The 115,343-nt window shown below is 52.3% G+C and carries 110 protein-coding genes and 1 tRNA gene (1 of these 111 running past the window's edge); 47 read left to right on the top strand and 64 right to left on the bottom strand.

The features are described 5' to 3' along the window. A protein-coding gene (locus tag CWM66_RS20135) for an IS3 family transposase (RefSeq protein ID WP_107147145.1) occupies nucleotides 1–1,015 on the top strand; the annotation gives its coding sequence in 2 pieces (ribosomal slippage) (nucleotides 1–153 and nucleotides 153–1,015; 1,016 coding nt annotated over the 2 pieces). This gene is flagged as partial in the annotation. Between the two features lie 149 nt (nucleotides 1,016–1,164). Here CWM66_RS20135 and CWM66_RS20140 read toward each other — a convergent pair. Both CWM66_RS20140 and CWM66_RS20145 read right to left on the bottom strand, forming a co-directional pair. Beyond that, nucleotides 1,165–1,521, bottom strand: a complete 357-nt coding sequence (locus CWM66_RS20140) for a putative T6SS immunity periplasmic lipoprotein (protein ID WP_071920114.1) — start codon at nucleotides 1,519–1,521, stop codon at nucleotides 1,165–1,167. 2 nt (nucleotides 1,522–1,523) lie between these two features. Continuing rightward, on the bottom strand, nucleotides 1,524–2,066 hold the full coding sequence (locus CWM66_RS20145) for a type IV secretion protein Rhs (protein ID WP_071920113.1): 543 nt from the start codon (nucleotides 2,064–2,066) through the stop codon (nucleotides 1,524–1,526). Nucleotides 2,067–2,946: 880 nt separating this feature from the next. On the opposite strand from CWM66_RS20145, the gene CWM66_RS20150 reads away from it, so the two are divergent. After that, entirely contained in the window at nucleotides 2,947–3,633 is a 687-nt protein-coding gene (locus CWM66_RS20150; RefSeq protein ID WP_107147146.1) for an abortive infection system antitoxin AbiGi family protein, read from the top strand. A gap of 63 nt (nucleotides 3,634–3,696) precedes the next feature. After that, complete coding sequence (locus CWM66_RS20155; RefSeq protein ID WP_107147255.1) at nucleotides 3,697–4,869, top strand: hypothetical protein; 1,173 nt, start codon at nucleotides 3,697–3,699, stop codon at nucleotides 4,867–4,869. Between the two features lie 297 nt (nucleotides 4,870–5,166). On the opposite strand, the gene CWM66_RS20160 is transcribed toward CWM66_RS20155, so the two are convergent. Further along, complete coding sequence (locus CWM66_RS20160) at nucleotides 5,167–5,964, bottom strand: helix-turn-helix transcriptional regulator (protein ID WP_107147256.1); 798 nt, start codon at nucleotides 5,962–5,964, stop codon at nucleotides 5,167–5,169. A gap of 566 nt (nucleotides 5,965–6,530) precedes the next feature. Between CWM66_RS20160 and CWM66_RS20165 the strand changes: the two genes are divergently transcribed. Then, nucleotides 6,531–7,520 carry a glycosyltransferase gene (locus tag CWM66_RS20165; protein ID WP_107147147.1) on the top strand — a complete coding sequence of 330 codons (990 nt, stop codon included), beginning with the start codon at nucleotides 6,531–6,533 and terminating at the stop codon, nucleotides 7,518–7,520. 3 nt (nucleotides 7,521–7,523) lie between these two features. Continuing rightward, a complete protein-coding gene (locus CWM66_RS20170; protein WP_233218410.1) occupies nucleotides 7,524–7,979 on the top strand; it encodes a hypothetical protein in 456 nt (151 codons plus the stop codon). A 79-nt stretch (nucleotides 7,980–8,058) separates the two neighbouring features. Here CWM66_RS20170 and CWM66_RS20175 read toward each other — a convergent pair whose 3' ends face one another. From CWM66_RS20175 to CWM66_RS20225, 11 genes are all read right to left on the bottom strand, one after another. Beyond that, complete coding sequence (locus tag CWM66_RS20175) at nucleotides 8,059–8,433, bottom strand: TA system toxin CbtA family protein (RefSeq protein WP_107147148.1); 375 nt, start codon at nucleotides 8,431–8,433, stop codon at nucleotides 8,059–8,061. 49 nt (nucleotides 8,434–8,482) lie between these two features. Further along, nucleotides 8,483–8,842, bottom strand: a complete 360-nt coding sequence (locus CWM66_RS20180) for a type IV toxin-antitoxin system YeeU family antitoxin (RefSeq protein ID WP_107147149.1) — start codon at nucleotides 8,840–8,842, stop codon at nucleotides 8,483–8,485. Nucleotides 8,843–8,864: 22 nt separating this feature from the next. Beyond that, the gene (locus CWM66_RS20185; protein WP_107147150.1) at nucleotides 8,865–9,086 is read right to left on the bottom strand and encodes a DUF987 domain-containing protein; all 222 of its coding nucleotides are present in this window, start codon (nucleotides 9,084–9,086) and stop codon (nucleotides 8,865–8,867) included. 13 nt (nucleotides 9,087–9,099) lie between these two features. Next, nucleotides 9,100–9,582 carry a DNA repair protein RadC gene (gene radC / locus CWM66_RS20190; protein ID WP_107147151.1) on the bottom strand — a complete coding sequence of 161 codons (483 nt, stop codon included), beginning with the start codon at nucleotides 9,580–9,582 and terminating at the stop codon, nucleotides 9,100–9,102. Next, complete coding sequence (locus CWM66_RS20195; protein ID WP_107147152.1) at nucleotides 9,579–9,812, bottom strand: hypothetical protein; 234 nt, start codon at nucleotides 9,810–9,812, stop codon at nucleotides 9,579–9,581. The genes radC and CWM66_RS20195 overlap by 4 nt, the downstream gene beginning before the upstream one ends. 10 nt (nucleotides 9,813–9,822) lie before the next feature. Further along, entirely contained in the window at nucleotides 9,823–10,302 is a 480-nt protein-coding gene (locus CWM66_RS20200; RefSeq protein WP_107147153.1) for an antirestriction protein, read from the bottom strand. 78 nt (nucleotides 10,303–10,380) lie between these two features. Then, the gene (locus CWM66_RS20205) at nucleotides 10,381–11,202 is read right to left on the bottom strand and encodes a DUF932 domain-containing protein (protein WP_107147154.1); all 822 of its coding nucleotides are present in this window, start codon (nucleotides 11,200–11,202) and stop codon (nucleotides 10,381–10,383) included. A gap of 110 nt (nucleotides 11,203–11,312) precedes the next feature. Continuing rightward, a complete protein-coding gene (locus CWM66_RS20210; RefSeq protein WP_107147155.1) occupies nucleotides 11,313–11,525 on the bottom strand; it encodes a hypothetical protein in 213 nt (70 codons plus the stop codon). A gap of 80 nt (nucleotides 11,526–11,605) precedes the next feature. After that, nucleotides 11,606–11,965 (bottom strand): hypothetical protein, encoded by a 360-nt coding sequence (locus CWM66_RS20215; RefSeq protein WP_107147156.1) that lies wholly within the window; start codon nucleotides 11,963–11,965, stop codon nucleotides 11,606–11,608. 54 nt (nucleotides 11,966–12,019) lie between these two features. Beyond that, nucleotides 12,020–12,484, bottom strand: coding sequence for a hypothetical protein (locus tag CWM66_RS20220; RefSeq protein WP_107147157.1), 465 nt, complete (start codon nucleotides 12,482–12,484; stop codon nucleotides 12,020–12,022). A 413-nt stretch (nucleotides 12,485–12,897) separates the two neighbouring features. Further along, complete coding sequence (locus CWM66_RS20225) at nucleotides 12,898–13,824, bottom strand: hypothetical protein (RefSeq protein WP_107147158.1); 927 nt, start codon at nucleotides 13,822–13,824, stop codon at nucleotides 12,898–12,900. 1,165 nt (nucleotides 13,825–14,989) lie between these two features. Here CWM66_RS20225 and CWM66_RS20230 point away from each other — a divergent pair. From CWM66_RS20230 to CWM66_RS20275, 10 genes are all read left to right on the top strand, one after another. Then, complete coding sequence (locus CWM66_RS20230) at nucleotides 14,990–15,619, top strand: inovirus Gp2 family protein (protein WP_107147159.1); 630 nt, start codon at nucleotides 14,990–14,992, stop codon at nucleotides 15,617–15,619. Between the two features lie 138 nt (nucleotides 15,620–15,757). Continuing rightward, entirely contained in the window at nucleotides 15,758–15,976 is a 219-nt protein-coding gene (locus CWM66_RS20235; RefSeq protein WP_107147257.1) for an AlpA family transcriptional regulator, read from the top strand. 254 nt (nucleotides 15,977–16,230) lie between these two features. Beyond that, nucleotides 16,231–16,677: a putative zinc ribbon protein gene (locus CWM66_RS20240; protein WP_369878926.1), complete on the top strand. Its 447-nt coding sequence runs from the start codon at nucleotides 16,231–16,233 to the stop codon at nucleotides 16,675–16,677. Nucleotides 16,678–16,945: 268 nt separating this feature from the next. Beyond that, on the top strand, nucleotides 16,946–17,464 hold the full coding sequence (gene brxF / locus CWM66_RS29560) for a BREX-3 system P-loop-containing protein BrxF (RefSeq protein ID WP_107147160.1): 519 nt from the start codon (nucleotides 16,946–16,948) through the stop codon (nucleotides 17,462–17,464). Next, nucleotides 17,461–21,186 (top strand): DUF6079 family protein, encoded by a 3,726-nt coding sequence (locus tag CWM66_RS20250; RefSeq protein ID WP_107147161.1) that lies wholly within the window; start codon nucleotides 17,461–17,463, stop codon nucleotides 21,184–21,186. The genes brxF and CWM66_RS20250 overlap by 4 nt, the downstream gene beginning before the upstream one ends. Nucleotides 21,187–21,234: 48 nt before the next feature. After that, a complete protein-coding gene (locus tag CWM66_RS20255; RefSeq protein WP_107147162.1) occupies nucleotides 21,235–24,063 on the top strand; it encodes a DNA methyltransferase in 2,829 nt (942 codons plus the stop codon). A gap of 6 nt (nucleotides 24,064–24,069) precedes the next feature. After that, nucleotides 24,070–26,868 (top strand): DEAD/DEAH box helicase, encoded by a 2,799-nt coding sequence (locus CWM66_RS20260; RefSeq protein WP_107147163.1) that lies wholly within the window; start codon nucleotides 24,070–24,072, stop codon nucleotides 26,866–26,868. Nucleotides 26,869–26,870: 2 nt separating this feature from the next. Continuing rightward, nucleotides 26,871–28,835, top strand: a complete 1,965-nt coding sequence (pglZ, locus tag CWM66_RS20265; RefSeq protein ID WP_158262955.1) for a BREX-3 system phosphatase PglZ — start codon at nucleotides 26,871–26,873, stop codon at nucleotides 28,833–28,835. Nucleotides 28,836–28,841: 6 nt separating this feature from the next. Beyond that, entirely contained in the window at nucleotides 28,842–29,558 is a 717-nt protein-coding gene (locus CWM66_RS20270; RefSeq protein WP_107147165.1) for a hypothetical protein, read from the top strand. Beyond that, nucleotides 29,555–30,268, top strand: a complete 714-nt coding sequence (locus CWM66_RS20275; RefSeq protein WP_107147166.1) for a hypothetical protein — start codon at nucleotides 29,555–29,557, stop codon at nucleotides 30,266–30,268. Before CWM66_RS20270 ends, CWM66_RS20275 begins: the two co-directional genes overlap by 4 nt. A 205-nt stretch (nucleotides 30,269–30,473) precedes the next feature. Here CWM66_RS20275 and CWM66_RS20280 read toward each other — a convergent pair whose 3' ends face one another. The 3 genes from CWM66_RS20280 to CWM66_RS20290 all read right to left on the bottom strand — a co-directional run bounded on the left by CWM66_RS20280 (nucleotide 30,474) and on the right by CWM66_RS20290 (nucleotide 32,376). Next, the gene (locus CWM66_RS20280; RefSeq protein WP_233218411.1) at nucleotides 30,474–30,779 is read right to left on the bottom strand and encodes a hypothetical protein; all 306 of its coding nucleotides are present in this window, start codon (nucleotides 30,777–30,779) and stop codon (nucleotides 30,474–30,476) included. Nucleotides 30,780–30,851: 72 nt separating this feature from the next. Continuing rightward, entirely contained in the window at nucleotides 30,852–32,105 is a 1,254-nt protein-coding gene (locus tag CWM66_RS20285; protein WP_107147167.1) for an integrase arm-type DNA-binding domain-containing protein, read from the bottom strand. A 186-nt stretch (nucleotides 32,106–32,291) separates the two neighbouring features. Next, a tRNA-Leu gene (locus CWM66_RS20290) sits at nucleotides 32,292–32,376 on the bottom strand. A gap of 411 nt (nucleotides 32,377–32,787) precedes the next feature. Between CWM66_RS20290 and CWM66_RS20295 the strand changes: the two genes are divergently transcribed. Beyond that, on the top strand, nucleotides 32,788–33,387 hold the full coding sequence (locus tag CWM66_RS20295) for a response regulator transcription factor (protein ID WP_007372859.1): 600 nt from the start codon (nucleotides 32,788–32,790) through the stop codon (nucleotides 33,385–33,387). A gap of 140 nt (nucleotides 33,388–33,527) precedes the next feature. Here the strand turns inward: CWM66_RS20295 and CWM66_RS20300 are convergent, their stop codons facing one another. The 6 genes from CWM66_RS20300 to CWM66_RS20325 are packed head-to-tail and all read right to left on the bottom strand — an operon-like array spanning nucleotide 33,528 to nucleotide 36,713. After that, nucleotides 33,528–33,908 (bottom strand): hypothetical protein, encoded by a 381-nt coding sequence (locus CWM66_RS20300; protein ID WP_007372858.1) that lies wholly within the window; start codon nucleotides 33,906–33,908, stop codon nucleotides 33,528–33,530. Then, nucleotides 33,905–34,318 carry a hypothetical protein gene (locus tag CWM66_RS20305; RefSeq protein WP_007372857.1) on the bottom strand — a complete coding sequence of 138 codons (414 nt, stop codon included), beginning with the start codon at nucleotides 34,316–34,318 and terminating at the stop codon, nucleotides 33,905–33,907. Before CWM66_RS20305 ends, CWM66_RS20300 begins: the two co-directional genes overlap by 4 nt. 56 nt (nucleotides 34,319–34,374) lie before the next feature. Then, nucleotides 34,375–34,845 carry a ribonuclease gene (locus CWM66_RS20310; RefSeq protein WP_072440903.1) on the bottom strand — a complete coding sequence of 157 codons (471 nt, stop codon included), beginning with the start codon at nucleotides 34,843–34,845 and terminating at the stop codon, nucleotides 34,375–34,377. 19 nt (nucleotides 34,846–34,864) lie between these two features. Further along, nucleotides 34,865–35,320, bottom strand: coding sequence for a lysozyme (locus tag CWM66_RS20315; protein WP_007372855.1), 456 nt, complete (start codon nucleotides 35,318–35,320; stop codon nucleotides 34,865–34,867). Beyond that, nucleotides 35,313–36,011: a DUF2589 domain-containing protein gene (locus CWM66_RS20320; RefSeq protein WP_107147168.1), complete on the bottom strand. Its 699-nt coding sequence runs from the start codon at nucleotides 36,009–36,011 to the stop codon at nucleotides 35,313–35,315. Before CWM66_RS20320 ends, CWM66_RS20315 begins: the two co-directional genes overlap by 8 nt. 54 nt (nucleotides 36,012–36,065) lie before the next feature. Beyond that, complete coding sequence (locus CWM66_RS20325; RefSeq protein WP_007372853.1) at nucleotides 36,066–36,713, bottom strand: DUF2589 domain-containing protein; 648 nt, start codon at nucleotides 36,711–36,713, stop codon at nucleotides 36,066–36,068. 235 nt (nucleotides 36,714–36,948) lie between these two features. Between CWM66_RS20325 and CWM66_RS20330 the strand changes: the two genes are divergently transcribed. Then, nucleotides 36,949–37,986 carry an NAD(P)-dependent alcohol dehydrogenase gene (locus CWM66_RS20330; RefSeq protein WP_007372852.1) on the top strand — a complete coding sequence of 346 codons (1,038 nt, stop codon included), beginning with the start codon at nucleotides 36,949–36,951 and terminating at the stop codon, nucleotides 37,984–37,986. Between the two features lie 204 nt (nucleotides 37,987–38,190). Here the strand turns inward: CWM66_RS20330 and CWM66_RS20335 are convergent, their stop codons facing one another. The 4 genes from CWM66_RS20335 to CWM66_RS29305 all read right to left on the bottom strand — a co-directional run bounded on the left by CWM66_RS20335 (nucleotide 38,191) and on the right by CWM66_RS29305 (nucleotide 42,320). Next, nucleotides 38,191–39,825 (bottom strand): dihydroxyacetone kinase subunit DhaK, encoded by a 1,635-nt coding sequence (locus tag CWM66_RS20335; RefSeq protein WP_007372851.1) that lies wholly within the window; start codon nucleotides 39,823–39,825, stop codon nucleotides 38,191–38,193. A gap of 198 nt (nucleotides 39,826–40,023) precedes the next feature. Further along, a complete protein-coding gene (gene lptG, locus CWM66_RS20340; RefSeq protein WP_007372850.1) occupies nucleotides 40,024–41,106 on the bottom strand; it encodes an LPS export ABC transporter permease LptG in 1,083 nt (360 codons plus the stop codon). Beyond that, the gene (gene lptF, locus CWM66_RS20345; protein WP_035887062.1) at nucleotides 41,106–42,206 is read right to left on the bottom strand and encodes an LPS export ABC transporter permease LptF; all 1,101 of its coding nucleotides are present in this window, start codon (nucleotides 42,204–42,206) and stop codon (nucleotides 41,106–41,108) included. Before lptF ends, lptG begins: the two co-directional genes overlap by 1 nt. A gap of 63 nt (nucleotides 42,207–42,269) precedes the next feature. Then, nucleotides 42,270–42,320 (bottom strand): hypothetical protein, encoded by a 51-nt coding sequence (locus tag CWM66_RS29305; protein WP_216637209.1) that lies wholly within the window; start codon nucleotides 42,318–42,320, stop codon nucleotides 42,270–42,272. Nucleotides 42,321–42,473: 153 nt separating this feature from the next. Between CWM66_RS29305 and pepA the strand changes: the two genes are divergently transcribed. The 3 genes from pepA (at nucleotide 42,474) to CWM66_RS20365 (ending at nucleotide 47,569) form a co-directional block, all read left to right on the top strand. After that, nucleotides 42,474–43,985 (top strand): leucyl aminopeptidase, encoded by a 1,512-nt coding sequence (pepA, locus tag CWM66_RS20355; RefSeq protein WP_007372848.1) that lies wholly within the window; start codon nucleotides 42,474–42,476, stop codon nucleotides 43,983–43,985. A 285-nt stretch (nucleotides 43,986–44,270) separates the two neighbouring features. Next, the gene (holC, locus tag CWM66_RS20360; RefSeq protein ID WP_035887060.1) at nucleotides 44,271–44,714 is read left to right on the top strand and encodes a DNA polymerase III subunit chi; all 444 of its coding nucleotides are present in this window, start codon (nucleotides 44,271–44,273) and stop codon (nucleotides 44,712–44,714) included. Then, nucleotides 44,714–47,569 (top strand): valine--tRNA ligase, encoded by a 2,856-nt coding sequence (locus CWM66_RS20365; RefSeq protein WP_072440905.1) that lies wholly within the window; start codon nucleotides 44,714–44,716, stop codon nucleotides 47,567–47,569. Before holC ends, CWM66_RS20365 begins: the two co-directional genes overlap by 1 nt. 135 nt (nucleotides 47,570–47,704) lie before the next feature. On the opposite strand, the gene CWM66_RS20370 is transcribed toward CWM66_RS20365, so the two are convergent. Beyond that, nucleotides 47,705–48,907: a YjgN family protein gene (locus CWM66_RS20370; RefSeq protein WP_071920108.1), complete on the bottom strand. Its 1,203-nt coding sequence runs from the start codon at nucleotides 48,905–48,907 to the stop codon at nucleotides 47,705–47,707. A gap of 194 nt (nucleotides 48,908–49,101) precedes the next feature. Here CWM66_RS20370 and CWM66_RS20375 point away from each other — a divergent pair, with 194 nt between their 5' ends. Then, nucleotides 49,102–49,605 carry a GNAT family N-acetyltransferase gene (locus CWM66_RS20375; RefSeq protein ID WP_064568638.1) on the top strand — a complete coding sequence of 168 codons (504 nt, stop codon included), beginning with the start codon at nucleotides 49,102–49,104 and terminating at the stop codon, nucleotides 49,603–49,605. Between the two features lie 39 nt (nucleotides 49,606–49,644). Here CWM66_RS20375 and CWM66_RS20380 read toward each other — a convergent pair whose 3' ends face one another. From CWM66_RS20380 to rraB, 3 genes are read right to left on the bottom strand one after another with little or no spacing between them, the layout of a single operon-like run. After that, nucleotides 49,645–50,469, bottom strand: a complete 825-nt coding sequence (locus tag CWM66_RS20380; protein ID WP_107147169.1) for a topoisomerase II — start codon at nucleotides 50,467–50,469, stop codon at nucleotides 49,645–49,647. A 22-nt stretch (nucleotides 50,470–50,491) separates the two neighbouring features. Then, the gene (gene miaE, locus CWM66_RS20385; RefSeq protein WP_007372842.1) at nucleotides 50,492–51,250 is read right to left on the bottom strand and encodes a tRNA isopentenyl-2-thiomethyl-A-37 hydroxylase MiaE; all 759 of its coding nucleotides are present in this window, start codon (nucleotides 51,248–51,250) and stop codon (nucleotides 50,492–50,494) included. A 45-nt stretch (nucleotides 51,251–51,295) separates the two neighbouring features. Next, complete coding sequence (rraB, locus tag CWM66_RS20390; RefSeq protein ID WP_007372841.1) at nucleotides 51,296–51,730, bottom strand: ribonuclease E inhibitor RraB; 435 nt, start codon at nucleotides 51,728–51,730, stop codon at nucleotides 51,296–51,298. 162 nt (nucleotides 51,731–51,892) lie between these two features. Between rraB and argF (CWM66_RS20395) the strand changes: the two genes are divergently transcribed. Further along, complete coding sequence (gene argF / locus CWM66_RS20395; protein ID WP_079517037.1) at nucleotides 51,893–52,897, top strand: ornithine carbamoyltransferase; 1,005 nt, start codon at nucleotides 51,893–51,895, stop codon at nucleotides 52,895–52,897. A 36-nt stretch (nucleotides 52,898–52,933) separates the two neighbouring features. On the opposite strand, the gene CWM66_RS20400 is transcribed toward argF (CWM66_RS20395), so the two are convergent. Further along, entirely contained in the window at nucleotides 52,934–53,386 is a 453-nt protein-coding gene (locus CWM66_RS20400) for a YhcH/YjgK/YiaL family protein (protein WP_007372839.1), read from the bottom strand. Between the two features lie 677 nt (nucleotides 53,387–54,063). Here CWM66_RS20400 and arcA point away from each other — a divergent pair. The 5 genes from arcA (at nucleotide 54,064) to CWM66_RS20425 (ending at nucleotide 59,266) form a co-directional block, all read left to right on the top strand. Further along, nucleotides 54,064–55,284 (top strand): arginine deiminase, encoded by a 1,221-nt coding sequence (gene arcA, locus CWM66_RS20405; RefSeq protein ID WP_007372837.1) that lies wholly within the window; start codon nucleotides 54,064–54,066, stop codon nucleotides 55,282–55,284. A 10-nt stretch (nucleotides 55,285–55,294) separates the two neighbouring features. After that, nucleotides 55,295–56,206 (top strand): carbamate kinase, encoded by a 912-nt coding sequence (gene arcC, locus CWM66_RS20410; RefSeq protein ID WP_107147170.1) that lies wholly within the window; start codon nucleotides 55,295–55,297, stop codon nucleotides 56,204–56,206. Nucleotides 56,207–56,224: 18 nt separating this feature from the next. Next, complete coding sequence (argF, locus tag CWM66_RS20415) at nucleotides 56,225–57,229, top strand: ornithine carbamoyltransferase (RefSeq protein WP_079517039.1); 1,005 nt, start codon at nucleotides 56,225–56,227, stop codon at nucleotides 57,227–57,229. Between the two features lie 48 nt (nucleotides 57,230–57,277). After that, a complete protein-coding gene (locus CWM66_RS20420) occupies nucleotides 57,278–58,681 on the top strand; it encodes a YfcC family protein (protein WP_079517040.1) in 1,404 nt (467 codons plus the stop codon). A gap of 105 nt (nucleotides 58,682–58,786) precedes the next feature. Next, on the top strand, nucleotides 58,787–59,266 hold the full coding sequence (locus CWM66_RS20425; protein ID WP_007372833.1) for an arginine repressor: 480 nt from the start codon (nucleotides 58,787–58,789) through the stop codon (nucleotides 59,264–59,266). Between the two features lie 3 nt (nucleotides 59,267–59,269). Here the strand turns inward: CWM66_RS20425 and CWM66_RS20430 are convergent, their stop codons facing one another. Beyond that, nucleotides 59,270–59,386: a hypothetical protein gene (locus CWM66_RS20430; RefSeq protein ID WP_090135648.1), complete on the bottom strand. Its 117-nt coding sequence runs from the start codon at nucleotides 59,384–59,386 to the stop codon at nucleotides 59,270–59,272. Between CWM66_RS20430 and CWM66_RS20435 the strand changes: the two genes are divergently transcribed. From CWM66_RS20435 to ridA, 4 genes are all read left to right on the top strand, one after another. Further along, nucleotides 59,366–59,470 carry a pyrBI operon leader peptide gene (locus CWM66_RS20435; RefSeq protein WP_071532031.1) on the top strand — a complete coding sequence of 35 codons (105 nt, stop codon included), beginning with the start codon at nucleotides 59,366–59,368 and terminating at the stop codon, nucleotides 59,468–59,470. The two genes, CWM66_RS20430 and CWM66_RS20435, sit on opposite strands and share 21 nt — an antisense overlap. A gap of 35 nt (nucleotides 59,471–59,505) precedes the next feature. Further along, a complete protein-coding gene (gene pyrB / locus CWM66_RS20440) occupies nucleotides 59,506–60,441 on the top strand; it encodes an aspartate carbamoyltransferase (protein WP_007372832.1) in 936 nt (311 codons plus the stop codon). Between the two features lie 13 nt (nucleotides 60,442–60,454). Then, nucleotides 60,455–60,916 carry an aspartate carbamoyltransferase regulatory subunit gene (pyrI, locus tag CWM66_RS20445; protein ID WP_107147171.1) on the top strand — a complete coding sequence of 154 codons (462 nt, stop codon included), beginning with the start codon at nucleotides 60,455–60,457 and terminating at the stop codon, nucleotides 60,914–60,916. Nucleotides 60,917–60,998: 82 nt separating this feature from the next. Further along, entirely contained in the window at nucleotides 60,999–61,385 is a 387-nt protein-coding gene (gene ridA / locus CWM66_RS20450; RefSeq protein WP_035887044.1) for a 2-iminobutanoate/2-iminopropanoate deaminase, read from the top strand. Between the two features lie 192 nt (nucleotides 61,386–61,577). On the opposite strand, the gene mgtA is transcribed toward ridA, so the two are convergent. Both mgtA and mgtL read right to left on the bottom strand, forming a co-directional pair. Next, nucleotides 61,578–64,286: a magnesium-translocating P-type ATPase gene (gene mgtA / locus CWM66_RS20455; protein WP_107147172.1), complete on the bottom strand. Its 2,709-nt coding sequence runs from the start codon at nucleotides 64,284–64,286 to the stop codon at nucleotides 61,578–61,580. A gap of 242 nt (nucleotides 64,287–64,528) precedes the next feature. Further along, nucleotides 64,529–64,612 carry a mgtA regulatory leader peptide MgtL gene (mgtL, locus tag CWM66_RS29565; protein WP_107147173.1) on the bottom strand — a complete coding sequence of 28 codons (84 nt, stop codon included), beginning with the start codon at nucleotides 64,610–64,612 and terminating at the stop codon, nucleotides 64,529–64,531. A 174-nt stretch (nucleotides 64,613–64,786) separates the two neighbouring features. Between mgtL and treR the strand changes: the two genes are divergently transcribed. The 5 genes from treR to nrdG all read left to right on the top strand — a co-directional run bounded on the left by treR (nucleotide 64,787) and on the right by nrdG (nucleotide 72,222). Further along, a complete protein-coding gene (gene treR / locus CWM66_RS20465) occupies nucleotides 64,787–65,734 on the top strand; it encodes a trehalose operon repressor TreR (protein WP_072440914.1) in 948 nt (315 codons plus the stop codon). A 125-nt stretch (nucleotides 65,735–65,859) separates the two neighbouring features. After that, nucleotides 65,860–67,278: a PTS trehalose transporter subunit IIBC gene (gene treB, locus CWM66_RS20470; protein ID WP_007372824.1), complete on the top strand. Its 1,419-nt coding sequence runs from the start codon at nucleotides 65,860–65,862 to the stop codon at nucleotides 67,276–67,278. A 45-nt stretch (nucleotides 67,279–67,323) separates the two neighbouring features. Beyond that, complete coding sequence (treC, locus tag CWM66_RS20475; protein WP_007372823.1) at nucleotides 67,324–68,979, top strand: alpha,alpha-phosphotrehalase; 1,656 nt, start codon at nucleotides 67,324–67,326, stop codon at nucleotides 68,977–68,979. A gap of 380 nt (nucleotides 68,980–69,359) precedes the next feature. Continuing rightward, nucleotides 69,360–71,495: an anaerobic ribonucleoside-triphosphate reductase gene (gene nrdD / locus CWM66_RS20480; protein WP_007372822.1), complete on the top strand. Its 2,136-nt coding sequence runs from the start codon at nucleotides 69,360–69,362 to the stop codon at nucleotides 71,493–71,495. 262 nt (nucleotides 71,496–71,757) lie between these two features. Further along, on the top strand, nucleotides 71,758–72,222 hold the full coding sequence (gene nrdG, locus CWM66_RS20485; RefSeq protein WP_007372821.1) for an anaerobic ribonucleoside-triphosphate reductase-activating protein: 465 nt from the start codon (nucleotides 71,758–71,760) through the stop codon (nucleotides 72,220–72,222). 47 nt (nucleotides 72,223–72,269) lie between these two features. On the opposite strand, the gene CWM66_RS20490 is transcribed toward nrdG, so the two are convergent. Next, nucleotides 72,270–73,205, bottom strand: coding sequence for an AraC family transcriptional regulator (locus CWM66_RS20490; RefSeq protein WP_233218412.1), 936 nt, complete (start codon nucleotides 73,203–73,205; stop codon nucleotides 72,270–72,272). 109 nt (nucleotides 73,206–73,314) lie between these two features. On the opposite strand from CWM66_RS20490, the gene CWM66_RS20495 reads away from it, so the two are divergent. Next, nucleotides 73,315–74,148 carry an oxidoreductase gene (locus CWM66_RS20495; protein WP_107147174.1) on the top strand — a complete coding sequence of 278 codons (834 nt, stop codon included), beginning with the start codon at nucleotides 73,315–73,317 and terminating at the stop codon, nucleotides 74,146–74,148. Between the two features lie 36 nt (nucleotides 74,149–74,184). On the opposite strand, the gene CWM66_RS20500 is transcribed toward CWM66_RS20495, so the two are convergent. The 11 genes from CWM66_RS20500 to CWM66_RS20550 all read right to left on the bottom strand — a co-directional run bounded on the left by CWM66_RS20500 (nucleotide 74,185) and on the right by CWM66_RS20550 (nucleotide 83,957). After that, entirely contained in the window at nucleotides 74,185–76,095 is a 1,911-nt protein-coding gene (locus CWM66_RS20500) for a transcription antiterminator (protein WP_035887032.1), read from the bottom strand. Nucleotides 76,096–76,109: 14 nt separating this feature from the next. Further along, nucleotides 76,110–77,255 carry a lactonase family protein gene (locus tag CWM66_RS20505; RefSeq protein ID WP_007372816.1) on the bottom strand — a complete coding sequence of 382 codons (1,146 nt, stop codon included), beginning with the start codon at nucleotides 77,253–77,255 and terminating at the stop codon, nucleotides 76,110–76,112. A gap of 56 nt (nucleotides 77,256–77,311) precedes the next feature. Continuing rightward, nucleotides 77,312–78,052, bottom strand: a complete 741-nt coding sequence (locus CWM66_RS20510) for a KDGP aldolase family protein (RefSeq protein WP_035887029.1) — start codon at nucleotides 78,050–78,052, stop codon at nucleotides 77,312–77,314. Continuing rightward, complete coding sequence (locus CWM66_RS20515; protein WP_107147175.1) at nucleotides 78,049–79,164, bottom strand: DgaE family pyridoxal phosphate-dependent ammonia lyase; 1,116 nt, start codon at nucleotides 79,162–79,164, stop codon at nucleotides 78,049–78,051. Before CWM66_RS20515 ends, CWM66_RS20510 begins: the two co-directional genes overlap by 4 nt. Next, the gene (locus CWM66_RS20520; protein ID WP_007372813.1) at nucleotides 79,148–80,281 is read right to left on the bottom strand and encodes an amidohydrolase/deacetylase family metallohydrolase; all 1,134 of its coding nucleotides are present in this window, start codon (nucleotides 80,279–80,281) and stop codon (nucleotides 79,148–79,150) included. The genes CWM66_RS20515 and CWM66_RS20520 overlap by 17 nt, the downstream gene beginning before the upstream one ends. 42 nt (nucleotides 80,282–80,323) lie before the next feature. Continuing rightward, entirely contained in the window at nucleotides 80,324–80,965 is a 642-nt protein-coding gene (locus CWM66_RS20525) for a DUF4310 family protein (protein ID WP_007372812.1), read from the bottom strand. A gap of 9 nt (nucleotides 80,966–80,974) precedes the next feature. Beyond that, on the bottom strand, nucleotides 80,975–81,751 hold the full coding sequence (locus CWM66_RS20530; RefSeq protein WP_035887027.1) for a DUF4311 domain-containing protein: 777 nt from the start codon (nucleotides 81,749–81,751) through the stop codon (nucleotides 80,975–80,977). Between the two features lie 51 nt (nucleotides 81,752–81,802). Next, entirely contained in the window at nucleotides 81,803–82,099 is a 297-nt protein-coding gene (locus CWM66_RS20535) for a DUF4312 family protein (RefSeq protein ID WP_035887026.1), read from the bottom strand. Nucleotides 82,100–82,101: 2 nt separating this feature from the next. After that, on the bottom strand, nucleotides 82,102–82,464 hold the full coding sequence (locus CWM66_RS20540; RefSeq protein WP_007372809.1) for an SFCGS family glycine-rich protein: 363 nt from the start codon (nucleotides 82,462–82,464) through the stop codon (nucleotides 82,102–82,104). 10 nt (nucleotides 82,465–82,474) lie between these two features. After that, nucleotides 82,475–82,813 (bottom strand): glycine dehydrogenase, encoded by a 339-nt coding sequence (locus CWM66_RS20545; RefSeq protein WP_071532030.1) that lies wholly within the window; start codon nucleotides 82,811–82,813, stop codon nucleotides 82,475–82,477. Nucleotides 82,814–83,063: 250 nt separating this feature from the next. Continuing rightward, nucleotides 83,064–83,957, bottom strand: a complete 894-nt coding sequence (locus CWM66_RS20550; protein ID WP_035887024.1) for a LysR family transcriptional regulator — start codon at nucleotides 83,955–83,957, stop codon at nucleotides 83,064–83,066. Nucleotides 83,958–84,064: 107 nt separating this feature from the next. On the opposite strand from CWM66_RS20550, the gene CWM66_RS20555 reads away from it, so the two are divergent. Then, nucleotides 84,065–85,027, top strand: a complete 963-nt coding sequence (locus tag CWM66_RS20555; RefSeq protein ID WP_007372806.1) for a quinone oxidoreductase — start codon at nucleotides 84,065–84,067, stop codon at nucleotides 85,025–85,027. Between the two features lie 63 nt (nucleotides 85,028–85,090). Here CWM66_RS20555 and CWM66_RS20560 read toward each other — a convergent pair whose 3' ends face one another. From CWM66_RS20560 to pmbA, 4 genes are all read right to left on the bottom strand, one after another. Beyond that, a complete protein-coding gene (locus CWM66_RS20560; protein WP_107147176.1) occupies nucleotides 85,091–86,302 on the bottom strand; it encodes an MFS transporter in 1,212 nt (403 codons plus the stop codon). Further along, a complete protein-coding gene (locus CWM66_RS20565; RefSeq protein ID WP_146159943.1) occupies nucleotides 86,299–86,541 on the bottom strand; it encodes a hypothetical protein in 243 nt (80 codons plus the stop codon). The genes CWM66_RS20560 and CWM66_RS20565 overlap by 4 nt, the downstream gene beginning before the upstream one ends. A 746-nt stretch (nucleotides 86,542–87,287) precedes the next feature. Next, nucleotides 87,288–87,674, bottom strand: coding sequence for a cytochrome b562 (gene cybC, locus CWM66_RS20570; protein WP_007372802.1), 387 nt, complete (start codon nucleotides 87,672–87,674; stop codon nucleotides 87,288–87,290). 60 nt (nucleotides 87,675–87,734) lie between these two features. Further along, complete coding sequence (gene pmbA / locus CWM66_RS20575; protein WP_035887018.1) at nucleotides 87,735–89,087, bottom strand: metalloprotease PmbA; 1,353 nt, start codon at nucleotides 89,085–89,087, stop codon at nucleotides 87,735–87,737. 95 nt (nucleotides 89,088–89,182) lie between these two features. Between pmbA and yjgA the strand changes: the two genes are divergently transcribed. Continuing rightward, nucleotides 89,183–89,737 (top strand): ribosome biogenesis factor YjgA, encoded by a 555-nt coding sequence (gene yjgA, locus CWM66_RS20580; RefSeq protein ID WP_007372800.1) that lies wholly within the window; start codon nucleotides 89,183–89,185, stop codon nucleotides 89,735–89,737. A 289-nt stretch (nucleotides 89,738–90,026) separates the two neighbouring features. After that, nucleotides 90,027–91,235, top strand: a complete 1,209-nt coding sequence (locus CWM66_RS20585) for an aldose 1-epimerase family protein (RefSeq protein WP_107147178.1) — start codon at nucleotides 90,027–90,029, stop codon at nucleotides 91,233–91,235. Between the two features lie 62 nt (nucleotides 91,236–91,297). Here CWM66_RS20585 and mpl read toward each other — a convergent pair whose 3' ends face one another. Next, nucleotides 91,298–92,680 (bottom strand): UDP-N-acetylmuramate:L-alanyl-gamma-D-glutamyl-meso-diaminopimelate ligase, encoded by a 1,383-nt coding sequence (gene mpl, locus CWM66_RS20590; RefSeq protein ID WP_007372798.1) that lies wholly within the window; start codon nucleotides 92,678–92,680, stop codon nucleotides 91,298–91,300. A gap of 276 nt (nucleotides 92,681–92,956) precedes the next feature. Between mpl and fbp the strand changes: the two genes are divergently transcribed. Continuing rightward, nucleotides 92,957–93,955 (top strand): class 1 fructose-bisphosphatase, encoded by a 999-nt coding sequence (gene fbp, locus CWM66_RS20595; RefSeq protein WP_007372797.1) that lies wholly within the window; start codon nucleotides 92,957–92,959, stop codon nucleotides 93,953–93,955. 45 nt (nucleotides 93,956–94,000) lie between these two features. Here the strand turns inward: fbp and CWM66_RS20600 are convergent, their stop codons facing one another. The 6 genes from CWM66_RS20600 to ytfQ form a co-directional block, all read right to left on the bottom strand. Continuing rightward, the gene (locus tag CWM66_RS20600) at nucleotides 94,001–94,498 is read right to left on the bottom strand and encodes a DUF2569 domain-containing protein (protein ID WP_007372796.1); all 498 of its coding nucleotides are present in this window, start codon (nucleotides 94,496–94,498) and stop codon (nucleotides 94,001–94,003) included. A gap of 13 nt (nucleotides 94,499–94,511) precedes the next feature. Beyond that, nucleotides 94,512–96,077, bottom strand: coding sequence for a methyl-accepting chemotaxis protein (locus tag CWM66_RS20605; RefSeq protein WP_071920095.1), 1,566 nt, complete (start codon nucleotides 96,075–96,077; stop codon nucleotides 94,512–94,514). A gap of 111 nt (nucleotides 96,078–96,188) precedes the next feature. Continuing rightward, nucleotides 96,189–97,187 carry a galactofuranose ABC transporter, permease protein YjfF gene (gene yjfF / locus CWM66_RS20610; RefSeq protein ID WP_007372794.1) on the bottom strand — a complete coding sequence of 333 codons (999 nt, stop codon included), beginning with the start codon at nucleotides 97,185–97,187 and terminating at the stop codon, nucleotides 96,189–96,191. Then, the gene (gene ytfT / locus CWM66_RS20615; RefSeq protein ID WP_007372793.1) at nucleotides 97,174–98,196 is read right to left on the bottom strand and encodes a galactofuranose ABC transporter, ATP-binding protein YtfT; all 1,023 of its coding nucleotides are present in this window, start codon (nucleotides 98,194–98,196) and stop codon (nucleotides 97,174–97,176) included. The genes yjfF and ytfT overlap by 14 nt, the downstream gene beginning before the upstream one ends. 13 nt (nucleotides 98,197–98,209) lie before the next feature. Then, the gene (ytfR, locus tag CWM66_RS20620) at nucleotides 98,210–99,712 is read right to left on the bottom strand and encodes a galactofuranose ABC transporter, ATP-binding protein YtfR (RefSeq protein ID WP_072440933.1); all 1,503 of its coding nucleotides are present in this window, start codon (nucleotides 99,710–99,712) and stop codon (nucleotides 98,210–98,212) included. Between the two features lie 54 nt (nucleotides 99,713–99,766). After that, a complete protein-coding gene (ytfQ, locus tag CWM66_RS20625) occupies nucleotides 99,767–100,723 on the bottom strand; it encodes a galactofuranose ABC transporter substrate-binding protein YtfQ (protein ID WP_035887016.1) in 957 nt (318 codons plus the stop codon). Between the two features lie 403 nt (nucleotides 100,724–101,126). Between ytfQ and ppa the strand changes: the two genes are divergently transcribed. Continuing rightward, nucleotides 101,127–101,657 (top strand): inorganic diphosphatase, encoded by a 531-nt coding sequence (gene ppa, locus CWM66_RS20635; RefSeq protein ID WP_023478348.1) that lies wholly within the window; start codon nucleotides 101,127–101,129, stop codon nucleotides 101,655–101,657. A 197-nt stretch (nucleotides 101,658–101,854) separates the two neighbouring features. Here the strand turns inward: ppa and CWM66_RS20640 are convergent, their stop codons facing one another. Genes CWM66_RS20640 through tamA form a run of 3 tightly spaced genes read right to left on the bottom strand, consistent with a single transcriptional unit; the run spans nucleotide 101,855 to nucleotide 107,714 of the window. Further along, nucleotides 101,855–102,205 (bottom strand): gamma-glutamylcyclotransferase, encoded by a 351-nt coding sequence (locus CWM66_RS20640; RefSeq protein ID WP_035887013.1) that lies wholly within the window; start codon nucleotides 102,203–102,205, stop codon nucleotides 101,855–101,857. A 2-nt stretch (nucleotides 102,206–102,207) separates the two neighbouring features. After that, nucleotides 102,208–105,984, bottom strand: a complete 3,777-nt coding sequence (gene tamB / locus CWM66_RS20645; RefSeq protein ID WP_107147179.1) for an autotransporter assembly complex protein TamB — start codon at nucleotides 105,982–105,984, stop codon at nucleotides 102,208–102,210. Continuing rightward, complete coding sequence (gene tamA, locus CWM66_RS20650; protein WP_007372787.1) at nucleotides 105,981–107,714, bottom strand: autotransporter assembly complex protein TamA; 1,734 nt, start codon at nucleotides 107,712–107,714, stop codon at nucleotides 105,981–105,983. Before tamA ends, tamB begins: the two co-directional genes overlap by 4 nt. A 244-nt stretch (nucleotides 107,715–107,958) precedes the next feature. Between tamA and msrA the strand changes: the two genes are divergently transcribed. Next, complete coding sequence (gene msrA / locus CWM66_RS20655; protein ID WP_107147180.1) at nucleotides 107,959–108,603, top strand: peptide-methionine (S)-S-oxide reductase MsrA; 645 nt, start codon at nucleotides 107,959–107,961, stop codon at nucleotides 108,601–108,603. A 179-nt stretch (nucleotides 108,604–108,782) separates the two neighbouring features. Then, nucleotides 108,783–110,120, top strand: coding sequence for a hemolysin family protein (locus CWM66_RS20660; RefSeq protein WP_007372785.1), 1,338 nt, complete (start codon nucleotides 108,783–108,785; stop codon nucleotides 110,118–110,120). A 78-nt stretch (nucleotides 110,121–110,198) separates the two neighbouring features. Here the strand turns inward: CWM66_RS20660 and CWM66_RS20665 are convergent, their stop codons facing one another. Continuing rightward, the gene (locus tag CWM66_RS20665) at nucleotides 110,199–110,405 is read right to left on the bottom strand and encodes a DUF1107 domain-containing protein (protein WP_003856054.1); all 207 of its coding nucleotides are present in this window, start codon (nucleotides 110,403–110,405) and stop codon (nucleotides 110,199–110,201) included. 325 nt (nucleotides 110,406–110,730) lie between these two features. Between CWM66_RS20665 and CWM66_RS20670 the strand changes: the two genes are divergently transcribed. Then, nucleotides 110,731–111,288, top strand: coding sequence for a YtfJ family protein (locus tag CWM66_RS20670; protein WP_107147181.1), 558 nt, complete (start codon nucleotides 110,731–110,733; stop codon nucleotides 111,286–111,288). Here the strand turns inward: CWM66_RS20670 and cysQ are convergent. Next, the gene (gene cysQ, locus CWM66_RS20675) at nucleotides 111,278–112,018 is read right to left on the bottom strand and encodes a 3'(2'),5'-bisphosphate nucleotidase CysQ (protein WP_007372783.1); all 741 of its coding nucleotides are present in this window, start codon (nucleotides 112,016–112,018) and stop codon (nucleotides 111,278–111,280) included. The two genes, CWM66_RS20670 and cysQ, sit on opposite strands and share 11 nt — an antisense overlap. Nucleotides 112,019–112,208: 190 nt before the next feature. Here cysQ and CWM66_RS20680 point away from each other — a divergent pair, with 190 nt between their 5' ends. Continuing rightward, nucleotides 112,209–114,155, top strand: a complete 1,947-nt coding sequence (locus tag CWM66_RS20680; RefSeq protein WP_107147182.1) for a bifunctional 2',3'-cyclic-nucleotide 2'-phosphodiesterase/3'-nucleotidase — start codon at nucleotides 112,209–112,211, stop codon at nucleotides 114,153–114,155. Nucleotides 114,156–114,244: 89 nt separating this feature from the next. Here the strand turns inward: CWM66_RS20680 and CWM66_RS20685 are convergent, their stop codons facing one another. Continuing rightward, nucleotides 114,245–114,637, bottom strand: coding sequence for a helix-turn-helix domain-containing protein (locus CWM66_RS20685; protein ID WP_007372781.1), 393 nt, complete (start codon nucleotides 114,635–114,637; stop codon nucleotides 114,245–114,247). Between the two features lie 84 nt (nucleotides 114,638–114,721). Between CWM66_RS20685 and CWM66_RS20690 the strand changes: the two genes are divergently transcribed. Further along, a protein-coding gene (locus CWM66_RS20690; RefSeq protein ID WP_007372780.1) for an SDR family oxidoreductase crosses the window boundary here: on the top strand, nucleotides 114,722–115,343 show its 5' portion. It continues 227 nt past the right edge of the window; the window shows 622 of its 849 coding nt (coding positions 1–622); the start codon lies at nucleotides 114,722–114,724; the stop codon falls past the right edge of the window.

Consider the following 115,343-nt stretch of genomic DNA (forward strand, 5'->3'; position numbering starts at 1 on the left):
CGTTTTATACGTGGCGTAAGAAGTTTGGTGGCATGGAAATACCTGAAGTAAAAAGGCTTAAGTCACCTGAAGAAGAGAACGCCCGCCTCAGGAAGCTGCTCGCCGAAGCCATGCTGGATAAAGAGGCACTACAGGTGGCTCTGGGCCGAAAGTACTGACGACAGACCAGAAGCGGGAAGCCGTGACAGTGATGTGCAAAGCGACAGATCTGTCGCAACGGCGTGCCTGCAGGCTGACAGGTTTGTCCCTGTCGACCTGCCGTTATGATGCGCACCGCCCGGCTACTGATACGTATCTGTCTGCACGTATCACCGAACTGGCAATGGAACGCCGACGTTTCGGTTACCGGCGTATCTGGCAGCTTCTGCGTCGTGAAGGCCTTTGCGTTAACCACAAACGGGTCTACCGCATTTATCATCTCAAGGGTCTGGGCGTAAAACGCAGACGGCGCCGTAAGGGGCTGGCAACTGAGCGGCTTCCGCTGTTGCGTCCGGCAGGGCCCAACCTGACGTGGTCAATGGATTTTGTCATGGATGCGCTGGCCAGTGGTCGCCGGATTAAATGCCTGACCTGCGTTGATGATTTCACGAAGGAGTGTCTGACGATCAGCGTTGCTTTCGGGATTACAGGCGTTCAGGTATCACGCATTCTGGACAGCGTTGCGCTGTTTCGTGGCTATCCGGCGACGATAAGAACAGATCAGGGGCCTGAGTTTACCTGCCGTGCGCTGGATCAGTGGGCCTTTGAACATAATGTTGAGCTGCGGCTTATTCAGCCGGGCAAGCCGACACAGAATGGCTTTATCGAGAGTTTTAATGGTCGTTTTCGCGATGAATGCCTGAATGAGCACTGGTTCCACGATATTGTTCATGCAAAAGCAATTATAAGCGCATGGCGGCGGGACTATAACGAATGCCGGCCTCATTCTTCGTTGAATTATCAGACCCCTTCAGAGTTTGCAGCGGGATGGCGAAACGGAGAATACGGGAGTAAATCAACCGACATTACTAACTGATTATTGTGTTTAATACTGGGGGCAGGTCATAGTGATTGGATCCTGTTCATAATGTCTACCTAAGCATTCATTTATGTGCATCCTACTACATCGGTTGATAATGTGGCTACAGGCTTTGAGAGGATGATACGAGGGGGCGCAACGCCCCCTTATTCTTTGGGATAAGAAAGTTCAGCAGTGATTAAATGTGACCCTGATTTATCAGATTGGACGTCATACGCGAAGTTATACCGCTCTCCAGACGTAAACTTAAATCCGAATACAGGAAGACACTCACCCTTCGGTACATAAACAGGCTTGTCGTCGAAAATCTTGTGAAGAGAGTCACTATTATCACTATTGATTTGAATAGCAGTGATCCGTTCCTGCGGCTCCAGTGGTGACACCACACAAACTTGATTATTTTTGATAAATGCCGTTGTAGATTCACGACCTACCATTCGATCACCAGGCCCAGGGCATCCCGTTAAGAGAAATACAACACCCAGCAACATTTTGTTCTTCATGTTTAACGCCCCTTCCCTGTTACGATTTTCTGGTAAAGCGAGGGGACATCCTGCAACATATCTACGCCTCTGTACATCCCCATGCGCCCAGGCCTTTGATAATAAGACCACTTACTGATCCCATAAACCAGCAGTAACCAGTAATCAGCTAAAATAGAGGCTTGCTGTTCAAGAGAGTAATCAGTGAGCTTTTCTTTATCCAGCCTGTAGGTATATTCAGCAGCCCAGCTAAATGCACCCCGCATTCTCACCCATTGCCCGTGTTGGTGTTGCCAGACATGCCCCAGCTCATGGATGAAAACATATTTATCTTCAACGAAAACCGAGTTTGCGGAAAAGTCTTCCCTATACATAGATTTTCTGTACCACAACTCCCCGTTGGGAGTCATCGCGTAGTTTTGTTTCTGTAGGCCGAACGGTAAATAGCTGTCACAATGAATCCAGACACGGCTATAAACTATCGAATCACCGAACACCCTACGAGCCATTGCAATCTCGCCTAACGTCATCCGGCGTAATGTTCCTTCCTCTGCCTGTGCGCTCATAAACTGTCCTCCTTGTATGATTTATATCAGGGTATCCAGGGAGCATAAAACGCGCAACTAACAGATTTTGGACAATAGAAGCCATAAAGCCCCGTTGGTGATACAGCAACAAGCGGAGCGTAGCGACTTCATCAGACTGTCAGAGGGTTCACACCTTATCAGGGTGCTCGTGTACCGTTAGGAGCGTGAGCGAAACGCTGATAGAGCCTACATGTCGTTTGTAGGTACGTTTATCCACCATAAACCTGTTTACGTGGCTCATAAGGCCGCACATCGGGCTTAAATGCGTGTGATCAATCTGTTTTGGTATGGAGTTTAGAGACGGCGGCACGTCTTCCGGCTTCAAAGGAAAAGCGATACAAGGTTGAGCCTGGTAACTACTTGCCACTGCGTGCTAACGTACCAAAAGCCATTAACAATCACAGTGGCTTTTGTACTTGATAGGGAACTGACATTTCTTATATGCAAATGAGACAGGTTTTTCACACTAGCTCATTGTTTTTAAAGGAATTTAGTGACTTGGTGCGAAGGCCGGACTCGTACATAACACTCAACCTCATGATTTAAAATAATTAATAAAAAATAGTATTATTTTATACCAACACAGATACCAACACGAAAATCCATTGTTCTTCAGCATCGAACCCGGACAAACATGACTGAGTTCTATCAGCTCAGATTTGACCTGGCACAGCTATGGCACAGATCTCAACCTAATCTGACAGCTCTGTGCTAGAAGCGGACGTATGACACTAAAGTATGTCGTTTAACTGTTTATTACCATACAACACTATTATCGGATAAATATATTGCCAAGTATATAGCATGCAAATATAATAAAGTAAGCGAGGAGTTGACATTAAAAATAGGTGGCAATACCATGATTACACACTTCACTAATGAATTTGAAAAATTATTATCTATCATTTCATCTAATTCATTTATATTAAGGTATTGCGGTGAATATTTTGGTGACAAGAATGATAAAGTGGTTTCTAATGCTGCTCACCCTATGGTTTCATTCAGCGGTTATAATACCAGCGAGTTACCAACGAAAAAAATAACTTATGGTGAATATGGAATATCTCTTCACAAAAGTTGGGCCAGGAAAAACGGAATAACACCAGTCAACTATATAGAGAAAAACTCTCCAGTGGCAATGGGACTTATAGCTTTGTTAAGGTCGCGCCAGTCGAAAAAACTTCCTAGTAATCTTAGACTACCAGTCATTCAGTTGAAGTGTTTTACAAAGCATGTCTATGGATATAACAGCTATTTTAAGCTTAATGATTTCGATTTCGAGTATGAGAAGGAGTGGCGGTATGTCCCAACGACTGAGCAAATAAAAAAGAACCTAATTTCAATTAATTTTTCAGCATATAAAAGACGGAAGGATTTCTACAATGCAAAGATAAAAAATTTCCCTCTTAAATTCTCACCTGATGATGTTCGATGCATATATGTACAAAATGAAAATGAAAAAAACAAAATAATTTCAACTTTTAATTTCACTAAGGATCAAGTTATTGTGTCTCCTTGGAAGCAAAATGAAATTAGACGCACCTGACTTTCATTCATATAATATACTGAGATGTTTTATCATTAGTCTACAAAAAAAGAGATGCTGATAATGGATTTATTCGCAACAAAAATAGCCAGAAATAAACTTAATGATAGTTTCAAACATATTTACAAAGACCCGAAACTTGCTTCTGTAAGGGAAGTGATCCAATCTTGGGGGCGCGGATTGCTGCAACGCAGTGGCGAGAGTACTAAATTTGTTAATGAGTTTCAGACTACTTTCAACTCTGCACTTTGGGAGTTATATCTGAATGAGATGTTTATTCGCCTCGGTTATTCCGTTGATTATACAAAAGATAGCCCTGATTTTAATGTTACCACTCCATCTGGTTATATTTTCAATGTAGAAGCAATGGTCTCTGATAAACCTCATAAACCTCCAGTGGGTGATATTTTCAGCGAATCAAAGTTCAAGCATCAATCCACGTTAAAACTTCTCGGAAAAATTAAAGATAAGCATGAACTATTTACCGGTGTTAAGGGGAAGAAGTTCCCGTATTCAACAATGGAACATGTAGTCGGTAAACCATTCGTTCTGGCGCTTGCGCCATTTGATTCAAAACTATCGCTAACACAGAATAATACGATTATTAATCGAGTATTATTTGGTATCGAAGAGCCTACGATGAGAGATCTTGCGAGAGGCCAACAACGAAGAGTATCATCGATTAAAAAAAATGAACATAGCGAGATACCATTAGGTATATTTACAAATGACTCATATAAAGAAATTAGTGCTGTTATATTCTCAACAACTGGTACCTTCGGCAAGGCTGTTGTTCAAAGTGGAGTTGAAAGATATATAAGATCAACAAGATACCGCACTCTTGATGCAAATCATTTTATTGCCTCTGAAGGTATGAAAAATGAAGGGACTCATACGAAAAAACTTGGTGCCGAGCATTATTTAAAAACGCACCGAAAATTTTACAACAATGAAGTTATTGGTGCAGATATTGAGCTATGTCATTCAAGAGAATATACAGAAACACATTTTGATGGCCTGCACGTTTATTACAACCCAAATGCTATAGTACCTTTGGATAAAAGTATCTTTTTTCCTCCAGAAATTACGCAAAATTTTTATGACATGGTGAGTGATTCGCCTGTTCAGAATCATCCTGATAGAGCTTTGGTGTCACGCCAGGTGTTTGAACCGTCTAAGGCCTGTTTAAGACTTATTATTAAACACTGGTTCCCCGAGTATATCGAAGATCTGTAAGTCGATTAGGGTCAGTCTAAGAGACTGCTTTTTCATATATAAATATTAAGGTACTTATTATTTTTTACGGAAGCAGATCTTCATATATTACACTGTTCAGAACAACTTGTTCCCGTTTTACGTCCCAAAACTTTTGTATCCAGCTTAACTGAATCAGCTAGCTTTGGCCTTTCCTACAACCCATTCCATTCAACGCCCGCTATTCACCGCAGACTGTCAGATTTGATTGTGAACTACCAGTGAAAACCGTTAGCTCAAATCTAAGCTAATACAACCAAGTCAAGATACCGAAATCTGTTACACATCATCTTCCTCGACAGACTCCAAAGCATCAAGATCTATTCGGACCATCGCAATAGAGCCAATACGGATGAAAGCATCTTCTCCATCTATGTCGGTTAACTGATATCGCTCTGTTGATTCCGGCTCGGATTCAAGAATGTCAAAAAATGCATTCAATTGACCAATATCATCGATTTCGTCGTCGTCCGAAACCTCGGGCTCACAGTACAGCCCAATAACTGGGCCACCGTTCACCATGGTGATATGGACATTCCCATAGCTTCCTTCACATCCGTCACTGTCCTCATCATCAGGAACAGGTGTCAAACCATCAAACAAGAATTGGTGAAAAATCACCTCTCGGGCATTTAAAGCGTAACGATGCTGCTCAGAGTCAAAAACAAAAAAAAGCTCACGGTCTGGCACTACACTTTCCTGAAAGTGTGAATAAAAACGACGCTTATCAGCCGGGGAAATAGGTAACAGCAAATAATCTTGTTGCCCTCGTAGCCAGAGTTTCACCGTCCAAATGCAGCCATCCATTTCAATGCCATTAGCCGCGATATTTTCAAGCTCATCGTCACTACGGCTACCTTGATTACGTAGTTTCTTCAGCAATTTATCGCTATCTGGAAAAACAGCGCTCAATGGCTTCTTTAAGACCGCGCTGATCGCTTGCGCCAGCCCCAACTTGGCCGCAACTTTCCCTGTTTCGATACGCTGGATCTGCTGTTGGCTGGTACCAACCATATCTGCCAACTCACGTTGAGTGATTGATAGTTGGGTACGGAGTTCTTTGATTTTGTTTTGCAAGATGACATCCCTACTACTAAGAAGTAATGATGCCATTAAAACACATTTTTGAGTAAAAAACACAAATACGAGTTTAATATCGGAGAGGGTGTGCGGGAACACAGTTGGCATCCAAAGCAGAGCGAAAAAAGATGATCGATTAAACCGATCGATTGGTAAAAATTGATCTGCAAAATGAATTATCCAGCCCGGTAGTGCCCGTGATAAATTCCCAAAAACTCATTTAACGTATTGTTTACTAATTTATTTCCTGTCTTCTGGCGGGCGGCCTTGTTTTGTCCTGCGGGCACAGCACCGGAATGCGACAGCAGGTGATGGAATGAAAAGATGTGCCAGATGTAACAAGAAAAGAGGCGTTCTGGACCGGATTTTCGGGCTGGATAAAGAATTCTGCGATGACTGTCTGATGGTGGTTAACCTGGAAATCAGAGAAAAACGAGTGATAACCACACCTGTACAAAAATCACCGGAACGCTCTTCCTGATAATGTTTTTTACCCGGCAGGTTATTGCCCCTGATGGGGTGACGGCTCTGAAGTTTCCCTCTGCTTACATTCCCTTTGTTCAATGAAAATCAGCATCGATATCAGCGTCATCATTCCTGCCTTTAATGCGGCTGACAGCATCGGAGTTCTGGTCCATACACTGCTTGGCGAAACAACGCTCAGTACTGAAATCATTGTTGTGGATGACGGTTCAACCGACGAAACATGGACGGTACTCAGCGCCATTACAGATGAACGACTAATTCTCATTCGTCAGGAAAATCAGGGTGTGTATGCTGCCCGTAATGCTGCACTGGCGATTCACCGTGGCGAATGGGTGGTGTTCCTGGATGCGGATGACCGGGTTGCGGCAGATTTTCTGCAGGAACGGCTGCGCACAGCCCGCGAAGCACAGGCCGATGTCGTCCTTTTCAATGCCCGGCATACAGACAGCGCCGGACATCTGCGGCATCCCGTTCACCGCAGACAGCCTTACGGTCAGACGCTGACGGGTCAGCAGTGGATACGCCATTGCGTCAGTCAAAGGGAATGGCCGCATTATCTGTGGCTGCAGATAATCCGTTCATCGTACATTCGCGAGCATGACCTGCGATTCCAGGAAGGGAAAAGCCACAAGGACATTCTCTGGACGATACAGCTTGCCGCCGCAGATGGCCGGTTTTATTTCTCTGACAGACAGGATTACCTGTGGGTGAATAACCCGGCGTCAATTACCCACCGCCCGGATTATTACGATATCCGGGCTGTCAGTTATACCGATGTAATTGCGTATATTCTGGCACTCAGCACACAGACGCAGTACCGCTCAGTCAGACGAGCGCTGGTCAGGCATGCGCTGGTGGAAAGCCGTCACTTTCTGGGCCTGTACCGGCGCAGGGTGAGTGACCGGCAGGCGGTCCGGGCGCGTTTTCGTGCGCGGATAGCCTTTCGCCATCTGGTACCCGGCGTGAGCAACCTGAGCGATGTCTTTTTCCTCCTGAAGCTGATCCGCAATATTTATCTGCCCGGTGTCCGCAATACTCCCGCAGCCGTTTCGCAGTTGCGGCGTTAATCCATGGATATCTCAGCGCTTCTGGCACGGTCGTGGCAAACTGCGACAACGGGTAATGAATCCATTCGTTCTGCGAGGGATATCGTCGAACGCTGGTATGACAAAGGCGGTGACCTCACCCGACGAACCCGACGGTTTATGCTGCGGGAATGCCTGTGGATAGCCGCACATTACCGGGACACCGAAGCGGTACTCACCCGGCAGTTTCGCCTGCTGGCCGTGTTACTGTATCTGGGCGGTTATTTTCCGAAAGGGAATGCCGGTGGCATGCTCCCGGAGAAATGTTTCATTTTACTGAACGCCCCGGAATTAAGCTCTCTCCTGGCAGACGATACGGCCCCTGATGTTCTGGTGGCGTCCTGCCGCACCCTCTTCTACTGCAGACAGATATCTCCGCTAAGGTGTTACCGCCATACCCGCTGTCTGAGCGAACATCTGTATCAACTGATAGAGATCTGATAAAAGCACCAGTCGTTGTGCTGGTGCCTGAGGGGCTGATCGCTGACGGTGTCGGCGTCAACGATCAGGGCTAACGTCATTATTTCCCTCCGCTGGATCTGCCACTGGTGATGTCAGTAACGGTTTTATATCCCTTGCGGGTCATCAGCCCAGTAGCCTTCCGGGCGCGGAGCATATCAATGCTGCCGATAAACGGAGACTGCTCTTTCACGCTGAAGCCGTGACGGTCAGTACGCACCAGTCCGTACTTTTCCACGATAAAATTCACCGCGTCACACAGTGAGATACCCGCATCAAGGTGCTTCTGGATCACACTGTCGTTGCCAAACGGTGTGTCGTTCAGCATCAGACCGTAGTGTTGTTTCAGCAGATACATCAGTAATTTTTGCCAGATTTCGACTGACGACAGACGTGACGAGGCCGCCCTATGAGGGGACAGGGATTGTTTTTGCATGGTTTGCGCTCTTTGTTGGCTGGTTTGACTAAGGAAAAGCGTCCGGGATTTATGCGGGTGTTGCAGATGTCGGGTAAATTACGATGTACAAATAGCCACAGGAGCCAAGCGTATCGGCCTCACATATCAGCCCTTTTGCGTGGAGCGTAATGCAGTGCGGAATGTGGGGCGTGAGTTCGCTGCTGGTCAGCATCAGCTCCATCTGCTTCATCAGTGCCGGAAATGCCTGGTCCAGATGGCGTAAATCTGCGTCATTAAATGTCCCGGCAATGCTGGCGCGGTCAGCAAGGTAATGCAGGTGGTTCCCCTCCTGTACCAGTCGGGCACCAAAACATGGCGTGATGTTGCGTCTGAGGCCCCACCAGGGTTCCGCGATGTTATGGTTGATTACACGGGTTGCTTTCTTCATGTAAGTACTCCTTAAGGGTGAGTCAGTTCAGGGTAACGCTGCGCAGGATCACATACGGACCGATGCGGTCCTGTCGGCGTTCAGCAAACACGGCCAGCACACCCCGGATATCCTGCACTTCCCTGCCGTGGTAATGGCAGATACTGCCGGACCACTTATATTTCCCGGTACAGAAGCGAAACAGCCGGGACTCAGCATGCTGGCGGTATATCGCCATTGCCTGACGTTTGCTGATGATTTTCATCGTTATTCTCTCCCTAAAGCCAGCCACGCTCAGCAAACGAGACGATGTCCATGCCTCCCACGACCAGGTGGTCCAGCAGGCAGATATCCACGAATTTAAGTGCCTGCTTCAGATGGTCAGTGAGCAGTCGGTCGGCATGGCCGGGTTCCGCATAACCTGACGGATGATTGTGTGAAAGCACGATGGCAGCCGCATTGTATTTCAGTGCTGCCTTTATCACTTCACGGGGATGTACCTGCGTATGGTTGATGGTGCCGGTGAAGAGCGTTTCATGGGCAATAAGACGATGCTGGTTATCGAGGAAGAGCGCCATGAATACTTCGCGCTCCAGCGTGGCGAGCTGCAGACGAAGCCAGTCGCGGACCGCCTGGCTGGAGGTAAATGCAACGCCGGGCTCGCGTAACTGGCGTTCCAGTAAGGTCAGTGCACGTCTGATGGTGCGCTGTGCGGTGGGAGATGTTCCCCCGCGGTCAGGGGGACAACTGGTGGTATTCATTTGCTTTTCCTGTCTGTTGACGCATCAGGAGTGGATGTGTTGTACAGTTTCACGGCAACGACGAACCCGTCGTGCAGGGATTCAAACCATGACCAGATATGGAAGAGAGGGGTACCTGCCGGGAAATGCAGGAAGGGTTCGTCGGTCACAACGTCACCGTCCTCATCCCTGACCGCTGTTTTCCCCAGTGCATCCCACAGGGCATTCAGGTGAGACAGTTCATACTGCATGGCGGGATGCTCAGTCGATAATGCGCATGATGGCGCTGCATTCTGCGTGGTTCAGCGCATAGTCATGCAGACGCCAGTAATGTTCCGTCATGGCGTCGCATTCCGTGCGGCAAGCGTGATGACTGTAAGCGATAAGACAAACTGCAATCCCGGCGGCTTCGGCGCTCATGTCTGCGGCGTTGCCATTCATGGCGTTGAACAGCGACCAGAAGGCATCGTTGTCCGTTTCCGGAACCATGAAGGCCCCGCCGTTGCTGAGAATATAAAAATTCCAGATACCACCGCTGTAGTCAGCGCAGAACCGATCCATCCACGCAAAGACCTGCGGTTCAAGGGTTATCCACTGCGGGATGTTGGCAAAGTGCTGCGGCCAGAATTCCACACGCTGTTCGTCCGGTACGGGCGTGGCTGTCAGTGCCGGTTCAGAACCATCATCGCCAGCCAGCAGAGGTCGCTGATTGTCATCGTTAATATTAATAATGTCGGTCATGTTAATTTTCCTTATGCATGGAGATGTCGAATGGAAGTGTCGAATCGGGGTTTAAGTTCGGTGGCGGGGCGCGTGTGATTACCTGCCCAACAGGTCCATCATGTTCTCGGCCATCACCCAGAGCGCACGGTTTAACTTAACGTCGCCATCAATCCCGTTTACTGCGCGGGTGTGGGTACGTTTACCCTGCGCGGTACGGCCGCTTAGCCCGCCTTTCAGCAGGTTTTCCTGAATGCGCTGGTAAGTGGTCCACAGGTCATCGCTCTCGTCCTGCCAGCGGCGGGGGGCAAGAATTTGCGATTCCGTCACTGGCTGGTACTCTGCCCCAAAACGATATGTCAGCGCCGCTTTAGCCAGTGAATGCTGTGCTGGTGGCGGTAGTTGCACGGACTGCATGGCGTCACGTTTCTCTTCCACCCGGTCAAAGATGCTGAGAACCTCATAGGCTCCCTCAATCACCTTCCCGACAACATCCCCCCGGTGTGGCACGCGGATCTCGCCAAACGACTGTCCGCAGACGAGCGAATTGGTGCAGACACTCCGGAATATCCCCGGCAGCAACTGAAAACTCGATGCGCCATCGTGAGAATTCAGAATGATGATTTCCGGCACCTGCTGGCCGCTTATCTGACCGGCACGACGCAGGCGCAGCATATGCTTTGTATGTTCCCGTCGGCTCTGGTCGCGCACTCGTGACTGGCAGGCAAAAAATGGCTGGAACCCTTCGCGTTTAAGGTTCTCCAGCAGGGTGATCGTGGGTATGTAGGTATACTTTTCGCTTCTGGAGCCGTGCTTGTCTTCCCCGAAGACGCTGGGGACATGCTGCATCAGTTCTTCGCGGGTTAAGGGACGGTCACGGCGAATCTGGTTCACCCGACCAAAACGGCTGGCTAATCGCATGGTTGATTCCTCATCTGATTACTCTGACGGCATAAAAGCAAAAGCCCCTGCTCCGTAAGGAGGCAGGGGCAGATGTGATGTTCACGATGGAACGGATATGGCGGGCGGGACTACAGCGTATCCACAATCTTCAGTATCTGCGTCATCAGGGCGGTGATAAGTGCTGTGACCAGCAACGTGACCGCTTCTCTGGCTGTATCAATACTGCTGTCATCGTAGCCTGCCTGACGCAGGCGAATTTCAATAAATTGCCGGGCCTGATGGCCGCCGCACCAGGTCAGTGCCTGGGCCAGGGCCGTCACCAGCATTTTCAGAAAGGTCATAGGGTTTGCTCCGGACTGCCTGGCGGCAGCCCTCTGGTGGAGTGAAGATTTCTTTGAGGAAGCTGATACAGGAAAGTGGCTCAGTGGTAGGTGTAACGCCATCCCCCCTTGTCAGTGGTGACGACGACTTCTGAAGCCACGCAGTTATTATAAAAACTCACTCTGACGGACTGCCCGTAGCGCAGGGTGGCAGGCAGAATGGTTTCCTTATTTTTTGAAGACAGGTACTTCTGGTTATCGATACGACAGTTACCGCGGTTAACGTCTACGTTTTCAACGTTGATACTGTCATCCAGGGAGGTGACCACAACAGTGACGTAGCGTGTTCCGGCAGGGTGAATATTGTTACTGGTTTCCACTTTGATGGGCGCTGTTGGCTCTGCCAGCACCCGGGCTGACAGTACAAGCAGTGCGGGTACCAGCATGTGTTTAAATTTCATAATCTGTTCCTTTTAAAAATAACGTAATCAACAGGCGTTAAATGCGAATGCAGGCTAGAGTGCATCTTTACCCACGCAGCCATGTGCCCCGAATGCCGGTAGTACCTTAGCCGCCCCGGCCAGCGTGAATGTGGCAGTCTTTACACCGTCTCCGGTTACTGAGACCTGTTTACCATTACGTAACTGAGCCCAGGCCAGCGCCAGGTTATTACCGCCCACGCGACTGCCAGATTCGCTGATATCAATAAGTGCTCCACCGTCGATACTGACCTGAAGGCTTTTATCTTCATCCATACTGACCTGATGCCCGCTGGCGTCAGTAAATATGACCGTAGCCGGTTGCGAACCATAATCCTCACAGCTCAGAGACAATTGTGACTGGCCTTTCCCTTTGATGACAAACTCTGATACTCCCTGTCCCCAACCTCGGGTCCAGGAGGTTTGATTACCGAAGGCCTGTGCCACTGCTGGTACCAGCGCACAGGTCAGCAGTAAAGGGGGAATCATTTTTCTGTTCATTTTTAAGCACCTCTGGTTTTCGTATAACGCTACCCGGAAAGGGTATCTACATGATTTTTAATAGAAGACTGACAGCCGTAAGCATCCCGTTGGGATTTTATAGCTGCAAAAATGAAGGGGATAACGATGAAATTCGATCGAACCGATCGACAAAATAGATCGTGGTTCAGCAAAGATATTTATCAGCCCCCACAGGGCTTATCGACAGTCTGGCTTCGCTTCAAGAGGATGGTGTGTATCTCAAAATTTGCTGAATAGCAGGCGGAGACAGATTATGCAGGTTTTCATTTCTGGCAGGCATTATCCGTTGATATTTTATCAACAGACGACGCTGGTGAAATGCTACCGGTAATGTGAACTACAGAGCTGATTATGCGCCAGCATCCGCTTCGGATGATGGATCAAAATCTGGCTTATTTCTTTATTTTCGAGAACCCCTGACTTTTGCTTTTTCCGGGCATAACAAAAATCAGTTTTGACAGTGTGTACAGGTGTAACTCAAACACTTTGTTATTAATTTTATTTATATCTGAGGATAGTCCCTGAAGTATATCCGCTCCATTATAATCATCATAAATGAATAACTCATTTGTTTCATCATCGTGGTATGGGTTGACCTCATAGAGGCACCTGTCTCCGGCAACACCTCCTTTGGATAAGCGTGGGCCGATAAAACCTTCTGTTATTACAAAGTAACGAATACTTCCTTTGAGCCCTTGTTTATCCAGAACATTGAACCATGTTTTGTTTATCGACAATCCAGCTACATGGTTAAAATTTCTTTCTCTGAAGTAGAGAGTAAAATGAAGATAGGGGTATCCATCACGACGTCGAAGGAGAACCCAGAAATATGCTGCTATGTGTGTATACAATGTCAGGGATTTAAAGTTATTAGTGAATTTCGTTGCCAAATCCTTAATGAGGTCATTATGGACATCGGTTGTCAGGTAGTTGCGTGTGTTTTTATCAACATCCAGAGAAAAGCAAATATACCCTGCTTTGGGATGAGATCTTAGCACTTCATAATGATAGTCTCTCAGTCTTCGGTATGCCGAGATTTTTTTATAGATACACTGTCTTGTTGCAGCAATAAATTCTTCTTTGTATTCTGAGAACCAGCCACCTGAGAATATGATCTTACCATCCGTAATTCCCTCATAGTAGTCCTCTAATTCAGCAATGAGATCTACGGATTTTTCTCTAACGCTGTCATTGTAAAAAAGGCACCAGGTATTTACCAGCATGTTCAGGTGTGCTCTATCTCGCCTTATGTTCTTATGCATGTCAGATTTCCTGGGGTAGAGAAACCTGAAATCGTCCATCATGTTGTAAGCCTTCATCTGGTTTCCTTTTCAACGGGCAACAGGACCATAAGTCACTATGACCTTATAACATAGCCATGCAATAAAGTAACATTTGTTGTGGTAAAAAATGGCATGACTTGTAGAAATAATCAATGAGAATAAGGAGTGAGATGTACTATAGCTGTATACTGGGTTTATGCGGCTTATCTGCTGTGCATGGTGGGGATTGTTCATGCTCGCAGGCAGTTTCGGATTCTGCATGGTAAGGTACCGTACCGGATAAAAAGGATGACGCTGGAGGCCCCGGTCTGGTATTTAGGGCAGAGATGCAGGGTGGTTTATTATACCGGCCAGGACCCGGGCAGAAAGGACAACGATTATTCCATGGCACAGGGCGCGAGGCTTGATATGTTATTTTTTACCAGACTGACAAATAGATATGCGACAAGAATACCAGGGAATTAACGCGAAACCGCCCTCAGTTGTTACTCCCGCCATGAACTTGTCATCGTCTTAGACAGGTCGTAAGCACTCCCAGTGAAACTCGATAGATAACTGTTCTGAAGGGACAAAAAATGCTGTATAGCAGACTGCCTAACTTGAGAGTGATGCTGTTCTGTTAAAAATACAAAAACTATCGTGTAAGACCTGTTTTTACCTTTGAGAGTTTAGCTTCTTGTGTTGGTAATAGTAATATATGTCTTTTCTGATTAAAGCATGCATCATTACCACTCTTAGGTGAGATTAGGTTATATTATAGTGGCTAATACAAACTCAATTACAATCTATTTATTACATAAGCTCTAACAACATTAAACCTCACCACTCTCTTTCCAATAAGTATACACCCGCACACCTGTCAGTTGATACGAATCACTGTTTATTTACTATCTTTATTTTCAATTAAATAATATCACCAGGCATGTTAAACAACCCCTCATTATAATCATGATTGTGTACCTCAATATCTAAAAAACCAATAAAAATCAAGCCAAGGAAAATGTAATTAGAGCCAAGTGTAGGATCTTTAATAACCGCTCAGTTTTATTTCCATAACGAGCCTGTTAAGCAATGTAATTAATTACTTGGCTCACGGTTTGTATGTACTACGTGCAGACTGCCTTCGCTGACTGACTGTGAAAATTCCCATTAGCTTTCGTTGATAGCCCACCTGTTGCCAAATAATACCAGGAGTTCCGCTATGTTTAATAACGTATTACTGGACCATCGTCATACCCCGTTTAATTCTCGCTATTTAGAACGACTGGAAAACGTCATAGATTGTGCTCTGGCTGAGTATCCTCGAACCTTTGCCCTCAGGGTAGATTTACACTTTTCTCCTGAATGGGCAGCAGACGACAGTGTCTGCTGTCACCCTAACACCTCATCTAACGTCATGGCGCGCTTTACTCGCTCCCTAATAGCAAAGATCGACCATTATCGCAAACAACGTTGTCTGAGAGGCCTGCGGGATTATTCTTGCAAGTTACGTTATTTCTGGGTCAGGGAAACTGAAACGGCTCTACACAGTCACTACCACGCGCTACTGTTCTTCAACAAAGACTTATTCCGGTCTCTGGGGTCGGCGGGATACAGCAGCCTGTGGAACATGATACAGGAAGCCTGGCTGAGCGCACTTGGGTTAACGGATTATCCCGAATACAGCTATCTGGCCCATTTCCCGGAAAGTGGTTCTTACATTCTTGAGCGCGACAAACCTGTATTTCGTCAGCAGTACGAAGATCTTGTCTTCCGTGCGAGTTACCTGGCAAAAGAGCGGACAAAACATTACTCCGCTGATACACGTTCCATGGGTGCCAGCCAGGGGTAGGCTGGCTACACAGTCGTTCTGGCTGTAACACGGTATTTTTTTACAGGCATTCCCAATCCTCTGAAGGAGTACCGGCGTACAATGTCACTCAACCGCACCGAACTCCTCCCGTCATTCATTTTCAGAGGGAGAGATTCCATGACCACAGCCATTAACCCCATTCTTTGCGCAGAAGACCCACTTATCGACATGGTATACATCACCACATACACCGGTATGACCGACAAGTGGTTCTACAAGCTTATTCAGGATGGCGAATTCCCGAAACCCATCAAACTGGGACGGAGTTCCCGTTGGTATAAAAGCGAAGTAGAAAGCTGGATGCAACAGCGTATTGCAGACTCGCGGGGAACCTGAATATGCAAACCTCGGCCACCGGGAAATGTCATTCCCGTAAAGCGGCTAGCTGCATACCACTCCGCTAGCAGTGGGAACACGATAAGCGGCGTTACTGTGACGCGAAACCCAGCCCCATTTGCAGCAGCCCCCCCTGAACCACTAGTTCCAGTCATCCATAATCAACCTGTAACCCGCCTTTCGCCACACAGACAGCCATCTCGTTCCGGGACGGTACCTGCCTGCATGTCGTATGGCGGTAAGGAGTCAGTCCGATGAATTTTAAGACCGTTACCAGTGAGGAACAGAACGCCGGAATTCGTATGTTGAAATGCTACCTCGCCATCGACCACCGTGGGCATTTTGTGACAACCAGTGAAGCGGAGAACATGCCAGGACAGGTATGGGGCTGCGTATCCTGTGGCTGCCGACTCATCTTACATACCGGCACACATGCTGACTCACCCTGGTTCGAACATGACCAAGCGACAGTAGCTGCCAGTACGCTAATGAACTGTGCGCATGTTGACCCGGCAGTGAAAGCGGAGGAGCGCAGCAGAATATTACACAGTCTTGTCAACATGTTGAATGTTCCGATGATGTCTTTGGACTGGTACTGCGTCTGGTGCGGCGACCATTATAATGGGGAAAAAATCTGCACTACCTGTGGGACCGGTATTTACAGCATTGAGGAAGCCTGCTGGCAGAATAATTACACTTGAATTGGCCTGCTTGTTGGGGAGATGCCAATCACCTCAGCGGGCTGGGTGTAAAATGCAAATAACGCCGTATCGGTCTGTAAACCCAGCATCTGCCTCTAGTACTGCGTACTGGTCATCACCTGACGTAGTCAATGGATTTTGTCATGAATGTAATCGCTAGTGGCTATCGGATTAAATGCCTGACTTGTTTTGATGTTTTCACGAATGAGACAAGCAGTTGCTAACTCGTTAGAATATGCCCATAAGTTCACGTCATTAAGCCAGACAAATGATTGGTCAAAACATCCATACTACAATCGTATCTTCGACTTACGATCTGCTTAAGGAAACCGACTCAGCCCTTTTGAGATTGTGTGACCAAGCTAGCTCGCTAGTGCTAATCGTCAACTCAACTGAACAAGCCATAGAGCCTTCTCAGCTGTCAGAAGAGATAACGTTGCTCGAGCTATCTCAACAGCTATGTGAACACCTGCTACCGCTATCACGTGTTGATCGATCCCGTAAGTCACCAGATACCCTCACTCAAATGCTAGATTGCATAGCGACTGGAGTAGTGTGGATTGACAGGATACAAGCTCTATTTGAACCATCTTTGGAATTAGATCCTTTACGCCAGCTACAAGAGCTAGCGCGTATCAAGCCTATCATCGCTATCTGGCCTGGGCAGATTACAGAACAATTTTTAACCTTTTCAGTTCCGGGAAGGGCCGACTATCAATCTTACACAGCGAGTGAGCTGGCAAATCTGCCCATCATTCACTTTGTCGAGCAGAGGGAATATAAATGAAAAAGTACGGAGAACTCATTCAGTTTGAGCCCGTTACAACGATCATCAAACTCAAAGAATCAGCTGAGCAGCACAAAGCTCAGCAGTTGGTGGCATCTTATGTTATTTCAGAAAAGATGTCGCTTAAGCTAGCGGACATTATAATTCCACAGCTGCAGTTTGAAGAATCTGTTGATAACAAATCCCTCTGGGTTGTCGGTAACTACGGTTCAGGTAAATCACACCTGATGTCAGTGATCTCGGCAGTTGCAGAGTTTCCAGAACTTGCACAATTTATTACAAACGACAAAGTTCGCCACGCTGCTGGCAAAATTGCCGGAAAATTTAAAGTCATTCGTTTTGAGGTTGGGGCTAGCAAAAAAGCCTTTGCTGATATCGTCACAGATAACCTGACCTCCAGCTTGGCGGAAATGGGGATTGATTATCAATTCCCATCAATGGATAAAATTTCATCCAATCACAAACCCTACTTTGAAGAAATGATGGCGCTATTTCATCAACGCTATCCAGATCAAGGTTTGCTTTTGATTTGTGATGAAATTCTCGACTACCTGCGCTCTCGTAACCAACAACAACTACCGTTGGATATGGCGATGATGCGCGTCATGGGAGAGGTGATTGATGGCACACGCTTCCGATTTATTTGTGGTGTTCAGGAAGCCATTTTCGACAGTACTCAGCTCGCTTTTGCGACGCAGGAAGTCAAACGTATCCGAGATCGCGCAGAGCAGGTACTGATCACTCGTGACGATATCAAATATGTGGTCGCTGAACGTCTGCTCAAAAAAGATGCCCAGCAATTGCACTGGATCCGTGAATATCTACAACAATTCACGTCTTGTTTTGATCGCATGAATGAACGACTCGACGAATTTGTTCGGATGTTCCCTGTTCATCCTGACTACATCAATACTTTCGAGCGAGTTCATGGTGCAGGCATCGAACAACGACAGGTATTGCGTAGCCTCTCGCGGCAGATGCAGGCTTTAATGGAGCAACAAGTCCCCCTTGATAAGCCCGGCGTATTTTCTTATGACACCTACTGGGATGAACTCAGAAGCGATCCCAGCGCCAAGACTAACCCTGATGTAGGTCAGGTCATTGATGTTGGTGAAACCCTGTTTACTCGTATTGACCAAGCCTATCCAACTGCAACTGAAATTGACTTTGCCAAACGCCTTGTAGCCGGTTTGGCAATCCATCGTTTGACTGTTGGTGATGTTTATAACGAAATGGGAGCAACTGCTGCCGAGCTGCGTGATTCACTCTGCCTCTATCTGCCTGGTATTGAGCAACTGCCCGGAGAAAAGAGTAAAAATCTAGAAACTCAGATCGTTGCTGTACTGACTAAGATTCGGAAAACAGTCAATGGCCAGTTCTTTTCAAAGAACAAGGCAAACGATCAGTTCTTTTTGGATTTGAAAAAGACTGAGGATTTTGATGCTTATATCGAAAACAAGATTCCCTTACTTACGGATGATAGTCGTAACGGTGCCTATCGTGAAGCTATGCTGCAGATTCTTGAAGAAACTGATATGCAGCAACCAAATATTCAGATGTGGCGGCACGAACTGAAATGGTTGGATCGCAATGTTAATCGTCCAGGTTGGATGTTCTTAGGCTCGCCTAATGAGCGAGAAACAGCCAAGCCGCCGCTCGACTATTACATGTATTTTATACAGCCATACAACCCGCCAAAACAGAAAAAAGAGTACATCCGCAGCGATGAAGTATTGTTTATACTGCAAAATGCTGACGGAGATTTTGATCGCAGCCTGAACTACTATGCAGCCGCTATCGATTTGCATGCTTCTGCTACAGGTAACGCCAAGAATGTCTACAAACTTAAGGCGGATGGTTATCTGAGAGAGATGCAGACTTGGCTAAAGAGTCATTTCAAAGATGCTTACATTGCCCAATACAAAGGGCAAAGCAAGCCGATGATGGACTGGCTCAAAGGTACCTCTGTCCGCAACATTTCTGGGCTCGGCGATAGCCAAATTGGCAGCCTCAAGGATATTTTTGAATCCGTTGCCAGTCATATCTTGGCTAATCACTTTGTTTCATTAGCACCCGAGTATCCTACTTTTAGTCAGTGGATCACTTATGACAATATAGAAAGCGCAGCCAAAGATGCGTTAAGTGTTGTCTCCGGTGGCGCTACGACCAAGCGAGCTAATGCTGTCCTTGACGCACTTGAATTACTGGATGGCGATAAAATTTCCCCGCTACAATCACGCTATGCCCAAGCTGTTTTAGCTGTTTTGAAAAGCAAGCCACAAGGCCAGGTAGTCAATCAGGCAGAACTGCTGGAGGCAATCAATTCCCGACTCTATTTTAAACCAGAAAGCTTCCGACTAGAGCCGGAATGGCTGCTAGTCTTGATCGCCTGTTTGGTTTATAGCGGCGAGCTTGAATTAGTAGTGGTCGGCCATACCCTGACTGCCAGCGATGCCGTCAAATTCAAATCCATTGCATTTGATGTACTGAAAGACTTTAAACATATCCAAGCGCCCAAGGATTTTAATGTCACAGCATTAAAATCTCTGCTCACTCTATTGGACATGAATGACGGTTTAGCTACCTCGATCCAGCAAGGTGATGAGAGCATAGTACGCGAAATGTTAAAGCGTACCGAGGTGCTGATTAACGAGCTAGTCAAGGGGCATCAGAGTGTCAAAGATCGCTTACCACTGTGGGGACAATCGGTTCTGGAAGAGGGTGAGGAACAGACGCTGTCGACGCAGCTGTCCGAGCTGAAGAATTTTTTGGAAACCATTCAACGCTACGATAAACCGGGTAAGCTGAAAAACCTTAAGGCGACCGCCGCAGAAATCGCTGCTTTCCAACAGATACTGAATGCATGGCACAACTTTGTGCAGCTCAAAGCAGTTGTAAGCGAGTTGGCCCCATTATGCGCCTACCTCAAAGAGGCTCAACTGGTACTACCTGAACAGCTCGCTTGGCAAGAACAAGTGAAACTGGCGCGAGATGCGCTAAGACAAGGGTTGGCTGATCCGGTATTACGTGGTGATGAAGGCTTTAAATCAGCGCAGATCAACACTTTGACTGCGTTGAAAACTGAGTATGCCAAGCACTATATTGAGCTCTATATGCGGGTGCGTCTCGATAGCAGCGAAGAAAAAACCAAAGCCAAGCTGCTAAGTGACGAGCGCCTAGCAGAGTTGGATATCTTGAGCGGAATCGCCTTGCTCCCTACCCAGCAACTTGCTGATTGGCGCAAAGACGCTGCGCAATTGCAATCGGCCAAGCCAATCGATCCCAAACAGCTGGCGATGAATGCCAATCCGGCAGAATTCGATGCTCGCCAAGAGAGCGGCAAGGCACCGGCCAGCGAACAATTAAAGAATCTGGAACAGCGGCTCGATAGCTTGCAGGGCGATTGGCTCAGTAACCTGAACAACCTACTAGATGACCCGTTTATTAACCTTGAACTACTCAAACCGGTTCAAGCGCAGTTAATTCGTGATTTTATTAAGCAAGGTCAGTTACCCGAACCAATGGATTTCACCTTTGTACAGGCAGTAAACTTGGTGCTGGCAGGGTTGGAAGAGGTGAGAATCAGCTCAGCCGAACTCGTAAGTGCCCTCGGTCAAGGCATGCCTCAGAGTCGCGATGAAATGACGGATCGCTTTAACCGGCTACTTACCAAGCTCTGTCAGGGTAAAGACCTGAATAAAATCCGTATTATCATCGATTAATTAATACTCGCTGGTGTGGCTTATACCTCACCAGCCACAGGAATTACCATGCAACAAGATAGTCTATTTAGAAGTGATAACTCCCAACAAATGCAGGCAGCAGGTCCGGTGATCTGCCTAGGAAAAACCTTCGCTAACGACCAAGAACGCCGCGAATATTTTCTGGCTTTGCTGGCTGAAAAGCTAAAAGATCCAGAATTTCGTAAAATAGAAGGCTTTCCAGTCGGTAGCGATAAGGATATTTTAAACTTAAGCAACCCTCCGTATTATACTGTATGCCCTAATCCTTGGATTGCTGATTTTATCGCAGAATGGGGGCTACAGAAGTCAGAACAGCCCTCTGATTATCACTATCATAGAGAACCCTTTGCTGCCGATGTTAGTGAAGGGAAAAATGATCCTATTTATAACGCGCACTCCTACCATACCAAGGTACCGCATAAAGCTATTATGCGTTATATCCTCCACTATACTCAGCCGGGTGATACAGTATTTGACGGTTTCTGTGGTACAGGAATGACTGGTGTCGCAGCTCAAATGTGTGGAGATCGTGAAGCAGTCCTATCGTTAGGCTATCAAGTAATGCCTGATGGTACTATTTTGCGGGAAGAAGAAGATGATAATGGTAAAATAGTTTGGAAAACTTTCTCTAAACTAGGGTTTCGTAAAGCGATATTAAGTGATTTGTCACCTGCAGCAACTTTCATTGCGAACAATTATAATACACCTGTTGATGTCCTTGCTTTTGAGAAGCACGCCAAACGTATTCTGAAAGATGTAGAAAAAGAATGCGGTTGGATGTATGAAACCCTCCATACTGATGGAAAAACTAAGGGCAAAATCAACTACACGATTTGGTCCGATGTTTTTATGTGTTCAGAATGTACTGAGGAAGTTATTTATTGGGAAAGTTCATTAGACCAAGATGAAGGTAAAGTACTAGACGAATTCCCCTGTCCCAATTGCTCAGCAAAACTAAATAAAAGAAATATGGCAAGAGTGTGGGTTAATAAATTTGATGACCTTCTAAAAAAAACAGTAAAACAAGCAAAACAAGTTCCTGTATTAATTAACTACACCATTGACGGTAAGAAATACCAAAAAAAACCAGACACTTTAGATTTTGCTTTAATAGATAAAATTGAGTCGAGTGTAATACCGTATTGGATACCGATTTATGAATTGCCGAATGGTTTCAATACGAAACAACCGAAAGCTTCACATGGTTTCGATCATGCGCATCAATTTTATACAAAACGCAATCTTTGGATACTATCTGCTTGCTGGGAACGTTTAGTAAAAGCAGGTCCCCGCTTCCCATTTTTATTCACAGCCAGCCAACGAGCTCTTTCTAAAATGGCAAGCATCGCCTTTTCATATTTTTTCCATGGCGGTGGTGGTTTTATCAATGCTGGAACAAAAGGAACTCTATACGTTTCAAGCACTAACCCAGAGGTTTCTGTTTTTCATAGTTTGACATCTAGGATCCGCTCTTTAAAGTATGCCTTCGAAGCTGATCGTTCCAATTGCATAATTGAAACAAAAAGCACTACATCTAAGTCTTCAATATTAGATAACTCCTTAGATTATATCTTTATCGACCCCCCATTTGGCGCAAATATTAATTATTCCGAACTCAATACACTTTGGGAACCTTGGTTAGGACTCACAACTAATATAAATCAAGAAGCGATCGAAAACTCCGTACAAGGTAAAGGACTACCCGAATATCGTGAATTAATGACAAGGGCTTTTTCAGAGGCCTATCGAATACTAAAACCTGGTCGCTGGATAACTGTTGAGTTTTCTAACACTAGAGCTTCAGTCTGGAATAATATTCAGACAGCTATAACTGAAGCTGGATTTGTTGTTGCGAATGTTTCAGCTCTCGATAAAAAACAAGGAAGCTTTAAGGCTTATACAACTCCTACAGCAGTTAAGCAAGACCTTGTCATTTCTGCTTATAAACCAAATGGTGGATTCGAGGAACGATTCCTTGAAGAGGCGCAGACTGAGGAGGGAGTGTGGGATTTTGTCCGCACACACTTAAAATACCTACCGGTGACCAAACAGCAGAATGGTTTGCTGCAGTTTATCCCAGAACGTGATCCACGTATTCTATTTGATCAGATGGTTGCTTATTATGTTCGGAAAGGTTATCTCATACCGGTTTCCAGCCTAGAGTTCCAGCTAGGTTTAGCACAATGGTTTATACAGCGTGATGGGATGTACTTTCTTCCAGAGCAAGTTGCTGAGTACGATCGAAAGAAGATGTCTATAGGCGAAGTAAAACAATTATCTATGTTTGTTACCGACGAAGCATCAGCGATACAGTGGCTCCGTCAATTGCTAAAAGAAAAACCACTAACCTTCTCAGACATTAATCCGCAATTTATGCAACAGCTTGGTGGTTGGAACAAAAACGAAATGATGTTGGATCTACGTGAGTTACTAAGCCAAAACTTCCTCTGTTATGACTGCCAGGATGATGTACCAGACCAGATCCACAGTTATCTTTCTAGTAACTGGAAGGAACTACGTAATCTATCCAAAGATAACCCAGTTTTAGTCACCAAGGCTAAGGATCGCTGGTATGTACCAGACCCAAATAAGGCAGGAGATCTAGAAAAAATACGTGAAAAATCACTACTTAAAGAGTTTGAAGAGTACAAAACCACCAAGAAAAAACTTAAAGTTTTCCGCATCGAAGCGGTACGGGCTGGCTTTAAGAACTTGTGGGAGCGACAGGAGTATCCTGCTTTGATTGCCGTAGCCGATAAACTGCCAAGTAGTGTATTGGAAGAAGATCCAGTACTGCTGATGTATTACGATCAAGCTGTTACCTTGAGCCAAGCCGATACCAATGACGAGTGGTGATAAACAATGTGGCAGGTAGGTGACTGGGCCTGGAGTCAGACCCATCAGCAATATGTCAAAGTGATTGAAGCTGCTGGCCTCTGGGACCTGCAGTTTTATCGCGTCTGGTTACAGCAACAAGATGTTGTACTGAAGTTGTTGGGCACAGATCTCTGCAATCAACCAGTACGGCCTATTGTGACGACTGATTCGTTATGCTACTTGTCTACCGCAGCCAAAATTGCCAACGTCCAACAGGAAGATACCCTACTGGCACCAATAGAATCGAATGTCATTCCTTTGCCGCATCAGTTGAAAGCGCTAACCAAGGCAATGAGCAATAAACAGGTACGCTATCTGTTTGCTGATGAAGTAGGTCTGGGCAAAACCATCGAGGCTGGACTGGTCATGCGTGAATTGAAGTTGCGCGGACTGGCAAAGCGAATTCTAGTTTGTGCACCTAAGGGGTTGGTTAGTCAGTGGGTAAGTGAAATGCAGATCCACTTTAACGAGCCATTCCAATTGATGCTGCCCGGTGAACAAAAACCACAGAATGAACATGACAATATATGGTCACGTTATGATCAAGTTGTCTGCCCTGTCGACAGTATCAAGCCCATTGAAAGCCGCAAAGGATGGTCACTCAAACAACTTAATGAGTACAACAAGCTTCGTTTTGATGACCTGCTGGCTTCGGGTTGGGACCTTATCATCATTGATGAAGCCCATCGTCTCGGCGGTAGCACCGACCAGGTCGCCCGTTACAAGCTAGGCCAAGGTCTGGCCGAAGCAGCTCCCTATTTATTGTTATTATCCGCGACACCACATCAAGGCAAAAGTGATGCTTTTCACCGTTTGATGGCACTGCTCGATGCCGAAGCCTTTCCAGATGTAGGCTCGGTCTCACAAGAGCGGGTCCAGCAATTTGTGGTGCGTACTGAAAAACGGATCGTCATCGATGGCGAAGGTAAGCCACTGTTTTGTCCTCGGCAAACAGAAATGGTTGCCGTTGCCTGGCAAGCCCAGCATGGATTACAGCGTCACCTCTATGAAGAGGTGACTGAGTACATCAAAGAAGGCTACAACCAAGCGCAAGCCAAACAACAAAATGCTATTGGCTTTTTGATGATACTAATGCAGCGTTTGGTGAGTTCTAGTAGTGCGGCCATCTCACGAACCCTCGCCCGTCGGCTAAAAGTACTAGAAAATAAGCGGGTAGAAGAAGAATTACCTTTGGCGTTTGCCGACGAGTGGGCGGATCTGGATGGTCAAACCCAGCTGGACGAATTATTAGCTCAGTGCCAAACATCGTTGGAAAATGAAAAAAACGAAGTGCGCCGTTTGCTAGCGTTAGCGGAGCAATGTGTAAGTGCCGAAAATGATGCCAAAGCCGAAGCCTTGCTTGATTGGCTCTACCGCCTGCAGCAAGAAGAAGGAGATCCATACCTCAAGATGCTGGTGTTTACAGAGTTTGTGCCCACCCAAGAAATGTTGGCACAATTCTTTATTGAACGAGGCATCAGTGTCATTAGTCTCAACGGCTCAATGGATCTGTCAGAGCGTAAAAAGGTACAAGCTGCCTTCGCCAGTGATACTCGCATTCTGATTTCAACAGATGCAGGCGGAGAAGGTCTAAACCTTCAATTCTGCCATGTGATTGTTAATTACGATATGCCCTGGAATCCGATGCGCATGGAACAACGTATTGGCCGCGTCGATCGCATCGGCCAACAGCATATCGTTCGCGCACTAAACTTTGTGCTTGAAAATACTATTGAGCACAGAGTTCGCGAAGTGCTCGAAGCGAAGTTACAGATTATCCTTGACGAGTTTGGCGTTGATAAGACCAGCGATGTATTGGATTCCTCTGCTGCTAATCATCTGTTTGATGAGTTGTTTATCACATCTATCACGGATCCTGCTTTAATGGATCAGGAGTTAGCTAAAGCCCTGGCCACCTTAAGAGACGGCGCAGTGGACAAGCGGCAACAGGATGCACTGTTTGGTGGTGGAGATCCCTTATCTGCTGAGGACTATCGCCAAGCCTTGAACCACCCACTACCCTATTGGGTACAGAGCATGGTCGCTAGTTACTTGCGCTGGCAACGTAGTATGCAGCATACAGCTGATTTTACTGACGAAATCGATGGCAGCCATACCCTAACTTGGCCAGATGGTGCAACATGGAGTGGAATAACCTTTATTGGAAAAACCGCCCAGCAACAACCAAGTTTCACGCATCTAACGCTCGAAAATCCCAAGATAAAAGGGCTATGTAGTCAATTACCTGTCTGGAGTGAAGCACAGCCAATCTCCAGTGTTGTTGTTAAGTCTCTACCAGCTGGAGCGAATGGTTATTGGTCATTATGGAGTATTCGTATTATGGCTGGCCATGAGCGACGCTGCCAATATATGCCAGTCTATATCAAGCCCAACGGTCAATATTACGCAACAGCATCCCAAAGAATCTGGGATGCTGTCTGTAGTAAAGAATTTGAGATTTTACCTCAAGACTTAGCAGTCGAGTCTTCTTTACATCAGTCGATCTATGCCCTTATGCATAAGGTGGCACAAGAGGAAGGTAAAGCTCTCTTCGAAAACATGTTGACAGCCCATCATACCGATTTAGATCACCAGTTTGAAAAAGGTGAATACTCATTTAATGCAAGAAAAAAAGCAGTAGCACGAGTTGGATTACCAGAGGTTCGCCAATTTCGCTTGCGTCAATTAAGTAGCGAATATACCCTGTGGCTCCAGGATATAGATAAAAAACGCAGGGTTATTCCTGAGATGGTTTTACACACCATTATTGAAATTAAAGGATGAATATGACCTGGCAGGATGACGTTATTCATAAAGTAAATTTGGATGGAGCTTTTGTTTACATCATAAACGATCCAGATGGACTACTATACGAGCCTGTAATAGCAACCTCACTTCAAGAAAAGAATGCGTTCATTTTTGATGATGATGACTCATTAGCATTACGTCTAGCGTATGAGACATGGCGCAGTGGTGAGAATAAAATATCTTTCCTGATTCGGCTGGCCGTGGATCGTGATATTTTTATACCTCATGATATCCAACTTAAGTCAAAAGAGATTAATTTTCATCTATCCGAATTCTTCCAAGATATTGATTCTGATATACTACGATTACTACCAGCTGCGTTATATCAGTCAGTCATGGATGCGCTGAAATCATTTACTCCGGGTAGGCTTAGCCCACAATCCAGTCTAGATTTCTTATTGCGGCATATATACAGAATTGCACCTGAGATAATCCAATCCAGTACAGACATTGTTAGGTTATTGATTAGGAAGCATTATATTGGCATTGAAATGCCTGTTCAAATTGAAAAGAGGCTTATTCATCTACTGAGTTTAGTGCCGAGTTTTAGTTTATGGGATTTCAATCAACTGATTTCCAATAAAGCTTATTTTTTTGATTTCCTTCAAAAACAATGGGAAATGTATTTGCAAGATGAAGAAAATAACTCTATTTCTATCGCATCTCAGCCTAATACTCAATTAATTGTTCCTTTTGCTGATAGTGACATCCGCGTTTTTATTGATAATTTGTTTGCTGAAGGTATTATAAAGCCAGTGGGGATAAAAAACTTACCACCTGAACACTGGGCTACATTTGCTGTACTTAAAGAACCTCAAATAACAGAAAAAGAACGAATACTACACCTACTTAATAATGCCAAAAAATTATTCAACCAATACTCAGAAGAAAGTATTAGTGCGGATTTCTGGCTTGAGCAGTCACGTTCTCTTGGTATTATGAATGCCCTTTTTTATCAAAACAAACAGTTGCCGGCAGTTGAATGTTTGTTTAATGATATTAAAAATATAAACACGAATGTTGATGAGTTATTTCAAAATTGGTTGCTAATCAACTATGCAAAAATACAAACCATACCAACTGTTCGCTATCCATGTATGTTGCATAAAGTTCCTGACTGGATATCACGCAGGATAGATTCTGGTAATAAAATTTGTTTGCTTGTTTTAGATGGTATGGGGGCTCGCCAATGGCCATTATTACGTAAGCAATTGCAAATATGCGAAAATATTTCAATAGAAGAGCATTCTTGTTTTGCTTGGGTGCCGACGATAACGTCAATTTCACGGCAAACCTTGTTCTCAGGGAAACGTCCATTTTTGTTTGGTGAATCCTTACTGACTACAAATAAAGAAGAACAACTATGGCTTAATTATTGGATGGATAAAGGCTTAAACAAACGAGAAATTAAGTATGCAAGGAAAATTGAGAGCTATTCAGTCGATGAATGGCAATCACTAGTTGGGTCACTACCAGTTAAAATTGCCGGTTTAGTCATAAATTTTATCGATGAACAGATGCACGGCATGAAAATGGGAATGGCTGGACTAAATGTATTGGTTGATAGCTGGCTGGCCGAATGGAAATTCAAAGATAAAATTTCAGACCTGCTGGAGAATGGGTTTGAAGTTATAATTACTTCAGACCATGGTAACCAAGAGGCTATCGGTATGGGATATATCAATGAAGGGGTAAAAGCGGAGACTCGGGGAGAACGAGTACGAATTTATAATGACCCCAGTTTGCGAGACAGCTCTGCTGCAAACTATCAAGATTCTGTGATAGTATGGCCCGGTCCTGAGATGGGCCTGCCAAAAGGGACATACCCTTTGCTAGCCTGCTCTGATAAAGCCTTTAAAAGTAAAGGAGATGTCGTTGTAGGGCATGGTGGAATCAGCCTCCATGAGGCAATAGTGCCTTTCATTATTGTTAACAAAAAGTAGTTAGTTATGATTAAAACTCCAGGTTTCTGCCGCCATATCGAGAAAGAATGGCTTGAACAAACGCTCCGCTGGGTTGCTAGCGAAGCAGATAGTGTGCAATTAAATAAAAACCTGGAAGTATTCCTTGGTACGTATATAGCGACTAAAGAAAATCGGCGCAAAGCTCGAAATTTATTAACCTCAATTTGGATGCGACCAAAAAATAAAGATGTTTTTTTTGAGACAGGCATTCAATTACATCAAGAGATTGATGCATTTTCATTACCTATTCACTGGGGAATGTTAATCGCAAAAAAACCTTTCTTTGCTGAGGTTGCTCGTTTTATCGGCCGACAAGCTAGGCTAAATGACGCATTTACCTTTTCTCAAGTATTTCGCCGAATGAGTATGTTATATGGCGAGACACAAGCAACCAGTAGAGCACTAAGTGCTGTTTTAAGGACTATGATCGAGTTAGGGGTGATAGATAGAAGTAATAAACTAACATCATATTCGATCGTTCCAATTCAAGAAAAAGTTAGCAGTCCTATCGCAAATTGGTTAACCACCGCTGCTATGATTTCATTGAATAAAGTTAGCATTAGTCTTGATGAAGTATTAGCTGATCAAGTATTCTTCCCATTTCAAATTGATATCAACTTGAATACACTTGATGTATCAACATTTGAATACTTGCAGCAAGGAAACTCAATAGTCGTTTTCAAAAGGAATCTTTACTCATGAAACCCATTATTGGATTCAATCGGCATTTAGAGATGGATTGGCTTGTTCAAACCGCATCCTGGTCGGCGAATGGGATTCACGGGCAAGCATTAAAAAATAAAATTGATAGTTTACTTGCCCCTAGTTTTGACAGCAAAGTAGCGCAAGATAAAACTAGAAATCTTCTTTTTGGCATTTGGGATTCAGAATCGAAATCGGTACCCAAAGCATTTCATTCCGACGCTTGTAAATTGCTCATTGAACACAGCGAAATAAATATAGCTATTCATTGGGGAATGATACTTGTTAAATACCCCTTCTTTTATAATATCATAGTACAAATTGGTAAAATGACCAAGCATGAAGGTTTGTTCATTTACAATCAATTAGAACAACGCATTACTGAAAGCTATGGGGATACTTCAACTATCAAGCGCTGTATGCAATTTGTTGTTCGAACCTTAATAAATTTCGAATTATTATCCAACCCTAAATCAGGCACATACCAGTTGCGAAAATCAATTGTGATTAAGCACGATAACGTTATCGCTTGGCTGACTGAAGTATCAGTGAGGGCTAAAGGAAACTCAAGCAAAAGCATGTCTGCTATTATTAATGACCCAGCCTGGTTCCCCTTCGACATAAACTTTAATGAAAACAGATTATCGTCTAATGTACGACTAGATGTTCATCACCAAGCTAATGATGCCATTATTTTCCTACAAAAATAAAAAAGTTAAACTTTAACATCGCATTGACCACACGCTTGATTGATATATTTTAAGATACTAATCAAGCCTGTGACACCCAAACAAAATAGCTTATTATTTTTTTAACGAAACGTATTTTTAATAAACACACCCTTACAAAATTTAATTAAAAATAAACCATGCCAACCATAACGAATGAAAATAGCACGACCGGATAACCGTTTTTTTACAACCAATGCCTTGGAATGGCTAAATCAAAGGCACGAGCAGCATAGTTAAGCGTTTTGATATATTCATCATGCTTTTCCATATCAATAGATTGGCCCGTCTTACGTAATTCCAGCATATTTTGCAACTCAGCAAGATTAAACATACCTAGTTTATAAAAATTCCCCCATGATGGAATACCAAAGAGATTGTAAATAACGACAGTGCTATCGCGCTCGCTCGCTAATCTTTTCTCTCCTGATATTTTAGCCAAGGCCTCCTCGGCTTCATATTTATTTTCGTAGGTATTTAGAAGCTTCATCATTATATCTCACAAAAAATAGATTATTCTTTTCCAAATGAATATATCTGGGTTGAAAATATTACCCGGACACATTTACTTAGTTATTTTAGCAAAATCAAATGGACTCACCGCCTTCTCCCTATTGGCATCCAGAAAATCAGCCCACCATTGCAGCATCAGCTTACGTTCGTCGATAAATTCTGCTTTATGGATATACGCGGCCCTTACCGAATTACGTTCCATATGACTCATTTGGCGCTCCACCGCATCCTTCGACCATAGCCCCGACTCAATTAACGAACTACAGGCCATAGTACGGAAACCGTGACCGCAAACCTCAACTTTCGTGTCATAGCCCATCACACGTAGCGCACTGTTTACTGTGTTCTCACTCATTGGCTTACGCGGATCATGATCGCCAATAAAAATCAGCTCATGTTCGCCACAGAACTGTTTTATCTGTTTCAGGATCGCCAGCGCCTGCTTTGAAAGCGGCACCAGATGGTGGGTGCGCATTTTTGATCCCCGGTGAGAATGTTTCACGCCGGGAATAGGTTCTCGTTCAGGCGGGATCGTCCACATTGATGCTTCAAAATCGATCTCCGCCCAGCGAGCAAAACGCAGCTCACTGGAACGAATAAAGATAAGCAGAGTGAGCTCCGTTGCCCAACGGGTGAGTGGTCTGCCAGTATAGCCATCGATTTTCTGTAGTAACTCTGGGATTCGCTTTAACTCCAGTGCTGGACGATGTTGCCTATTACCAGAAGCAATCGCCCCTGCCATCTCCTGCGCGGGGTTATAATCAATTAGCCCGCTCTGCACTGCGTAACGCATGATAGCTGTGGCACGCTGTTGGAGGCGGGCTGCAACCTCAAGACGTCCAGACATCTCCACGGCCTTAATTGGTGCTAATAAATCGCGAGTTTTTAACTCAGTAATATTACGTTCACCAATCGCTGCGAAGAGATTATCTTCCAGGCTTTTTAGCACACGATGGGCGTGATCTTCAGACCACTTTTTATTGGTGCCATGCCACTCGATCGCCACCTCTTTGAAGGTTCGTGCTTTACTCTGTTCAACCTTATCATTTTTCTTTTTGTCTCCCGGATCGACGCCATTCGCTAGCAGTTTACGCGCTTCATCACGACGTGCTCTGGCATCCGCCAGTGTGATTTCAGGATAAACCCCCAGAGCCAGCATCTTTTGCTTGCCGTCAAAACGGTACTGCAAACGCCAGTACTTAGAACCATTAGGGTGGACAAGAAGATGCATACCACTGCCATCAGTCAGCTTGTATTGCTTATCCGTTGGCTTGGCTGTTCTGACTTTGATATCTGTTAACGCCATGCTTATCCCCTCCCTGTTGGTACAAGCATTATCGAACCGGAAATACCATCATCTGTACCAACATGTGTTGGTAGATGTACGTTGATGTCGGTTGACCTTGAGAGAGTTAATATAGCGGGAAAGGTAGATAAATACTGGATTTTAGACATAAAAAAAGACCTCAGTTGAGGTCCATTTACATGCTTTTGGTGCCGAAGGCCGGACTCGAACCGGCACGTATTTCTACGGTTGATTTTGAATCAACTGCGTCTACCGATTTCGCCACTTCGGCACTGAAGGGGATGCGGAAACGTGTGGGATTATACCTGCCGTTCGCGGCTATGCAAGCCACGATCTCGCGTTCAGTTGCTAAGTGATGAAAAAACCAGCGCTGCGTCAAGCTGCTGGTACTCCCTTTTCCTGTCGCAGTGCTTTATCCGCTACATTAACCCATCTTTCGAAATTCCCTGTCCCCTCTACCACGTTATTTATCATCCTCACCCTGCTAATTATTTATAAAATAGCGAAACGGTCATTTTTAATATATGATATTTTAATAAACAGATTATCTATTTCATTTTCGCTAATTTGCCATATCGGTTAAAAGACCTATGACAATTAGCCTGTTTCATTTTTTTCATTTCATTTAATACTCTGATGATTACCAGGCTCATTGACGAACGCTATTACGTGGAGATGACGCATGCATGTACTCATGATTGACAAGCAGTCGATATTTATTGAAGGAATGGCATCAGTACTTTCGCACTTTATCCCAAATGTGAAGATTCGAGGTCTGAATAATCAGAATGAAATTAATGAAACACTAAATGAATTTCCCGCATCGTTAATTCTGCTGGATGGTGACGGAAATAAAACAGAGAGTCTTGAATTACTCGATACGCTGGCATTGCACCACCCCACTATTCCGGTGGTGATGCTGATGAATAAATGCCAGCCGACATTACTCAGGCAGTTTCTGCATCACCATGCGATTGCGTTTGTCAGGCGTGATTCTCCGCCGGAAACCATCGCGCAGACGCTGCGTACCGCGTCGCTGGGAATGCTCTGCTTCCCGCAGGAAAGCATCACGCTGCTGGATGGCGGACACGGCGCGATTGCGCGGCTCAGCGAGCGTCAGCGTGAAATCCTCAAGCTGCTGGCTGCCGGGGAATCCAACAAGCAAATCAGCCGCCAGTTAAATATCAGCGCCGGTACAGTGAAAGCGCATCTGGAATCTATTTTCCGCCGTCTGAATGTGAATAACCGCACTCAAGCCGCGATGATGTATTCGGACGAATAGCCCAGCCTGAATTTTTATTAACAGTTAATTGTTGCTACATTTTCCCCTGAGCAAATACAGGAGCACTATGCCCGTGCATAATGCTCCTGCCAGAGATATTTAACATCAGCATTTACAGCAGCGCAGATGCACTGTGACTCTTATTTGGCGGACGTTGTCTTGCGGGGTGCTCTGGAAGATGTCGCTTTTTTAACCGCCGACGTTTTTTTACGTACTGGTGTTTTTTTCGGCTTCTCATCTTTACGCATCGTGTGGCAGAAATAATAAATAGCAATCACGCCGACACCGACATCTTTTAATATCCAGAACGGCAGTTCTTGCGCCATTAACATGACATTGAACAGCAAATAGGGAAGATTGAGAAACCCCTGAACGGTAAATCCTAACGCAGTAATTAATAATCCAATGCGATACCACACAGGGATATTGGGCATACGGGAGCTGAGGGCGCTGACAAAAATAATCACCGCAATCGCCCCATCCACCAGCGTGGCCGCCCAGAAAATGAGTTTCAACGTCATGATGGATCTCCCGATTTAGGGCGTCGTGGCGCGCGGCGGCGCGATGGGGTGGCTTTTACGCCACGGGCGACGCGTTTTAGCTCGCCGGCAACCTGTAAAATATCGTGCCCTTCCCGACGGTTAAAAAAATTCGCCAGCCAGGCAATCATCCCGACGCTGATCGCGCCGACAAAATAGCCAATGCCCATCGCGATATCGCTATCTTTGAAGTTCATCCCCAGCCAGCGCGCAATAAAGCCGCCCAGCGTGAAGGTCGTGCTGACGCTTATAGCCCCGATGATCACCCCTGCCGCCAGCCGACCGTGCTGATGCAATTTTTTTGGTTGCCAGAAAAACGAGACGCTTAGCCCGCCAAATAACCCGGCGAGCGCGGCCAGTCCCTGACTTAACATCTGAATGCCGTCAACCATGGCAATCTCCTCCTCAACAGGCGGCCTCAACGAATAGGATGAGGCCGCAATACTGACTACTGGCAAGGAGGAAGCGTGACGGTTGTCGCGTCATTATCTGTAGTGAGATAACGCGTCGCGCTTTCCGGGCTGTAGATCAGATGTTTGTTGCTGCGCAGACCGCGTACGCTATCGACATCGGCGCTGTACCATTTTCCTTTCCCCGGCGCAGGCTTGCCGGTCCAGGGATCGCCGCCCAACACTTTCTTGTTCAGCGCCCAGATGTTCCACAGCGAATCTTCCGCCTTCCCACTCCAGCCCAATTTGAGCGCCTGTTCGCGGGTCACGTACTCAGCGGGCAGCACATCATCACGATTTAGCGTTTTGAGCAGAGCCGTCAGTTTCTTCTCATCCTGCACGGTCTTGTTGTTCTGTTTCGCCAGTTGCTGGTTGGCCGCCTGTACCACCGCGCTGCATTGCGGTAAGTCGGCATACGCCGGTACAGCGGTTAACGCAGCCAGAAACAGTATCGACAGTGTGTATTTCATGGGAATCCCTCCAGTCAGTTCAGTTTACGGGGGCCATAAACAGCGCACGTTCCGCGTCACGGCGACGGGTCAAGCCGGCGAGAATTTTGCCGCCAGCTTTATTCCAGCGCGGAAGCTGATCCGCCGCCTCCTGGTATTGCCCCTGGTTGAGCAGGCGCAGCAGCGTCGAGTTCTGCAAATTGCCCAGCCCGACGTTAAAGGCGAACGCCACCAGCGCATCGAACTGGTTCTGGTTGAGATCGACCGTCACGAGGCGATGAACCCCGCGCTCGGTCATCCCCAGATCCGCCCGCAACAAATCTTCCGCTTCCACCTTGCTTAACGCTTGCGGGAAATTCTCATGGGGCAGAATCAAATGGCCGTAGCCGATGGTCCATTTACCGACCGCATCGCGGTACTTCTCCAGGCTTAGCCCTTCAAAAGACTTAATTAATGTCAACCCGGCCGCGCCGGTGTTTGCTGGTTGATTAGCCATTGTCATCACTCCTCACGTTAGATTGGGGAAGAACTTGTCGGGTGTACTCTTCAATCAGCCGCATCACGCTTTCCGGTGGTTCCAGCACGGTGAACTGCATCTCAATGTCCACATGCCCGCTGTCACGACCGCTGCCTTCGCGGCTCGGCGGCGACATGCTGACAAGGAAACGGCCAACCGTGTCATCGGGCGTACCGGAAACCGCGCTCTGCTGCTCAACGGCATCGGTTCGCACCGTCAAAAAGACCTTCATTTTTTCCAGCATCAGCCCGCGCGGCGTGGAGAGCGCCACCAGCGGCAAGGCAAAGTGATGTTGATCATCCAGCGCCATTTCGACGACTTTTGGCACCAGCCTGCCGTCATCGCTGTGCTCAAAAAAGGGGTCCAGCGCCTGCATGTATTGATGCGCGATAAGCTGGTTTGCCGCCGAAGCGGCGTGCTGCATCCCGCGCGTGATATCCGCCAGCGAGAGAGATGCCCCAACCGAGCCACCGGGTGGCGGGCTTTCCGGCGGTGGCGGATCGGGCGGTAGATCCGAAGAGGGCGGATCCGCAGGCGGCAACCCGCCGGTCTCTTCTGTCGGCGGATCGTCGGGCGACATTCCGGCGCGCTCGTCCGGCGGAGCCGTAGGCTGCTCGCTCGCCTTCTCTTGCGTATTCCGGTTGCCGCGAAGCCAGTCTTTCATTGACATAGTGCGCTCCGTGAAAAATGAGGCTGCAACGCAGCCTCAGCGTGAACATCAGAATTAACGCGTTGCGTCAGCCGGAGCTTTTTCAGCGCCAGCAGGCGTTTCGGGGTAGGCATCAAGCTGTTTCGATTCCAGCTTTTGCGCCTCAGACGGCAGAACAGCCGGGCGTGTTGCGGCATCCGTCAGGAAATCAATCACGCGCATCAGCGCTTCCGGCGGCGGCTGACGTTTGACCTGGGTGTGGATGCTGTATTTCGCGCGGGTATCGGTGGAGCGGGTTTGCTGATCTTTGTGCGAAACACGTCCGCTGATTTTGACGCTGAACGGTCCCCAGCCGACGGACGCTTCCAGCGAGGCTTCCGCTTCGGTCTGGCTGCTGCTGGCTTCGCTCTGCGAGACTTCCAGTTCGAAGTCAATGGTCCCTTCTTCGATGCTGATGTTCGGGTGAGAGATGGCCGCCAGCAGCGGGATGCGCATGGTTTTTTTCACCACGCCCTGAATCACGCCTTTGTCGTCAACCACGGTTTCGTCGTAATCGAACTGCACCGACTCCGCTTTACCATCCTTAATACAGACAGAGAGCAGGAAGTCGGCGTAGGCCTTACTCGCCTGTACCTGTGCTTTGATCATTGCCTGCAACGGGCCGCCGATCATATGTTCCAGCGGTAGTGCATTAATGACCGATCCAATGAATTGTGAATCCATAATGCGTACTCCTGTGAGTTGTACAGAAACATCGTGTTGCGAATTCGCAGGACCCACACTACAGGCCGGGAAAGTCTGAAAATATTGGCTGGATGACGGGTTAAAACAGGGGAAATGGCCCAGGGCAGAAGGCATGGCTTTGGCGAAACGGGCGGTCTGACGCGCGACATTCTGCCGGAGAAGCGCCAGATGCCCTACACTTCATGCGTCCCCCTCAAAACCTAAGGAATCCGTAATGAGCATCATCAAAAGTTACGCTGCACCGCAGGCCGGCGCCGCGCTTGAATTGCAGGAATACGATGCCGGCCCGCTGGCGGCAGAAGATGTGGAAGTGCAGGTGGATTATTGCGGTATCTGCCATTCAGACTTGTCGATGATCGACAACGAATGGGGCTTCTCCCAGTACCCGCTGGTTGCCGGGCATGAAGTGATTGGCCGCGTGGTGGAGCTGGGTAGCGCTGCACAAAACAAAGGGTTAAAAGTGGGCCAGCGAGTGGGAATCGGCTGGACGGCGCGCAGCTGCGGGCACTGCGATGCCTGTATCGATGGCAACCATATCAACTGCCTGGAAGGCGCGGTGCCGACCATTCTGAATCGCGGTGGTTTTGCCGATAAGCTCCGCGCCGACTGGCAGTGGGTGATCCCGCTGCCGGATAGCATCGATATCGAAACCGCCGGGCCGCTGCTGTGCGGGGGCATTACCGTGTTTAAACCGCTGCTGATGCACAACATCACCGCGACCAGCCGCGTTGGCGTGATTGGGATTGGCGGCCTCGGGCATATCGCCATCAAGCTGCTGCATGCAATGGGCTGTGAAGTGACGGCGTTCAGTTCAAATCCGGCGAAAGAAGCGGAAGTGCGGATTATGGGTGCCGACTATGTCGTGAACAGCCGCGATCCGGAAGCATTAAAAGCGCTGGCCGGTCAGTACGATCTGATCATCAACACCGTTAACGTCGATCTTAACTGGCAGCCTTATTTTGAAGCGCTGACCCACGGCGGCCATTTCCACACGGTGGGTGCCGTGCTGAAGCCGCTGGAAGTCCCGGCATTTACCCTGATCGCCGGTGACCGCAGCGTTTCGGGTTCGGCAACCGGCACGCCATTTGAGCTGCGTAAACTGATGAAGTTTGCCGGGCGCGCCAAAGTCGCGCCAACCACCGAGATGTTCCCGATGTCGCGAATCAATGAAGCCTTGCAGCACGTGCGCGACGGGAAAGCCCGCTACCGCGTGGTGTTGAAAGCAGATTTCCAGAACGGAGTGGAAGCGTAGCTTTGCCCGATCCGCAAAGGGATCGCGCAGGGGAGTGATAAGGGGGACGCTGTGGTCCCCTTTTTTACGTTCACGCTGGCGAGATTTCAGAAACCACAGAATGCCGATCAACGAAACCACTCCACAACGGTGAAATAAATGCCGGATGGCGGGTCGCTCTGACATGTGGTGTGTAAGCCCGGTAAGCCACCGGGCAAGTGTGCTTTATTTCGCGATAGCAGCAAACACTTCGGCAATCGCCACCGCGCCGGGATCGCTCACGCCATCAAGGTTTTCACGGTTAACGTACGACGAGCGCCCGGCCCCTGCTTTTTGCATCGTTGCCGTACTGGCTGCCCCGCTTTTCGCCGCAGAGACTGCGGCATTTAGCCCGTTATCGCGCAACGCTTCCAGCGCCGGTTGCAGCGCATCGATCAGCGTACGATCGCCCAGATCCGCCCCGCCGTAGTGCTTCATCTGTTTTAGCCCCAGCAGTAACGCCTCTGGCAACGCTGTACCGTTATGTATCGCCTGGCCTGCCGCAGTGAAGAAGATCGACATCAGCACGCCGCTGGAGCCGCCCATTACCGTCGCCAGCCGTTCGCCGATCAGTTGCAGCAACTGCGCGGTGTTATTCAGCGGCAGCGCCTCTTCTTCCAGCAGCCGGGCAATCTCACGCGCGCCTTCGGCGAAGGTCGAACCGGTATCGCCATCGCCCACTTTCGCATCCAGCGCGTTCAGGCGATTTTCCAGGCCAATCAACGTCTGCACCGCCGTACCGACCAGCGCTTTTACCTGTGGATTGTCTGAAGGTTCAATCTCCAGCCCGTCATACACCGCACTGTGCTGCTGGGTTTTCATCGGCGCGAACGCCACCGGTTTTTGCCAGCCAACGGTTTGCACATTCGCGCAAATCGCCTGCTCGAACGCGTCATTCAGGCGCAGCAACGACAGGGAAAAACCTTTCATATCCAGCGAACTGACCAGCGGCGCAGGGCCAATCAAATACGCAATTTGATCTTTCAACGCCGAATGCGCCAGCTCTTTGGTCAGCAGCGCCATTTCAAGCGCCGACACGCCGCCAAGGTTGTTGATCAGCACGGCGACACGATCGTCGCCCACCGCTGCTTTCAGCGGTTTCACCAGCGTGTCGATAAGCGACTTGCTGTTCTGTGTGTCGACAATTGAAGCGCCCGGCTCGCCGTGAATCCCCAGCCCCAGCTCGACCTTGCCGCGCTGAATACGCCCTTCCTCTTCGCTGCCCGGCAGGTTGCAGGTCTCCATCGCCAGCCCAAGGCTGTAGACGTTATCGCAGGCCTTTTGCGCGATGTCGCGCACTTCACTTAGCGATTTGCCCTGATCGGCGGCATGGCCGGCAATCTTATGCACCAGCGCCGTTCCGGCGATGCCGCGCGGCTGTTTGTTATCCGGCAGCGCGATGTCGTCGGCGACGATCACCATCTCGACTTTCAGGCCGTAGCGCTTGGCTTTTTCCGCCGCAAGGCCGAAGTTAAGCCGGTCGCCGGTGTAGTTTTTAACAATCAACAGGCAACCGCGATCGCCGGTCACCGCCACGATGGCGTTCAGCACCGCATCGACGCTGGGCGAAGCAAACACATCACCGCAGACGGCGGCGGTCAGCATGCCTTTGCCGACAAAGCCAGCATGTGCCGGTTCATGGCCGGAACCCCCACCGGAAATCACCGCTACGCGGCTTTTATCCCAGTCAGCACGGGCCACAATGCGAATGGCGGGATCAATATCGAGTCGGACAAGGTTGCCGTGCGGGGCGGATATCACTAAGCCTTCAATGGCGTCATTGACCAGTTGTTTGCGGTCATTGAAAAAGAACCTGGACATAATTTCCCTAAATGTTGTGAATCGTTACTCAATCATAGCCCGAAGCACAATGGACGTGGCAAAGAACAGAATTTACTGAAAGCCATTATGGCGTGGTACGCCCCGGATGCGGGTAAGCCACTGCAACATATCTGCTCCTTTGGCGAAAAAAAGAGAGGCCGCAGCCTCTCTTATGTAATACAGAACATCATTGATGTATTAGCTTTTGCGCATCATCAGCCACAAGCTAATCAGGAAGAACAAGCCGCTCGGCAGCAGCGCGCCGACCACTGGTGGAATGCCATACACCAGCGTCAGCGGGCCGAAAATCTGATCCAGCACGTAGAAAACGAAGCCGAAGCTGATGCCGGTCACCACGCGCACACCCATCGCCACGCTACGCAGCGGGCCAAAGATAAACGACAGTGCCATCAGCATCATGACCGCCACCGACAGCGGCTGGAAGATTTTGCTCCACATATTGAGCTGATAACGGCCGGAATCCTGGCCGCTCGACTTCAGGTACTTCACATAGTTGTGCAGACCGCTGATAGAAAGCGCATCCGGATCCAGCGCCACTACGCCGAGTTTGTCCGGCGTGAGGTTGGTTTTCCAGGTCCCGCTGACGGTCTGCGAGCCGGTCACTTGCTTCGGATCGGTCAGGTTCGATTCATCCACCTGCGACAGCCGCCAGATTTTGTTCTCCGCATCGAATTTGGCCGACGCGGCGTAGCGCACCGATTGCAAACGACGCTGATCGTTGAAGGCATAAATACTGACCCCTCCAAGCTCATCATCACCTTTCACACGTTCGATGTAGATAAAGTTGTTGCCGTCTTTCGCCCACAGCCCGGCCTGCGTGGAGAGCAGCGAGCCGCCATACATCGACTGCGCACGCTGGTTACGCGCCATCTGCTCGCCCTGCGGCGCAACCCATTCGCCAATCGCCATGGTCAGCAGGACCAGCGGAATAGCGGTTTTCATCACCGACAGCGCCACCTGCATGCGGGTGTAGCCGGAAGCTTGCATTACCACCAGCTCGCTGCGCTGCGCCAGCATGCCCAGACCGAGCAGCGCGCCAAGCAGCGCGGCCATCGGGAAGAAGATCTGGATATCTTTCGGCACGCTGAGAATGGTGTACATCCCGGCACCCAGCGCGTCGTAACTCCCCTGCCCGGCTTTTTTCAACTGATCGACAAATTTGATAATGCCGGAGAGCGACACCAGCATGAACAGCGTCATCATGATGGTGGAAAAGATGGTTTTCCCGATATAGCGGTCAAGTACGCCAAAAGCCTGCATTATACCGCTCCTCTACGCGTAAAACGGGCGCGAACCCGGCGCATCGGCACCGTATCCCACAGGTTCAGCACCACAGCCAGCGCCAGGTAGACCAGGTTAACCGTCCACATCCAGATCATCGGATCCAGCTTACCCTTCGCGCCGTTTGAGCGAAGCGTGGTCTGCAACAGAAAGAACACGAGATACAGCAGCATCGCGGGCAGCATCGATAACACGCGTCCCTGACGTGGGTTAACCACGCTCAGCGGCACGACCATCAACGCCATCATCACCACGGTAAAGATCAGCGTTAAGCGCCAGTGCAGCTCCGCGCTGGCGCGCGGGTTGTCCGTATTGAACAACGTACGCATGTCCATCTGTTCGGTATCGCTTGGATCGAGCGCAACGGTCTGGTGACCAATAATTGCCTGGTAGTTCTGGAAATCAGTGATGCGGAAGTCGCGCAACATGGCGGTACCCTCAAAGCGTGTGCCGGTGTTGAGCGTCACCACCTGGGAACCATCTTTATGCTGGGAAAGCTGGCCGGAATCCGCCACCACCACTGACGGGCGTGCGTTGCCTTTGGGGCGGATCTGCGCAAGAAATACGTTGTGAAAGCGGTTGCCTTCGACACCTTCAATAAACAGCACCGAGTTGCCGTCTGTCGCCTGCTGGAACTGCCCCTGCGCCAGCGCCGCCATACCAGGGTTCGCTTTGGCATCCGCCAGTACCTGATCCTGATGACGGGATGACCATGGACCAGCCCACATTACGTTAACCGCAGCGATAATGCCGGTAAACAGCGCCAGCACCATGGCGGCTTTGATCAGCACCGCACGGCTGAGACCGCAGGCGTGCATCACCGTGATTTCACTTTCGGTATAGAGTTTGCCCAGCGTCATTAGCAGGCCAAGGAACAGACTCAACGGCAGGATAAGCTGCGCCATCTCCGGCACGCCCAGCCCCAGCAGCGAGAGCACGAGGTTTGTTGGGATTTCGCCATCAGCGGCTGCGCCTAAAATCCTCACCAGTTTCTGACAAAAGAAAATCAGAAGCAGGATGAATAGGATCGCAAGCTGGCTTTTTAGCGTCTCCCGCACCAGATATCTTATGATTATCACTTTAAATACGCCCGTAAAAACCAGTCTTTTTCCTGGAAAATCGCTTGTTTCATGGCTTAAACGTCATTTATTCTCTTGAGTCGTCGAAATCATCGCTAAGATTAATATACTCAGCGGATGGGTGCGTAAGAGCCAATTCTGACGTGCCGAAACCGAAGTACCATTAAGATTAACACGAAGTCATCGCAACAGCGGACATGCGTTACGTAAGCTTGCAATTCTATCCGTAGCCGCCGCCGTTGTCTTTAAGATTCAGGAGCGTAGTGCATGGAGTTCAGTGTAAAAAGCGGTAGCCCGGAGAAACAGCGTAGTGCCTGCATCGTTGTGGGTGTCTTTGAACCGCGCCGACTCTCCCCGATCGCCGAGCAACTCGATAAGATCAGCGATGGCTACATCAGCGCGCTGCTCCGTCGCGGAGAACTGGAAGGTAAGCCAGGACAAACCCTGCTGCTTCACCACGTACCGAATGTCCTCTCCGAGCGTATTTTGCTGATTGGCTGCGGTAAAGAGCGTGAACTGGATGAGCGCCAGTACAAGCAGGTCATTCAGAAAACCATAAACACCCTGAATGATACGGGCTCGATGGAAGCCGTCTGCTTCCTGACCGAACTGCATGTCAAAGGGCGCAACACCTACTGGAAAGTGCGCCAGGCCGTTGAGACAGCGAAAGAGACCCTGTACAGCTTCGATCAACTGAAAACCAACAAAATCGAACCGCGTCGTCCGCTGCGTAAAATGGTCTTCAACGTGCCGACTCGTCGCGAGTTAACCAGCGGCGAACGCGCTATCCAGCACGGTCTGGCTATCTCTGCGGGGATTAAAGCAGCCAAAGATCTCGGCAATATGCCGCCGAATATCTGTAATGCCGCGTACCTCGCTTCGCAGGCGCGCCAGTTGGCGGACACCTACAGCAAAAACGTCCTGACCCGCGTGATTGGCGAACAGCAGATGCGCGAACTGGGCATGCACTCGTACCTGGCTGTCGGCCAGGGCTCGCAGAACGAGTCGCTGATGTCGGTGATTGAGTACAAAGGCAACCCGTCGGAAGACGCTCGCCCGATTGTGCTGGTCGGTAAAGGCCTGACCTTCGACTCCGGCGGTATCTCCATCAAACCTGCCGAAGGCATGGACGAGATGAAGTACGACATGTGCGGCGCGGCGGCGGTGTACGGCGTGATGCGCATGGTGGCCGAACTGCAACTGCCGCTGAACGTGATTGGCGTGCTGGCAGGCTGTGAAAACATGCCAGGCGGGCGCGCGTATCGTCCGGGCGACGTGCTGACCACCATGTCCGGCCAGACGGTCGAAGTGCTGAATACCGACGCCGAAGGCCGTCTGGTGCTGTGCGATGTGCTGACCTACGTTGAGCGCTTCGAGCCGGAAGCGGTGATCGATGTCGCGACGCTGACCGGCGCATGCGTGATTGCCCTTGGCCATCACATCACCGGTCTGCTGTCGAACCACAACCCGCTGGCGCACGAACTGATTGGCGCGTCCGAGCAGGCTGGCGACCGCGCATGGCGTTTACCGCTGGGCGATGAGTACCAGGATCAGCTGGAATCCAATTTTGCGGATATGGCGAACATCGGCGGCCGTCCTGGCGGTGCTATCACCGCGGGTTGCTTCCTGTCGCGCTTTGCCCGTAAATACAACTGGGCCCACCTGGATATCGCCGGTACCGCATGGCGCTCCGGCAAAGCCAAAGGCGCAACCGGTCGTCCGGTGGCGATGCTGTCGCAGTTCCTGCTGAACCGCGCCGGGTTTAACGGCGAAGAGTAAGTCGTCAATGCCGGATGGCTATGATTGCCGGATGGCGGCTATGCCCTGTCCGGCCTGGAACCTCGCGCAATGTGAACTCTATACCCTATGGATTTCGCGTTGCATCGCGGCGGCAACTGAGCAAATCCCCAGGAGCATAGAAAACTATGTGACTGGGGTGCGCAACAAATCTGCCGGGAGCAGATTTGAACGCTGCCTGCAGCGGCCCCTTGAGGGCGAGGCCCAGGGATGGGCCGAGTATTCGCAGCCAACAAAGAGGCAGCGTGAAAGACGACGGGTATAGATATGAAAAATGCGACCTTTTACCTTCTGGACAACGATAACGCCGTTGACGGCTTAAGCGCCGTCGAGCAACTGGTGTGTGAAATTGCCGCAGAACGTTGGCGTAACGGCAAGCGCGTGCTGATTGCCTGTGCCGATGAGCAGCAGGCGATTCGGCTGGATGAAGCATTATGGGCGCGCCCGGCAGAGAGTTTTGTGCCGCACAATCTGGCTGGCGAAGGTCCGCGCGGCGGCGCGCCGGTCGAACTGGCCTGGCCGCAAAAGCGCAACAGCAGCCCGCGCGATATTCTTATCAGCCTGCGCGCGGAATTTGCAGATTTTGCCACCGCTTTCACAGAAGTGGTAGACTTCGTCCCTTACGAAGACTCTCTGAAACAACTGGCTCGCGAACGCTATAAAGCCTACCGCGTGGCCGGTTTCAACCTGAACACGGCAACCTGGAAATAATGGAAAAGACATACAACCCCAAAGATATCGAACAGCCGCTGTACGAGCAGTGGGAAAAGCAGGGCTATTTCAAACCGAACGGTGATGAAAGCCAGGAAAGCTTCTGCATCATGATCCCGCCGCCGAACGTCACCGGCAGTTTGCATATGGGCCACGCCTTCCAGCAGACCATCATGGACACCATGATCCGCTACCAGCGCATGCAGGGGAAAAACACCCTGTGGCAGGTGGGTACTGACCATGCTGGTATCGCAACCCAGATGGTGGTTGAACGTAAAATTGCCGCTGAAGAAGGGAAAACCCGCCACGATTACGGTCGCGACGCGTTTATCGACAAAATCTGGCAGTGGAAAGCCGAATCCGGCGGCACCATCACCAACCAGATGCGTCGTCTTGGCAACTCCGTGGACTGGGAGCGCGAGCGCTTCACCATGGATGAAGGCCTCTCCAACGCGGTCAAAGAGGTGTTTGTCCGCCTGTATAAAGAAGATCTGATTTACCGTGGCAAACGCCTGGTGAACTGGGATCCGAAACTGCGCACGGCGATTTCCGACCTTGAAGTGGAAAACCGCGAGTCGAAAGGCTCAATGTGGCATATCCGCTATCCGCTGGCCGATGGCGCAAAAACCGCTGATGGTAAAGATTATCTGGTGGTTGCCACCACCCGTCCGGAAACCCTGCTGGGCGATACCGGTGTGGCCGTCAACCCGGAAGATCCGCGTTACAAAGATCTGATTGGCAAGTTTGTGGTGCTACCGCTGGTTAACCGTCGCATTCCGATCGTTGGCGATGAACACGCCGACATGGAAAAAGGCACCGGCTGCGTGAAAATCACCCCGGCGCACGACTTTAACGACTACGAAGTGGGCCGTCGCCACAAGCTGCCGATGATCAACATCCTGACCTTTGACGGCGATATCCGTGAAAGCGCACAGGTTTATGATACCAACGGCAACGAATCCGACGTTTACCCGGCGGATATCCCGGCAGAATTCCAGAAGCTGGAGCGTTTTGCCGCGCGTAAAGCAATGGTCGCTGCCGTGGACGCGCTTGGCCTGCTGGAAGAGATTAAACCGCACGACCTGACCGTTCCGTACGGCGATCGCGGCGGCGTGGTTATCGAACCGATGCTGACCGACCAGTGGTACGTGCGTGCCGATGTGCTGGCGAAACCGGCGGTTGAAGCGGTGGAAAACGGTGACATCCAGTTCGTGCCGAAGCAGTACGAAAACATGTATTTCTCCTGGATGCGCGATATTCAGGACTGGTGTATCTCCCGTCAGCTGTGGTGGGGTCACCGCATTCCGGCGTGGTATGACAACGACGGCAACGTCTACGTTGGCCGCAGCGAAGAAGAAGTGCGTCAGGAAAATAACCTGGCTGCTGATATCGCGCTGCGTCAGGACGATGACGTGCTGGACACCTGGTTCTCCTCCGCGCTGTGGACCTTCTCCACGCTCGGCTGGCCGGAAAACACCGATGCGCTGCGTCAGTTCCATCCGACCAGCGTGATGGTCTCCGGTTTCGACATCATCTTCTTCTGGATCGCCCGCATGATCATGATGACCATGCACTTCATCAAAGATGAAAATGGCAAGCCTCAGGTGCCGTTCAAGACCGTCTACATGACCGGTCTGATCCGCGATGATGAAGGGCAGAAGATGTCCAAATCCAAAGGCAACGTGATTGACCCGCTGGATATGGTTGACGGTATTTCGCTCGCGGATTTGCTGGAAAAACGTACCGGCAACATGATGCAGCCGCAGCTGGCGGAGAAAATCCGCAAGCGCACCGAGAAACAGTTCCCGGATGGCATTGAGCCGCACGGCACTGACGCCCTGCGCTTCACGCTGGCGGCGCTGGCTTCAACCGGTCGCGATATCAACTGGGATATGAAGCGACTGGAAGGTTACCGTAACTTCTGTAACAAGCTGTGGAACGCCAGCCGCTTTGTGCTGATGAACACCGAAGATCAGGATTGCGGTTTCAATGGCGGTGAAAGGGTGCTGTCGCTGGCTGACCGCTGGATCCTCGCTGAATTCAACCAGACCATCAAAGCGTACCGCGAAGCGCTGGACAACTTCCGCTTCGATATCGCCGCAGGGATTCTGTACGAGTTCACCTGGAACCAGTTCTGCGACTGGTATCTGGAGCTGGCCAAACCGGTCATGAACGGTGGTTCGGAAACCGAACTGCGCGGCACTCGCAATACACTGGTGACGGTGCTGGAAGGTTTGCTGCGTCTCGCGCATCCGATCATTCCATTTATCACTGAAACCATCTGGCAGCGCGTGAAAGTGCTGAAAGGCATTACCGCTGACACCATCATGCTGCAGCCGTTCCCGCAGTACGATGCGTCGCAGGTTGACGAAAAAGCGCTGGCGGATACCGAGTGGCTGAAACAGGCGATTATCGCCGTGCGTAATATTCGCGCCGAGATGAACATCGCGCCGGGTAAACCGCTGGATCTGCTGCTGCGCGGTTGCAGCGAAGAGGCGATGCGTCGCGTGAACGATAACCGCAACTTCCTGCAAACGCTGGCGCGTCTGGAAAGCATCACCGTGCTGCCAGCCGATGATAAAGGGCCGGTATCGGTCACTAAAATTATCGATGGCGCAGAGCTGCTGATCCCGATGGCAGGTCTGATCGACAAAGAAGCCGAGCTGGCGCGTCTGGCAAAAGAAGTGGCGAAGGTCGAACAGGAAATTGGCCGTATCGAAAGCAAGCTGGGCAACGAAGGTTTTGTCGCGCGCGCACCGGAAGCGGTAATTGCGAAAGAGCGTGAAAAACTGGACGGTTACGCTCAGGCGAAAGCGAAGCTGATTGAACAGCAGGCAGTCATCGCCGCGCTGTAATCCTCTTCAGGCATGAAAAAGCCGGGCTGCGATGCCCGGCTTTTTTTATCCCTCCGGTGGGTTGCCCGGCGGCTTACCGGACAACCAACGTTTCAGCCAACACAACGCAGCCCGGATAAAACCGGCACAATAAACTCAGAACAGCGCCGGGTAGAACGACAGACCGCGCGCCAGCAGGTTGGCCGGATCCTTCGCCGGTTGTTGATCGTGATTCTCCAGCGGCAATGACGACAGATCACCGTGCAGATGCGTGTTTTCCAGCAGATAGCGGGTAAAACGCACCTTCGCCCATGGCCACGCCAGGAATAGCGTTACCGAACACACCAGCAAATTAGTGACGGAGATCCAGAACACGCGTCCCAGCGTGACCGTAGAAGAGAAATGAATATCCCCTTCCAGCGCCAACTGGCTGTAAAGGTAATTACGCAGCTTCACGAAAGCGAAAATATAACAAATGATCGCACCGCCGATATAAACCAGGTAGCTGAAGATCAATTTGCCATAAAACGGCCCCATCAGCATCGCCAGTTGCTCCGGATTGTCGCCAACCGCGTAAGCATATTGCGAGAGCATAAAGAAGGCCGGAATGGTGATATAAAGCGCGATGGCAATAAACGGCACAAACAGCAGCATCGACAGCACAATAATGGTGATGCACTTTTTCACCGAGAATTCGCCGGAAAATTTCAGCTTACCGTATTGCAGATTATTCACCAGCATACTAAACCACTGAGCAGTATATACGCCCTGCATTATCGCCACACCCAGCAATAATACCAGGGTACCAACGCCAATCATGGTGAAAATAGCGGTATACGAACCGCTGCTCAGCGCCGAGGTGGTAAAGAAAGAAAACACAATAATGGCAGCAGCCACGATCAGCAACGGGCAGCCCATCATCACCCACCACGCCCGCAGCGGGCTGGCGTAAAAACTAAAGCGGACGCCGTTAATCTCCGTCATCAGAAATTGATAACGCAAACCCTGAGTAATCAGCCATGGGAAAAAGATCAGGAATAACGCCATCATGCACAATTGCAGGACAATATTGCCATGCACCATGTTAATGATGAAAACTGCATACAGCACCAGCATGCACAGCCAGCCGACAAATACCGAACGCCCGGTCGCGTGGTAAGAAAAACGTGCGCCATCCAGTTCAGTATTGGCGTAGAAATAACGGCGGGAACGGACTAACGCCCATGGCAAATATAACCCCAGCGTTATCATGGTTAGCAGAATATTAATCAGCCAGATCAGGAAATAGCCTTTACCACTTCCCTGAAAAAGGAAATGGCGTACCGGCGCTGTCGCGGAACCCTGAGTATCGAAAGTCATAACAATCCTTATCGCAAAAAAGAAAAGCACAGCCTAATAAGACGTAAAAATGTTACGGAATAGTTATTTCCAGCCTCAAGTTTAAATAGCTTACGGATAAAAAAATAGCGACCAATATTCCTGGTCTTGCCAGATTGCTGTGAGAGTGGTATTAAGCGTGATCACGTGAAAAAGTAACCTAACAGAGAGCAGAGATGAATGTGACCGCTCCGGTAGAGGTAAAAATGCGCCGAATTGCTGCAACAGACAATGCCGCAATCGCATCTGTGATCCGCCAGGTATCGGCGGAATATGGCCTCACCGCCGATAAAGGCTACACCGTTGCCGACCCTGAACTGGATGAGCTGTACCAGCTTTACAGTAAGCCGGGTTGCGCCTATTGGGTCGTCGAACTGAATGGCGAGGTCGTGGGCGGAGGCGGCGTGGCGCCGCTAAAATGTAGCGAGCCGGATATTTGCGAACTGCAAAAGATGTATTTTCTTCCCGCTGCACGCGGTCAGGGGCTGGCGAAAAAGCTGGCGCTGATGGCGATGGATCACGCCCGTACACAGGGCTTTACCCGCTGTTACCTGGAAACGACCGCGTTTTTAACCGACGCCATCGGCCTGTATGAACATCTGGGGTTCGAACATATCGATGGGCCGCTGGGCTGTACCGGTCATGTTGACTGTGAAGTGCGCATGCTGAAAACGCTGTAACGGTAAACGAGCGGGTAGCGCACCCGCTCCGTATGCTGATTATGAGCGGCTCGCTTTAAGCATTAATGAACGATACAGACCGGCTGCCCGTTCCTGCGGCAGCGCCTGCACCCCGTGCAAAATCTCCAGCATCATGTCGCAAACCACTTTCTCCTTGCCAGATGCCTGATCCGGGTGGCTGAGCAATTGCACATCCTGCCCATATTTGCTGTAGAGCTGGCGCACAATCGGTTTGAGATCCGCCTGCGCCTGCTTCTCCTCTTGTGGCGTAATGGTGTGCTTATCCGGCCCGTAGGTGGCCTGTAGCATGGCGTAATCGGTGTCCAGACGGCGTTGCAGCATCGCGCGCGAGTTAAGCGCCATCGGGTTAACGCCGCCTTTTACCTCCGGATAATGGAAACGGAAGCAGGCATCATCGCTGATTTTTTGCATTTCTACTGTTTGATCGATCAACACACGCGTTTCCGCGACCACCAGTTGATCCGACGCCAGCGGCATACGCTGCATTTGCAAAGCGCTAAACCGGGGCTGGATGGTATCGATAATTTTTTGCTCATTGGCACCGGCTTTCATCAGCACCACCACCTGATTACGCAGCTCGCTAAACAGCTTTGGTTCGTGTTCAGCCATTAATTGCCAGGTGGGAACTTGCTGCACCATCGCATCAAACCGCGCCTCGGCGGTTTGCGCATTTTTTTGTGCCTGCAAATAGCGGATGTCGATAAAATTCCACAGGGCGATAAATACCGCCACCAGTACTGCCGCGCTGCCCTTACTTAGCCACCCTTTTTTTCGCATCAGCCCGGTGACAATGGTTATCGCCGCACCGGCATAGCCCGCCATCACTACGTGCGTCCAGTTCATCCTTTGTTCCCTTAACGTTGGATTACACCGGCACGCCGCTGTGAAAACGGAACTCCGTATCCGGTGTTGAGATCAGCGCCGCTTCCACTTCGCCAAAATGGCGCACGCGCGGACTGATATCGACAGTGGAAATCTGTTGTGCCAGCGCCAGATAATCCTGATAGTGACGCGCCTCTGAACGCAGCAGCGACAAATAAAAGCTCTGCAAATCTGCCTCCAGCCACGGCGCCAGCGCAGCAAAACGTTCGCAGGAGCGGGCTTCAATGTAAGCGCCGCAAATGAGTTTATCGACCAAAGTGAGCGGCTCATGAGTGCGAACTTCTTTCAGCATGCCTTTGGCATAACGGCTGGCGGTGATTTTGACGTAGGGAATATTACGGGCGTTCATCGCTTCCCGCACCTGCCAGAAATGGTGCAGTTCTTCTTTAATCAGCAGCACCATGCTGTCGATAAGCTGGCGTCCCCAGGCATCGTCGGTCTGCGGCATGACGCTTTTGCCGATCTGTTTATGCAGGGCGACAAAATCCGGTTCCGGCCCTTCGCGGAAAGCGAAGGCTTCGTAGGGTTTCAGCCACTCCAGTAGCGCATCCGAACCGGCTTTATCCGCCACATATTTGCGTACCAGCAGCATGGCGGTTTGCGCCGCTTTCAGTTCGCAGATCATGTGGTCGGTCAGCAGCAGCGGCAGCATGGCCGGGTCGCGGGCTTTTTCTATCCAGGCGTTGGGTGTCGGGCAGTGGAGAAAATCTAAAACCGGGGCGAGTATTTGCGGGTAATCCATGGCGGTTCCTTGCTTTGCGGCAGCAGGCGCTGCCGCAACGGTCACTCAATGGCGCACGCCGTTGTCTTCTTCATCGACGTAATCGTCGTCGTCACCTTCTTCGCCGTCTTCGCCTTCTTCACCGTCAGGATCTTCGTAGTAAGTCCCCCAACCGTCGTACTCAACGCCGATTTTCTCCGCGAGGTTGATCAGCTGTTCAACTTGCGTGTCGATAAGCTCGGCGTTCAGCGCGCATTCGCTCAGAACGTCGCAGCAAATCACCACTTCACCTTCGTCCAGCTCCAGCTCTTCCGGCTCAGTCACTTCATAACCCAGCTTGAACGCTTCAACGGCGGCTTTTTCCAGCGTCTCAAAATCATCTGCCGACAGATGATGCTCAATGGTGTACAGCGCTTCAGGATCGCTGCCGTCTTCCAGCAATTCTTCAATAATCAAACGCGTCTCTTCGCGCTGCTCTTCCAGGTGTTCCGGGTTCGCCATGGCTCGTTCCTCATAATGTGGCAGATACACTTATTGTCACACACCGCCGCCGTTGCCTCCACTCCTCGCCGAAAAGATTTATCCGCCGGGGTTGCAAATGCATATTCATACATATAAATTGAATTTTAATTCAACAAGTGGCCTTAGCCATGTGAGGAAAACATGTCTGCGTTTTACCAGAAACATTTTTTGAAACTGCTCGATTTTACACCTGCGGAAATCAACGCCCTGCTGCAACTCGCCTCGCAATTAAAAGCTGATAAGAAAAAAGGCCAGGAAGTGCAGAAACTTATCGGCAAAAACATCGCGCTCATCTTCGAAAAAGACTCTACCCGCACCCGATGCTCTTTCGAAGTTGCCGCATACGATCAGGGTGCCCGCGTTACTTATCTTGGGCCAAGCGGCAGCCAGATCGGCCATAAAGAATCGATTAAAGATACCGCGCGCGTACTGGGTCGTATGTACGACGGCATTCAATATCGCGGCTACGGCCAGGAGATTGTCGAAACGCTGGCGCAATATGCAGGCGTGCCGGTGTGGAACGGTTTAACCAATGAGTTCCACCCGACGCAACTGCTGGCGGATCTGCTGACCATGCGCGAGCACCTGCCGGGCAAACCGTTCAACCAGATGGCGCTGGTCTACGCCGGCGATGCGCGCAACAACATGGGCAACTCCATGCTGGAAGCGGCGGCGCTGGTCGGCCTGGATCTGCGTCTTGTTGCGCCGAAGGCCTGCTGGCCGGATGCCAGCCTGGTGGCGGAGTGCACCGCGCTGGCAGTGAAAAACGGTGGCAATATTCTGCTGACAGAAGATGTCGCCGCTGGCGTGAAGGGCGCAGATTTCATCTATACCGATGTCTGGGTATCGATGGGTGAAGCCAAAGAGAAATGGGCTGAACGCATCGCGCTACTGCGTCCTTACCAGGTGAACAGCATGATGCTGTCGCTGACCGGCAACCCGCAGGTGAAATTCCTGCACTGTCTGCCGGCCTTCCATGACGATCAAACCACGCTCGGCAAGAAAATGGCGGAAGAATTTGGCCTGCACGGCGGTATGGAAGTCACCGATGAAGTGTTTGAATCACCAGCAAGCGTGGTATTCGACCAGGCGGAAAACCGGATGCACACCATCAAAGCCGTGATGGTGGCAACGCTCAGCCAGTAAGTTTTGCCCCTCACCCGCAGGGGTGAGGGAGCATTATCAGGCAACCAGCAGCTTCACCACCGCTTTGCGCACTTTCGCAGGTGCATTGATCGCACACAGCGGTTTATGTACTTCGCCTGGCCAGAAGACGACAAAATCCCCTTCGCTTAGCACCACGGTTTTTTCCTCGCCGCCTTCCGGCAAAAACGCAATGTCTTTATCAGCCAGCCAGTCAGTATCCGGTGCGCCCGCAGGCAAGGTGCTGAAGGTCATCCCTTCCTGGCCTTTCAGGACGATCTGAATATCCAGATAGCGCGCGTGATACTCCGCGCGGCGCTCGGCGAATGGCTGAGTCGAATCCTCAGAGATGAGATAAAACAGGCGGTTACCGTCGATGTCGTGTTTGCCGATCGCCGTCGCATCGGTGACATGCTGTTTAACGTGTTCAATAGCCTGGCGCAATTCCTGCGGCAGCCAGGATTGCAGATGGTGAATATTACCAACGATCATGATTTAACCCTCGATATAAAACATCGTTTCATTTTTAAATGTTTATACGAAAATTCACACTGCCATACCACCACTTTTTACGGGAGATTTGTGACAACGCATGTTTATCGGAAAATATGTTATATGCCTGTTAATCCTCAGGCGGAGTTTATGCAGTGATAATGCATAAACCTGGTCAGCGGGAACAGCGAACCATCTGTTAACTACTGATATTTAATATATTATTTAAAAAACCTTCCCTGAATCACACTTTGACGCTTCGCTTATTTGCGTGCTAATTCACTGGTTATTTCCCTTTTCACCCGCTTGTGAAACTGGTTTATTCACTATTTTGCATATTTATTCTAATCATTACTATTAGCGCATAAAAATCAAGGCGTTACACATCAATGAAATCCATACATGTCTACAAAATTATAACAACCGTGAATAATATCAGCCATTAATGCGTAGCCATTCATCTTTATAATAAGGCTAATTATCTATTCTCTGACGCGAATCATGCATTCGAACAACAGCCCTTTAATATCCCATCCGACGTGAGCACAATCACATTATTAATTCATACGACTTCTACTATGAGCCGTGAAATTAACAACCATTAACCCGCGAAGAAATTAAAAAGATTTCATCGCGCGCCCCCTTTTTATTCTTAAAAAACAGTTAAAGGAATAATTATGGAAAAGCACTACGTCGGTTCTGAAATAGGTCAATTGCGAAGCGTTATGCTGCATCGCCCCAATTTAAGTCTGAAACGTTTAACCCCATCGAATTGCCAGGAATTATTATTTGATGATGTGTTATCGGTCGAGCGCGCCGGCGAAGAGCACGACGCCTTCGCAAACACGCTGCGCGAGCAGGGTGTGGAAGTCCTGCTGTTAACCGACCTTCTGACACAAACGCTTGATATTGCTGAGGCGAAAGCCTGGTTGCTGGACATGCAGATCTCCGACTATCGCCTTGGCCCCGCCTTCGCCGCAGACGTACGCAGCTGGCTGGCAGATATGCCGCATCGCGAGCTGGCGCGGCGGCTCAGCGGCGGATTAACCTACGGAGAAATCCCGGCATTTATTAAAAATATGGTGGTGGATATCCACACGGCGAATGATTTTATTATGAAGCCGTTGCCCAACCATTTATTTACCCGCGATACATCCTGCTGGATTTATAACGGCGTATCGATTAACCCAATGGCCAAACCAGCTCGTCAGCGCGAAACAAATAATCTGCGCGCAATTTATCGCTGGCATCCGGCCTTCGCTGACGGTGAATTTATTAAATACTTTGGCGACGAAAATATTAATTATGACCATGCCACTTTAGAAGGCGGCGACGTATTAGTGATCGGTCGCGGCGCGGTATTAATTGGCTTGTCAGAACGTACCACGCCCCAGGGCGTTGAGTTTCTTGCCAATAGCCTGTTCAAACACCGCCAGGCTGAACGCGTTATCGTCGTCGAACTCCCCAAACACCGCTCCTGTATGCATCTCGACACCGTGATGACGCATATCGATATCGACACCTTCTCCGTTTACCCGGAAGTGGTGCGCAAAGATGCGCATTGCTGGACGCTCACCCCGGACGGACGCGGCGGCCTGCAACGTACGCAGGAGAACGATCTGCTGCACGCCATTGAGAAAGCGCTCGGCATTGACCAGATACGGCTCATCACCACCGGCGGCGATGCCTTCGAAGCCGAACGCGAACAGTGGAATGACGCCAACAACGTCCTCACGCTGCGCCCCGGCGTGGTGGTGGGTTACGAACGCAATATCTGGACTAACGAAAAGTATGACAAAGCCGGGATCACCGTGCTGCCCATTCCTGGCGATGAGCTGGGGCGCGGGCGCGGCGGTGCACGCTGCATGAGCTGCCCACTGGAACGCGACGGGATTTAAAGGAGCCATCATGGAAAGAAAACCTACGCTGGTTGTCGCGCTCGGCGGCAACGCACTGCTGAAACGCGGTGAACCGCTGGAAGCGAACCTCCAGCGTCAGAACATTGATCTTGCCGCGCGCACCATCGCCGGGCTGACCGCGCAGTGGCGCGTGGTGCTGGTACACGGCAACGGGCCGCAGGTTGGTCTGTTGGCGCTGCAAAACAGCGCTTACGACAAAGTCACGCCCTACCCGCTCGACATTCTTGGCGCCGAAAGCCAGGGGATGATCGGCTACATGCTGCAACAGTCGCTGAAAAACATCCTGCCGCAGCGCGAGGTAAGCGTACTGCTCACCCAGGTGGAAGTGGACCCGGCCGACCCGGCATTCAGCAACCCCACCAAATACATCGGCCCGGTTTACAGCGAAGCGCAAGCCCACGCGCTGCAGCAGGAAAAAGGCTGGGTCTTTAAGGTAGATGGCCACTACTTCCGCCGCGTGGTTCCCTCCCCACAGCCCAAACGCATTGTCGAGAGCGATGCCATCAGTGCGCTGATAAACCGCGATCACCTGGTCATTTGCAATGGCGGAGGCGGCGTACCGGTAGTGGAAAACGCCAACGGCTACCACGGCATTGAAGCGGTGATCGACAAAGACCTCTCGGCGGCGCTGCTGGCACGGCAAATCGAAGCGGACGCTCTGCTGATCCTCACCGATGCCGACGCGGTGTACCTCGACTGGGGCAAACCCACGCAGCGCCCGCTGGCGCAGGTAACCCCGGAAATGTTGCAAGGGTTGCAGTTCGACGCGGGCTCGATGGGACCGAAAGTCGCCGCCTGCCGCCAGTTTGTCGAGGCCTGCAACGGCATCGCGGGTATTGGCGCACTGGTGGATGGCCCGGCCATTCTCGCCGGGGATAAAGGCACCTTAATTCGTCACTGATTTAAAAAGGAAGATCTCATGAGTATCAATTTGAAAAATCGTAACTTTCTCAAACTGCTCGATTACACACCGGCGGAAATCCAGTACCTGATCGATCTTGCTATCCGGTTGAAAGCTGACAAAAAAGCGGGCTGTGAGAAAAAAACGCTGGTTGGCAAAAACATCGCGCTGATTTTTGAAAAAACCTCCACCCGCACCCGCTGCGCGTTCGAAGTGGGCGCTTTCGATCAGGGCGCGCAGGTGACCTATCTCGGGCCGAGCGGTTCACAGATCGGTCATAAAGAGTCAATGAAAGACACAGCACGCGTGCTGGGACGCATGTATGACGGCATCGAATATCGCGGTTATGGCCAGCAAATTGTGGAAGAGCTGGGTCAGTATGCCGGTGTTCCCGTATGGAACGGGCTGACCAACGAGTTTCACCCGACGCAGATCCTTGCCGATCTGATGACCATGCTCGAACACGCGCCGGGCAAACGCCTGTCGGAACTGCGTTTTGCCTACCTCGGCGATGCGCGCAACAACATGGGTAACTCGCTGATGGTCGGCGCGGCCAAGATGGGCATGGATATCCGGCTGGTCGCGCCGAGGTCGTTCTGGCCGGAAGCCGCGTTGGTTGAGCAATGCCAAGCCATTGCCCGTGAAACCGGTGCGCGCATCATGCTCACCGAAGAGGTTGAAGAAGGCGTGCAGGGCGTGGATTTCCTCTATACCGATGTGTGGGTGTCGATGGGCGAACCGAAAGAGGCCTGGTCCGAGCGCGTCAGCCTGATGAAACCCTATCAGGTCAATAGCGCGGTGGTGAAAGCCACCGGCAATCCGCAGGTGAAATTTATGCACTGTCTGCCCGCATTCCATAACGAGCACACCAAAGTGGGCGGCGAGATCGAAATGGCCTATGGCCTGAAAGGGCTGGAAGTCACGGAAGAGGTTTTCGAATCGCCGAACTCCATCGTCTTTGACGAAGCTGAAAACCGGATGCATACCATCAAAGCGGTTATGGTGGCGACACTCGGCGACTAACCACTCCCCCGGCACATCACGGGGTGTGCCGGGGTTAAGGAGCACATCATGGGCAAGTTCAAATTCCCTTCCGCTTACACCATTCTCTTTGTGTTGATTGCCATTGTCGCCGCGCTCAGTTGGATCATTCCTGCGGGTCAGTATCATATGGCGATGAACCCCGCGCTCGGCAAAGAGGTGCCCGTTGCCGGAACCTATGCGCACGTTACCGCGCAACCGCAGGGGCTTATCGCGGTGATCATGGCACCGATTAGCGGTCTGTACGATCCGGATACCGGACAGGCGGGCGCTATCGACGTGGCGTTGTTTATTCTGATCATCGGTGGCTTTCTGGGCATCGTCACCAAAACAGGTGCCATCGACGCCGGGATCGAGCGCGTCACCACGCGCTTACGCGGCCACGAAGAGTGGATGATCCCGATCCTGATGGCGCTGTTTGCCGCTGGCGGCACCATCTATGGCATGGCCGAAGAGTCATTGCCGTTTTATACGCTGTTGGTTCCCGTTATGCTTGCCGCCCGTTTTGATCCGGTCGTCGCCGCATCCACCGTTCTGCTCGGCGCGGGGATCGGCACGCTCGGATCAACTATCAACCCGTTTGCCACAGTGATCGCCGCCAACGCCGCCGGGATCCCGTTCACCCACGGCATCGTCCTGCGTTTAGCGCTGCTGGTCATCGGCTGGGTGATTTGCGTCGGCTGGGTAATGCGCTATGCCCGCAAAGTCCGCGCGAACCCGGCACTGTCGATCGTCGCAGATAAGCAGGATGAGGATCGGGCCTTCTTCCTTGGGCATAAGTCAGAAGAGATCCTCGAATTTACGCCGCTTCGGAAGCTGATCCTGGTGATTTTCGCACTGGCCTTTGTAGTGATGATTTATGGTGTCGCTGTGCTGGGTTGGTGGATGGCGCAGATATCGGCGGTGTTCCTGGCGAGCGCGATTATCGTTGGTCTGATAGACCGTATGAGCGAAGAGGAGCTGACGTCGACATTTATCAACGGCGCACGGGATCTGCTGGGCGTAGCGCTGATTATTGGAATTGCCCGCGGTATCGTAGTAATCATGGATAAGGGTATGATTACTCATACTATTTTGCACAGTGCCGAAGACATGGTCAGCGGGTTATCCACCGTCGCGTTTATTAACGTTATGTACTGGCTGGAAGTGGTGTTGTCGTTTCTCGTGCCCTCTTCTTCCGGCCTTGCGGTTCTGACGATGCCGATAATGGCGCCTCTGGCCGATTTCGCTAACGTCAACCGTGACCTGGTCGTCACCGCTTATCAATCCGCGTCCGGCATCGTCAACCTGGTAACCCCGACTTCCGCTGTGGTAATGGGGGGGCTGGCTATCGCCCATGTTCCTTACGTCCGTTATCTGAAGTGGGTTGCTCCGCTGTTGGCGATATTGACCGTGGTGATCATGGCGGCGCTGAGCCTTGGGGCCCTGCTGTAACACGTCGGGTGGCTCAACGCCTAACCGGCCGTGCATAGAGTAACCAGGCCCGGCAGGCGTTGAGCTGCCGGGCATTTTGTTTCGGCAACTGATACGGGAAAAAAGATGATGGAATATGGAGATTATTCACCGAAAGAGCAGCTTCAATTAGCCGTTTGCCAGCGACTGATTAGCGAAAAAAGCTACCTTTCGCAGGAAGCGATCCGTCGCGATTTGCAGTACCACGGTTTTGACGCTATTAGCCAGTCCACCGTGTCCCGCCTGTTGAAACTGCTCGGCGTGATAAAAATCCGCAACGCCAAAGGACAAAAAATTTATGCGCTGAATCCGCAGCTGCGCCCGGTGCCGGACGCCGCCCGCACGGTCTCCGAAATGGTGGTCAGCGTCGAGCATAATAGCGAATTTATCCTTATTCACACCGTGGCCGGATATGGCCGCGCCGTGGCACGCATTCTGGATTATCACCAGTTGCCGGAAATCCTCGGCGTCGTGGCGGGGAGCAGCATTGTCTGGGTTGCGCCCAGAGAGGTAAAGCATACGGCGTTAGTGCATAAACAAATTAATTATCTACTTAGAACGCATTAATATTCAAAGAGAACCGTTTGCACTGCGTAAAATGTGCATCAATCGCTTGATCCAAAAAAGCAGCTGCGTATAATCCGGGACAATTTGCCGGGAGGAAGCATGGTCCAGTGTGTACGACAAACTGTCTTACCGCGTCTGAAAAAGGGCGCTGGCCTGCCGTTTTTCTTTCCCGTTGCGAACCCTATTCCACAGCCCCTCTATTGAGGGGCTTTTTTTTGCGCAGTCGTCAGGAGATAACCATGGCTAATCCGCTATATCAGAAACATATCATTTCCATAAACGATCTCAGCCGCGAAGAACTGGAACTGGTGCTTAACACCGCCGCACGACTGAAGGCCAACCCCCAGCCAGAGCTGCTCAAGCATAAAGTGATCGCCAGTTGCTTCTTTGAAGCCTCCACCCGTACGCGTCTGTCATTTGAAACCTCCATGCACCGTCTCGGCGCGAGCGTGGTCGGCTTTTCCGACAGCAGCAACACCTCGCTGGGTAAGAAGGGCGAAACGCTGGCAGACACTATTTCGGTTATCAGCACCTATGTGGATGCCATCGTGATGCGCCACCCGCAGGAGGGCGCTGCGCGTCTGGCAACCGAATTTTCCGGCGGTATTCCGGTGCTGAACGCTGGCGACGGCGCCAACCAACATCCGACGCAAACGCTGCTCGATCTCTTCACCATCCAGGAGACGCAAGGGCGTCTTGAAAACCTGCATATTGCCATGGTCGGTGACCTGAAATATGGCCGCACTGTGCATTCACTGGCGCAGGCGCTGGCAAAATTCAGCGGCAACCGCTTCTACTTTATCGCCCCGGATGCGCTGGCAATGCCGCAGTACATTCTGGATATGCTCGACGAGAAAGGCATGGCCTGGAGCGTGCATGCCAGCATCGAAGAGGTGATGGCGGAAGTGGATATTCTTTATATGACCCGCGTACAGAAAGAGCGTCTGGACCCGTCGGAATACGCCAACGTCAAAGCGCAGTTTGTTTTGCGCGCCAGCGATCTGACCGGCGCACGCAGCAATATGAAGGTGCTGCATCCGTTGCCGCGCGTTGACGAGATCACCACCGACGTTGATAAAACGCCGCACGCCTGGTATTTCCAGCAGGCTGGCAACGGTATTTTCGCCCGCCAGGCTCTGCTGGCGCTGGTTCTCAATCGCGATTTGGCTCTGTAAGGGGGAAACGACAATGACACACGATAATAAACTTCAGGTCGAAGCCATTAAACGCGGCACCGTGATTGACCACATCCCTGCCCGCGTCGGGTTCAAGCTGCTGACGCTGTTCAAACTGACGGAAACTGACCAGCGCATTACCATCGGCCTTAACCTGCCGTCCGGCGAAATGGGCCGCAAGGATTTGATCAAAATAGAGAACACGTTTCTTACCGATGAGCAGGTCAACCAGCTGGCGCTGTATGCGCCGCAGGCCACCGTTAACCGGATTGATGAGTATGAAGTGGTGGGCAAATCGCGCCCGAGCCTGCCGGAACGCATCACTGGCGTACTGGTTTGTCCGAACAGCAACTGCATTAGCCATGCCGAGCCGGTCACTTCCAGCTTTGCGGTGAAACAACGCGAGCAGGATATCGCGCTGAAGTGCAAATACTGCGAGAAAGAGTTCTCGCATCACGTCGTGCTGTCCAATTAACGCCCGGCCAGTAAAGAGGCGGTCTGTGCGATAACGTGTATAATGACCGCCACCTTATTACCGCTGATATTCAGGAAACATCATGACTAAAGTTATCGCGACGGAAAATGCGCCAGCTGCCATCGGCCCTTATGTGCAGGCTGTTGATCTCGGCAATATGATCCTCACCTCCGGCCAGATCCCGGTCGATCCGAAAACCGGTAGCGTGCCGGAAGATGTCGCGGCGCAGGCGCGCCAGTCTCTCGACAACGTGAAAGCGATCGTCGAGGCCGCTGGCCTGAAAGTGGGCGACATTGTGAAAACCACCGTGTTTGTGAAAGATCTTAACGATTTCGCCACCGTTAACGCCACTTACGAAGCCTTTTTCGCTGAGCATAACGCCACCTTCCCGGCACGTTCTTGCGTGGAAGTCGCGCGCCTGCCGAAAGATGTGAAAATCGAGATTGAAGCGATCGCCGTACGTCGCTAATCCGCATACCGGGTGGCTGCGTAAACGTATCCGGCACGCCAGTTTGCAGGCCGGATAAGCGAGTCGCCATCCGGCCTGTAACACTCCGCACCTCAGCTAAGCCCGCCGTCATCCGGTTCGCAACGCGGCAAAACGACTTTTTCCCCACCGAACGCAACACGATAAGCGAAGCGCCACCGGGCAATTAACGGGTTACTGCCAGCCATAACGACGGCTGTAAAAACCTTTCACCCACTGGGTCAGCGTCATGTAACCAGCCAGAATCGCTACCAGCCACGGGAAGTAGCTCAGCGGCAGCGCCTGCAATTGCAGGTAGCTCGCCAGCGGCGAGAACGGCAACGCAATACCAACGCAAATCACCATCAGCGTCATGGCAATCAGCGGCCATGCGGCGCGGCTCTGGATAAACGGCACGCGACGGGTACGGATCATATGCACAATCAGCGTTTGCGACAGTAAACCAACCACAAACCAGCCAGACTGGAACAGGGTTTGCGCTTCCGGCACATTGGCTTTGAATACCCACCACATCACGCAGAAGGTCACGATGTCGAAGATCGAACTGATCGGCCCGAAGAAGATCATAAAACGCCCGAGATCTGCCGGGTTCCAGCGCTGCGGTTTGGCAATTTGTTCGTCGTCAACGTTATCAAACGGGATCGCCACCTGCGACACATCGTACAGCAGGTTCTGAATCAGTAAGTGCAATGGCAGCATCGGCAGGAACGGCAGGAAGGCGCTCGCCACCAGCACGCTGAAGACGTTACCAAAGTTAGAACTTGCCGTCATTTTGATGTATTTCAGCATGTTGGTGAAGGTCCGCCGCCCTTCAATAACGCCTTCTTCCAGCACCATCAGGCTCTTTTCCAGCAGGATGATATCGGCGGCTTCGCGGGCAATATCGACCGCGCTATCCACGGAAATACCGATATCTGCCGCGCGTAGCGCCGGGGCATCGTTAATGCCGTCGCCCATAAAACCGACCACATGCCCTTCGCGTTTCAACAAGCGAACAATGCGCTCTTTGTGCAGCGGCGTCAGGCGGGCAAACAGCGTGATATGTTTCGCCATCTGCGCCAGTTCATCATCGCTCATATGTTCGATTTCGCTGCCGGTCAGCGCATCACCCACTTCCAGCCCGACTTCATGACACACTTTAGCCGCCACCAGTTCGCTGTCGCCGGTGAGGATCTTAACGGTGATGCCGCTGGCTTTCAGCGCTTTCAGCGCCGGAGCGGTAGTTTCTTTCGGCGGATCGAGGAACGCAATGTAGCCTTCGAGGATCAGATCCGACTCATCCGCACGCTGATAATCTCCCGTGCGCGCGGGCAGGTATTTGGTCGCCACCGCCACCACGCGCAGCCCCTGACGGTTCAGGGTGCTGGTGACGCGTTCAATGCGCCGCAGCATGGTGTCATCCAGCGGGACAATCTCGCCATTAAAGCGGACCTGCGAGCACACACTGATAATTTCCGTCAGCGCGCCTTTGCAGATCAGTTGATGCACATCCGCCTGCTGGGCGACCACCACTGACATCCGGCGGCGTTCAAAATCAAACGGGATCTCATCCACTTTGCGCCAGTCCGAAGAGAGCGTCTGCGCCGCTTCCGCATCGACGCCTTCCAGCACAGCGGTATCCAGCAGGTTTTTCAACCCGGTCTGGTAGTGGCTGTTCAGCCATGCGCTGTGCAGCACCCATTCGCTGACTTTGCCGCTGATATCGGTGTGCGTTTCCAGCACGATCTTATCCTGCGTCAGAGTGCCGGTTTTGTCGGTACACAGAATATCCATCGCGCCAAAGTTCTGGATCGCATCCAGATGTTTAACGATCACTTTCTGTTTTGACAGTTTCACCGCCCCGCGCGCCAGCGTCGAGGTCACGATCATCGGCAACATTTCCGGCGTCAGGCCAACGGCAACCGAGAGGGCAAACAGCGCTGCTTCCCACCAGTCACCTTTGGTAAAGCCGTTGATCAACAAAACGATCGGCGTCATCACCAGCATAAAGCGGATCAGCAGCATGCTGACGCGGCTGATCCCTTTCTGAAAGGCGTTCGGTTCGCTTTCCTGTTCGCTGACGCGCCCGGCCAGTTGCCCGAACCAGGTGTTGCCGCCGGTGCCAATCACCATGGCCTGCGCGGTTCCGCTCACCACATTGGTACCCATAAAGCACAGCGTGTCGCACTCAAGCGGGTTTTTCTGCGCCGTCTGGCGGCTGGTCGCCGCTTTTTCTACCGGCAGGGATTCACCGGTCAGCGAAGCCTGAGCAACGAACAGATCCCGCGCCTGCAAGACGCGCAGATCCGCCGGGATCATGTCGCCCGCCGCCAGCTTGACGATATCGCCCGGTACCAGTTGATCGATCGGGATCTCGCACCAGCTATTCTCGCCCTTTTCATTCACCACCCGCAGCACCGTCGCGGTGTTGCTGACCATCGCTTTCAGCGCATCCGCCGCTTTGGTGGAACGCGCTTCTTGCAGGAAGTTGAGCAGGGTGGAAATCGCTACCATCAGCGCAATCACACCAGCGGCGAACAGATCTTCCGAAGCATAGGAGATCACCCCAAGGCAGGTGAGCAGCAGGTTGAACGGGTTGCGGTAGCAGATCCACAGATGAACCCACCACGGTGACGGTTTCTGCGCCGGGATCAGGTTTTCACCGTGCGTTTCACGCGCCTGCGCCACTTCCTGCTCAGTGAGCCCTTCCGGGTGGCTGGCAAAAGTTTGCCACAGCAGTGTCGGCTCCATTGCAGCAATCGACAGGCAGCGTTCGCCCATCGACGCGGGAATATCGCCGTGGTTAACGGTCTGTACGACGGGCAGCGGATCGCGCTGTACCAGGCGACGCGGTAAATGGCGGTTCAGGCGAGCGAAGAGCTGCCGGGTGAAGTTTTTCAGCATAGTCATATCCTTGCCCCCGCATCGCGCGGGTGCCTTCTGCACATCATCTTTCAGACCCAATCGCGGCGGCGAACCCAGGCGCTAAGCGAGGAATTCAATACCTTGCCGCCTCGATACAGCATGAATGATGGGTGTAAATTTTACGCAAGTGACGTGGCAACGCCGCGCCAGCAGGCGTTTCTGTTTGGGCAGGGACAATAACATCGCTGCCTTACGCATCCGGTAAGGCAGCAAAAGCAGGCTTACCGGGAAACAGTTCTCCATCGCGGGAGAGGTGTGGGATCGGGATCCATCTGGCCTCCGGTAAGTAAGGGTAAGAATTGCATTCGTATGATTACGTGGCGGTATCATAGCCCTGCTGAATTAAACCAAACGTATACGCAACGATATTTAGCCGCACAAAGCGCATAAACCAGACTTTGCTCATTGCTGAGCGGTTGGAACCTGAACGAAACTCCTCTATTCTGCAATCCGCCTTAATAAGGAACAGGACAGGACGCATGCAAAACCGGCTGACAATCAAAGACATTGCGCGCTTAAGCGGGGTGGGGAAATCCACCGTCTCCCGCGTGCTGAATAATGAAAGCGGCGTGAGCCAGCGGACACGCGAAAAAGTGGAGGCCATCGTCAATCAACACGGTTTCTCCCCTTCCCGTTCCGCACGCGCCATGCGCGGGCAAAGCGACAAAGTAGTGGCGATTATCGTCTCGCGTCTCGATTCCCTGTCGGAAAACCTTGCGGTACAGACCATGCTCCCCGCCTTCTACGAACAGGGTTACGACCCGATCATGATGGAGAGCCAGTTTTCGCCGGAACTGGTCGGCGAGCATTTACAGATGCTGAGCCACCGCAATATCGACGGCGTCGTGCTGTTTGGTTTTACCGGTATTACCGAAGAGCTGCTGGCCTCCTGGCAGTCATCGTTGGTACTGCTGGCGCGCGACGCGAACGGTTTTTCTTCGGTTTGTTACGACGACGAAGGCGCCATTGAGCTATTAATGGAAAAACTCTACGCTCAGGGCCATCGCCATATCAGCTTTATCGGCGTGCCGCACAGCGATGTCACGACCGGCAAACGCCGCCACGATGCTTATCTGGCATGCTGCCAGCGATACCAGCTTGAACCACTCTCCGTACTGCCTGGCCTTGCCATGAAGCAGGGTTACGACCATGTTGCTGAAGTGCTGACGCCGCAAACCACCGCGCTACTGTGCGCTACCGATACGCTGGCGCTTGGTGCCAGCAAATACTTGCAGCAACAGCGCATCGAAAACCTGCAACTTGCCAGCGTCGGTAATACGCCGTTGATGAAGTTTTTGCATCCGGAAATTGTTACCGTCGATCCCGGCTATGCCCAGGCAGGCCGCCAGGCTGCTGCCCAGTTAATAGAACAAGTTAATGGTCGCGCTGATTTACGGCAAATTGTGATCCCCGCCAGACTCGCCTGATTGTGCCGTACGGTTTATTGTGATCCTCGCCCGGTTTCGGGAACGTTCCCATTTTCTATTTTTTTGCTCCTGGTTACGCTTTGCTCCGGTCATTACGCATCATTTCTCCTTCGAGAGGCACCTTGATGGGCAAAGTAAATCAATCAGATATTGAGAAGTTGATCGCACTGGTGGGCGGACGCGAAAACATCGCTACTGTCAGCCACTGTATTACGCGGTTACGCTTCGTGTTGAACAATCCGGCAGCGGCCAACCCGCAAGAGATTGAGCAGTTGCCGATGGTTAAAGGCTGTTTCACCAATGCCGGACAGTTTCAGGTGGTGATCGGCACCAACGTTGGCGACTACTATCAGGCGCTGCGCGAAGCCACCGGCCTGGCGCATGCTGATAAAGAGCAGGCCAAGCTGGCGGCGCGGCAAAATATGAAATGGCACGAGCGCCTGATCTCTCATTTTGCTGAGATCTTTTTCCCGCTTCTCCCGGCGCTGATCAGCGGAGGCCTGGTTCTCGGTTTTCGTAATGTGATCGGCGATGTGCCGATGAGCAATGGCCAGACGCTGGCGCAGATGTTCCCGTCGCTGAAAACGGTCTACGACTTCCTGTGGCTGATTGGCGAAGCGATTTTCTTCTATTTGCCGGTTGGCATCTGCTGGTCAGCGGTGCGCAAAATGGGCGGAACGCCGATCCTCGGGATCGTACTGGGCATAACGCTGGTGTCACCGCAGCTGATGAATGCCTATCTGCTGGGTTCGCAAACGCCGGAAGCATGGAATTTCGGCCTGTTTACCATCGCCAAAGTCGGTTATCAGGCGCAGGTTATCCCGGCGCTGCTGGCGGGTCTGATGCTGGGCGTGATTGAAACGCGCTTAAAACGCCTGGTGCCGGATTACCTCTATCTGGTGGTCGTACCGGTCTGCTCGTTAATCCTGGCGGTGTTCCTCGCCCACGCCTTTATCGGCCCGTTCGGCCGCATGATTGGCGATGGCGTGGCTTATACGGTTCGTCATCTGATGACCGGAAGCTTTGCCCCGATTGGCGCCGCGCTGTTTGGTTTTCTCTATGCGCCGCTGGTTATCACTGGCGTACATCAAACCACGCTGGCGATCGATATGCAGATGATCCAGAGCATGGGCGGAACGCCGGTATGGCCGCTGATTGCGCTTTCCAATATCGCTCAGGGGTCAGCAGTGGTCGGTATCATCATCGCCAGCCGTAAACAAAATGAACGCGAGGTTTCCGTGCCTGCCGCCATCTCCGCCTTTTTAGGCGTCACCGAACCCGCGATGTACGGCATTAACCTGAAATACCGCTTCCCGATGCTGTGCGCCATGGTTGGCTCCGGCTTCGCCGGGTTGCTGTGCGGTCTGAACGGCGTAATGGCGAACGGTATCGGCGTCGGCGGTTTGCCGGGCATTCTCTCCATTCAACCCACCTACTGGCAGGTCTTTACGCTTGCGATGGCCATCGCCGTGGTGATCCCTATTGCCCTCACTTCCTTTGTTTATCAGCGCAAGTTCCGTCAAGGCACTTTGCAGATTGTGTAATGTTTGGGGCGCGTTTGCGCCCCCTTTGTTTTCGCAGGAATTGCTATGAATACCCTTCCCCACTGGTGGCAAAACGGCGTCATTTATCAGATTTACCCAAAAAGTTTTCAGGACTCGACCGGCAGCGGTACCGGTGATTTACGCGGCGTTATCGCCCGCCTCGACTATTTGCAAACCCTGGGTGTGGATGCCATCTGGCTGACACCGTTCTACATTTCCCCACAAATCGACAATGGTTACGACGTAGCGAATTACACCGCGATTGACCCCGCTTACGGTACGCTGGAAGACTTTGACGAACTGGTAGCACAGGCGCACCAACGCGGAATACGCCTGATTCTGGATATGGTGTTCAATCACACCTCAACGCAGCACGCCTGGTTTCAGGAGGCGCAGGATCCCACCAGCCCTTACCGCAATTTCTATATCTGGCGCGACGGCGAACCGGACGTACCACCAAACAACTGGCGTTCCAAATTCGGCGGCAGCGCGTGGCGCTGGCACAGCCAGAGCGGCCAGTACTATTTGCACCTTTTTGCGCCGGAGCAGGCCGATCTCAACTGGGAAAACCCGGCAGTCCGCGACGCGCTAAAAGAGGTCTGCGCTTTCTGGGCGGATCGCGGCGTTGACGGTTTACGTCTCGATGTCATCAATTTAATCTCCAAAGAGCAGGATTTCCCGGACGATCACGACGGGGACGGGCGACGCTTTTATACTGATGGCCCGCGGGCGCACGAATTTCTGCAGGAGATGAGCCGCGAGGTTTTCCAGCCGCGCGAACTGATGACGGTGGGTGAAATGTCCTCTACCTCGCTGGCGAACTGTAAGCGCTATGGCGCGCTGGACGGCAGTGAACTGTCGATGACCTTTAATTTTCACCACCTGAAGGTGGACTACCCCAACGGCGAAAAATGGGTTCTCGCCCGGCCGGATTATGCGGCGCTGAAAGCGCTGTTCCGCCACTGGCAGCAGGGGATGCATAACGTCGCATGGAATGCGCTGTTCTGGTGTAACCACGATCAGCCGCGCGTTGCGTCACGCTTTGGCGATGAAGGCATGCTGCGCGTTCCGTCTGCCAAAATGCTGGCGATGATTTTGCACGGCATGCAGGGCACGCCCTATATCTATCAGGGCGAAGAGATTGGCATGACCAACCCGCACTTTTCCCGCATTACCGATTACCGCGACATCGAAAGCCACAATATGTTTGCTGAGCAGCGCGCCGCCGGACGTGAGGCGGAAGAACTGCTGGCGATTCTGGCCAGTAAATCCCGCGACAACAGCCGTACGCCGATGCAGTGGAGCGCCCGCAAAAATGCCGGCTTCACCACTGGCGACCCGTGGATTGGCCTGTGCGACAACTACCGTGAAATCAACGTTGAGAAGGCCATCAGCGATCCGGGCTCAGTGTTTTATACCTACCAGAAACTCATCCGTCTGCGTAAAACACTGCCGCTGCTCACCTGGGGCGATTATCAGGATCTGCTGCCCACGCATCAGTATCTGTGGTGTTACCGCCGCCAGTGGCAGAGCGAAACGCTGCTGGTTATTGCTAATCTGAGCAACACATTTCAACCGTGGCATCCGGAAGAGATGCCCGGCGACTGGCAGGTTGTGATCAGCAACTATGCTGAAGTCTCCGCAAAACCTGGCGACATGGTACTTCGGCCGTTCGAGGCCGTGTGGTGGCGACAGTCTTAGACTTATTCTACTAAACGCAAACACAACAGCAGGCATAAGCCTGCTGTTTTTGTTGCATTTTTAGTCAAAAGGAGAACGCTAAAATTTACATTCCGCCAGGGTGCCCGTCCTCTGTGCTATCCAATTTTTACTTTGTCCTGAGTCAATAAAAACGCAAACATGTTTGATGCAAATCACTATATATAGAAATTAGAATGCTCTCCGGCCCAACATCTTGTATTTTCCGTCTACTATTCAAACAAGCCGCCCCCACGGGAAGCTATACACATTGTGGATAACGCGGGCCAAAACGAGACAAACTCATTGGTTTTAGTAATGAATAGCTAAGCCATCAGTGCGTCTTCCATTGTGGATAACCTGTTTTTTAAAATGGAGTAATCATGACACCGCATGTGATGAAACGAGATGGCTGTAAAGTGCCTTTCAAATCAGAGCGCATTCAAGAAGCGATTTTGCGTGCAGCTAAAGCAGCGGGAGTCGATGACGCAGATTATTGCGCCACCGTCGCAGACGTAATCAGTCGTCAAATGCAGGATCGGTCGCAGGTTGATATCAGCGAGATCCAGACGGCCGTTGAAAACCAGTTGATGTCCGGGCCGTACAAACAACTGGCGCGCGCCTATATCGAATATCGCCACGATCGCGATATCGCGCGTGAAAAACGTGGCCGCCTGAACCAGGATATTCGCGGGCTTGTCGAGCAGACCAACTCGGCGCTGCTGAACGAGAACGCCAACAAAGACAGTAAAGTGATCCCGACGCAGCGCGATTTGCTGGCGGGGATTGTTGCCAAACACTATGCCCGTCAGCACTTGCTGCCGCGCGATGTCGTGCTGGCCCACGAACGCGGCGAAATCCACTATCACGATCTGGATTACTCGCCGTTCTTCCCGATGTTCAACTGCATGCTGATCGATCTGAAAGGCATGCTGACGCACGGCTTTAAAATGGGTAACGCGGAGATCGAGCCACCGAAATCGATCTCGACCGCGACCGCCGTCACCGCGCAGATCATCGCCCAGGTCGCCAGCCATATTTACGGCGGTACCACCATTAACCGTATCGATGAAGTGCTGGCGCCGTTTGTCACCGCCAGCTTCAAAAAACATCGCAAGGTAGCGGAAGAGTGGCAGATTCCGGACGCTGACGGCTACGCCCACAGCCGCACCGAGAAAGAGTGTTACGACGCGTTCCAGTCGCTGGAATATGAAGTCAACACGCTGCACACCGCTAACGGTCAGACGCCGTTCGTCACCTTTGGTTTCGGCCTGGGTACCAGTTGGGAATCCCGTCTGATTCAGCAATCCATTCTGCGTAACCGTATTGCCGGTCTGGGTAAAAACCGCAAAACCGCCGTGTTCCCGAAACTGGTGTTCGCCATCCGTGACGGTCTGAATCATAAGTTTGACGATCCGAATTATGACATCAAGCAGCTGGCGCTTGAGTGCGCAAGCAAGCGTATGTATCCGGATATTCTGAACTACGATCAAGTGGTTAAGGTCACCGGTTCGTTCAAAACGCCAATGGGCTGTCGCAGCTTCCTCGGCGTCTATGAAGAGAACGGCGAGCAGATCCACGACGGGCGTAATAACCTGGGCGTTATCAGCCTGAACCTGCCACGCATTGCGCTGGAAGCGAAAGGCAACGAAGCGGCGTTCTGGAAACTGCTCGACAGCCGCCTGGAACTGGCACGTAAAGCGCTGATGACCCGCATCGCCCGTCTGGAAGGTGTGAAAGCGCGCGTGGCGCCAATCCTTTACATGGAAGGCGCGTGTGGCGTACGTCTGAAAGCGGATGACGATATTTCCTCTATTTTCAAAAATGGTCGCGCGTCGATTTCACTGGGCTACATCGGCATTCACGAAACCATCAATGCGCTCTCCGGCAACAAGCATATTTACGACAGCGAAGCGCTGCGGGCTAAAGGCGTGGCGATTGTCGAACGCCTGCGCCAGGCGGTCGATCAGTGGAAAGAAGAGACCGGCTACGGCTTCAGCCTCTACAGCACGCCGAGCGAGAACCTGTGTGACCGCTTCTGCCGCCTTGATACCGCTGAGTTTGGTGTCGTGGATGGAGTGACCGACAAAGGCTACTACACCAACAGCTTCCACCTCGACGTCGAGAAAAAGGTTAACCCGTACGACAAGATCGATTTCGAAGCGCCGTATCCGCCTTTGGCCAGTGGCGGTTTTATCTGCTACGGCGAGTATCCGAACATTCAGCACAACCTGCGGGCGCTGGAAGATGTCTGGGATTACAGCTATCAGCACGTACCGTATTACGGCACCAATACGCCCATTGATGAGTGTTACGAGTGCGGTTTTACCGGCGAGTTTGAGTGCACCAGTAAAGGCTTCACCTGCCCGAAATGCGGCAACCACGACGCCGCGCGCGTTTCGGTCACGCGCCGCGTTTGCGGTTATCTCGGCAGCCCGGATGCGCGTCCGTTTAACGCCGGTAAACAGGAAGAAGTTAAACGCCGCGTGAAACACCTCGGTAACGGGCAACTCGGTTAACACCTCCGTTGCCCGGTGAATGACGTTTACCCGCGCCGGGCACACGGTCAATGAGGCCACCGTAGCTGATTGCCCGATGGCGCTACGCTTATCGGGCCTACGTTTTCTGCCGCTACAATTTTCCGTCTGATGCGTTTCCTCTAAGCAGTTGACGTTGTAGCAAGGCGGCAAACGAGTAAATCCCGGGGAGCTTACTCCAGTAAGTGACCCGGGTGCGCTCGAGCGGCCAACGCAGCTACAGCGCCAAATGCGACGAGGAAAAATGAATTACCACCAATACTACCCTGTAGATATTGTTAATGGCCCCGGCACCCGCTGCACCCTGTTCGTCTCCGGCTGCGTACACGAATGCCCCGGCTGTTACAACAAAAGCACGTGGCGGCTCAATTCCGGTGTTCCATTTACGCCGGAGATGGAAGATCGCATCATCGCCGATCTCAACGATACGCGCGTTAAACGCCAGGGCATTTCGCTCTCCGGCGGCGATCCGCTGCATCCGCAGAACGTGCCGGACATTTTAAAGCTGGTAACCCGCATTCGCGCCGAATGCCCCGGCAAAGATATCTGGGTGTGGACCGGTTACAAAATGGATGAACTGAATACCGCCCAGCTTGAGGTGGTGGCCCTGATCAACGTGCTGATTGACGGCAAATTCGTTCAGGATCTGAAAGACCCGATGCTGATCTGGCGCGGCAGCAGCAACCAGGTTGTGCATCACTTGCGGTGAATACCGCTACAACCGCTTACAGGCGTGCCGGTAAGCGGCTCAAAAACTCAGTGCGAAGAGATAAAGTCAGAAGCCGGATGCGGCGGCGGGACGGCGAAACTCTGCTGCATTCTCTGCACTTCTTGCGCAGGCGGCAGGCCAAACAACCGTTTGAACTCGCGATTAAATTGTGATGGGCTTTCATACCCCACCGCATAGCTGGCTGCGGCAGCCGTCATCTCCTGGCGAACCATCAGCATTCGCGCCTGGTGCAGCCGCACTGATTTGACATACTGCATTGGCGGCATCTGCGTCATCGTTTTGAAATGGCTATGGAATGTGGGCACGCTCATCCCCGCCTCGTCTGCCAGTTGTCTCAGGCTCAGCGTTTGATGATACGCAGCATGAATATGCCGTAGCACCTTACAAATCCTGCCGAATTGCCCCTGCAGCGCCAGCGCGGAACGCATGGCATGCCCCTGCGCCCCGGTTAATACGCGAAAATAGAGCTCGCGCACCAGCGCTGGCCCAAGGACCGACGCCTCCAGCGGGGAGCTTAGCGCCTCCAGCAACCGCAATACCGATTTCCGCATCCCGCCGTCCATCGGACTGGACATCATACTTTGCGGCGCAGCCGCTGCATGCGTGGCTCCCTGCTGCTCAATATGGAGTAACAACTCTGCCGCGACCTGAAAATCGAGATGCATATAGATAGCCAGCAACGGGTGAGCGGCAGAAGCCTCGGTTTCCATCACAAAAGGCACCGGAACCGAAACGGCCAGATAATGCTGTTCATCATAAAGGTAGAGCTGCTCGCCGAAATAGCCGCGTTTACTGCCCTGGCAGACAATGACAATGCCGGGGTCGTAGAGGACGGGCGTTCTGGCGAGCGGGCGATCGGATCGCAGAATACGGATATCCGCTAGCGCCGTCAGATTGTAGCCCTCCTGCGGAGCCAGTTCTTTCAATAGCGCCACCATTTGCGGCTGGTCGGAGAAATGCATCGTCACACATTAACTCAGAATTTTAGGCAATAAAAAGAGAATATATGGCCTAAAAAACATCCAGTACAGACAATATTATGCAGCTTCCATTTTTCATGGGAGTACGACAATGTCCGCAGAAAAAATTGTTTTTATTACCGGTGTCAGCAGCGGTTTTGGCCGTGCGCTGGCGCAGGAAGCGCTGACCGCAGGCTATCGCGTGATCGGTACGGTGCGCAATACAGAGGCAAAACACGCGTTTGAGGCGCTGTCATCCGACCGCGCTTACGGGCGCATCCTGGATATTACGGATTTCTCCGCGATCGACAATGTCATTGCCGAAGCACAAACCAGCGTGGGGACAATTGATGTGCTGGTGAATAACGCGGGTTACGGTCATGAAGGAGTGATGGAGGAGTCATCGCTGGACGCCCTGCGCCACCAGTTTGAGGTTAACGTGTTCGGCGCCGTCGCCATGATGAAAGCGGTACTTCCAGGCATGCGCCAACGGCGTCGCGGGCACATCATCAACATCACCTCAATGGGGGGATTTATTACTATGCCGGGCATTACTTACTACTGCGGCAGCAAATTTGCGCTGGAGGGGATTTCCGACGCGCTGGGCAAAGAGGTGCAGCCGTTTGGCATTTTTGTTACCGCCGTCGCGCCCGGTTCGTTTCGTACTGAATGGGCGGGCCGTTCGATGATCCGTTCGCCCCGCTCGATTGCCGATTACGATGCGATTTTCGATCCTATTCGCAAAGCGCGCGAGGAGAAAAGCGGCAAGCAACTGGGCGATACAGCAAAAGCCGCCCGCGCGATGCTGGCCATTATGCAAAGCGCTACGCCGCCTGCCCACCTGCTGTTAGGTAGCGATGCGCTCACGCTGGTGCGGGAGAAGCTGGCGACGCTGACAATAGAAATCAATGCCTGGGAGAGCGTGACACGTTCCACCGACGGGTAACCTCCTAAACAACCGGGTAGCCACTACCCGGTTGTGTCAAAACCGGCTGACGCACTCCATCGCCACGCTTCGGAAGGCGGCGAAATTGGCGCAATCACAAAGCCTTGAAGCTGCGCGCTCGCGCAGGAAGGTGACAAAAATATCGTAGATCGCCATCGCCTCTTCATACTCGCTTTTACTGATCGCCAGCAGGAAGATGACATGCGCGATCTCCTCGCCCCACTGAATGCCTTTTGGTGCGAGCACGGTGTAGACAACGGTTTTTTTCGCCAGCAACCCCAGCGCATGCGGCAACGCGATGCCTTCGCCGAGCATGGTGCTGACAATCGCTTCACGCTCCACCACAGAATCCACAAACTCTGCGCCGACAAAACCTTCATCCTGAAGCTGATCGCAAAGGGTTTTAAACAGCGTCTGCTGATCCATCGCGCCGTCGATAATGCGGAAATGTGCGGCATCAAAATACTTTTCCAGCATCCACGGGCGCGTTCTGTCCACCAGCACCAGTTTGCCAATCTGCTCCAGTTGGTAATCGGTGGGGAAAGGCGCGATGGTGACGATCGGTTTGTCTTTCTCGCTGATCCGCGCGGTGGAAATAACAAAATCTTCCGCAATACCATCGCACTGCTCGTAGTCGCGCAGCGTCACGGTGCGCGAGACAACAATTTGCGGATATTTGCGCGCCAGCACCGCTTCAATCATCCGCACCATCGCATTTCCGGCATCGCACACCAGCAGCACACGCGGCTGGCGCTGGTAGCCAATGTTGTAGTGGCGCTCAAGCCCTACACCAATATGCAGCACCAGGAAGCCAATTTCGTTTTCGCTGATGACATACGGCGTATATTTGCCCCAACTGGATACCGCCGCCAGCGTCATATCCCAGGCCATCGGATAATGCTGTTTGATGTTATCCAGCAATGGGTTAGGAATCATGATCTGGTAGCGCACGCGGGTGATCATGGTTTTAATGTGCGTCAGTAAATCGGCGTGCAACTGATCGTCGTTTTGCAGGTTGTAGTTATAGTGCGTGTTGATATAGCCGAGAATGTAGTTCACCAGCGTTTCGTCGTCGTCCGCGCTAATCGCGCTCGGCGCAATCTCCTGCACGCGCCGCCCGGCAATATGCACCCGCAGCCAGTGCTCTTCCGACGCTGCCAGCGTTTTTCCCGCCAGTTGCTGTAGCGCGGCAGAAATGGCGCGCGCCGCATCGCGCACGTTCTCATCACCATCTTCGGCGGTAAATTCCGAGAGCGGATACCCTTCGCTGATACGTCGCACCGCCACTGCACAATAGAGGCGGATAAACAGATCGCCCTCATCAGTCAGGCGGATGTGGTAACGGCTAAAGCAGTCATGCAGAATGGCGGCCAGTGCTTCCGGCACGCCAGGATTGAGCGCCTCTTCGGTAATCAGCGGGTTGTGGGCGTTCTGCTGCGCCAGTTCAAACAGCAGATCCGTCAGACAGGCGCGCAGCGCCATCTCGCTGCCAAACAGCTTCATGCCGTGGCGCGGACGGGTTTCCAGCGTCAGGCGATAACGGGAAAACCACTCACGCACTTCGGTCATGTCGTTTTGCAGCGTGGCGCGGCTGACAAACCACTCATCCGCCAGATCTTCCAGCTTCAGGGAAAAAGCCGAGGTCAGAAACCGCACCACCAGGTAGTGCACGCGTTCCGGCCCGCTGCGGGGAATGCGCAGCGCGCGCGGGCGGGTGGCCTGTAATGTCTGATAACGCGTTGCGTCATCGATCTTCAGTTGATAACCGCTGCCGCGCGTCAAAATAAACTGTGCGCCGTGGTGCTCCAGCAGCGCATTTAAGGCGGTGATATCGGCCCGAACGGTACGCGTGGAGACCGACAGCCTTTGTGCCAGTTCATCCTGCGGCAGTGTCTCGTTTTGCAACATCATAAACAGCTGCGCTAAACGTTGGTTCGGGAATCGCACGTCAGTCTCCTGGCTTAGTGAGAGGAAATGACCATCTGAGATGGGCTGCCCACCGGTGTGTAATCCGGCACAAAACTGAGCTTACCGTCCTTCGCAACGCGAAAACGGGTGATATTGTCGCTGCGTTGATTCATGACGTACAGCCAGCGCCCCTGTTTATCCAGCGTCAGCGAGCGCGGATAGTCGCCGCGCGTCCAGATATCATCCTGATGTGCCAGCGTGCCATCCGGCTGTACGCTAAAGTGAGCCACGCTGTTATGCAGACGGTTAGCCACATACAGTTGTTTTCCATCCCGGCTGAGTACCAGACCAGCGGCAAAGCTGGTGCCTTTGTACGTTGCTGGCAGTGCAGAGGTAGTTTTGCCCTCTTTCAGCGTTCCGGTTGCGCTGTCCAGCGTGTAATACGTCAACGTTGAAGCCTCTTCATTGATCAACCACAGCCCATCGCCTTTTGGCGTAAAGACAAAGTGACGCGGCCCGGCGCCTTTTGAAGACGCGTTGATAAAAGGTGGTTCGTTAGGCGTTAACTTGCCACTCTGCGCCTCCAGGCGGTACTGATAAATGCGATCCAGGCCCAGATCGGTTGAGAAGACAAATTTCCCTTGCGGATCGGCGGCAATCATATGCGCATGCGGGCCGTTATGATCGCTGATGGCAAAGCTGCCCCCCACGGCTGCTGCGGGTTTGGCGGCTCCCGGTTCGCCCTGATCCTGGTGGCTGTCCACCGCTTCGCCGAGGCTACCGTCAGCTTTTACCGGCAATACGGCAATCGAACCACTGACATAATTCGCCACCAGCAGATAGCGCCCATCCGGCGTCAGTGCCAGATAAACCGGCCCGGCACCGCCGGATGACACCTGGTTCAGTTCCTGCAATGCACCGTTATCGTCAATACGCAACGCCTGCACCACGCCCTTTTCCACTTCGCTGGCGACATACAACGTTTTGCCATCCTGCGAAACGGTAAGCTGCGCCGCATTCGGCAGCGTGCTGACCAGCGTTTTGTTGCCCAGCGCGCCGGATTGCGGGTCAACGGTAAAGCGGTAAACGCCTTCGCCGTTGGGGTTGTAGGTTCCCACCCAGGCGTACTGCGTCTGGGCTATGGCGCTGGTCGCCAGCAGGGAGAGTGAAGCAGCAAGCAGATGACGGGCAGTGTGCATGGTGGCTCCTTTATGGTGTGCGTTTCCCTCCCACAGGTTGCGGGAGGGCAAAATGTTTACTTCACTAACGCTTTGGTCATTGCCAGTAACTGGCGTACATCAGCCGGACGGGTATCACCGCTCGCTTTATCGATAATCGAGCTGTAGATATGCGGGATAATTTTGCTGACGCCCGCTTCCAGCGCGATGTGCAGGATTTCGCTGTAGTTCTCCAGATCGATACCGCCGGTCGGTTCCAGCCAGAAGTCATGGCGCGCACAGGCATCGGCAACCGCCTGAAATTCATCACGGCACTTCAGCCCGCCCATCGGGAAATATTTAATCGAGCTACCGCCCATATCCTTCAGCAGGGCAATGGCGGTTTCCACCGGCACAATACCGTCGGCCGTCTGGCTGCTGAGCGGCCCGGTAGAGATTTTCACCAATCCTGGCGTGCCGGTCGGCGAGACCAGACCGTTAACCACTGTTTCATTCTGCCCAAGCAGCGCGCGGCTGGTTGCCACGCCGGTAAACACCTGGTTGACGTGCTGCGGCTGTACGTCGCGGGAGATGGCGCTGACCATCGCCGACTGGTTCGGATCGCCCGCGCCAAGGCCGACAGAGAGCGCATTATCGATACGCGCTGCGTAGTCGCGCATATCCGCCACTGCCGACGCTACGTCCGGGTAATTTTTGGACAGCACGCCGACCAGCACATGGCCTTCAGCCGCTTCATAGATGGCGCTGGCATTCTCTTTGCTTCCCGCCAGCACATTCAGGCAAACGCGATCGCGGTAAAAGTTCGGGGTCAGTTTCATGCGTGTTGCTCCTTCAATTCTTCGGCGATGCGGCGATAAACAATCGCCAGTTGCTCAGCGCTCACGCTGCGCACATCGGCTTCGATAATGCCTTCATTGGCTTTGTAGCCACGGAAATAGATGGCGTATTCACCCTGTTTCAGCGCGCTGACCAGTTCGCCGGTGGCGATGCCGGTTACCGCCTCATCAAACTTGATTTCGCTGCGGGCAATGTCGCGCCCTGCGCTGTCCCATACCACGCGTGCGCTCACGCCTTGCAGCGTATTGAGCTGGTCGATAAACGGCGTCATCTTGGCGACCATCTCCGCCCCGCTCTCTTTGCGGGCGCTCAGATAGTGTTCGATGGCGCAAGTCAGGCCAAGAATGCCCTCTTTGCCGACTTTCATGGCGCGGCCAATGCCCGCCGTCTGGCGTTTCACCCACTCAACGTACTGGGTTTTGCCGATCACCAGCCCGCTGGTTGGCCCTTCGATGGCCTTCGCGCCGCTGTAAATTACCAAATCGGCCCCGGCGCGGTAGTAGCATTGCAGATCCTCTTCTGCTGCAGCATCGACAATCAACGGCAGGTTATGCTTACGCGCCACCACCACCGCCTGCTCCACGCTGAGCATGCTTTTTTGTACGCAGTGGTGTGATTTGATGTAGAGGATCGCGGCCGTGCGCGGCGAGATTGCCGCCGCCAGTTGATCGGCAGAGCATTCGTTGGCATAACCCGCTTCCACCACTTTCCCGCCGCCGAGCGCCACCATCGTGCCAACCGGTGCGCCGAAGTTCACGTTGTGACCGCGCGGCAGCACGATTTCGTTGTTCTCCATCACCGTGCTATGCAGATTCTCCAGCAGCCAGTCGCTGTCGCGCACCAGCACCGCAGCAACGGATTGTGCAATCCCCGCCGAAGCGCAGGAGACAACGGTCGCCGCTTCAACGTCCAGCAGCTTCGCAATGTATTCGCCGGTTTTGTTCACCAGATCTTTCATTTCGAAGTAGTGATTCATGCCGCCAAGCACGGCTTCCACCACTTCCGGGCGCGGGGTGGAAACGCCCAGCGCGGTCATCCGGCCGGAGGCGTTAATCACCTGTTTTAAATTGTACTTTTCATAAATCGAAGGCATGTTCTGCACTCCCTTGTTCGGTCAGATAGCCTTTGCCCGCGCGAATGGCGGCCAGCGGCGTGAGTAACTGTTCGGCCTGCAGGCTGTCGTTTTCCGCATCGGTGAACAGTACCGACTGGCGACGCAGGTCAAAAATAGTCAGATCGGCGTCGAAGCCGACGGCAAGGCGCCCTTTATGCTTCAGACGCAGGCCAGCGGCGGCGTGGTCAGTCACGCAGGCAATCACCTGCGGCAGCGACAGGCCAATGGCGAGGAATTTGGACATCACATTTGCCAGCGATCGTACCGGGCCGTCGATCCGGTTGCGGCAGTAGATATCGGAGCTGATGGTCTGCGGCAGAATGCCGAGGCTGATGGCCTGTCTGGCCACTGCAAAGCTGAAGCTGGCGCTGCCGTGCCCGACGTCAAGACGCACGCCGCGCGCAATGGCGCGCGCCACGGAAGCGCGTAATTCGCCACCCGGTGCCAGAATGCGGTTCGGTTTGCCGTTATAGCAGTGGGTAATGATGTCGCCGGAGGTCAGCAGCTCCGCGATTTCATCGAGGTTCGGCGGGTTGTTGCCGATGTGTACCATCAACGGCAAATCGCCGTTGGCTTTCTGGATCGCCTTCGCGCGTTCCAGCGGCGTGATGCCGTTTTCGCCGACCACGCTGCTGCTCATGCGCGCTTTCAGGCCGACGATAAAATCCGGGTGGCGTTTCACCGCGTCATGTACCGCGTTCGCGTCGATATTAGCCATGTTAGCCAGCTCGTTCTGGGCAATCAGCCCGACGCGGGAGATATTCAGCAGCGCATACACTTCGGTCGCCGCCTCGCGGGTAATGGCATAAAAATCATCGACATCATCAGCACCGGTACTGCCTGCATCAATCACCGTCGTCACGCCGGTGTTGATGCCGACGCTGTCCGGTTCATCATGGTAAATCGGCGAATTCGGGTAGCAGTGCACGTGGGAATCAATCCACCCGGCGCTGACATAGTGTTCGCCGTGCAGATCGAGCGTTTTAACCGCCGGGCCGTTTATCTCGCCCAGCGCGGCGATTTTCCCTGCCTTGATGGCGATATCCGTCAGCGTATCGTCAACCAGACGCGCCCGGCGCAGGAGTAAATCAAACATGCGAATCTCCAGTAATAACGGGCGCCGCAGCGCCCGTAGGGTTCAGAGGGCGACCGGGAAGATGGAGCCCAGCAGCATAGCGCCGAGGATCGCGCCGCCCGTAATCGGTTTCTGCCAGAGGTAGAACAGCAAAGCACCAACCAGCGAACCAATACCAATAGGAATGGAAGCGGTCATCGCGCTGAGGATAATCAGCGGCCCAAGGAAGCGGCCGGATGCGTTACCCGCGCCCATCATCACATCTGCGCCGTAGGTGGAATCGCTCTGGTTGATGGTGAACTTACGCGCCAGGATGATCAGGTAACCAATGGCCAGGCCAAGTACCAGGCCGGTTGCCAGCGAGGCGACAAAGTTTTCCACCGGGAAGAGGATCCCCGCGCCCAGTAACAGCGCCGGAACACCGAGGCCGACACCGGTCTGGATTGCGCCGCCGATATCAAGGATACCGACCAGCGAACCTTCGATAATGCGGGCGAACAGGAAGCTGGCACCAAACGCAGCGACCGCGCCGTATACGCCGGTGTCCATGCCGGAACGCAGCATCGAGACAAACGCCACTTCGTTAAACGCGCCGATGCCGTACAGGTAGTACATATGTGTCCCGGCGAATACGCCGGAAGAGAGCAGACCAACAAAGATCGGGAACGACCAGTCGGCGTACCAAAACCCTTTATTCTGTTCCATTTCGCTTCCTTATTTGCCGCTGAGCGAGTTGTGGATGAGCTCCAGCCAGTTCGGCGCGCTCAGGTGGAAAGACTCGATCATTTTCAGATCGAAGCCGCGGAAGAACGCGCTCAGCACAAACAGCGCGACAATGGCCGTCATCATCACTTTGGTGACGCGATTCCAGCCGCTCTCTTCCACACCTTTACCAATCAGAATGCCCAGTACCAGGCCCGGTACGGCGTTGCCCATAATCAGCTGCGCCGCGCCGCCAAAGACGGTCGCCCAGAAACCCGATTTTTTGCCTGCGTCGATGGCTGCCAGCCAGAAGATCACCGGCATGACGGTGTTCACCAGCAGGTTGGCCGCCGGAACCAGCACTTTAACGGCGGTGACCTGCAAGGCCGCCGGAACGGAGGAAGCGGTCAGGTTAAGGAAGGTGACGACCACCATGCCAATCAGGCCACAGGCGATCGCCATCTTTTTCGGATCGTGCAGGGTTTCGCCGACGTTACGGTTTTTCACCATCAACGCCGCCGCGCCCCAGTTCGGAATGATGCGGTGGTCAACGTCCTGGGTAAAAGAACCCGCCGCAACGGACGAGGCCCAGGCGTTAAAGAAGAAGCCTAAGCCGAATGAGAAATGCGATGCGGGATCGCCTTCGCAGGAGTTCAGTTCGCCCAGTGTACGAAATGCGCCCATCCCTTGAGTGGTCGGCGCATGGAACATGCGTGCAGCCCCCGCGCCAACACCGACGCCAACCAGGCCGCCGATGATGAGCGATTTTATTAGTATGATTAAGAACATCAGTCTGCCCTCTTCTACCCAGCGGAGGTGATTCACCGGGTATGCGTTGAGTTATTTCGTGACGAAATCCACTTTATCGAGATTGATGGCGGTCACGTTGACGGTGACGTCCAGCTCCACGCTGTACGTCCGTCTTTCCCGACGCAGAAAGAGAAATAAAAACGCCTCTTTCCGTATCGTTTCCTGCGCATGAACAACCTGCACATCCTGTGGCTCGATACGCAGTAAAATCTGCGGCGACGCTTTCATCACCGCGGCCTGAACCTGGTTCAGCGCATCCGCGAAGGCGCGCGCTTTCGCCTCGCCTTTTCCCTTAACCCTGACCGTGGTGGTGAACTGTTCTTTCATGGTTATGCGCCGTATTTTTTCTGCCACGCCTGCACCAGGCGCTCGCCTAATTCTTCTTTGTCCATAAAACCAAAGCCGAGAACATTGCAGCCCTCATTAATGGCGGTAACGCCCTCTTCCACGGAGCGCATACCATATTTGGCTTTATAGCCGTGTTTGTTCTGCGCGGTGATGGCACCCGCGCCGCCACTGCCGCAAAACGAAATACCGAAGGTGGCGTTTTCTGATTTCATCACGTCACCCAGTTTCATATCCGCCGCGACACCCGGCACCACCACGGCGCGGCCGCCCGCTTTTTCAACGCCAGCTGCGACTTTCTGGCCTTTGCCAAGACGATCGCCAATCACTACGGTAATTTGTTCCATTTTTTGCTCCTCAGAGGTTTTCTTTTGCCACTTCGAAGTGCACCGACAGCAGCCAGGCTTCTTCTTCCGGAAGATTGCCAAACGCTGCCACCACTTCACGGGCCAGGTTCATTGATTCAGGCGAGATTTCATCAAACAGGCTGGCATCCACTTCCGGCAGCGGTTCGCCGGTCACCGACCGGTGCGCCATCGCGCGAACATGGGAGGTCAGCATCTGCTGCTGTACCGCATTCGGCGTAATGCCGTGATTGCTCAGCAGCGCATAGACCTGCGTCAACATGCGCCCGGCAAGGGAGGCTGTTTGCTCCGCCCGATCTTGGGCATCGTTCATTACCGCTCCGTTATTCACTCGTCGTACCCCATTCATCTCGTTGAGATAAAACTAACGTTGCGGGTTACGAGTTTGTAGCGAGGAGTTTTCCACTTCAAAGTGGAAAGGGAAAAGGCGTTAGTGATCTGCGCCACATAAATCGTCAGGGAAGAGATATATCACTGCGCAGGCATCACAGATTGACGCAAAAGAAGCGGAAAAACGTCCCTCATGGAGCAGAAAAAAACGCGGAAGCCGAAGGGAAAAGCGTGAGCACAATAAGGTTTTCTTATTGCTGATCCGCCTTCAGTTCACGCAGAAGATGATCGGTGAAAGAGGCGACCAGTGGTTGCAGCGGACGGCCAGGCAAACGCAGCAGATGCATCGGTCTTGGCGGCGGCAGCCACTCTGGCAGCACTCTGCACAGCCGACCAGCGTCAATGTCCCGTTGCAGCGTGATAAAAGCATGCTGCACAATCCCCAGCCCGCTGAGCGCCGCCTGGCGCAACGCCTCACCGGAGTCGACCATCAGCCGGGGCGCGATCGCAATCTCCTGCGTGCCGGATGGCCCTTCCAGTTGCCAGCGATGATCCGAGCGCCACTGGCTGAAGCTGACGCAGTGATGGTGCTTTAGCTCGTCCGGCGAACCGGGCACACCGTGGCGAGCCAGATAGTCCGGCGAGGCAGCAAGTAACATGCGATACGGCGGAAGGGGAATGGCAACGCTACCGTCATCGTTAATGGCACCGATCCGAATCGCCAACTGAAAGCGCTCTTCAATTAGCGAGACTTTACGGTCGCTGAGCACCATCTCCGCATTCACGCCCGGATAATGCTGCAAAAAACGCGACAGGATCGGCGTCAGCACCCGATTCCCCCAGGCAACCGGCGCGCTGATGCGCAGCAACCCGGCGACATTTTCATACAACTCGCTTGCCAGCCCATCCGCGTCACGCACCGTGGCAAGAATTTGCAGCCCATACTGGTAGAAACGCTGGCCCGCATCCGTTAACCCCTGGCGCCGCGTGGTGCGATGCAGCAACTGACAGCCCGTTCGTAGCTCCAGCTCGCGCACGTGTTTGCCCACCATCGCGGGCGTGATCCCCAGCGTTTCTGCCGCCGCCGTAAAGCTGCCGCGGGTCACCGTCGTGACAAACGATTCAACGCATTTCAAATAATCCATTTTTCGCCATTCCAAATTTTTAGTATCAAATGAAGATAATAAACCCGCATTTATCCTCGTATAGCGGCGAGAAATAATAATGTGGTTATCATCTGCGGGATTTTTTCATGATGCAATCGCTGGTTTTTGATCAATTTGGTTCCCCCGAAGTGCTGTGGTTGCGCACCAGCCCTGCGCCGGAACCGGGCGAAGGCGAACTGTTGGTGGAGGTTTCCGCCGCCGGGCTGAACTTTGCCGATATCTATCGTCGCCAGGGGCGTTATCCGCTGGCGGGAACGGCGCCGTGGGTTGCCGGTTACGAAGGCGCGGGGCGCGTGCTCAATGTCGGCGGCGGCGTGGAAGGCTGGCAGGTGGGCGATCGCGTCGGCTTTGCCGATGTTCCGCTGGCGCATGCCAGCCATATTCTGGTGCCGCAGGATCATGCTATTCGCCTGAGTGACTGGATTTCGGAAGCGGAAGCCGCATCGATATTGTTACAGGGCTTAACGGCGGATTATCTGTTGCATGACATCTTACTTGTTGAACCGGGCATGCATGTTGCGGTGCTGGCGGCAGCGGGCGGTGTTGGCAATCTGCTGACGCAAATGCTGGTGGCGCGCGGTGTGCATGTTTTCGCTGTCGCCTCCAGTAAAAGCAAACAGGCCGCCTGCCTGAACAATGGTGCCGAGGTCGCGACCGATTATTACGGCTGGTCAGAACAGGTACGCGCCTGGCATTCATCAGGCTGCGATATCGTTTTTGATTCGGTGGGCAGCACGCTGCTGGAAAGTCTGCAGAGCCTGAAAGATGGCGGCCGGGTGGTGCTCTTTGGTATGTCTGGTGGCAAGATCCCGGCCTTTGATCCAACCGGATTGCTACTGAAATCCGCCGGCGTTATCGGCGCCGATCTCTGGACGTACCTTACCTCGCAACAAGAAAGACAGCGCCGCGCAGATAGGCTGTTTGCGCTATTGAAAGCCGGGGATATCACGTTGCCCACGGTGACATCATTTCCGCTGTCCCGCGGTAAAGAGGCGCATAGCCTGCTGGAGAACCGGTTGTTTAGCGGCAAGGTAATGTTGATTCCGTAATCGGCGGGATCAACATACCGGATGGCGGCTTCGCTCCAGGGAATGGGCGCTCTGCGATAAACATTATGCTGTCGCAGGCGCCAGCCTGCGCGATAACGCAATCCCGGCATAAAACAGCGCAAAACAGAATACGCTCACCAGTATCAACACGACGGGTACGTCCGTTGGAGGCATAAACGCAAGCAGCACGCCTGTCACTGCCGGATTTACCGCTCCGCCAAGGCTGCCCATGTTCTGAAATGAGAAATAAAAGGCTCTCTCTGCAGGTGGCGCAATCTGGTCAATGACCCGATATTGCAACGGGGCAAAAATAATCTCGCCGAACGAGAAAAAAAACATTCCCGCGATCCAGACGACCCGGCTTTCACCGGCGACGCTGAAGATAAATAACCCCACTACCAGGCATATTGTCCCTGCCAGGAATCCCATGGCGAATGAGTACTTACTCATGAGATTGCCGGTAATGTACTGGAACAACACAACCGTAATCGCGTTGGTGGTAATCAGAACAGAGACAATATTCCCCACGGTTACCGCATCATGATTCACCATCAGAATTTGTGAAATACAACTGGCAAACCGCTCAAACACGAAAGAGGCAAGGAAAATAGCCAGCGTGAAAACCAAAAGAATAATAAGCCGCTGTTTATCACGCGCGGATGTATGCAATGAAGGAGACGCCGCGGCTAACGGCTGTGTTCTCATCGTCAAACCCGCCGTCGCGACAATGGCCAGCATGCCCAGGATGGCAGATAAAAGAAAAGGGAAATAGACATGATTTCCCACCAGCCAGGCGCCGATTAATGGCCCAACCATCCAGCCGATGTTGATAAACGTATAGTTCAGGGAAAAAACGCGGGTTTTCCCCTCATCACTGAAATGGTCAGAAATAAAGCACTTAATGATCGTGGAATATAATGCGTAGCAGCAGGTTATCAACGTAAAGCAGATAACAAAAACAGCCGCAGAGTAGAAATACCTGAGAATTAAAAATGAGAAGGAAAAAATAAGCAGCGATAATGTCAATAATAATTTATGGCTGAAAAGGTTAGCCAACTTTCCACTGACGATACTCAATAAAATCCCGACAACAATGGCCAATGTGAGTATGTTGCCGGTATTAAGGATAGACATTCCCAACTGGTTATGTAAAAACAGCGGCAAAAACGGGAGAGTCACGCCTCTCCCGACTGTCGCAATAAAAGACCCAGTCACCAGCATTGCAATATTACGTCTGCCGGTGAGCGGATAATCTATGGCATTTTCGTTAATCAATGGAGTAACTCCAGTTCCATCTCCTGTTGAACCTGCGCAAAAAAACCGCACAGATCGTTTTCCAGCATCTGATGGTTCGGATAAATAACCTGTTCGTTCAATGGCACGCCGGAATGAATATCAGCAAGCCAGCGGAATATATTGTTTCTAGAGACATTGTTATAAAGGACAGGCATATAGCCACCCATAATTCTCGGGTTAACTTCGACAAGCACCGGTCCTGATTTCATCAGGATCAATTCAATATCGATCCTCCGGGGTTGAATGATTCCAGCTTGACATAAAGATGAGAATTGAACTGCCGGTCTTTAAGAATCTCCATCAATGGCGTATTGCCAATTGAATCCGTGATATCACCTGTCATAGGTATTTAATCCATCAAATTGTCACAAAAATAATACAGCCAGCCACCATAAGCCAGCCTTATAAAGCTATGCCCCAAATTAATAACAGTCAATCAACAGGCACTACTGCTCAAATAATCGCCTCATTGTTTTTATACATATTTTTCATGTGGTTACAATAAAATCACTTATAGACAACAAATGATAACAGTGACAATCAGATAAAAATTAGAATGTATTTTTATAACCGTGCAAAAAGACAGGATATTCAACCAGACAGAGTCTGGCGAATAAGTTTTATTGTTCATATTGCGATTACAGCGAAATATTGTTTGCAACGCAGAGATCCCTTCATGGAATTATTCTAATCTTTGTATTCGGCATTTGTGATAATTTCATCGCGTTAAAATAAGGCAAATAATCTTCACCTATGATACTGCATAAGTAATATTCCGGTGTGTTTTCTGGAATATTTCGGATAACGATTTAATATGACAAGAAATAGAGCCATCAAATGTGGTCATTATCGGCTAAATACGGAAAGGCATACGGGGGATAAAAAAGTGTCTCTGTGACGGGGATAAGGGGGAAACCGCTATCTCCCCCCTGAGTAATGCTTTATACGTATTGCTCAAAGCCGATTAACGGTACTTCTTGTGATAGGTGTTGCGCGTGTCAGCAAACCCTTTCGCTGCCGCCTGCGCTTCTTTCACTTTGCCTTCGTTGGCCAGCTTCAGCGCACCGTCAATTTGACCCACCAGGATATCAAAACCGTGCCGGAAATCTTTCATCTCGGCGCTGTCCGGCGCTTTGCCTTCCAGCTTCGGCGGTGTGGCTTTTTGTGCATCCAGCGCAGCGGTACGCATTTTGGTTAACGCATCTTTCATTTCGGTGGCGTCACTGGTTTTCTGCACCACTTTGAGATTTTCGTTGAGGGTATCCATATCATCACCGAGATCGGCGGCAAACACCGTCGAACCAACAAACAATGACGACACAGCAAGGATCGCTAACAGATTTTTACGCATTGCTCACTTCCTTTTTATTATTCACGCTTAAGGCGCACTGCTTTGCGCCACGGAGTAATGTTATTGTCCGGCGATTTTCATCTCCGGTAACAACACTGAACCACACTGAATGTTACTGCGCTGTTCAATATCGTCACCGATGGTAACAATATTGCGCCACATCTCTTTTAAGTTGCCAGCGATGGTAATTTCGCTCACCGGATACTGAATTTCACCATTTTCTACCCAGAAACCGGAAGCACCACGGGAATAATCGCCGGTAATACCGCTCACGCCCTGGCCCATCAGTTCGGTCACCACCAGACCGGTGCCCATCTCTTTCAGCATCTGCTCAAAGCTCAGGCCCCGCCCGGCAATGCGCCAGTTGTGAATACCGCCAGCGTGGCCGGTGCTTTTCAACCCCAGTTTACGCGCGGAATAGTTGGTCAGCAGCCACTGCATCAATACGCCATCTTTGATGATATCGCGGCGTTCGGTACGCACGCCTTCACTGTCGAACGGCGTCGAAGCCAGCCCTTTACGCAGATGCGGATGCTCTTCAATGGTCAGCCATTCCGGCAGGATCTGTTTGCCGAGATAGTCGAGCAGGAAAGTCGATTTACGGTACACCGCGCCACCAGCAATCGCGCCGACCAGATGACCAAACAGCCCGGTTGCCACTTCATGACCGAAAATTACCGGCGCTTTCATGGTCGGCAGCTTACGCGGCGAAAGGCGCGACAGCGTGCGCTTAGCGCACTCATCGCCGACCCACTCCGGCGTTTTCAGATCGTTGATATCACGACCAATGGTGTACGCGTAATCGCGCTCCATTTCGCCGTTCTCTTCGGCAATCACGCAGCTCGACAGCGAATGGCGGGTGGAGCAGTAGCTTTGCAGCATACCGTGACTGTTACCGAAAACTTTGATGCCGTAGTGGCTGTTGAAGCTGCCGCCTTCGGTATTGGTGATGCGTTTGTCCGCTTTCAGCGCGGTTTGTTCAGCACGAGCCGCCCATTCAATCGCCTCATCCGGCGTCACTTCCGCCGGGTGGAAAAGATCGAGATCCGGCGCGTCGAAGGCCAGCAGCTCTTTGTCTGCCACGCCCGCGTAAGGATCCGGCGAGGTGTAGCGGGCAATATCCAGCGCGGCCTGCACCGTACGGGCGATGGCATCCGGGCTGAGATCGGTGGATGATGCGCTGCCTTTGCGGTTCTGGTGATAAACGGTGATCCCCAGCGCGCCGTCGCTGTTAAATTCTACATTCTCCACTTCACCGTAGCGTGTGCTGACGCCGATCCCGGTGGTTTTGCTGACCGCCACTTCCGCACCGTCCGCTTTCCCGGAGGCCAGCTCCAGTGCTGTGGAAACCGCTTCTTCCAGCGTTTTGCGTTGTTGTGCAACTTGTGTGATTACTTTCATCGCCAATGCCATAATTAAGGGAGAGAATCTTTGAAGTCTAACAGAGAACCGTTTTTCAGTGCGCGCCTTAACTGGTAACATTAGCCTCTTTTTTTAAGGAGCCTGAGATGACAAAGCAGCCCGACGACTGGCTCGACGACGTGCCCGGTGATGATATTGAAGACGAAGATGATGAGATCATCTGGGTCAGTAAAAGTGAAATTAAGCGCGATGCTGAAGAGTTAAAGCAGCTTGGCGCGGAAATGGTAGATCTGGGGAAAAACGCGCTGGATAAGCTCCCGCTCGACCAGGATCTGCGTGACGCCATTGAACTGGCGCAGCGCATCAAAAAAGAGGGCCGCCGCCGCCAGCTGCAGCTGATCGGTAAACTGCTGCGTCAACGCGACGTGGAACCTATCCGCCAGGCGCTGGATAAACTGAAAAACCGTCACAACCAGCAGGTGGCGTTTTTCCATAAGCTGGAGCAGCTTCGCGATCGTCTGATCGAAGAGGGCGACGATGCGGTGCCGGATGTGCTGAACCTATGGCCGGACGCCGACCGTCAGCAACTGCGTTCGCTTATCCGCAATGCGCAGAAAGAGAAAGAAGGCAACAAACCGCCAAAATCCGCGCGGTTGATTTTCCAGTATCTGCGCGAACTGGCCGAAACCAGCGAGCAGTAATCGCCCGATAATCCCCCTCTCCGCCAGGAGAGGGATTTTTCCCCGCTTTTTTATCGCCTTTATGTATTACGCCTGTCTGGCTGAATCGTTAAAGCTAAAATCATCACCGATCACAAATTTACTATCGTTATACGTTTCATTGCTCTCATAAATGGGATCAATATTCGCTTTTCATACATCATTCTGCGCTGTTTTTCATCAGATGAATCGGATCACATTTTCTCCACTGCGCAAAACGTAAATTTTCGCCGTGGTGACGATAATCGATTCAGCTAAAAAGGATGAAATGATGAAAAAGAGAGTAATACTTTCCGCTCTGGCCCTGCTTATCTCTGGCCCTGCGATGGCGAAAACCTGGGTGCTGACAAGTGCTGAAGGCGGCACAGAACAAGGAAACTGGCGAATCACCAGCGATCAGCTGAACATCAAAGATCAGCAGTTCAGCATTGAGCAGGTGGTACTGCACGGTGGCAAGCAGGAAGGCAGTAAAGTCATTAAACTGAGCAGCAAAAACGGCCTCACCATTGCCCTTAGCCCGACGCGCGGCATGAATTTGCTTTACGCCGACGGTTTTGGCGTACATCTGGGCTGGAATTCGCCGGTTAAAGAGGTAGTCAACCCGGCATTTATTAACCTCGAAAGCCGTAACGGACTGGGCTGGCTGGAAGGTTTCAACGAGATGGTGGTGCGCTGCGGTTATGAATGGACTGGTCATCCGGTCACCGCTGACGGGCAGATTTATACCCTGCACGGCAAAGTGGGCAACACGCCGGCATCCCAGGTTTCGGTGGATGTCAGCGAAACAGCGCCTTATGAAATCCGTATTCGCGGGCTGGTAAAAGAGAGCGCATTTAAAAAAGTGGATCTGCAAACGCAGACGGAACTGCGCTATATTCCTGGCAGCAACAGTTTCAGCCTGCATGATGTGCTGACCAACCATGCGGATTACCCACACGACTATCAAATTATCTATCACAGCAACTTCAGCAAACCGATTCTCGAACAGGGCGCGCGTTTTATTACGCCATATGAAAATGTCAGCCCCTTCAATGACTATGCCAAAGGCGGCCTGAAAGAGTGGCAAACCTACGCCGGGCCGACCAAAGGCTTCGATGAGATGGTGTTTAATATCAAACCGTTAGCCGATGCCAGCAAACAGACGGTGGCTGCGCTGGTGAACAAAGCGGGCGATATAGGGGTGGCAATTAGCTATAACACCGAACAACTGCCAGTGCTGACGATGTGGAAAAACACCGATACGGAAAAACAGGGCTATGTCACCGGGATTGAGCCGGGCACCAGCTATGCGTATCCGGTGACCATTGAACGCGCGCAAAAACGCGTAAAACAGCTGCAACCGGGCCAGAGTACACGCTTCGATCTGACTTACACCCTGCTGCATAGCAGCAGCCAGGTGGCTGACGTAGAGAAACGAGTGAAAGAGATTCAGGGCAGCAAAACGCCACAAACTATCGACACGCCGATGGCAAAAGAGTAATCCACAGCCATAAAAAAAACCGCGCTGGTTTCCCGGCGCGGTTTTTTTATTTCAGCCAGCCGTCAGAGCTTTTCCGCTTCGGCCTCAGCTTTTTTCGCTAAGCCATCAAGCAGCTTCTGGTGAATGCCGCCGAAACCGCCGTTGCTCATCACCAGGATATGATCGCCAGGCTGCGCGGTTTTGATGATCATCTCCGCCAGCGTATCGACATCCGCGCTCCAGTGAGCAGGCTGCACGCAGGCATCCGCCACTTCCGCAACCTGCCACGGAATATGCTGTGGTTGCAGCAGGAACACTTCATCAGCACGTCCCAGCGACGGCGCCAGATCATCTTTGCAGATGCCCATTTTCATGGTGTTGGAGCGCGGTTCCAGCACGGCGATGATTTTCGCCGTACCGCCGACTTTACCGCGCAGCGCGGCCAGCGTGGCGAGGATCGCCGTCGGGTGATGCGCGAAATCGTCATACACCGTTACGCCGTTCGCTTCCCCGCGCAGCTCCAGACGACGGCGGGCATTGATAAACGAGCCCAGCGCACTGGCGGCATCCGCCGGTGCAACGCCAACATGGCGCGCAGCGGCAATGGCCATCAAACCGTTGTGCATGTTGTGCTCGCCCACCAGCCCCCAGTTCACCTGCCCGACACATGCGCCGTCCAGCCATACTTCCCAGCTTGAGGCATCGGTGGTCAGTTTCTTCGCCTGCCAGTGGCCCTGTTCGCCCACCAGTTCCTGCTCGCTCCAGCAGCCCATCGCCATGGTCTGCTTCAGGTTGATGTCGTTTTCTGGCCAGATGATTTTCCCCTGCCCCGGCACGATGCGTACCAGGTGGTGGAACTGCTTCTGAATCGCCTTCAGGTCATCAAAAATATCCGCATGATCGAATTCAAGGTTATTCAGAATCAGCGTGCGCGGGCAGTAATGAACGAATTTGGAACGCTTGTCGAAGAACGCGCAGTCATACTCATCGGCTTCAATGACGAAGAAAGGGCTGTCGCCCAGACGCGCAGAAACCTCAAAGTTCCCCGGAACGCCACCAATGACAAAGCCCGGCTTGTAGCCACAGGCTTCGAGGATCCAGGTTGCCATCCCGGCGGTGGTGGTTTTGCCGTGCGTACCGGCAACGGCAACGACCCAGCGATCGCGCAGAACAAAGTCATGCAGCCACTGCGGGCCGGACATAAACGGAATGTTTTTCTCCAGCACCGCTTCCACGCATGGATTACCGCGCTTCATGACGTTGCCGATAATCACCAAATCTGGTGCAGGATCGAGCTGGCTTGCGTCATAACCTTCAATTAGCTCAATACCTTGCTTTTCAAGCAGCGTGCTCATCGGCGGGTAAATATTGGCGTCGGAGCCCGTCACCTGATGTCCCAGCGAACGCGCCAGCAAGGCCAGGCCGCCCATGAAAGTGCCACAAATCCCCAAAATATGAATGCGCATACGTTTTTATCCTTTCCAAAACTGGCGCACATTTTACGCATATGTTTAACGTCTGAGAAATGCATTTCAGGATAATCCCCATACTGCTGGCGCGATTCACCTGAGCACGGACTTTTGAATCTTTGTTAGTATTGTTGTATGTCCGTCGCGTTTTCGACTTCGAAAGCGCTGGCTGTTAAGGTTCAGGCTGTTTACTATCCGGAACTTGCTGTCGCCAGCAACCTGAAACCTTCAGGACAAGATCGCTTTACTCCATATACATGCAGGGAAAGTGTTATGAAAACGTTAGGTGAATTTATTGTCGAAAAGCAGCACGAGTTCTCACACGCCACCGGTGAATTAACTGCTTTGCTGTCGGCGATAAAACTGGGCGCCAAGATCATTCATCGCGATATCAATAAGGCCGGTCTGGTCGATATCCTGGGTGCAAGCGGTGCTGAAAACGTCCAGGGCGAGGAGCAACAAAAACTCGACCTGTTCGCAAACGAAAAACTGAAAGCTGCACTTCGCGCACGCGATATCGTGGCCGGTATCGCTTCTGAAGAAGAGGACGAAATTGTCGTTTTCGAAGGTTGTGAACACGCCAAATACGTGGTGCTGATGGATCCTCTTGATGGCTCATCGAACATCGACGTTAACGTCTCTGTCGGGACCATTTTCTCTATTTACCGCCGCGTTACTCCTGTCGGCACGCCGGTTACGGAAGAAGACTTCCTGCAACCGGGCAACAAACAGGTTGCTGCGGGCTACGTGGTCTACGGCTCGTCCACCATGCTGGTTTACACCACCGGCTGCGGTGTTCACGCCTTTACATACGATCCATCACTCGGCGTTTTCTGCCTGTGCCAGGAGCGTATGAAGTTCCCGGAGCGTGGCAATACCTACTCCATCAACGAAGGTAACTACATCAAATTCCCGCAGGGCGTGAAAAAGTACCTGAAGTTCTGCCAGGAAGAGGATAAAGCGACCAACCGTCCGTATACCACGCGCTATATCGGCTCGCTGGTCGCGGATTTCCACCGCAACCTGCTGAAAGGCGGCATCTACCTCTACCCAAGCACCGCAAGCCACCCGCAAGGGAAGCTGCGTCTGCTGTATGAGTGCAATCCGATGGCGTTCCTCGCTGAACAGGCGGGCGGCAAAGCAAGCGACGGGAAAGAGCGCATTCTGGATATTCAACCGGAAAGCCTGCACCAGCGCCGTCCGTTCTTCGTCGGCAATGAGCACATGGTTGATGATGTAGAACGTTTTATGCGTGAATTCCCGGACGCGTAAGCGCAGGGAAAGAGGAATAAAGCGCCACATTTGTGGCGCTTTATTTTAGCGCACGAAAGTCCGTTTAACGCGCCCGGAGATGAGGAAATACGGCACCCAAATCGCTGCGCTTATCGCATTGCGAATCAACGCTTTCACCGTTTCGAAGACGAACGGCAGCCCGATAAGGTAGTGCGCCAGCAATAAATCAACACCGTAAAAAACCAGCCAAATCAGCAGGAAACCAATGTAAAAGCGCGGAAGCTGACGCTTTTTACGAAAGAACAGGCCGCAAACAAACAGCGTATAAGCGAACATGGCGATATAGAAAACCAGTTCGTAAATCAGCAGCGCTTTCGGCCCTGTGCCGATGACACTGTAGTGCTCCATCAACACTTTGGTGGTGGTGTTAATCGAGACAATGATCGCAATCAGCGACACCAGCAGGCCAATCGCCGGTACAAACAACCAGCCGCGGATCTTTTTAAACTCGCGCTCTTCGCACACCGCGCAGTAATCGCTGTCTTTCAGCGCTTCGTTATCACATTGAATACAAACACCCATTTCCCTTCCTTGATTATCCCTGGGTTTGCAGGCGGAATGATGCCATCGCTTGCAACAGCTCGCGCGCCTGCTCTTCCAGCGAACGGGTCGCGGCAGACGATTGTTGTACCAGCGCCGCATTCTGCTGCGCGGTTTCATCCATCTGACTGACCGCTATATTGACCTGCTCAATGCCCCGGCTCTGCTCCTGCGATGCGTTGGCGATTTCGCGCATCAGTTTGGTCATACGCAGCACTTCTTCGGCGATTTCATCCATCGTTTCACCCGCCTGCATCGCCAGATCGCTGCCTTCAGAGACCTGCGCCTGCGAGCTGCTGATAAGCTGGCGGATCTCTTTCGCCGATTCGGCGCTGCGGCTGGCAAGATTACGTACCTCCCCGGCCACCACCGCGAAACCACGCCCCTGCTCTCCCGCACGCGCCGCTTCGACCGCGGCGTTCAACGCAAGGATATTGGTCTGGAAGGCAATGGCGTCAATCACGCTGAGAATATCGGCGATGCGATCGGAACTGCTGGAGATATCGCGCATTTTTTCAATCACATAGCACACCATTTCGCTGCCGCGATCGGCGGTATCGGAAACGGTTTTAGCCAGTTTATGCGCCTGTTCGGCGTTGTCGGCGTTCAGTTTCACCGTGGCGGTGATCTGCTCCATGCTGGCAGCCGTTTGTTCAAGCGATGTCGCCGTTGATTCCGTGCGTTGCGACAGATCGACGTTGCCAGCGGCCAGTTCACGGCTGCCGGTATCGATTTGCGCGCTGGCATCGCGAACACGGGTAACGGAGCTTATCAGCGAGTGACGCATCTCTTCGATGGCCGCGTTCAGACGGTTAAACTCTTTACTGCTCGCCTCGGCTTTAACTGCGATCAAATCGCCAGCCGCAACCTGTTCAAGCTGTTCGATCGAACGATCCAGCGGTTTCAGCAGCATATGGCGCAGCGCCAGCCAGGCCAGCACGATAATCCCGGCCACCAGCAGCGCCACCACCAGAATCAGCAACATCACAGCACGTTTGCTGCTCTGTACAGCGTCCACTTCCGCTCTGCCGCGAGCTTCGCCCCACTTCTGGAAGGCTTGCATATCGTTATCGAACTGGCGGGAGATGGGGATCAGTTTGTTTTCCAGTAAATCGTAGTAGGCATCCGCACTTTGCTGATTCAGCGCATCCTGCATCGGTTTAATGCCCTGGTTCACGTAATCGCCGTAGCTTTTCGCCACCTGGGCAAGCAGTGCGGAACCCTGCTCATCATCCACACCGGAGGCGATCACGTCACTGAGAGACTGTTCGCCCTGCGCGATTTCGCCGTTGATCTGCTTCACGGATTTCGCCGCGTCATCCAGCAGCCCCACTTCCATCATCCGCACCGCCTGGCCAGCTTCGTTACGCGCCCGCAAAATCAGCGTGTACCCCTCGCTCAGGCGCGCCATTTTTTGGCCCTGAAGTTGATTAATTCGCTCCAGCGACGAGGAGCTTTTATTGAGTGCATACACCCCGATGCCGCTGACCAGCAGCAGCAGAAACGTCATAACAGCCAGCAAAGAAAGTAAACCAGTACGGATCGAAAGCGTTTTAAGCATGATGTGAATTCCGGTAGCAGCGATACTTTTTGGCGTAAATTAAGCCCATTTCGTCAGTTATCGACCGCTACCGGATTTACTTTAGGAGAAAGTAATTATTTCAATATGTTATTACTTTATTGCCGTTGTGTTAACGCGTGTGACAGGAGAGCTTTGACGGTTCTCCCACAGCACGGTCAGGCCACGTTGCAACGCGATAAAAATAAACAACAGGATGCCGATGGCGATTTTCGTCCACCACGAGCTGAGCGTCCCATCGAAGTTAATATAGGTCTGGATCAACCCCTGAATCGCCACGCCAAACAGCGTTCCCAGCACCGTACCCACGCCGCCGCTGAGCAGTGTCCCGCCGATGACCACCGAGGCAATGGCGTCCAGTTCCACACCTACGCCCGCCAGCGCGTAACCAGCCTGGGTATAAATCGAGAAGACAATGCCCGCCAGCGTCGCAAGGCCGGTAGAAAGCATATAGATGCGAATGGTGGTGCCGCGGGTGGAGATCCCCATCAGGTTCGCCGACGTCGCATTGCCGCCAACGGCATACACTTCATTGCCAAAACGGGTGCGGTGAGCGAGGAAAATCCCCATGACCACCACCAGCAACATTAATAATCCCATAGCGCTCAACCGCCCGCCGCCAGGGATCATCCACGCAAGGCTGGAGAGTGAATCATAGATCGGGTGATTAATCGGAATCGACTCTTCCGAAAGCAGGTAGCTGACGCCACGCAGGAAGAACATCCCCGCGAGAGTAATGATAAATGCCGGGATTTTTAACGCGTCGATCAGTAGCCCCATAAACGCGCCGAAAGCGCAGCCCATCAGTAAAATAATCGGGAAAGCGAGCAGCGGCGAAATTCCCCAGTCACCGATCGCTTTTGCCAGAAAGACACCGCTGAAGGCGATCACCGAGCCGACGGATAAATCGATACCGCCGGAGAGGATCACGAAGGTCATACCAACGGCAATGATTCCAAGAAAAGCGTTATCCGTCAGTATATTGCAAATCACACGCGTCGAGGCGAAACCGGGAAACTGCGTCAGGCAGTAGAGATAACCGAGCACAAACACGCCTAACGTTATCATCAGCGGCAAATTACGTTTTATCATGACCGCGTACTCCTTTAATCAGCGCGATAAAGCGCGGCGACTGGACAATCAGTACGCACATCACCACCACCGCTTTTACGACCTGGTTGAGTTCCGGCTGGAAACCGGAGAGCAAAATCCCGGTATTCATACCCTGAATAATCAGCGCGCCAATCACCGAGAGTACAAGGTTAAAGCGCCCGCCCATTAACGAACCACCGCCAATGACCACCGCCAGAATGGCATCCAGTTCCAGCCACAGCCCGGCGTTATTGGCATCTGCGCCGCGAATATCCGCCGCGACGATCACCCCGGCGATAGCTGCGCACACGCCACTCAATACGTAGGTCAGCATCACCACGACGCGCGTATTCACCCCGGCGTTTTTTGCCGCGCGAATATTAATCCCTGCCGCTTCAATAAACATGCCGAGCGCCGTTTTACGGGTAAACAACCAGAACAGCACCAGCGTGAGCAGCGCGATAATCACCGGCGTCGGGAACAGCAACAGCGATCCGCTGCCGATCCACGCCAGTGACGGCGCGTTAAAAGTGACGATCTGCCCGGAGGTGATTAGCTGCGCCACGCCGCGCCCTGCCACCATCAGGATCAGCGTGGCAACAAAAGGCTGGATCTTGAGGATCGCCACCAGAATGCCGTTCCACAATCCGGCCAACACGCCGGTGCCCAGCGCGGCCAGCAGCACCACCGTCAGGCTGTGCCCGGAGACGGTGAGCGATGCCGCCGTTGCACCCGCAATCGCCATTACTGCGCCAACAGAAAGATCGATGCCGCCGGTAGCGATCACCAGCGTCATACCAATCGCCAGCAACGCGACGGGCGCCGCGCGGTTAAGAATGTCGATCGGGCTGCCGAACAGGCGACCATCCTGCAGCACCACCTGATAAAAATGGGGCGCGACCAGGCTGTCCACCACCAGAACCAGCACCAGCGCGATAAGCTGGGGCGTTCCGGTGGGCCAGTTAAAGCGGCGCTTCGGCTGCCCGGTTTGACCCACAGTTTGAGGCATCACACTCTACTCCTTACGCCGCAATGGCATTCATGATCGCCGGAACCGACAGCTCTGCGAGCGGGATCTCCGCCACCTGTTTGCGATCGCGCATGATAATCACGCGATCCGCATAGCCCACCAGCTCCTCCAGTTCAGAGGAGATAACCAGCAGCGCCAGACCATCGGCGCAGAGGGTTTCAATCAGACGAATGATCTCAGCGTGCGCGCCGACGTCGATACCGCGCGTCGGTTCATCGAGGATCAGAAATTGAGGCCGGGTCAGCAACCAGCGCGAGAGCAACACTTTTTGCTGGTTGCCGCCGGAGAGAAACTCAATCGGCTGCTCAGCGCTCGGCGTGCGGATCCCCAGCTGGCGGATGAAACGTTCGGCAATCGCGTTTTGCTCTTTGCGTGGAATCGGCCGCAGCCAGCCGCGCTGCGCCTGCAACGCCAGCACAATGTTTTCACGGACGGAGGCCGCCGCGATAATGCCGTCGGTTTTGCGATCTTCCGGGCAAAAACCGATCCCCAGGCACGAAGCCTGGTGCGGTGAACGGAGTGTCTGGCTTTTACCTTTGATGATCGCGCTACCGCTGTCGGCGGGTTTGATGCCAAAAATCACTTCGGCGGTTTCGGTGCGCCCGGAACCCAGCAGCCCGGCCAGGCCGACGATTTCGCCGGGGCGAACTTCCAGATCAAACGGCGCGATGATGCCTTTTTTGCCATAGCCGCTGAACGCCGCAACCGGTTTATCGCTCAGTAGCGTACGACCGGCGCGCTGAAGCGCGTTGCTGTCCAGTTCGCGGCCCAGCATCATTTTCACCAGCTCGATTTGCGGCAGTTCACGGGTTTCACGACAGCCAACAAAACCGCCGTTACGCAGCACGGTAATACGATCGCTAACTTCATAAACCTGATCGAGAAAGTGAGTGACGAAAATCAGGCTGACACCCTGGTCGCGAAGCTGACGCATCAGCGTAAACAGCATCTCCACTTCCTGGGTATCCAGGCTGGCAGTCGGTTCATCGAGGATCAGCACTTTGGCTGACAGATCGATGGCGCGGCAGATCGCGACGATCTGTTGCATCGCCACCGAAAAACGGTTGAGCGGCTCGCGCACATCCAGCGAGAAACCGTAAGATGCCATCAGCTCGGTCGCGCGTTTTTCCATCTCTTTGCGGCGCAGCAAACCAAAACGCCGCGGTTCGCGGCCAATAAATAAGTTATCCGCCACCGACATATTCGGCAGCAGGTTCACTTCCTGGTACACGGTACCGATGCCGAGCTGCTGTGCATGGGCGGTATTTTTGGGGTTGATCTGCTGACCTTCCAGCCAGATAGCCCCTTTATCCGCATGATAAACGCCGGTCAACGCTTTAATCAGCGTTGATTTCCCGGCACCGTTTTCCCCAAGCAGCGCCATGATCTCGCCACGCCGCAGGCTGAAGTCCACGTTATCGAGCGCTTTTACGCCGGGAAAGAATTTACTTAAGCCTTCGGTACGCAGGATTTCCTGGTGTGCTTCCGCGTTCATTGTCGACCCCTTAAACCGTTACCCTCTCCCCGCTGGGGAGAGGGTTTTCGCGACTCAGTAACCCATATTTTTCTTTTTCTCCAGCTCCTCTTTTGCCGTATCCGGCAGATAGAGCGTGGATTTGGTGATGGTCAGCTTCGGCGGCAGGGTGCCGTCTTTTTTGAATTTCTCTAACGCGTCGAACGCCGGGCCAGCCATGTTCGGCGTCAGTTCGACGCTGGCGTTGGCTTCGCCGTCAATCATTGCTTTATAGATATCCGGCACGCCGTCGATGGAGCCGGTCAGGATATCTTTGCCCGGTTTCAGGCCCGCTTCTTTGATCGCCTGAATCGCACCAATCACCATGTCATCGTTATGGGCGTAAACCATGCAGATGTTTTTGCCGTTGTTTTCCGCCTTGATGAAGCTCTCCATCACCTCTTTACCCTTACTGCGAGTAAAGTCGCCGGATTGCGAACGGATGATCTTAATGTTGGGGGCTGTAGAAATCGCTTCGGCAAACCCTTTCTTACGATCGATCGCCACGCTGGCACCGACGGTGCCTTGCAGTTCGACGACGTTACACGGTTTGCCAGCCACGGTTTTCACCAGCCATTCGCCAATCAGCTTGCCTTCAAGAATGTTGTTGGCGGTGACGGTGGTCATATAGAGCGATTTATCTTTAACATCGATGGAGCGATCGAGCAGGAACACCGGAATTTTGGCGTCTTTCGCTTCTTTCAGTACCGGCTCCCAGCCCGTTGCCACCACTGGTGCAATAAAGATCGCGTCCACGCCCTGAGCGATAAACGAACGTACGGCTTTGATCTGGTTTTCCTGTTTTTGCTGACCGTCGGCGATTTTCAACGTAATGCCGCGTTTGCTGGCTTCGCTTTTCGCGACGTTGGTTTCAGCGGCTCGCCAGCCGGATTCTGATCCGACCTGCGAAAATCCTACGGTTAAAGGGGCGGCCATCGCCATAGACGACATGGCTGCCGAAACTGCTGTGACAAGAAGTAAGCGCTTCCACATAAGAGCATCCTCGTAGGGTTATTGTTGGCTACAACTTCACCTGCGAGGAAAACTATAGACAAACCGCGATGTAACAGAATGCGTTACATCACAAATCGGAAAAGTGAATGAATTGTTGATTGCCAGTTGAGATCTGGCGCGCGAAATGACGCACTCTTATGTACCCTAAATCCGCTCTTGATCTTACGGAAATTTAACTGTTGCAATGAGGTGAAAAATTACGCTGTAATCGCTTCCACAAAATTATTCAGTATGCTGCTATTGTTATGGATAAAACGGTCATAAAAAGGGAATGCGAAACGCTCTGAAAATGTGTGCGTAAGTTAAAACAGGCCAAGACATTCACCGCCAGTTGGCTATAATACCCGGCACTTGTTTGCCACACATTTTAAAGGAAACAAACATGAGCTTATTGAACGTCCCGGCGGGTAAAGATCTGCCAGAAGATATCTACGTGGTTATCGAAATCCCGGCCAACGCTGACCCGATCAAATACGAAGTTGACAAAGAAAGCGGCGCGCTGTTCGTTGACCGTTTCATGTCCACCGCGATGTTCTATCCGTGCAACTACGGTTACATCAACCACACCCTCTCCCTGGATGGTGACCCGGTTGACGTGCTGGTGCCGACGCCGTACCCGCTGGAGCCAGGCTCTGTGATCCGCTGCCGTCCGGTTGGCGTACTGAAAATGACCGACGAATCCGGCGAAGATGCGAAACTGGTTGCTGTTCCGCACACCAAACTGAGCAAAGAGTACGATCACATTAAAGATGTGAACGACCTGCCGGAACTGCTGAAAGCGCAGATCACCCACTTCTTCGAGCACTACAAAGATCTCGAAAAAGGCAAATGGGTGAAAGTGGACGGCTGGGACAACGCTGAAGCCGCGAAAGCGGAAATCGTTGCTTCCTTCGAACGCGCTGCCAAAAAATAATACGGTTTAATAAAAAAGCCCCGGTACGCATTATGCGCCCGGGGCTTTTTTTATGGCTGCGCATCGATGAAATGCCTTATCCGGCCTGCACTGTGCAACGATCTGTATTAAGCGTTGGTCGGGTGCCAGCAGACGAAAAATTCCTGTGGCCCACAAAAAGAAAAACCGCGCCCTGTGGCGCGGCTCTCTATGACTGATTACTTCTGGTACTGTTCCCTGTCAAGCCAGTTACCGCTTTCAATCAAGGTTCTTCCCTCAACCGAACGCTGGTACACATACATCCAGGCGCTGCCATAAGGCGTCTGGATCAGTTGACGTTTGTATTCGCCCCCTGCGGTACGTAAAGCATCCAGCTCACCGAGCGTTGCCGCATCGATGCGATAAACTTCGCCCTTCACGTTTCCTTCGCCCGGAACAGCCCCCGGGTAATGCCCCAGACTATACAGCTGATGATTTTCGACACAAAAGTCCCCCAGCCACTGAGCGTTGGTCATCCAGTGGCTGTTGCCCTGCTTGCGTCGTAAACTGCCGTAGACAAATATTCGCATTGCTAAAACTCAAACTGATAGAGCAAATCTAGTGCCTGATCTACGCCAGACACCGCTTCAAGATACAGCTTAGGCATCAGGCGATAACGTAACGTGAGAGTCGCCAGTGAGTCAAAAATTCCTACACCATATTTGACCTGTAGACCCGGCAGAACATAGCCGCTGACCACCACCTGGGAGGAGTCGCCTACCCCCTGAGTATCCAGCGCCAGATTGCTGACGCCAAATGTCTCGCCGATTTTACCCACAACCTGACCACTTTGTGCAACCCCTAAGCCAATCAGCATAGAAGTCATTGCCGCGCTGTCGCTCTGCTCGCTATCCAGACCCTGCCCGCGCAGCAGATAAGAGAGCGCCTCCTGCTGTGACATCGCCGGATCGGAGAAGATCTCGGCTTTTGGTTCATCGGCCGTACCGGTGACGCGAACCCCGGCGATAACATCGTTTTCGGTTGAGTCCGGATTACGGATCGCCTCAATGTTCAGCAACAGTTGATCCGGCGGACCGGAAAACAGCAGTTCGCCTTTGCGCACAATCAGATCCTGGCCATACGCATGGAAACGCCCTTCAGGGATATTAATTTGCCCGTTCAGCCCCAGACCTTGCTTATCCTGCGCCACTTTCAGGTCGCCGGTCAGCCGCGCTTTCAGGCCGAAAGCATCCAGCCGCACGTTATTGCCGACGTGGACAGTCAGATTGCTGTTGATCGGAATCGACGCGCTCTTTGGCTGCTCCGGTTGCAGATCGTTGTTGAGCATCACTTCATCGCTGGAGACGCCCACAGCGCTTTCCGGCAGATCGTGCACCACAATGCGCGCCCACGGCACATCGACATTTCCGTCGAGCGTAAACAGGCTTGGCGTGGCTTCAAATACCACATCCGGCGAGACATCCAGCCGCACCATCGGCGGCACAGTAATGCGTACTTTACTGCCTTTCGCCGCCACGCGCGCGCGCCAGTTATCCAGTTGCCGCCAGTCAGCATCCCCACTGAGGTTGATCTGCCCCTGCCCGGTACGCACCACGCCCTGCAACGTCGAACTCATGCCGTTGAAATTGATCGCCAACTGGCTGGGCTGCATGTCAAATGGCATAAAATTGCCCTCCACATCCAGCCCATTCAGCCCCAGTTGCCCGAACAATTGCGGGCTTTGTGCATTCCCCGCCAGCCGCAGGTTGGCATTCAGCGTCCCTGCCGCTTTCTCGCCGCGGCTAAAGATGGCGTTGGCCATCGCCAGCGAGAAGTTACGGATATTCACATTGCCGCCCAGATTACGTCGGCCCTGCGGATCGGTAATCTGTAGCTGACCATCAAACTGACCGTTGTTCGTCAGGTGAATCAACCAGCCGAGATCGGCACGATTGTTATGGAGCTGCGCATTCAGGTTCAGGGTATCGAACGCCACCGGCAGCGGCGCGCCATTCACCTCCTGGGTGACCTTCACGCCGCGCCCGGAAAGCGTCACCTCGCCCTGCGGCAGGCCCGCTTTGGTAGTGTCCCAGCTCACATCCGCCTTACCACTGAATACGCCGCTGGCCTGCGTGGTATCCGGCATAAACGGTTTCAGCATCGCCAGATCGAAGCGGTTCAGATTCACTACCGCCCGCCCTTCCGCACCTGCATCAATGGTCTGCGGCACGCACAGTTCGGCGTTGGGGTTCAGCCAACAGTGCGGGCCGATAGCGATTTTCTGTTCCAGATTACGGTAATCAAGGGTGATTGGCCGGTTGATCGACCATGGACCAACTGGCGTGGTAAAGCGGGTATCGCTCAGCGTCCCTTTCCAGCGCTGCTGCTGGCGATCGAAGCTTCCGGCCAGATTCAACTGCCCGGAAACCGGCTCGCCCTGCACGCGCAACTGCAACTTGTGCTGCTTTTCGTTGCCGTCGGCATTCAGCGTCACCAGGCTGAGGTTCACGCCCGGTTGGGCGATACGCTCAATGCGTGCGTTGAGTTTCCCGGCGATCTGATCGCTGGACGTAACATCTCCTTCAACGCGAACGCGGGCGACAGACAGCTCCTGCCAGCGCAGTGCATTGGCGGTAATGTCCACCAGCGCCTGCGGTGCATCGACCGTACCGCGCACTTTCACCACGCCTTTCGCCGTTCCACCGAGGCCCGGCAACGCATTATTCAGACCCGGCGCATCAATGTTAGCGTCGAGGTTCAAATCCTTAACCCCCAGCTCGCCTTTGATATCGGCGCTGTTTTTCCCCAGCGCCAGATGCAGGCCCGGGATCGTCCACTGCAAATAGCTGTTGCCCTTCAGTTGCCCGTCAACGCTCACTTTGTTTTGCTTCACGTTGCCGCTGAGCTTCAGCTCCGGCACATCCATCTGCCAGCTACCGCCGTACAGGCTGCCGCGGGTTTTGATCAGGCCATTCAGTTTTGACGGCCACTCGGGGAAGGCTTTTGCCGTATCAATACCGTTAAGCGTCAGTTCGCCGCGCCAGCTGATCGCCTGCTGCCAGTCGAGCAGCGCTTTCAGCTCGGTTTTCCCCTCCAGCGCGGCGACGGTCAACTTATCAAGGCTGATCTGCTGCGCGTTACCTTTACCGTCCAGCGTGATGGTTGCCGGGGGAATATCCTGTCCTTTCACCGCCGTACGGAACGACAGTGCGTAATCGGTCATTTTGCCGGAAAAGGTCAGTCTGGTATCGTCCGCCTGGAACTGTTTTGTCCCGGTAAACGGCCAGTAAAGTTGCTGGCTCGTCAACTCAAGGTTGAGCGGCAATCCCGCTTCGGCAAGCTGCGTTTGCGCCCGTAAAACCATATCAACCGGGCCGGAGAGATTCACGCCAACCTCAAGCTGCTTACGCATTTCGCCGCCGACTTTCAGCTTCACCTTCTCGCCCTTCAGCGGATCGATATTGAGCGTGCTGTTGAGGGTGATATCCACCGGCCAGTTATCATGCAGTTGCGCGCTGCCGGTGGCGTTGACCGTACCCTGACTGGAGTCGATATCCAGCGCATCAAGCTTCATCTGTCCGTCGATGCTGCTGACTTTCAACAGCAGGCTGCTGACCAGAAGATCGGTGTCGCCGGTCAGACGCAACTGTTCGCCGCGGAACTCCTCAATATTGAGGTTCAACGGCAGGTGCACATCGGTCATTTCCGGCAGCAGCGGTTTGTCAAACAGCGCTTTCAGCGTTTCGCCCAGCGGTTTTTCCTGCGGCTGCGGGTTCTGGATCTTCGGCTCCACCACCTCTTTTTGCGCGACATCGGCCACTTTCGGCAGCGCAATTAGCAACCCTTTCAGCGAGGTCGGCGTTAGCGTCAGGTTCTTTTCTTGCCAGTGCAGCCCGGTGCTGAAATCCATCACCGATACCGTGGTGTCATCGATTTTGATGTTTACATTGTTCAGCGCCACCCGGCTTAAGGTAATCGGATAGGGCGTGGAGAGATTCAGCGGCCCGCTCTCCTCTTCCTTTACGGGCGCGCTCTGCGGCATCTGTTTGCTGTCGATGGCGACGTTAATCTCTTTCAGCGACAGATCGTTGACGCACAGGCTGCTGTTACGCAGGCAACCCAGTTTGACCGCAAGGTGGATTTCCCCGGCATTAACTGCCACGCCAGGCTGCGTGTAGCGCAGGTTTCTCAGCGTCAGATCGCGCCAGCCGCCGGTAACCTGGCCGATTTCCAGCCCCGGCACCCAGCGGTTCGCTGCGTTAAACAGCAGATGCAGCCCGCTGGTAGTACCCACCAGAAAGGCCACGGTTGCCAGCAGCAGCAGGATAAACACCAGTACGCCGAGGCTGATTTTCTTCCATAAACTCATAATTCTGGCCCCAGACCGATGTAAAACTGTAATCCGTGTTCATCTTTGTCGCCGACCGGCACGGCGAAATCGAGCTTGATAGGCCCAACTGGCGATTCCCAGCGCACGCCAACACCGGTCCCGGTTTTAAAATCGCTGCGCCGGATGTCGCTGACCGCTTCGCCGCTGTCAACGAATACGGCGCCCCACCATTTCCCGGTCACGTTGTACTGGTACTCCAGCGAACCGGTCGCCAACTTGGATGCTCCAATCAGCTTGCCGTCATCATCTCTCGGCGCGATGGATTTGTATTTGTAACCGCGAATACTGCGATCGCCCCCGGCGAAGAAGCGCAGATCCGGCGGTACGCGGTTGAAATCACCGGTTTCGATCCAGCCGAGATTGCCGCGCGCCACAAAGCGGTGGCGATCGTAAAGCGTGCGGATCCAGACGTTTTGCGCCTGCAACACGAGGAAATCGACATCCGATCCCCAGGCGGTGTTGGAGTAATCGACCGAGTAGCGTTGCGAGTCGCCCCAGGTCGGCATCAGGCCGCCGCGCGAGCGGGTCCGGCTGATCATCACGCCGGGATAGAGCAGCATGGTGGTGTTGGTGACGCTGGCCTGCGTAAAGTGGTCGAGGCTCCAGCGCAGGTTAATCGCCCGCTGCCAGCCGCTGGAGAGATCCCAATAGCGCGACAGCGCAAGCGTGGTGGAATCCGCTTCAGTATCATTCAGATCGGTACGTTTAAAGCCGCCCTGCACCAGATAATATTGTTCCAGCGGGTTTTTCAGCAGCGGCATTTTATAGCTGAAATCAAGTTGCTGTTCAGGCGCTGAGACGCTCATGCTGGTGGTCAGGCTGTGACCGTAAGAGTTCATCCACGGCTTTTTCCACGTCGCTTTAACCCGCGGCCCTACATCGGTAGAGTAACCAACCCCCGTTTCGATGGTGTTTTCCGTACGTGGTGACACCACGCCTTTCAGCGGCAGCACTTTGGTCTTACGCGCTTTATCAAATTCCGGAGCAACCACAACAGAGTTAAACCAGCCGGTGGCGGACAAACGACGGTTCAGCTCCGCCAGATCCTGGGTCTGGTAGTAATCCCCTTCATGAAACGGGACGAGGTTTTGCAGATATTCATCGCGAATTTGCGAACCTTCAAAGGTCACCGCGCCAAAGCGGTAACGCTGGCCGCTGTCGTAGTCGATATCCCAGAAGGCCTGGTGGCGATCGAGCGCGACGCCAAGCTGGCTTTTAATGAACTGGCTGTCAAAGTAGCCTTTGCGCAGCGCCACACTGGTGAGGGATTTTTTGAAATTGTCGTAATCGTTATGGTGCAGCACAGTGCCAATAGCGGGACGCTTTTTGAGCAGCGCCAGGTAATCGCGGTCGTCACGTGCGCCGCCGCGCAGGATCACATTGGTGCCGCCAATCAACACCGGTTCGCCCGCAGAGACGCGGGCAATCAATACCTGGCGCCCTTTTGCTGGCGGCGGCCGCAGTTCGAAATCAATGGTAGGTTCGTAGTAGCCTAAGGCTTTCAACCCTTCGCGGATAGCATCATCAACACGTGCCTGAAAACGCCGATCCGGCGTCACTTCATCACTCTGGATAGTGGACAACTGAGCGCGCACGTTTTTTTGCAGTTCGCCCGTTAATCCCTCCAGTTGTAATCGTACATTCGCGGCAAAAGCCGTTTCACTCGCCAGCAACAAACCGGTAAAACATAAAAGACGGATCTTTGGCACGTTCTCTCCTGAATATCCTTGTTCCCACCTCTGGAAGGAAACGTAAGCGCAACTCCGCGCTGAGCCTGGTAGGCTTTTATGCAGAACACAGGCTGATAAAAACCCGCTAATGCAGGTTGAAAAACGGACGGCTAGCCCAAAATTTCTTATGTTTAAATCTAGCCTGATTTGTGATGTTTATTGTGTTAAAACACACGCCGCAACACAACCCTAACCGCAATTACTCTCGCCGGGAGGTATCACCGTGAGCTTTTTCAATAAAAAAGACCTTGTTTCTCAGTCAGATGCATTGCCCGGACGCAATACACCCATGCCAGTCGCCAGTTTACACGCTGTTAACGAGCATTCAATGAGCCATGTTCCGGAAGGTATGGAGATTGCGCTGTTTGCTATGGGCTGTTTCTGGGGCGTAGAGCGCCTGTTCTGGCAGTTACCGGGCGTCTACAGCACCGCTGCGGGTTACACCGGCGGCTATACGCCAAACCCGACCTACCGTGAAGTGTGCACCGGACAGACCGGCCATGCCGAAGCTGTGCGCGTGGTATACGACCCGAAAGTGGTGAGCTACGAGCAGCTGTTGCAGGTGTTCTGGGAAAACCACGATCCGGCACAGGGAATGCGTCAGGGTAACGATCTCGGCACCCAGTACCGCTCCGCGATCTACCCGCTGACGCCAGAGCAAAACGCCGCCGCGCGCGACAGCCTTGAACGCTTCCAGGCGGCCATGCGCAGCGCCGGAGATGCGCGAACCGTCACCACGGAGATCAAATCCGCAACGCCGTTCTACTACGCGGAAGATGAGCACCAACAGTATCTGTATAAAAACCCGCATGGATACTGCGGTATCGGTGGGATTGGGGTTTGTTTACCGCCGCAGCTTAACCCGTAAAACCATAAGGGAATTCTCAGGCAATTCGGCGAAAATTAAGCCTCTGGCAGCTTGCGACAGGCTTACGCTATACTACCCCTCGAAATTGCCGGCTCACCGCTTCGGGCCGGCTTTCATTGTGTTTACCACATGGATATTCAAAACCCCTTCCGAGGATCCGGTTAACAGCTGGATAAATTATGTTAAACAGCATCTTAGTCATACTCTGTCTGATCGCGGTAAGTGCGTTTTTCTCGTTGTCAGAGATTTCACTCGCCGCATCGCGAAAAATTAAGCTCAAACTGCTTGCCGATGAAGGCAACATCAACGCGCAACGCATTCTGAAAATGCAGGAAACGCCCGGCACCTTCTTTACGGTGGTGCAAATTGGCCTTAACGCCGTCGCCATTCTTGGCGGTATCGTCGGCGATGCGGCCTTCTCGCCCGTTTTTCACAGCATGTTGATCAACGTGGTTTCCCCGGAGCTGGCCGAACAGCTCAGCTTTATTATCTCCTTCTCGCTGGTGACCGGGCTGTTTATCCTGTTCGCCGACCTGACACCGAAACGCATCGGTATGATTGCGCCCGAAGCCGTGGCTTTGCGTATCATCAACCCGATGCGCTTCTGCTTGTTCGTTTTCCGCCCGCTGGTCTGGTTCTTCAACGGCCTGGCCAACGTCATCTTCCGCATTTTCAAACTGCCGATGGCGCGCAAAGACGACATCACCTCCGACGATATTTATGCCGTTGTGGAAGCCGGTGCTTTAGCCGGGGTGCTGCGTAAACAGGAACATGAACTGATTGAGAACGTGTTTGAGCTGGAGTCACGCACCGTGCCGTCGTCAATGACTTCACGCGAGAACGTGATTTGGTTCGATCTGCATGAAGATGAGCAGAGCCTGAAAAACAAAGTCTCCGAACATCCGCATTCTAAATTTCTGGTCTGTAATGGTGATATCGACCATATTGTCGGCTATGTCGATTCCAAAGATTTGCTCAACCGCGTGCTGGCGAATCAAAGCATGGCGCTCAACAGCGGCGTGCAGATCCGCAACACGCTGATCGTGCCGGACACCTTAACCCTGTCGGAAGCGCTGGAAAGTTTCAAAACCGCCGGTGAGGACTTCGCGGTGATCATGAACGAATACGCGCTGGTGGTCGGGGTTATCACCCTTAATGACGTGATGACCACGCTGATGGGCGATCTGATCGGCCAGGGGCTGGAAGAGATGATTGTCGCCCGTGATGAAAACTCATGGCTGATAGATGGCGGCACGCCGATTGATGACGTGATGCGCGTGCTGGATATCGATGAATTCCCGCAGTCCGGCAACTATGAAACCATCGGCGGTTTTATGATGTTTATGCTGCGTAAGATCCCGAAGCGCACCGATGCGGTGAAATTCTCCGGCTACAAGTTTGAGGTGGTGGATATCGATAACTATCGCATCGATCAGCTGCTGGTTACCCGTATCGACACTCGCGCGGCGGTGCTGACACCGAAGCTACCCGACGCGGAAGATAAAGGCGCGGCATAATCGCCTGCAGAAATATCAACGGCCCCTGTGGGGCCGTTTTTTTTAGTACTTAAACTACTGCATAGCACAACGGGTTGGTTAAGCCATCTCAGTTTGCAGACGCATAACCTGACGGTTGACTTCGGACATCACAGACAGATGCTGTTTGTCCTTCACTTTCGGGATAAGGATCTTACCCTTATCGAACTCGAAAGCGCCAACGTCCTTGATATACAACCGTCCACGGAACAGGATTTTTACGTACTTAGCCACCTGAAGTGGGTTGTAACGCTGGAAAATTTTCATTCTTGTTTCTCCTGTAAAGCATTACGCCCTTGCGGTACCACAATCGGACCAGCGTTGATGAGCGCAAATTTTAATGCTCAATGACTATAGTTCAGAACCTCACTCATACATAGTGTGAATAACTTTATTTACCTTTTGATGACAATTATTCAGAATATTCTTTTCAGTCCCTTAATCTGCGCAGTATAAAGCCACTTTTTTTCACAGATATGTGCGTCCGCCCGCAAACTGGCATCCTGCTTGCGGGAAAAACATATCGATCGCACTTATGATTAAAACCGTAATTCAAGTGGTCGGATCACCTGCATAACGATAAGGAAACACCATGACCCTACGTTCTATCCTGGCAGCGACATGCCTGTTACTGCCGCTGATGGCTTCAGCCCATAACTTCGAAACCAATCAGCGCGTGCCGCCTGTGGGCATTGCCGACAGAGGGGAGTTGATTCTTGATAATGACAAGTTTAGCTATAAAAACTGGAACAGCGCCCAGCTTCCAAGCAAAGTGCGGGTTGTACAGCATATTGCTGGTCGCACCTCCGCTAAAGAGAAGAATGCCGGGCTGATTGAAGCGATCAAAGCCGCAAATCTGCCCCATGACCGCTATCAAACCACCACCATCGTCAACACCGATGATGCCATTCCGGGCAGCGCTATGTTTGTGCGCAGCAGCATTGAGAGCAACAAGAAGCTCTATCCTTGGTCGCAATTTATTGTCGATAGCGAAGGCGTGACGCGCAAAGCGTGGCAACTGGACGAAGAGAGTTCTGCGATTATCGTGCTGGATAAAGAAGGCCGCGTGCAGTTTGCTAAAGACGGTGGGTTGAGCCAGCAAGAAGTGCAGCAGGTGATCGACCTGCTGCACAAGTTACTCAGTAAATAGAGACCCGAAAGCCGGGGTTGAGGAAGGATTCACGCGGGGTGTAATCCAGTGCACGCCCCTGCCAGTCGTGAACATGCGCCCCGGCGGCTACCGCAACAGCATGCCCTGCCGCCGTATCCCAGACGCTGGTTGGCCCGAAACGCGGATAGAGCTGCGCTTTCCCCTCCGCAACCAGGCAGAACTTCAGCGATGAACCAATCGCCGTAGTTTGATGTTCGCCTAACTGCTGCAAATACTCTTTCAGTTCATCGTCGGCATGGGAGCGGCTCACTACGACCAGCGGCGGACGCGCATCGCGCACCTGAATCTGCTGGTGATGCCCCGCTTCTTCCTTCCACGCTTTTCCTTCAGCGGCAGAGTACATCACTTTCAGTACCGGCGCGTAGACCACGCCCAGCACCGGTTTTCCCTTTTCAATCAAGGCGATATTGACAGTGAACTCGCCGTTACGTTTGATAAACTCTTTGGTGCCGTCCAGCGGATCCACCAGCCAGTAGCGTCCCCATGTCTGGCGGATTTCCCACGCGGGTGGATCCTCTTCCGAGAGCACCGGAATATCCGGTGTCAGCGCCTGCAAACCGCGCACAATCACGCCATGGGCCGCAATATCTGCGGCGGTTACCGGGGAATCATCGACCTTGCTGGTGACCTCCATCGGTTTGTGACCATCATATACCTGCATAATGGCGTCACCCGCTTCCCGCGCGAGTTGGCAAATTGCATCTAACATATCCACCTCTTATCTGTTCAGTGGTTTGTAACTCGTTGTTTTACTTATATCGCATTGCACCGGAATCCGCCATCTGTGATAGCGATTGCGTTTTCTTTGCTCACTTTTATGGCAGTATTCACAGTTCTGTAAGCAACAAAATGTACATAACAATTTCTTTTGTGGCTTAGATCGAAAAAGGATGCCTCTGATGATTAAGTTTAGTGCAACGCTTCTGGCGACGCTGATTGCGGCCAGCGTGCAGGCAGCAACGGTGGATTTACGTATTCTGGAAACCACTGATTTGCATAGCAACATGATGGATTTTGATTACTACAAAGATACCGCGACGGAAAAATTCGGACTGGTGCGCACTGCCAGCCTGATCAACGCCGCGCGGGGCGAGGTCAAAAACAGCGTGCTGGTGGATAACGGCGACTTAATCCAGGGTAGCCCGTTGGGCGACTATATGGCGGCAAAGGGGATTAAAGCGGGAGAAATTCATCCGGTCTATAAGGCGATGAATACCCTTGATTACGCCGTGGGTAACCTCGGCAACCATGAATTCAACTACGGCCTTGATTACCTGCACAAAGCGCTGGCGGGGGCGAAATTCCCTTATGTGAATGCCAATATTATTGATGCAAAAAGCAAAAAACCGCTGTTCACGCCTTACCTGATTAAAGAGACCGCCGTGCAGGATAAAGAGGGCCAAACCCACACGTTGCGCATCGGTTATATCGGCTTTGTGCCACCACAAATCATGGTGTGGGATAAAGCCAACCTTAACGGCAAAGTGACGGTCAATGACATCACCGAAACCGCGCGTCACTACGTGCCGGAAATGCGTGCCAAAGGTGCCGATCTGGTGGTCGTGGTGGCGCACTCCGGGCTGTCGGCGGAGCCGTACCAGGCGATGGCGGAAAACTCCGTTTATTACCTGAGTGAAGTGCCGGGCGTCGATGCCATTCTGTTTGGTCACGCTCACGCCGTCTTCCCGGGTAAAGATTTTGCCGCCATCAAAGGCGCGGATATCAGCAAAGGCACGTTGAACGGTATTCCGTCGGTGATGCCAGGCATGTGGGGCGACCATCTCGGCGTGGTCGATCTGGTGCTGAACAACGATTCCGGCAAATGGCAGGTGACGCAATCCAAAGCCGAAGCGCGCCCGATCTACGACGCGGCGGCGAAAAAAGCCCTCGTTGGCGAAGACAGCAAACTGGTCGCGATCCTCAAACACGATCACGATGCCACGCGTCATTTTGTGGGAAAGGCGATTGGTCAATCGGCCGACAACATGTACAGCTACCTGTCGCTGGTGCAGGACGATCCGACCGTACAGGTGGTGAATAACGCGCAAAAAGCCTACGTGGAGCACTTTATTCAGGGCGATCCGGATCTGGCAAAACTGCCAGTGCTCTCTGCCGCCGCGCCGTTTAAAGCGGGCGGGCGTAAAAACGATCCGGCCAGTTTTGTTGAGGTGGAAAAAGGTCAGCTCACGTTCCGTAACGCCGCCGATCTCTACCTCTACCCCAACACGCTGGTGGTGGTAAAAGCGACCGGTAAAGAGGTGAAAGAGTGGCTGGAGTGCTCTGCCGGGCAGTTCAATCAAATCGATCCCAACAGCGATAAGCCGCAAAGCCTGATTAACTGGGACGGTTTCCGCACCTATAACTTCGATGTTATCGACGGCGTGAAATATCAGATCGATGTGACACAGCCTGCGCGTTACGACGGCGAATGCCAGAGCATAAACCCGCAGGCGGAACGCATTAAGGATCTGACGTTTAACGGCAAACCTATCGATCCGAACGCGGTTTTCCTCGTCGCCACCAATAATTACCGCGCCTATGGCGGTAAGTTTGCCGGAACGGGCGACAGCCATATCGCGTTTGCTTCGCCGGATGAAAACCGCGCCGTGCTGGCAAAGTGGATCAGCGATGAAACGAAGCGCGTCGGGGAAATCCATCCCGCCGCCGATAACAACTGGCAACTGGCACCGGTTCACGCAAGCCACAAGCTGGATATTCGTTTTGAAACCGCGCCAACGGAGAAAGCCGCCGCGTTTATTAAACAGAACGCGCGTTATCCGATGCAAAAAGTGGGGAACGACGACATCGGCTTTGCGATTTATAGCATCGATTTAAACAAGTCGTGATTAACCCAATCCGGGAGACCAGGCTTTTGTCGGCCTGATAAGCACAGCGCCATCCGGCATCTTCCCGGTGGCGCTAACGCTTACCGGACTTACGCCACCTGTTTCGCATGATGCGCCAGCACCTGCGGAATATTCAGTTCTATCCAGTCCGCCAACGCGGCAACCTTCTCGCTGACCTCTTCGCCAAGCGGGGTCAGACTATACTCCACATGCGGCGGTACAACCGGGTATGCGACGCGGTTAATAAAACCATCCTGCTCCAGCCATTGCAGGCTTTGCGCCAGCATCTTTTCACTGACGCCGCCCATCTTGCGGCGCAGATCGCTAAAACGGTGCGTGCCATCGCGCAGCGCCACGAGGATCAACACGCCCCAGCGGCTGGTTACATGTTTGAGGACATCCCGCGACGGACACTGCTCGGCGAACAAATTGCCGTCGCGTACCAGTTCACTCAGGGTCCGGGGGGCAGAAGCTGTTTTCATACTTACCTTTTTGTACGTACTTACTAAAAGTTAGTGTGGATGATAGCTTACCACAACACTCACTAAACACGTAAGGAGAACACCATGATCGCACTTACCGGCGCGACCGGCCAACTGGGCCAGTTTGTGGTAGAAGAGCTGCTGAAAACCGTCGCGGCAAAACAGATTGTCGCCATTGTCCGTAACCCGGCGAAAGCCGAAGCGTTGAGCAAACAGGGTGTACTGGTACGTCAGGCCGACTACGGCGACCAGGCCGCGCTAACGCAGGCGCTGGCAGGCGTCGATAAACTGCTGCTGATCTCCAGTAGCGAAGTGGGCCAGCGTGCCGCGCAGCACCGCAATGTGATCAACGCCGCTAAAGCCGCCGGGGTGAAATTTATCGCCTACACCAGCCTGCTGCATGCGGATAAATCCCCGCTCGGCTTGCACGTCGAACATGTTGAAACCGAGAAAATGCTCGCTGAATCAGGCATTCCGTATGCACTGCTGCGCAACGGCTGGTACAGCGAAAACTACCTTGCCAGCGCACCGGCTGCACTGGCGCACGGCGTCTTTATCGGTGCCGCAGGCGACGGCAAAATCGCTTCGGCGACCCGCGCGGATTATGCTGCCGCTGCGGCTCGTGTGATCAGCGAAGAGGGTCATGCCGGGAAAGTTTATGAACTGGCGGGCGACAATGGCTGGACGCTGAGTGAACTGGCTGCCC

The sequence above is a fragment of the Kosakonia sp. H7A genome (genome assembly GCF_003028445.1).
In the GTDB taxonomy this organism is placed as follows: Bacteria; Pseudomonadota; Gammaproteobacteria; order Enterobacterales; family Enterobacteriaceae; genus Kosakonia; species Kosakonia radicincitans.

Bases quoted from the DNA above. Each gene is read 5' to 3' on its own strand.
- CWM66_RS20140 (WP_071920114.1), bottom strand. From the start codon at position 1,521: ATGAAGAACAAAATGTTGCTGGGTGTTGTATTTCTCTTAACGGGATGC.
- CWM66_RS20145 (WP_071920113.1), bottom strand. From the start codon at position 2,066: ATGAGCGCACAGGCAGAGGAAGGAACATTACGCCGGATGACGTTAGGC.
- CWM66_RS20150 (WP_107147146.1), top strand. From the start codon at position 2,947: ATGATTACACACTTCACTAATGAATTTGAAAAATTATTATCTATCATT.
- CWM66_RS20155 (WP_107147255.1), top strand. From the start codon at position 3,697: ATGGATTTATTCGCAACAAAAATAGCCAGAAATAAACTTAATGATAGT.
- CWM66_RS20165 (WP_107147147.1), top strand. From the start codon at position 6,531: ATGAAAATCAGCATCGATATCAGCGTCATCATTCCTGCCTTTAATGCG.
- CWM66_RS20170 (WP_233218410.1), top strand. From the start codon at position 7,524: ATGGATATCTCAGCGCTTCTGGCACGGTCGTGGCAAACTGCGACAACG.
- CWM66_RS20175 (WP_107147148.1), bottom strand. From the start codon at position 8,433: ATGCAAAAACAATCCCTGTCCCCTCATAGGGCGGCCTCGTCACGTCTG.
- CWM66_RS20180 (WP_107147149.1), bottom strand. From the start codon at position 8,842: ATGAAGAAAGCAACCCGTGTAATCAACCATAACATCGCGGAACCCTGG.
- CWM66_RS20185 (WP_107147150.1), bottom strand. From the start codon at position 9,086: ATGAAAATCATCAGCAAACGTCAGGCAATGGCGATATACCGCCAGCAT.
- radC (WP_107147151.1), bottom strand. From the start codon at position 9,582: ATGAATACCACCAGTTGTCCCCCTGACCGCGGGGGAACATCTCCCACC.
- CWM66_RS20195 (WP_107147152.1), bottom strand. From the start codon at position 9,812: ATGCAGTATGAACTGTCTCACCTGAATGCCCTGTGGGATGCACTGGGG.
- CWM66_RS20200 (WP_107147153.1), bottom strand. From the start codon at position 10,302: ATGACCGACATTATTAATATTAACGATGACAATCAGCGACCTCTGCTG.
- CWM66_RS20205 (WP_107147154.1), bottom strand. From the start codon at position 11,202: ATGCGATTAGCCAGCCGTTTTGGTCGGGTGAACCAGATTCGCCGTGAC.
- CWM66_RS20210 (WP_107147155.1), bottom strand. From the start codon at position 11,525: ATGACCTTTCTGAAAATGCTGGTGACGGCCCTGGCCCAGGCACTGACC.
- CWM66_RS20215 (WP_107147156.1), bottom strand. From the start codon at position 11,965: ATGAAATTTAAACACATGCTGGTACCCGCACTGCTTGTACTGTCAGCC.
- CWM66_RS20220 (WP_107147157.1), bottom strand. From the start codon at position 12,484: ATGAACAGAAAAATGATTCCCCCTTTACTGCTGACCTGTGCGCTGGTA.
- CWM66_RS20225 (WP_107147158.1), bottom strand. From the start codon at position 13,824: ATGAAGGCTTACAACATGATGGACGATTTCAGGTTTCTCTACCCCAGG.
- CWM66_RS20230 (WP_107147159.1), top strand. From the start codon at position 14,990: ATGTTTAATAACGTATTACTGGACCATCGTCATACCCCGTTTAATTCT.
- CWM66_RS20235 (WP_107147257.1), top strand. From the start codon at position 15,758: ATGACCACAGCCATTAACCCCATTCTTTGCGCAGAAGACCCACTTATC.
- CWM66_RS20240 (WP_369878926.1), top strand. From the start codon at position 16,231: ATGAATTTTAAGACCGTTACCAGTGAGGAACAGAACGCCGGAATTCGT.
- brxF (WP_107147160.1), top strand. From the start codon at position 16,946: ATGATTGGTCAAAACATCCATACTACAATCGTATCTTCGACTTACGAT.
- CWM66_RS20250 (WP_107147161.1), top strand. From the start codon at position 17,461: ATGAAAAAGTACGGAGAACTCATTCAGTTTGAGCCCGTTACAACGATC.
- CWM66_RS20255 (WP_107147162.1), top strand. From the start codon at position 21,235: ATGCAACAAGATAGTCTATTTAGAAGTGATAACTCCCAACAAATGCAG.
- CWM66_RS20260 (WP_107147163.1), top strand. From the start codon at position 24,070: ATGTGGCAGGTAGGTGACTGGGCCTGGAGTCAGACCCATCAGCAATAT.
- pglZ (WP_158262955.1), top strand. From the start codon at position 26,871: ATGACCTGGCAGGATGACGTTATTCATAAAGTAAATTTGGATGGAGCT.
- CWM66_RS20270 (WP_107147165.1), top strand. From the start codon at position 28,842: ATGATTAAAACTCCAGGTTTCTGCCGCCATATCGAGAAAGAATGGCTT.
- CWM66_RS20275 (WP_107147166.1), top strand. From the start codon at position 29,555: ATGAAACCCATTATTGGATTCAATCGGCATTTAGAGATGGATTGGCTT.
- CWM66_RS20280 (WP_233218411.1), bottom strand. From the start codon at position 30,779: ATGATGAAGCTTCTAAATACCTACGAAAATAAATATGAAGCCGAGGAG.
- CWM66_RS20285 (WP_107147167.1), bottom strand. From the start codon at position 32,105: ATGGCGTTAACAGATATCAAAGTCAGAACAGCCAAGCCAACGGATAAG.
- CWM66_RS20295 (WP_007372859.1), top strand. From the start codon at position 32,788: ATGCATGTACTCATGATTGACAAGCAGTCGATATTTATTGAAGGAATG.
- CWM66_RS20300 (WP_007372858.1), bottom strand. From the start codon at position 33,908: ATGACGTTGAAACTCATTTTCTGGGCGGCCACGCTGGTGGATGGGGCG.
- CWM66_RS20305 (WP_007372857.1), bottom strand. From the start codon at position 34,318: ATGGTTGACGGCATTCAGATGTTAAGTCAGGGACTGGCCGCGCTCGCC.
- CWM66_RS20310 (WP_072440903.1), bottom strand. From the start codon at position 34,845: ATGAAATACACACTGTCGATACTGTTTCTGGCTGCGTTAACCGCTGTA.
- CWM66_RS20315 (WP_007372855.1), bottom strand. From the start codon at position 35,320: ATGGCTAATCAACCAGCAAACACCGGCGCGGCCGGGTTGACATTAATT.
- CWM66_RS20320 (WP_107147168.1), bottom strand. From the start codon at position 36,011: ATGTCAATGAAAGACTGGCTTCGCGGCAACCGGAATACGCAAGAGAAG.
- CWM66_RS20325 (WP_007372853.1), bottom strand. From the start codon at position 36,713: ATGGATTCACAATTCATTGGATCGGTCATTAATGCACTACCGCTGGAA.
- CWM66_RS20330 (WP_007372852.1), top strand. From the start codon at position 36,949: ATGAGCATCATCAAAAGTTACGCTGCACCGCAGGCCGGCGCCGCGCTT.
- CWM66_RS20335 (WP_007372851.1), bottom strand. From the start codon at position 39,825: ATGTCCAGGTTCTTTTTCAATGACCGCAAACAACTGGTCAATGACGCC.
- lptG (WP_007372850.1), bottom strand. From the start codon at position 41,106: ATGCAGGCTTTTGGCGTACTTGACCGCTATATCGGGAAAACCATCTTT.
- pepA (WP_007372848.1), top strand. From the start codon at position 42,474: ATGGAGTTCAGTGTAAAAAGCGGTAGCCCGGAGAAACAGCGTAGTGCC.
- holC (WP_035887060.1), top strand. From the start codon at position 44,271: ATGAAAAATGCGACCTTTTACCTTCTGGACAACGATAACGCCGTTGAC.
- CWM66_RS20365 (WP_072440905.1), top strand. From the start codon at position 44,714: ATGGAAAAGACATACAACCCCAAAGATATCGAACAGCCGCTGTACGAG.
- CWM66_RS20370 (WP_071920108.1), bottom strand. From the start codon at position 48,907: ATGACTTTCGATACTCAGGGTTCCGCGACAGCGCCGGTACGCCATTTC.
- CWM66_RS20375 (WP_064568638.1), top strand. From the start codon at position 49,102: ATGAATGTGACCGCTCCGGTAGAGGTAAAAATGCGCCGAATTGCTGCA.
- CWM66_RS20380 (WP_107147169.1), bottom strand. From the start codon at position 50,469: ATGAACTGGACGCACGTAGTGATGGCGGGCTATGCCGGTGCGGCGATA.
- miaE (WP_007372842.1), bottom strand. From the start codon at position 51,250: ATGGATTACCCGCAAATACTCGCCCCGGTTTTAGATTTTCTCCACTGC.
- rraB (WP_007372841.1), bottom strand. From the start codon at position 51,730: ATGGCGAACCCGGAACACCTGGAAGAGCAGCGCGAAGAGACGCGTTTG.
- argF (WP_079517037.1), top strand. From the start codon at position 51,893: ATGTCTGCGTTTTACCAGAAACATTTTTTGAAACTGCTCGATTTTACA.
- CWM66_RS20400 (WP_007372839.1), bottom strand. From the start codon at position 53,386: ATGATCGTTGGTAATATTCACCATCTGCAATCCTGGCTGCCGCAGGAA.
- arcA (WP_007372837.1), top strand. From the start codon at position 54,064: ATGGAAAAGCACTACGTCGGTTCTGAAATAGGTCAATTGCGAAGCGTT.
- arcC (WP_107147170.1), top strand. From the start codon at position 55,295: ATGGAAAGAAAACCTACGCTGGTTGTCGCGCTCGGCGGCAACGCACTG.
- argF (WP_079517039.1), top strand. From the start codon at position 56,225: ATGAGTATCAATTTGAAAAATCGTAACTTTCTCAAACTGCTCGATTAC.
- CWM66_RS20420 (WP_079517040.1), top strand. From the start codon at position 57,278: ATGGGCAAGTTCAAATTCCCTTCCGCTTACACCATTCTCTTTGTGTTG.
- CWM66_RS20425 (WP_007372833.1), top strand. From the start codon at position 58,787: ATGATGGAATATGGAGATTATTCACCGAAAGAGCAGCTTCAATTAGCC.
- CWM66_RS20435 (WP_071532031.1), top strand. From the start codon at position 59,366: ATGGTCCAGTGTGTACGACAAACTGTCTTACCGCGTCTGAAAAAGGGC.
- pyrB (WP_007372832.1), top strand. From the start codon at position 59,506: ATGGCTAATCCGCTATATCAGAAACATATCATTTCCATAAACGATCTC.
- pyrI (WP_107147171.1), top strand. From the start codon at position 60,455: ATGACACACGATAATAAACTTCAGGTCGAAGCCATTAAACGCGGCACC.
- ridA (WP_035887044.1), top strand. From the start codon at position 60,999: ATGACTAAAGTTATCGCGACGGAAAATGCGCCAGCTGCCATCGGCCCT.
- mgtA (WP_107147172.1), bottom strand. From the start codon at position 64,286: ATGCTGAAAAACTTCACCCGGCAGCTCTTCGCTCGCCTGAACCGCCAT.
- mgtL (WP_107147173.1), bottom strand. From the start codon at position 64,612: ATGCAATTCTTACCCTTACTTACCGGAGGCCAGATGGATCCCGATCCC.
- treR (WP_072440914.1), top strand. From the start codon at position 64,787: ATGCAAAACCGGCTGACAATCAAAGACATTGCGCGCTTAAGCGGGGTG.
- treB (WP_007372824.1), top strand. From the start codon at position 65,860: ATGGGCAAAGTAAATCAATCAGATATTGAGAAGTTGATCGCACTGGTG.
- treC (WP_007372823.1), top strand. From the start codon at position 67,324: ATGAATACCCTTCCCCACTGGTGGCAAAACGGCGTCATTTATCAGATT.
- nrdD (WP_007372822.1), top strand. From the start codon at position 69,360: ATGACACCGCATGTGATGAAACGAGATGGCTGTAAAGTGCCTTTCAAA.
- nrdG (WP_007372821.1), top strand. From the start codon at position 71,758: ATGAATTACCACCAATACTACCCTGTAGATATTGTTAATGGCCCCGGC.
- CWM66_RS20490 (WP_233218412.1), bottom strand. From the start codon at position 73,205: ATGCATTTCTCCGACCAGCCGCAAATGGTGGCGCTATTGAAAGAACTG.
- CWM66_RS20495 (WP_107147174.1), top strand. From the start codon at position 73,315: ATGTCCGCAGAAAAAATTGTTTTTATTACCGGTGTCAGCAGCGGTTTT.
- CWM66_RS20505 (WP_007372816.1), bottom strand. From the start codon at position 77,255: ATGCACACTGCCCGTCATCTGCTTGCTGCTTCACTCTCCCTGCTGGCG.
- CWM66_RS20510 (WP_035887029.1), bottom strand. From the start codon at position 78,052: ATGAAACTGACCCCGAACTTTTACCGCGATCGCGTTTGCCTGAATGTG.
- CWM66_RS20515 (WP_107147175.1), bottom strand. From the start codon at position 79,164: ATGCCTTCGATTTATGAAAAGTACAATTTAAAACAGGTGATTAACGCC.
- CWM66_RS20520 (WP_007372813.1), bottom strand. From the start codon at position 80,281: ATGTTTGATTTACTCCTGCGCCGGGCGCGTCTGGTTGACGATACGCTG.
- CWM66_RS20525 (WP_007372812.1), bottom strand. From the start codon at position 80,965: ATGGAACAGAATAAAGGGTTTTGGTACGCCGACTGGTCGTTCCCGATC.
- CWM66_RS20530 (WP_035887027.1), bottom strand. From the start codon at position 81,751: ATGTTCTTAATCATACTAATAAAATCGCTCATCATCGGCGGCCTGGTT.
- CWM66_RS20535 (WP_035887026.1), bottom strand. From the start codon at position 82,099: ATGAAAGAACAGTTCACCACCACGGTCAGGGTTAAGGGAAAAGGCGAG.
- CWM66_RS20540 (WP_007372809.1), bottom strand. From the start codon at position 82,464: ATGGAACAAATTACCGTAGTGATTGGCGATCGTCTTGGCAAAGGCCAG.
- CWM66_RS20550 (WP_035887024.1), bottom strand. From the start codon at position 83,957: ATGGATTATTTGAAATGCGTTGAATCGTTTGTCACGACGGTGACCCGC.
- CWM66_RS20555 (WP_007372806.1), top strand. From the start codon at position 84,065: ATGATGCAATCGCTGGTTTTTGATCAATTTGGTTCCCCCGAAGTGCTG.
- cybC (WP_007372802.1), bottom strand. From the start codon at position 87,674: ATGCGTAAAAATCTGTTAGCGATCCTTGCTGTGTCGTCATTGTTTGTT.
- pmbA (WP_035887018.1), bottom strand. From the start codon at position 89,087: ATGGCATTGGCGATGAAAGTAATCACACAAGTTGCACAACAACGCAAA.
- yjgA (WP_007372800.1), top strand. From the start codon at position 89,183: ATGACAAAGCAGCCCGACGACTGGCTCGACGACGTGCCCGGTGATGAT.
- CWM66_RS20585 (WP_107147178.1), top strand. From the start codon at position 90,027: ATGAAAAAGAGAGTAATACTTTCCGCTCTGGCCCTGCTTATCTCTGGC.
- mpl (WP_007372798.1), bottom strand. From the start codon at position 92,680: ATGCGCATTCATATTTTGGGGATTTGTGGCACTTTCATGGGCGGCCTG.
- fbp (WP_007372797.1), top strand. From the start codon at position 92,957: ATGAAAACGTTAGGTGAATTTATTGTCGAAAAGCAGCACGAGTTCTCA.
- CWM66_RS20600 (WP_007372796.1), bottom strand. From the start codon at position 94,498: ATGGGTGTTTGTATTCAATGTGATAACGAAGCGCTGAAAGACAGCGAT.
- CWM66_RS20605 (WP_071920095.1), bottom strand. From the start codon at position 96,077: ATGCTTAAAACGCTTTCGATCCGTACTGGTTTACTTTCTTTGCTGGCT.
- yjfF (WP_007372794.1), bottom strand. From the start codon at position 97,187: ATGATAAAACGTAATTTGCCGCTGATGATAACGTTAGGCGTGTTTGTG.
- ytfT (WP_007372793.1), bottom strand. From the start codon at position 98,196: ATGCCTCAAACTGTGGGTCAAACCGGGCAGCCGAAGCGCCGCTTTAAC.
- ytfR (WP_072440933.1), bottom strand. From the start codon at position 99,712: ATGAACGCGGAAGCACACCAGGAAATCCTGCGTACCGAAGGCTTAAGT.
- ytfQ (WP_035887016.1), bottom strand. From the start codon at position 100,723: ATGTGGAAGCGCTTACTTCTTGTCACAGCAGTTTCGGCAGCCATGTCG.
- ppa (WP_023478348.1), top strand. From the start codon at position 101,127: ATGAGCTTATTGAACGTCCCGGCGGGTAAAGATCTGCCAGAAGATATC.
- CWM66_RS20640 (WP_035887013.1), bottom strand. From the start codon at position 102,205: ATGCGAATATTTGTCTACGGCAGTTTACGACGCAAGCAGGGCAACAGC.
- tamB (WP_107147179.1), bottom strand. From the start codon at position 105,984: ATGAGTTTATGGAAGAAAATCAGCCTCGGCGTACTGGTGTTTATCCTG.
- CWM66_RS20660 (WP_007372785.1), top strand. From the start codon at position 108,783: ATGTTAAACAGCATCTTAGTCATACTCTGTCTGATCGCGGTAAGTGCG.
- CWM66_RS20665 (WP_003856054.1), bottom strand. From the start codon at position 110,405: ATGAAAATTTTCCAGCGTTACAACCCACTTCAGGTGGCTAAGTACGTA.
- CWM66_RS20670 (WP_107147181.1), top strand. From the start codon at position 110,731: ATGACCCTACGTTCTATCCTGGCAGCGACATGCCTGTTACTGCCGCTG.
- cysQ (WP_007372783.1), bottom strand. From the start codon at position 112,018: ATGTTAGATGCAATTTGCCAACTCGCGCGGGAAGCGGGTGACGCCATT.
- CWM66_RS20680 (WP_107147182.1), top strand. From the start codon at position 112,209: ATGATTAAGTTTAGTGCAACGCTTCTGGCGACGCTGATTGCGGCCAGC.
- CWM66_RS20685 (WP_007372781.1), bottom strand. From the start codon at position 114,637: ATGAAAACAGCTTCTGCCCCCCGGACCCTGAGTGAACTGGTACGCGAC.